At 66.9% G+C, this 115,343-nt stretch carries 93 protein-coding genes, 5 tRNA genes and 3 rRNA genes (1 of these 101 only partly in view); 37 read left to right on the top strand and 64 right to left on the bottom strand.

Going from position 1 to position 115,343, the window contains the following annotated elements; translation table 11 throughout:
- From ACUDCK_RS08800 to ACUDCK_RS08770, 7 genes are all read left to right on the top strand, one after another.
- On the top strand, positions 1-670 hold the 3' portion of the coding sequence (locus tag ACUDCK_RS08800) for a YebC/PmpR family DNA-binding transcriptional regulator (RefSeq protein ID WP_054503960.1). It extends 62 nt beyond the left edge of the window; the window shows 670 of its 732 coding nt (coding positions 63-732); its start codon lies off the left edge, out of view; its stop codon occupies positions 668-670.
- 156 nt (positions 671-826) lie between these two features.
- Positions 827-2,134, top strand: a complete 1,308-nt coding sequence (gene purD, locus ACUDCK_RS08795; protein WP_006387794.1) for a phosphoribosylamine--glycine ligase — start codon at positions 827-829, stop codon at positions 2,132-2,134.
- A 12-nt stretch (positions 2,135-2,146) separates the two neighbouring features.
- Positions 2,147-3,058: an oxygen-dependent coproporphyrinogen oxidase gene (gene hemF, locus ACUDCK_RS08790; RefSeq protein ID WP_175167636.1), complete on the top strand. Its 912-nt coding sequence runs from the start codon at positions 2,147-2,149 to the stop codon at positions 3,056-3,058.
- Positions 3,055-3,642, top strand: coding sequence for a nicotinate (nicotinamide) nucleotide adenylyltransferase (nadD, locus tag ACUDCK_RS08785; protein ID WP_175167635.1), 588 nt, complete (start codon positions 3,055-3,057; stop codon positions 3,640-3,642). Before hemF ends, nadD begins: the two co-directional genes overlap by 4 nt.
- Positions 3,643-3,715: 73 nt before the next feature.
- The gene (rsfS, locus tag ACUDCK_RS08780; RefSeq protein WP_049075289.1) at positions 3,716-4,120 is read left to right on the top strand and encodes a ribosome silencing factor; all 405 of its coding nucleotides are present in this window, start codon (positions 3,716-3,718) and stop codon (positions 4,118-4,120) included.
- A gap of 9 nt (positions 4,121-4,129) precedes the next feature.
- Positions 4,130-4,600: a 23S rRNA (pseudouridine(1915)-N(3))-methyltransferase RlmH gene (gene rlmH, locus ACUDCK_RS08775; protein WP_116793151.1), complete on the top strand. Its 471-nt coding sequence runs from the start codon at positions 4,130-4,132 to the stop codon at positions 4,598-4,600.
- A gap of 40 nt (positions 4,601-4,640) precedes the next feature.
- Positions 4,641-5,255 carry a Maf family protein gene (locus ACUDCK_RS08770; protein ID WP_054503964.1) on the top strand — a complete coding sequence of 205 codons (615 nt, stop codon included), beginning with the start codon at positions 4,641-4,643 and terminating at the stop codon, positions 5,253-5,255.
- Positions 5,256-5,328: 73 nt separating this feature from the next.
- Here the strand turns inward: ACUDCK_RS08770 and ACUDCK_RS08765 are convergent, their stop codons facing one another.
- Positions 5,329-6,663 carry a dicarboxylate/amino acid:cation symporter gene (locus ACUDCK_RS08765; protein WP_054503965.1) on the bottom strand — a complete coding sequence of 445 codons (1,335 nt, stop codon included), beginning with the start codon at positions 6,661-6,663 and terminating at the stop codon, positions 5,329-5,331.
- Positions 6,664-6,957: 294 nt separating this feature from the next.
- On the opposite strand from ACUDCK_RS08765, the gene ACUDCK_RS08760 reads away from it, so the two are divergent.
- Both ACUDCK_RS08760 and ACUDCK_RS08755 read left to right on the top strand, forming a co-directional pair.
- Positions 6,958-8,910, top strand: coding sequence for a sensor histidine kinase (locus ACUDCK_RS08760; RefSeq protein ID WP_231132994.1), 1,953 nt, complete (start codon positions 6,958-6,960; stop codon positions 8,908-8,910).
- 34 nt (positions 8,911-8,944) lie between these two features.
- On the top strand, positions 8,945-10,339 hold the full coding sequence (locus ACUDCK_RS08755; RefSeq protein WP_175167706.1) for a sigma-54-dependent transcriptional regulator: 1,395 nt from the start codon (positions 8,945-8,947) through the stop codon (positions 10,337-10,339).
- A 140-nt stretch (positions 10,340-10,479) separates the two neighbouring features.
- Here ACUDCK_RS08755 and rrf read toward each other — a convergent pair.
- The 5 genes from rrf to ACUDCK_RS08730 all read right to left on the bottom strand — a co-directional run bounded on the left by rrf (position 10,480) and on the right by ACUDCK_RS08730 (position 15,814).
- Positions 10,480-10,592, bottom strand: a 5S ribosomal RNA gene (gene rrf / locus ACUDCK_RS08750).
- A gap of 200 nt (positions 10,593-10,792) precedes the next feature.
- Positions 10,793-13,673, bottom strand: a 23S ribosomal RNA gene (locus tag ACUDCK_RS08745).
- 297 nt (positions 13,674-13,970) lie between these two features.
- A tRNA-Ala gene (locus ACUDCK_RS08740) sits at positions 13,971-14,046 on the bottom strand.
- A gap of 30 nt (positions 14,047-14,076) precedes the next feature.
- Positions 14,077-14,153 (bottom strand) — tRNA-Ile (locus ACUDCK_RS08735).
- A 130-nt stretch (positions 14,154-14,283) separates the two neighbouring features.
- Positions 14,284-15,814, bottom strand: a 16S ribosomal RNA gene (locus ACUDCK_RS08730).
- The 16S, 23S and 5S rRNA genes sit together here with 2 tRNA genes alongside, the layout of an rRNA operon.
- Before the next feature lie 1,249 nt (positions 15,815-17,063).
- Here ACUDCK_RS08730 and rng point away from each other — a divergent pair.
- Both rng and ACUDCK_RS08720 read left to right on the top strand, forming a co-directional pair.
- Positions 17,064-18,527, top strand: a complete 1,464-nt coding sequence (gene rng, locus ACUDCK_RS08725) for a ribonuclease G (protein WP_006393908.1) — start codon at positions 17,064-17,066, stop codon at positions 18,525-18,527.
- Positions 18,528-18,823: 296 nt separating this feature from the next.
- Positions 18,824-19,525: a DUF3053 domain-containing protein gene (locus ACUDCK_RS08720; protein WP_054501249.1), complete on the top strand. Its 702-nt coding sequence runs from the start codon at positions 18,824-18,826 to the stop codon at positions 19,523-19,525.
- 85 nt (positions 19,526-19,610) lie between these two features.
- Here the strand turns inward: ACUDCK_RS08720 and ACUDCK_RS08715 are convergent, their stop codons facing one another.
- The gene (locus tag ACUDCK_RS08715; protein ID WP_064526526.1) at positions 19,611-21,083 is read right to left on the bottom strand and encodes a sensor domain-containing diguanylate cyclase; all 1,473 of its coding nucleotides are present in this window, start codon (positions 21,081-21,083) and stop codon (positions 19,611-19,613) included.
- Positions 21,084-21,209: 126 nt separating this feature from the next.
- Between ACUDCK_RS08715 and ACUDCK_RS08710 the strand changes: the two genes are divergently transcribed.
- On the top strand, positions 21,210-22,355 hold the full coding sequence (locus ACUDCK_RS08710) for a GGDEF domain-containing protein (protein ID WP_054501251.1): 1,146 nt from the start codon (positions 21,210-21,212) through the stop codon (positions 22,353-22,355).
- A gap of 51 nt (positions 22,356-22,406) precedes the next feature.
- Here ACUDCK_RS08710 and ACUDCK_RS08705 read toward each other — a convergent pair whose 3' ends face one another.
- The 3 genes from ACUDCK_RS08705 to msbA all read right to left on the bottom strand — a co-directional run bounded on the left by ACUDCK_RS08705 (position 22,407) and on the right by msbA (position 26,412).
- Positions 22,407-22,634: a hypothetical protein gene (locus ACUDCK_RS08705; protein WP_175168202.1), complete on the bottom strand. Its 228-nt coding sequence runs from the start codon at positions 22,632-22,634 to the stop codon at positions 22,407-22,409.
- 145 nt (positions 22,635-22,779) lie between these two features.
- The gene (locus ACUDCK_RS08700; RefSeq protein ID WP_175168201.1) at positions 22,780-24,597 is read right to left on the bottom strand and encodes a monovalent cation:proton antiporter-2 (CPA2) family protein; all 1,818 of its coding nucleotides are present in this window, start codon (positions 24,595-24,597) and stop codon (positions 22,780-22,782) included.
- Between the two features lie 39 nt (positions 24,598-24,636).
- Positions 24,637-26,412, bottom strand: a complete 1,776-nt coding sequence (gene msbA / locus ACUDCK_RS08695) for a lipid A export permease/ATP-binding protein MsbA (protein ID WP_054501253.1) — start codon at positions 26,410-26,412, stop codon at positions 24,637-24,639.
- Between the two features lie 108 nt (positions 26,413-26,520).
- On the opposite strand from msbA, the gene ACUDCK_RS08690 reads away from it, so the two are divergent.
- The 3 genes from ACUDCK_RS08690 to ACUDCK_RS08680 are packed head-to-tail and all read left to right on the top strand — an operon-like array spanning position 26,521 to position 28,550.
- Positions 26,521-27,492 (top strand): glycosyltransferase family 9 protein, encoded by a 972-nt coding sequence (locus ACUDCK_RS08690; protein ID WP_175168200.1) that lies wholly within the window; start codon positions 26,521-26,523, stop codon positions 27,490-27,492.
- A gap of 15 nt (positions 27,493-27,507) precedes the next feature.
- On the top strand, positions 27,508-28,275 hold the full coding sequence (locus ACUDCK_RS08685; protein WP_054501254.1) for a YdcF family protein: 768 nt from the start codon (positions 27,508-27,510) through the stop codon (positions 28,273-28,275).
- A 2-nt stretch (positions 28,276-28,277) separates the two neighbouring features.
- Complete coding sequence (locus ACUDCK_RS08680) at positions 28,278-28,550, top strand: YkgJ family cysteine cluster protein (RefSeq protein WP_054501255.1); 273 nt, start codon at positions 28,278-28,280, stop codon at positions 28,548-28,550.
- A 57-nt stretch (positions 28,551-28,607) separates the two neighbouring features.
- Here ACUDCK_RS08680 and ACUDCK_RS08675 read toward each other — a convergent pair whose 3' ends face one another.
- The 7 genes from ACUDCK_RS08675 to dnaE are packed head-to-tail and all read right to left on the bottom strand — an operon-like array spanning position 28,608 to position 37,765.
- A complete protein-coding gene (locus ACUDCK_RS08675) occupies positions 28,608-29,756 on the bottom strand; it encodes a glycosyltransferase family 4 protein (RefSeq protein ID WP_175168199.1) in 1,149 nt (382 codons plus the stop codon).
- Positions 29,731-30,456, bottom strand: coding sequence for a polysaccharide deacetylase family protein (locus tag ACUDCK_RS08670; protein ID WP_175168198.1), 726 nt, complete (start codon positions 30,454-30,456; stop codon positions 29,731-29,733). Before ACUDCK_RS08670 ends, ACUDCK_RS08675 begins: the two co-directional genes overlap by 26 nt.
- Before the next feature lie 17 nt (positions 30,457-30,473).
- Positions 30,474-31,589: a glycosyltransferase family 4 protein gene (locus ACUDCK_RS08665; protein ID WP_116792803.1), complete on the bottom strand. Its 1,116-nt coding sequence runs from the start codon at positions 31,587-31,589 to the stop codon at positions 30,474-30,476.
- Positions 31,586-32,341 carry a glycosyltransferase family 2 protein gene (locus ACUDCK_RS08660; protein ID WP_175168197.1) on the bottom strand — a complete coding sequence of 252 codons (756 nt, stop codon included), beginning with the start codon at positions 32,339-32,341 and terminating at the stop codon, positions 31,586-31,588. Before ACUDCK_RS08660 ends, ACUDCK_RS08665 begins: the two co-directional genes overlap by 4 nt.
- Positions 32,338-33,186, bottom strand: coding sequence for a polysaccharide deacetylase family protein (locus tag ACUDCK_RS08655; protein WP_175168196.1), 849 nt, complete (start codon positions 33,184-33,186; stop codon positions 32,338-32,340). The genes ACUDCK_RS08660 and ACUDCK_RS08655 overlap by 4 nt, the downstream gene beginning before the upstream one ends.
- Complete coding sequence (locus tag ACUDCK_RS08650) at positions 33,183-34,274, bottom strand: glycosyltransferase family 4 protein (protein WP_054501261.1); 1,092 nt, start codon at positions 34,272-34,274, stop codon at positions 33,183-33,185. Before ACUDCK_RS08650 ends, ACUDCK_RS08655 begins: the two co-directional genes overlap by 4 nt.
- Positions 34,274-37,765, bottom strand: coding sequence for a DNA polymerase III subunit alpha (dnaE, locus tag ACUDCK_RS08645; RefSeq protein ID WP_054501262.1), 3,492 nt, complete (start codon positions 37,763-37,765; stop codon positions 34,274-34,276). Before dnaE ends, ACUDCK_RS08650 begins: the two co-directional genes overlap by 1 nt.
- A gap of 129 nt (positions 37,766-37,894) precedes the next feature.
- Between dnaE and lpxO the strand changes: the two genes are divergently transcribed.
- Positions 37,895-38,794 carry a lipid A hydroxylase LpxO gene (lpxO, locus tag ACUDCK_RS08640; RefSeq protein WP_054501263.1) on the top strand — a complete coding sequence of 300 codons (900 nt, stop codon included), beginning with the start codon at positions 37,895-37,897 and terminating at the stop codon, positions 38,792-38,794.
- 71 nt (positions 38,795-38,865) lie between these two features.
- Here lpxO and ACUDCK_RS08635 read toward each other — a convergent pair whose 3' ends face one another.
- The 3 genes from ACUDCK_RS08635 to hrpA all read right to left on the bottom strand — a co-directional run bounded on the left by ACUDCK_RS08635 (position 38,866) and on the right by hrpA (position 46,011).
- The gene (locus tag ACUDCK_RS08635; protein ID WP_144658045.1) at positions 38,866-40,161 is read right to left on the bottom strand and encodes an ABC transporter ATP-binding protein; all 1,296 of its coding nucleotides are present in this window, start codon (positions 40,159-40,161) and stop codon (positions 38,866-38,868) included.
- An 8-nt stretch (positions 40,162-40,169) separates the two neighbouring features.
- Positions 40,170-41,903, bottom strand: a complete 1,734-nt coding sequence (locus ACUDCK_RS08630) for an ABC transporter permease (protein ID WP_116792801.1) — start codon at positions 41,901-41,903, stop codon at positions 40,170-40,172.
- A gap of 169 nt (positions 41,904-42,072) precedes the next feature.
- Complete coding sequence (gene hrpA / locus ACUDCK_RS08625; RefSeq protein ID WP_175168195.1) at positions 42,073-46,011, bottom strand: ATP-dependent RNA helicase HrpA; 3,939 nt, start codon at positions 46,009-46,011, stop codon at positions 42,073-42,075.
- A gap of 136 nt (positions 46,012-46,147) precedes the next feature.
- Between hrpA and argA the strand changes: the two genes are divergently transcribed.
- The 3 genes from argA (at position 46,148) to ACUDCK_RS08610 (ending at position 49,978) form a co-directional block, all read left to right on the top strand.
- Complete coding sequence (gene argA / locus ACUDCK_RS08620) at positions 46,148-47,506, top strand: amino-acid N-acetyltransferase (protein WP_059269702.1); 1,359 nt, start codon at positions 46,148-46,150, stop codon at positions 47,504-47,506.
- Between the two features lie 118 nt (positions 47,507-47,624).
- Positions 47,625-47,897 (top strand): oxidative damage protection protein, encoded by a 273-nt coding sequence (locus ACUDCK_RS08615; protein WP_006384045.1) that lies wholly within the window; start codon positions 47,625-47,627, stop codon positions 47,895-47,897.
- A gap of 128 nt (positions 47,898-48,025) precedes the next feature.
- Positions 48,026-49,978: a phosphocholine-specific phospholipase C gene (locus ACUDCK_RS08610; RefSeq protein ID WP_175168194.1), complete on the top strand. Its 1,953-nt coding sequence runs from the start codon at positions 48,026-48,028 to the stop codon at positions 49,976-49,978.
- 84 nt (positions 49,979-50,062) lie between these two features.
- Here ACUDCK_RS08610 and phoU read toward each other — a convergent pair whose 3' ends face one another.
- The 5 genes from phoU to rmuC all read right to left on the bottom strand — a co-directional run bounded on the left by phoU (position 50,063) and on the right by rmuC (position 56,427).
- The gene (gene phoU, locus ACUDCK_RS08605; RefSeq protein WP_175168193.1) at positions 50,063-50,788 is read right to left on the bottom strand and encodes a phosphate signaling complex protein PhoU; all 726 of its coding nucleotides are present in this window, start codon (positions 50,786-50,788) and stop codon (positions 50,063-50,065) included.
- Between the two features lie 157 nt (positions 50,789-50,945).
- The gene (rpiA, locus tag ACUDCK_RS08600) at positions 50,946-51,626 is read right to left on the bottom strand and encodes a ribose-5-phosphate isomerase RpiA (protein WP_054501267.1); all 681 of its coding nucleotides are present in this window, start codon (positions 51,624-51,626) and stop codon (positions 50,946-50,948) included.
- A 36-nt stretch (positions 51,627-51,662) separates the two neighbouring features.
- Positions 51,663-53,327, bottom strand: coding sequence for an isovaleryl-CoA dehydrogenase (locus ACUDCK_RS08595; RefSeq protein WP_064526560.1), 1,665 nt, complete (start codon positions 53,325-53,327; stop codon positions 51,663-51,665).
- A 67-nt stretch (positions 53,328-53,394) separates the two neighbouring features.
- Complete coding sequence (locus ACUDCK_RS08590) at positions 53,395-54,924, bottom strand: amidase (protein WP_116792797.1); 1,530 nt, start codon at positions 54,922-54,924, stop codon at positions 53,395-53,397.
- A 99-nt stretch (positions 54,925-55,023) separates the two neighbouring features.
- On the bottom strand, positions 55,024-56,427 hold the full coding sequence (gene rmuC, locus ACUDCK_RS08585; protein WP_144658048.1) for a DNA recombination protein RmuC: 1,404 nt from the start codon (positions 56,425-56,427) through the stop codon (positions 55,024-55,026).
- Positions 56,428-56,687: 260 nt separating this feature from the next.
- On the opposite strand from rmuC, the gene ACUDCK_RS08580 reads away from it, so the two are divergent.
- A complete protein-coding gene (locus ACUDCK_RS08580) occupies positions 56,688-57,335 on the top strand; it encodes a YrbL family protein (RefSeq protein WP_231133004.1) in 648 nt (215 codons plus the stop codon).
- A gap of 9 nt (positions 57,336-57,344) precedes the next feature.
- Here the strand turns inward: ACUDCK_RS08580 and ACUDCK_RS08575 are convergent, their stop codons facing one another.
- From ACUDCK_RS08575 to ACUDCK_RS08535, 9 genes are all read right to left on the bottom strand, one after another.
- Complete coding sequence (locus tag ACUDCK_RS08575) at positions 57,345-58,025, bottom strand: DNA-3-methyladenine glycosylase (RefSeq protein WP_244976972.1); 681 nt, start codon at positions 58,023-58,025, stop codon at positions 57,345-57,347.
- A 49-nt stretch (positions 58,026-58,074) separates the two neighbouring features.
- Positions 58,075-58,431 carry a Spx/MgsR family RNA polymerase-binding regulatory protein gene (locus ACUDCK_RS08570; protein WP_049072630.1) on the bottom strand — a complete coding sequence of 119 codons (357 nt, stop codon included), beginning with the start codon at positions 58,429-58,431 and terminating at the stop codon, positions 58,075-58,077.
- On the bottom strand, positions 58,428-59,237 hold the full coding sequence (locus ACUDCK_RS08565; protein WP_006384055.1) for an ABC transporter permease subunit: 810 nt from the start codon (positions 59,235-59,237) through the stop codon (positions 58,428-58,430). Before ACUDCK_RS08565 ends, ACUDCK_RS08570 begins: the two co-directional genes overlap by 4 nt.
- Positions 59,234-60,154 carry an ABC transporter permease subunit gene (locus ACUDCK_RS08560; protein WP_049072628.1) on the bottom strand — a complete coding sequence of 307 codons (921 nt, stop codon included), beginning with the start codon at positions 60,152-60,154 and terminating at the stop codon, positions 59,234-59,236. Before ACUDCK_RS08560 ends, ACUDCK_RS08565 begins: the two co-directional genes overlap by 4 nt.
- On the bottom strand, positions 60,151-61,278 hold the full coding sequence (locus ACUDCK_RS08555; protein WP_068951450.1) for an ABC transporter ATP-binding protein: 1,128 nt from the start codon (positions 61,276-61,278) through the stop codon (positions 60,151-60,153). The genes ACUDCK_RS08560 and ACUDCK_RS08555 overlap by 4 nt, the downstream gene beginning before the upstream one ends.
- 5 nt (positions 61,279-61,283) lie before the next feature.
- Complete coding sequence (locus ACUDCK_RS08550; protein ID WP_049072626.1) at positions 61,284-62,387, bottom strand: polyamine ABC transporter substrate-binding protein; 1,104 nt, start codon at positions 62,385-62,387, stop codon at positions 61,284-61,286.
- A gap of 150 nt (positions 62,388-62,537) precedes the next feature.
- Positions 62,538-63,203, bottom strand: a complete 666-nt coding sequence (locus ACUDCK_RS08545; protein WP_372415894.1) for a 3-deoxy-D-manno-octulosonic acid kinase — start codon at positions 63,201-63,203, stop codon at positions 62,538-62,540.
- 55 nt (positions 63,204-63,258) lie between these two features.
- Positions 63,259-63,681: a group II truncated hemoglobin gene (locus tag ACUDCK_RS08540; RefSeq protein WP_081273551.1), complete on the bottom strand. Its 423-nt coding sequence runs from the start codon at positions 63,679-63,681 to the stop codon at positions 63,259-63,261.
- Positions 63,681-66,212 (bottom strand): ABC transporter permease, encoded by a 2,532-nt coding sequence (locus tag ACUDCK_RS08535; protein ID WP_175168191.1) that lies wholly within the window; start codon positions 66,210-66,212, stop codon positions 63,681-63,683. The genes ACUDCK_RS08540 and ACUDCK_RS08535 overlap by 1 nt, the downstream gene beginning before the upstream one ends.
- A 113-nt stretch (positions 66,213-66,325) precedes the next feature.
- Between ACUDCK_RS08535 and ACUDCK_RS08530 the strand changes: the two genes are divergently transcribed.
- The 3 genes from ACUDCK_RS08530 to ACUDCK_RS08520 all read left to right on the top strand — a co-directional run bounded on the left by ACUDCK_RS08530 (position 66,326) and on the right by ACUDCK_RS08520 (position 69,208).
- Positions 66,326-67,300 (top strand): TRAP transporter substrate-binding protein, encoded by a 975-nt coding sequence (locus ACUDCK_RS08530; RefSeq protein WP_054501274.1) that lies wholly within the window; start codon positions 66,326-66,328, stop codon positions 67,298-67,300.
- A 95-nt stretch (positions 67,301-67,395) separates the two neighbouring features.
- Positions 67,396-67,896, top strand: a complete 501-nt coding sequence (locus ACUDCK_RS08525) for a TRAP transporter small permease (protein WP_175168190.1) — start codon at positions 67,396-67,398, stop codon at positions 67,894-67,896.
- Positions 67,897-67,930: 34 nt separating this feature from the next.
- On the top strand, positions 67,931-69,208 hold the full coding sequence (locus tag ACUDCK_RS08520) for a TRAP transporter large permease (protein WP_054501276.1): 1,278 nt from the start codon (positions 67,931-67,933) through the stop codon (positions 69,206-69,208).
- Between the two features lie 905 nt (positions 69,209-70,113).
- On the opposite strand, the gene ACUDCK_RS08515 is transcribed toward ACUDCK_RS08520, so the two are convergent.
- From ACUDCK_RS08515 to ACUDCK_RS08480, 8 genes are all read right to left on the bottom strand, one after another.
- Positions 70,114-71,097, bottom strand: a complete 984-nt coding sequence (locus ACUDCK_RS08515) for an ABC transporter ATP-binding protein (RefSeq protein WP_175168189.1) — start codon at positions 71,095-71,097, stop codon at positions 70,114-70,116.
- Positions 71,087-72,094: an ABC transporter ATP-binding protein gene (locus ACUDCK_RS08510; RefSeq protein ID WP_175168188.1), complete on the bottom strand. Its 1,008-nt coding sequence runs from the start codon at positions 72,092-72,094 to the stop codon at positions 71,087-71,089. Before ACUDCK_RS08510 ends, ACUDCK_RS08515 begins: the two co-directional genes overlap by 11 nt.
- On the bottom strand, positions 72,091-73,578 hold the full coding sequence (locus ACUDCK_RS08505) for an amidohydrolase family protein (protein WP_175168187.1): 1,488 nt from the start codon (positions 73,576-73,578) through the stop codon (positions 72,091-72,093). The genes ACUDCK_RS08510 and ACUDCK_RS08505 overlap by 4 nt, the downstream gene beginning before the upstream one ends.
- A complete protein-coding gene (locus tag ACUDCK_RS08500) occupies positions 73,578-74,771 on the bottom strand; it encodes an amidohydrolase family protein (protein WP_054501279.1) in 1,194 nt (397 codons plus the stop codon). The genes ACUDCK_RS08505 and ACUDCK_RS08500 overlap by 1 nt, the downstream gene beginning before the upstream one ends.
- 30 nt (positions 74,772-74,801) lie before the next feature.
- Positions 74,802-75,743, bottom strand: a complete 942-nt coding sequence (locus ACUDCK_RS08495) for an ABC transporter permease (protein WP_049072608.1) — start codon at positions 75,741-75,743, stop codon at positions 74,802-74,804.
- The gene (locus ACUDCK_RS08490) at positions 75,733-76,725 is read right to left on the bottom strand and encodes an ABC transporter permease (protein WP_054434346.1); all 993 of its coding nucleotides are present in this window, start codon (positions 76,723-76,725) and stop codon (positions 75,733-75,735) included. The genes ACUDCK_RS08495 and ACUDCK_RS08490 overlap by 11 nt, the downstream gene beginning before the upstream one ends.
- A gap of 87 nt (positions 76,726-76,812) precedes the next feature.
- A complete protein-coding gene (locus ACUDCK_RS08485) occupies positions 76,813-78,390 on the bottom strand; it encodes an ABC transporter substrate-binding protein (RefSeq protein WP_064528746.1) in 1,578 nt (525 codons plus the stop codon).
- A gap of 71 nt (positions 78,391-78,461) precedes the next feature.
- Positions 78,462-79,205 carry an aspartate/glutamate racemase family protein gene (locus ACUDCK_RS08480; RefSeq protein WP_054419807.1) on the bottom strand — a complete coding sequence of 248 codons (744 nt, stop codon included), beginning with the start codon at positions 79,203-79,205 and terminating at the stop codon, positions 78,462-78,464.
- A 323-nt stretch (positions 79,206-79,528) separates the two neighbouring features.
- Between ACUDCK_RS08480 and ACUDCK_RS08475 the strand changes: the two genes are divergently transcribed.
- Positions 79,529-80,173, top strand: a complete 645-nt coding sequence (locus ACUDCK_RS08475) for a GntR family transcriptional regulator (protein WP_231133078.1) — start codon at positions 79,529-79,531, stop codon at positions 80,171-80,173.
- 142 nt (positions 80,174-80,315) lie between these two features.
- Here the strand turns inward: ACUDCK_RS08475 and ACUDCK_RS08470 are convergent, their stop codons facing one another.
- Complete coding sequence (locus ACUDCK_RS08470) at positions 80,316-80,606, bottom strand: DUF3579 domain-containing protein (RefSeq protein WP_006388526.1); 291 nt, start codon at positions 80,604-80,606, stop codon at positions 80,316-80,318.
- Between the two features lie 148 nt (positions 80,607-80,754).
- Between ACUDCK_RS08470 and ACUDCK_RS08465 the strand changes: the two genes are divergently transcribed.
- The gene (locus tag ACUDCK_RS08465) at positions 80,755-81,936 is read left to right on the top strand and encodes an aspartate aminotransferase family protein (protein ID WP_175168186.1); all 1,182 of its coding nucleotides are present in this window, start codon (positions 80,755-80,757) and stop codon (positions 81,934-81,936) included.
- 56 nt (positions 81,937-81,992) lie between these two features.
- Positions 81,993-82,934 carry an ornithine carbamoyltransferase gene (gene argF / locus ACUDCK_RS08460; RefSeq protein ID WP_026382721.1) on the top strand — a complete coding sequence of 314 codons (942 nt, stop codon included), beginning with the start codon at positions 81,993-81,995 and terminating at the stop codon, positions 82,932-82,934.
- Positions 82,935-83,000: 66 nt separating this feature from the next.
- On the opposite strand, the gene ACUDCK_RS08455 is transcribed toward argF, so the two are convergent.
- The 5 genes from ACUDCK_RS08455 to ACUDCK_RS08435 are packed head-to-tail and all read right to left on the bottom strand — an operon-like array spanning position 83,001 to position 86,902.
- Positions 83,001-83,888, bottom strand: coding sequence for an alpha/beta fold hydrolase (locus tag ACUDCK_RS08455; RefSeq protein WP_080977354.1), 888 nt, complete (start codon positions 83,886-83,888; stop codon positions 83,001-83,003).
- Between the two features lie 23 nt (positions 83,889-83,911).
- Positions 83,912-84,475, bottom strand: coding sequence for a DUF4286 family protein (locus ACUDCK_RS08450; protein ID WP_175168185.1), 564 nt, complete (start codon positions 84,473-84,475; stop codon positions 83,912-83,914).
- Positions 84,476-84,487: 12 nt separating this feature from the next.
- Positions 84,488-85,018, bottom strand: a complete 531-nt coding sequence (locus ACUDCK_RS08445) for a carboxymuconolactone decarboxylase family protein (RefSeq protein ID WP_020924425.1) — start codon at positions 85,016-85,018, stop codon at positions 84,488-84,490.
- 2 nt (positions 85,019-85,020) lie between these two features.
- Positions 85,021-85,977 (bottom strand): Bug family tripartite tricarboxylate transporter substrate binding protein, encoded by a 957-nt coding sequence (locus ACUDCK_RS08440; protein ID WP_054501285.1) that lies wholly within the window; start codon positions 85,975-85,977, stop codon positions 85,021-85,023.
- Between the two features lie 58 nt (positions 85,978-86,035).
- Positions 86,036-86,902 (bottom strand): amidohydrolase family protein, encoded by an 867-nt coding sequence (locus ACUDCK_RS08435; protein ID WP_175168252.1) that lies wholly within the window; start codon positions 86,900-86,902, stop codon positions 86,036-86,038.
- Between the two features lie 102 nt (positions 86,903-87,004).
- On the opposite strand from ACUDCK_RS08435, the gene ACUDCK_RS08430 reads away from it, so the two are divergent.
- The 3 genes from ACUDCK_RS08430 to ACUDCK_RS08420 all read left to right on the top strand — a co-directional run bounded on the left by ACUDCK_RS08430 (position 87,005) and on the right by ACUDCK_RS08420 (position 90,728).
- Positions 87,005-87,976, top strand: coding sequence for a LysR substrate-binding domain-containing protein (locus ACUDCK_RS08430; RefSeq protein ID WP_054501287.1), 972 nt, complete (start codon positions 87,005-87,007; stop codon positions 87,974-87,976).
- 69 nt (positions 87,977-88,045) lie between these two features.
- Entirely contained in the window at positions 88,046-89,386 is a 1,341-nt protein-coding gene (gene argG / locus ACUDCK_RS08425) for an argininosuccinate synthase (RefSeq protein WP_006388517.1), read from the top strand.
- A 113-nt stretch (positions 89,387-89,499) separates the two neighbouring features.
- Positions 89,500-90,728 (top strand): IS3 family transposase gene (locus ACUDCK_RS08420; RefSeq protein WP_445659301.1). Its coding sequence is split into 2 segments (ribosomal slippage): positions 89,500-89,847 and positions 89,850-90,728, totalling 1,227 coding nucleotides; the frame shifts between segments, so codons are not numbered across the junction.
- 178 nt (positions 90,729-90,906) lie between these two features.
- Here ACUDCK_RS08420 and ACUDCK_RS08415 read toward each other — a convergent pair.
- The 12 genes from ACUDCK_RS08415 to rnr all read right to left on the bottom strand — a co-directional run bounded on the left by ACUDCK_RS08415 (position 90,907) and on the right by rnr (position 103,540).
- Positions 90,907-92,835, bottom strand: a complete 1,929-nt coding sequence (locus tag ACUDCK_RS08415; protein ID WP_064524117.1) for a potassium transporter Kup — start codon at positions 92,833-92,835, stop codon at positions 90,907-90,909.
- Positions 92,832-93,947, bottom strand: a complete 1,116-nt coding sequence (locus ACUDCK_RS08410) for a sensor histidine kinase (protein ID WP_100504315.1) — start codon at positions 93,945-93,947, stop codon at positions 92,832-92,834. Before ACUDCK_RS08410 ends, ACUDCK_RS08415 begins: the two co-directional genes overlap by 4 nt.
- 87 nt (positions 93,948-94,034) lie before the next feature.
- Entirely contained in the window at positions 94,035-94,706 is a 672-nt protein-coding gene (locus tag ACUDCK_RS08405) for a response regulator transcription factor (protein WP_006218435.1), read from the bottom strand.
- Between the two features lie 65 nt (positions 94,707-94,771).
- Entirely contained in the window at positions 94,772-95,239 is a 468-nt protein-coding gene (locus ACUDCK_RS08400) for an ExbD/TolR family protein (RefSeq protein ID WP_175168322.1), read from the bottom strand.
- Positions 95,239-96,237 carry a MotA/TolQ/ExbB proton channel family protein gene (locus ACUDCK_RS08395; RefSeq protein ID WP_175168321.1) on the bottom strand — a complete coding sequence of 333 codons (999 nt, stop codon included), beginning with the start codon at positions 96,235-96,237 and terminating at the stop codon, positions 95,239-95,241. Before ACUDCK_RS08395 ends, ACUDCK_RS08400 begins: the two co-directional genes overlap by 1 nt.
- A 1-nt stretch (position 96,238) precedes the next feature.
- Positions 96,239-97,036: an energy transducer TonB gene (locus ACUDCK_RS08390; RefSeq protein WP_049072584.1), complete on the bottom strand. Its 798-nt coding sequence runs from the start codon at positions 97,034-97,036 to the stop codon at positions 96,239-96,241.
- Between the two features lie 338 nt (positions 97,037-97,374).
- A tRNA-Val gene (locus tag ACUDCK_RS08385) sits at positions 97,375-97,450 on the bottom strand.
- A 148-nt stretch (positions 97,451-97,598) separates the two neighbouring features.
- On the bottom strand, positions 97,599-97,871 hold the full coding sequence (locus ACUDCK_RS08380) for an HU family DNA-binding protein (RefSeq protein WP_003812968.1): 273 nt from the start codon (positions 97,869-97,871) through the stop codon (positions 97,599-97,601).
- A gap of 356 nt (positions 97,872-98,227) precedes the next feature.
- Positions 98,228-98,908 (bottom strand): Fe2+-dependent dioxygenase, encoded by a 681-nt coding sequence (locus tag ACUDCK_RS08375; RefSeq protein WP_054501291.1) that lies wholly within the window; start codon positions 98,906-98,908, stop codon positions 98,228-98,230.
- 53 nt (positions 98,909-98,961) lie between these two features.
- Positions 98,962-100,206, bottom strand: coding sequence for a cystathionine gamma-synthase family protein (locus ACUDCK_RS08370; RefSeq protein WP_054501292.1), 1,245 nt, complete (start codon positions 100,204-100,206; stop codon positions 98,962-98,964).
- A 42-nt stretch (positions 100,207-100,248) separates the two neighbouring features.
- Positions 100,249-100,986, bottom strand: coding sequence for a 23S rRNA (guanosine(2251)-2'-O)-methyltransferase RlmB (gene rlmB / locus ACUDCK_RS08365; protein WP_054433280.1), 738 nt, complete (start codon positions 100,984-100,986; stop codon positions 100,249-100,251).
- Between the two features lie 88 nt (positions 100,987-101,074).
- Positions 101,075-103,540 (bottom strand): ribonuclease R, encoded by a 2,466-nt coding sequence (rnr, locus tag ACUDCK_RS08360; protein WP_054501293.1) that lies wholly within the window; start codon positions 103,538-103,540, stop codon positions 101,075-101,077.
- Between the two features lie 196 nt (positions 103,541-103,736).
- Here rnr and ACUDCK_RS08355 point away from each other — a divergent pair.
- Positions 103,737-103,821, top strand: a tRNA-Leu gene (locus ACUDCK_RS08355).
- A gap of 281 nt (positions 103,822-104,102) precedes the next feature.
- On the opposite strand, the gene ACUDCK_RS08350 is transcribed toward ACUDCK_RS08355, so the two are convergent.
- Positions 104,103-104,714 (bottom strand): tRNA-uridine aminocarboxypropyltransferase, encoded by a 612-nt coding sequence (locus ACUDCK_RS08350; protein WP_175168320.1) that lies wholly within the window; start codon positions 104,712-104,714, stop codon positions 104,103-104,105.
- Between the two features lie 192 nt (positions 104,715-104,906).
- Here ACUDCK_RS08350 and ACUDCK_RS08345 point away from each other — a divergent pair.
- Positions 104,907-104,991, top strand: a tRNA-Leu gene (locus tag ACUDCK_RS08345).
- 135 nt (positions 104,992-105,126) lie between these two features.
- On the opposite strand, the gene ACUDCK_RS08340 is transcribed toward ACUDCK_RS08345, so the two are convergent.
- Positions 105,127-105,570, bottom strand: a complete 444-nt coding sequence (locus ACUDCK_RS08340) for a GNAT family N-acetyltransferase (RefSeq protein ID WP_175168319.1) — start codon at positions 105,568-105,570, stop codon at positions 105,127-105,129.
- 118 nt (positions 105,571-105,688) lie between these two features.
- On the opposite strand from ACUDCK_RS08340, the gene ACUDCK_RS08335 reads away from it, so the two are divergent.
- The 4 genes from ACUDCK_RS08335 (at position 105,689) to ACUDCK_RS08320 (ending at position 110,807) form a co-directional block, all read left to right on the top strand.
- Complete coding sequence (locus tag ACUDCK_RS08335; protein ID WP_175168318.1) at positions 105,689-106,597, top strand: DMT family transporter; 909 nt, start codon at positions 105,689-105,691, stop codon at positions 106,595-106,597.
- A 31-nt stretch (positions 106,598-106,628) separates the two neighbouring features.
- Positions 106,629-107,573 carry an AEC family transporter gene (locus ACUDCK_RS08330; protein WP_054433276.1) on the top strand — a complete coding sequence of 315 codons (945 nt, stop codon included), beginning with the start codon at positions 106,629-106,631 and terminating at the stop codon, positions 107,571-107,573.
- A 150-nt stretch (positions 107,574-107,723) separates the two neighbouring features.
- Positions 107,724-108,947 carry a YeeE/YedE family protein gene (locus ACUDCK_RS08325; protein ID WP_175168317.1) on the top strand — a complete coding sequence of 408 codons (1,224 nt, stop codon included), beginning with the start codon at positions 107,724-107,726 and terminating at the stop codon, positions 108,945-108,947.
- Positions 108,948-109,136: 189 nt separating this feature from the next.
- Positions 109,137-110,807, top strand: coding sequence for an FMN-binding glutamate synthase family protein (locus ACUDCK_RS08320; RefSeq protein ID WP_054501297.1), 1,671 nt, complete (start codon positions 109,137-109,139; stop codon positions 110,805-110,807).
- Positions 110,808-110,841: 34 nt separating this feature from the next.
- On the opposite strand, the gene ACUDCK_RS08315 is transcribed toward ACUDCK_RS08320, so the two are convergent.
- Both ACUDCK_RS08315 and ACUDCK_RS08310 read right to left on the bottom strand, forming a co-directional pair.
- Positions 110,842-112,236 (bottom strand): phospholipase D-like domain-containing protein, encoded by a 1,395-nt coding sequence (locus tag ACUDCK_RS08315; RefSeq protein WP_244976980.1) that lies wholly within the window; start codon positions 112,234-112,236, stop codon positions 110,842-110,844.
- A gap of 74 nt (positions 112,237-112,310) precedes the next feature.
- Positions 112,311-112,643: a DUF883 family protein gene (locus tag ACUDCK_RS08310; protein ID WP_054501299.1), complete on the bottom strand. Its 333-nt coding sequence runs from the start codon at positions 112,641-112,643 to the stop codon at positions 112,311-112,313.
- A 325-nt stretch (positions 112,644-112,968) separates the two neighbouring features.
- Between ACUDCK_RS08310 and egtD the strand changes: the two genes are divergently transcribed.
- Both egtD and egtB read left to right on the top strand, forming a co-directional pair.
- A complete protein-coding gene (egtD, locus tag ACUDCK_RS08305; protein WP_175168316.1) occupies positions 112,969-113,946 on the top strand; it encodes an L-histidine N(alpha)-methyltransferase in 978 nt (325 codons plus the stop codon).
- Between the two features lie 36 nt (positions 113,947-113,982).
- A complete protein-coding gene (egtB, locus tag ACUDCK_RS08300) occupies positions 113,983-115,296 on the top strand; it encodes an ergothioneine biosynthesis protein EgtB (protein ID WP_175168315.1) in 1,314 nt (437 codons plus the stop codon).
- The last annotated feature ends 47 nt before the right edge of the window (positions 115,297-115,343 follow it).

The following is a 115,343-nucleotide window of genomic DNA, read 5'->3' as shown; positions in this document are numbered from 1 at the left end:
CGGAAAGCTCTGGACCAAGATCATTCGTGAAATCACCGTGGCGGCGCGCGCCGGCGGCCCCGACCCGGACAGCAACCCGCGCTTGCGCATGGCCTGGGACAAGGCCACCGACGCCAACATGCCCAAGGACAACATCCAGCGCGCCATCCAGCGCGGCGCGGGCGGCGCGGACGGCGAAGCGTACGAAGAAGTGCGCTACGAGGGCTACGGCATCGGCGGCGCGGCGGTCATCGTCGACTGCATGACCGACAACCGCACCCGCACCGTGGCCGAAGTGCGCCACGCCTTCGCCAAGAACGGCGGCAACCTGGGCCAGGAAGGCTCGGTCGCCTTCATGTTCAAGCACTGCGGCCAATTCGTGTTCGCCCCCGGCACGCCGGAAGACAAGGTCATGGAAGCCGCGCTCGAGGCCGGCGCCGAAGACGTCGCCACCGACGAGGAAGGCGTGATCGAAGTCATCTGCGCCCCGACCGACTACGCCGCCGTGCGCAAGGCGTTCGACGAGGCCGGCCTGAAGGCCGAAGTCGACGGCATCGTCATGAAGGCCCTGAACGAAACCGAACTGGCCGGCGAAGACGCCATCAAGATGCAGAAGCTGCTCGACGCCCTGGAAGGCCTGGACGACGTGCAGGAAGTCTATACCACCGTCATTTTCGACGAAGCGCAGTAACTTTCCGCAGTCTTTTTCCATTACCCCGGCGCGCTGCGGGCTTATGCCTTCCAGGCGCCGCGCTGTCACCGGATCCGGGCCCGCCCGGATCCGTGGCCTATTTCTCGGGCAGGTGTCTGACGACACTCGACTGGCAACCTTAAGAATCACGCAACAATGAAACTCCTGGTAATTGGCTCGGGCGGCCGCGAACATGCCCTCGCCTGGCGACTGGCCCGCTCCCCCCGCGTACACAAGGTGTACGTGGCGCCGGGCAACGGCGGCACGCAACGGGCCGAGCAGATGGAAAACATCCCGCTCACCAATGCCGAGGAATTGGCCGATTTCGTCCAGCGCGAAGGCATCGCCCTGACGGTCGTGGGCCCCGAGGCGCCGCTGGCCGCCGGTGTGGTCGACGTCTTCCGCGCCCGCGGCCTGAAGATCTTCGGCCCGACCAAGGCCGCCGCGCAACTGGAAAGCTCCAAGGACTACGCCAAGGCCTTCATGGTCCGGCACAACATCCCGACCGCGCGCTACGAAACCTTCACCGATCCCGCCGCCGCCCACGCCTATATCGACCAGGAAGGCGCCCCCATCGTGATCAAGGCCGACGGCCTGGCCGCCGGCAAGGGCGTGGTGGTCGCCGCCACGCTCGAAGAGGCGCATGCCGCCGTCGACGCCATGCTGGGCGACGGCTCCATGGGCGAAGCCGGCGCGCGCGTCGTCATCGAGGAATGCCTGGTCGGCGAGGAAGCCAGCTTCATCGTCATGTGCGACGGCCGCAATGTGCTGGCGCTGGCCACCAGCCAGGACCACAAGCGCCTGCAGGACGGCGACCAGGGCCCGAACACCGGCGGCATGGGCGCCTACTCGCCCGCCCCGATCGTCACGCCCGAGCTGCACCACCGCATCATGCGCGAAATCATCCTGCCGACCGTGCAGGGCATGACGCGCGACGGCATCCCCTACACCGGCTTCCTGTACGCCGGCCTGATGATCGCCCCCGGCGATGATCCCGACCGCGACATCAAGACGCTGGAATTCAACTGCCGCATGGGCGACCCGGAAACCCAGCCGATCATGATGCGCGTCAAGAGCGACCTGCTGGACGCGCTCGAGCACGCCGTCGAGGGCACGCTGGACCAGGCCGACATCACCTGGGACCGCCGCACCGCCCTGGGCGTGGTGCTGGCCTCGCACAACTATCCCAACACCCCGCGCACCGGCGACGTCATCCGCGGCCTGCCCGCCGACGCCGACGACTGCATGGTGTTCCACGCGGCCACCCGCCTGGAAGGCGACGAAACCCAGACCACCGGCGGCCGCGTGCTGTGCGTCACGGCGCTGGGCGACTCGGTCAAGATGGCGCGCGACCGTGTGTACGAAGCCATCGACGGCATCCACTTCGACGGCCGCCAGTACCGCAGCGACATCGGCTGGCGCGCGCTCAAGCCGTCGCAGCAGAAGCCCAAGTCCAACGCGTAACCGGAAGCGCCGATGAACGCCTTGCCCGTCGCCGACGTCCGCGGCTACCTCACCGGCCTGCAAGCCCGCATCGTCGCCGCGCTGGAGGCCGCCGAAGGCGGCCCCTTCCGCAGCGACGAATGGGTCAGGCCCGAAGGCGGCGGCGGCCTGTCGCGCCTGCTCGAAGGCGGCCAGTTGTTCGAGCGCGCCGGCGTGCTGTTCAGCCACGTCCAGGGTTCGAAGCTGCCGCCGTCGGCCAGCGCGCACCGGCCCGAGCTGGCTGGCCGCTCCTGGGAAGCCATGGGCGTGTCGATGGTGCTGCACCCGCGCAACCCGTACGTGCCCACCACGCACATGAACGTGCGCATGTTCGTCGCCGCGGCCCGTCCCGGCCATGACGAGGCCGACGTGTTCTGGTTCGGCGGCGGCATCGACCTGACGCCCTACTACCCTTTCGAGGAAGACGCGCGCCACTTCCACACGGTGTGCCGCGACGCCCTGGCCGGGCATGGCGCCGACTACTACCCGCGCTACAAGCGCTGGTGCGACGAGTATTTCTTCCTCAAGCACCGCAACGAAACCCGGGGCATCGGCGGCATTTTCTTCGATGACCTGAACGCTCCCGGCTTCGACGCCTCGTTCGCCCTGACGCGCTCGGTCGGCGACGCCTTCCTCGACAGCTACCTGCCGATCGTCGAACGTCGCCGCCACACGCCCTACGGCGAACGCGAACGCGACTTCCAGGCCTACCGCCGCGGCCGCTACGTCGAATTCAACCTGGTGTTCGACCGCGGCACGCTGTTCGGCCTGCAGTCCGGCGGCCGCACCGAGTCGATCCTGCTGTCCATGCCGCCGCTGGCGCAATGGCGCTACGACTGGCAACCGGAGGCAGGCACGCCCGAGGCCGAGTTGGCTGCCTACCTGACGCCGCGGGACTGGGTGTGAAGCGCATCGGGCTCCTGGGCGGCAGTTTCGACCCCGTCCACGTCGCGCATGTCGCGCTGGCCGACAACGCGCTGCGGGCGCTCGGCCTGGCGCAAGTGCAACTGATCCCGGCGGCCAACCCCTGGCAGCGCGCCGCCTTGCACGCCACCGCGGACCAGCGCCGCGCCATGCTGGAACTGGCCATCGCCGGCCACGATGGCCTGGCGGTCAACCCGATCGAACTCGAACGCGGCGGCGCCACCTACACTATCGACACCCTGCGCGCCCTGCCCGCGGATGCCCGCTATGTCTGGCTGCTGGGCGCCGACCAGTTGGCCAATTTCTGCACCTGGCAGTCATGGCGCGAAATCGCCAGCCTGGTCGACCTGGCGGTGGCCACACGCCCCGGCACGCCGCTGGCGCCGCCGGCGGAGCTGGCTGACTGGCTGCGCGGCCAGGGACGCGAACTCGAAGAATTGCCTTTCGCCCCGATGCCGGTTTCAGCCTCGCAGATCCGCGAGCGCCTGGCCCGGGGCGAATCGACCGACGGCCTGCTGGCCGCGCCCGTCGCCGCCTATATTGCGGCGCACCATCTTTACCGATAAACCCATCCCGCCCTGGCGCGCAGCGCCACGGAAACCGGCACTCGCCGTCCGTCAGCGGGTTATATTTGCAGCTATGGATATACAGAAACTCCAACGCGCCGTCATCGACGCCCTCGAAGACGTCAAGGCGCAAGACATCAAGGTCTTCAACACCACGCATCTGACCAGCCTGTTCGATCGCGTCGTGATTGCAAGCGCCACCTCCAATCGCCAGACGCGGGCGCTGGCCTCCAGCGTGGCAGACCGCGGCCGCGCGCTCGACCTCTCCGGCATCACGATCGAAGGCGAGGACACCGGCGAATGGGTCGTCGTCGACCTGGGCGACGTCGTGGTCCACATCATGCAGCCCGCCATCCGCCAGTACTACAACCTGGAAGAGATCTGGGGCGGCAAGCCGGTGCGCGTCAAGCTGCTGCCGGAATCCACCCGGGTCGCGCCAATCGCCAGCGACAGCGCCTACGACAGCACCGACGATTAAGAGCGCGTCGTGAAGCTGATCGTCGCCGCCGTGGGCACGCGCATGCCAGACTGGGTGCAGACCGCCTGGGACGACTACGCCAAGCGCCTGCCGCCCGACTGCGCGCTCGAACTGCGCGAGATCAAGCCCGAACCCCGCACCACCGGCAAGACCCCGGCCCAGATGATGGCCGCCGAGGCCAAGCGCATCGAGGCCGCGCTGCCGGCCAGTGCGCTACGCCTGGCGCTGGACGAACGCGGCCGCGACCTCACCACCATGGCGTTGTCACAGAGGCTCGAACAATGGCGCGCGGGCGGTCAGGATGTCGCCTTCCTGGTCGGCGGCCCCGACGGCCTGGATGCCGAGCTCAAGGCTTCGTGCAGCGGCCAGTTGCGCCTGTCGTCGCTGACGCTGCCGCATCCCATGGTGCGCGTGGTGCTGGCTGAACAGCTCTACCGCGCCTGGGCCATCATGACCAACCATCCCTATCATCGCGCCTGAGGCATGACGCCGGACGCCAGCCTGGCGCGCGCCGCTTCCCATGACTGACGCTCCCCCTCCCGCACGCCTGTACCTCGCCTCCGCCAGCCCGCGCCGGCGCGAACTGCTGACGCAGATCGGCCTCGCGCACGACGTGCTGCGCGTGCCGGCGCCGCCCGGTGAAGACGAACCCCAGCACCCCGGCGAAAGCGCCGCCGACTACGTGCAGCGCACCGCGCGCGACAAGGCCGAACGCGGCCGCGACTGGCTGCGCGCGCAAGCCTTGCCGGCCTTGCCGCTGCTGGCCGCCGACACCACCGTCATCCTCGACGGCCAGGTGCTGGGCAAGCCCGCCGACCGCGACGACGCCATCCGCATCCTGCAGGCGTTGTCGGGCCAGACGCACCAAGTCCACACCGCCGTCGCGCTATGGACGGGCGATCGCCTGCTGGAAGCGGTTTCGATCACCCAGGTGCAGATGCGCCCCTTGCAACCTGACGAAATCGCGCGCTACTGCGACAGCGGCGAGCCTTACGGCAAAGCCGGCGCCTATGGCATCCAGGGCCTGGCGGGCACTTTCATCGCGCGCATCGACGGCAGCTACACCGGCGTCATGGGCCTGCCGCTATTCGAGACCGCCAACCTGTTGCGGGCCGCGGGCATCGCGATTCCCTGATTCCGCGCAATCCCATGAAAAAAGCCCCCGGGCCTTGCGGTCCCGGGGGCTTTTTGACGTGGTCAGGCGGCGATCAGCTCTGCGACGTCGACACCCGCGCCATCGCCTGCGGCTGCGCGGCCGGCGCCTCGCCTTCGAGCGCCGCATGCAGTTGGTCCTTGTCCAACTCGCCTTCCCAGCGCGCCACCACGACCGCGGCGGTGGCGTTGCCGACCAGGTTGGTCAGCGCGCGGCATTCCGACATGAAGCGGTCCACGCCCAGGATCAGCGCCATGCCGGCCACCGGCACCGTCGGCACCACCGACAGCGTCGCGGCCAGGGTGATGAAGCCGGCGCCCGTCACGCCCGCGGCGCCCTTGGAGCTCAGCATCGCCACCAGCAGCAACAGGATCTGGTCGCCCAGCGACAGCGGAATGTCGCAGGCCTGCGCGATGAACAGCGCCGCCATCGTCATGTAGATGTTGGTGCCATCCAGGTTGAACGAATAACCGGTGGGCACCACCAGGCCAACCACCGACTTCGAGCAGCCGGCGCGTTCCATCTTCTGCATCAGCGTCGGCAGCGCCGCTTCCGACGAGCTCGTGCCCAGCACCAGCAGCAGTTCTTCGCGGATGTAGCGCACCAGCTTCAGGATCGAGAAGCCGTTGTAGCGCGCCACCAGGCCCAGCACCACGACCACGAACAGCACCGAGGTGGCGTAGAAGGTGCCCACCAGCATCGCCAGGTTGATGATCGACTTGATGCCGTACTTGCCGATGGTGAACGCCATCGCGCCAAATGCGCCGATGGGCGCGGCCTTCATCAGGATGGCGACCAGCTTGAAGATCGGTTGGGCCAGCGCCGTCAGGAAGTCCAGCACCGGCTTGCCGCGCTCGCCGACCTGAGCCAGCGCGATGCCGAACAGCACCGCCACGAACAGCACCTGCAGGATGTCGCCGCCGACGAAGGGGCTGAAGATCGTGGTGGGGATGACGTTCAGCAGGAAACCCGTGATGGTCGAGTCATGCGCCTTAGCAACATAGCCCGACACCGCCTTCTGGTCCAGCGTGGCCGGATTGATGTGCATGCCGGCGCCCGGCTGCACGATGTGGCTCACCACCATGCCCACGATCAGGGCCAGGGTCGAGAACACCAGGAAGTACAGCATGGCCTTGCCCGCCACGCGCCCGACCTTCTTGAGGTCGCTCATGGCCGCGATGCCGGTCGCCACGGTCAGGAAGATCACCGGGGCGATGATCATCTTCACCAGCTTGATGAAGCCGTCACCCAGGGGCTGCATGGCCTGCCCGAGGTCGGGCTTGAAATAGCCCAGCAGGATGCCGATCACGATCGCGAAAAGCACCTGCACATACAGAATTTGATAGAACTTGAGCTTGCGCGCAGGCGCGCCTTGATCCACTTCGATCATCGGGATTTGTCCCCACCAGGGCCCCAGGCTCCATGCGACGATGCGCAGCGGGTATCGGGGCGTTATCTCTTTTAAAGCCTTGCGTATCTCCGCAGGCCGATTTCACCCGATGAGCAATATCGCCGGGCTTGCACTGTCATATGCAAATGGCGTGCCAAGCCACGGTTGATCGGATATAGAGCTCAAGTCTTTGATTCAATTGTTTTTTTTCTGGCTGACAGGGGTTGCCGCCGAAAAGATTGGCGAAATACCACACAGAACTCCGCTAAAATGTGCGAAAAACCGCACACCACCATGCCCACTCGTCCTCGCTCCCAGCAGGCGTCCGCCGCTGCGCCCGCTCAAGCGGATGCCGCCGCGTCCCGCCGCCGTCCGGCCTGGCCGTGGGCGCTTCTGATTCTGGCGGTCGTGGCGGTGGTGTTCGGTATCCTGCATGCCGCCAGCGAATGGGCGCGCGACGGCGCTCTCAAGGAAGCCTACCTGCAGGCCCGCAGCGCCGGCCAGATCAACGCCGCCCTGCTGCGCAACAACCTGGACAAATTCCGTGCGCTGCCATTCGTCCTCACTCGCGATGTCGACCTGCGCGCCACGCTGCAGAACCCCACAGCGGCGCAGATCGAGTCGCTCGACGAAAAACTCGACAGCCTGAGCCGCGGCGTGGGCGCCTCGGCGATCTACGTCCTGGACCAGACGGGCTACGCCATCGCCGCCAGCAACTGGCGCGAACCCGCCACCTTCGTCGGCGTCGATTACCAGTTCCGGCCGTACTTTCGCGGCGCCGTGGCGCACGGATCCGCCGAGCACTTCGCGCTTGGCACCATCAGCCACGAAGCCGGCCTTTACCTGTCGCGGCGGGTCGACGACACCAGCGGCACGATGCTGGGCGTCGTGGTGTTGAAAGTCGATTTCCGTGACCTCGAAGCCGACTGGCGCCAGTCGAACGCGCCCATCTTCGTCACCGACGAACATGGCGTCGTGCTGCTGGGCAGCGTGCCCGACTGGCGCTTCCGCGTGCTCAAGCCGCTGGCGCCCGACCTGGCCCAGACCCTGCGCACCAGCCTGCAGTTCGGCGACGCCATGTTCCAGCCGCTGCCCTTGCGGCCCGCCCCGACGACGATCAGTGGCGGCCAACTGCTGCGATCGGCCGAAGCCCTGCCACAGATTCCAGCCGGCGCGCCGCTGCTGCACACCACACTCCCCATCGTCGAATCGCCGGGCTGGACGCTGCACCTGCTGTCCCCCGTGCAGTCGGCGCTCAACCGCGCCACCGCCAACGCGCAACTGGGCGCGCTGCTGGCCCAAGGCGTGCTATCCGCCGTCATCGGCATCCTGCTTTACCGCCGCCATCGCAACCGTGAACGCGCCTCCCAGCAGATGGCGGTACGCCAGCAGTTGGCCGCCCAGGTCGAAGAGCGCACCGCGCAACTGCGCGAGGTCAACCAGCAACTGCTGGCGCAAATGGACGAACGCCAGCGCACCGAGGCGCGTCTGCACACCATGCAGGACGAACTGGTGCAAGCCAGCAAGCTCGCGCTGCTGGGCCAGGTTGCCGCCGGCGTCGCGCACGAAATCAACCAGCCGGTGGCCGCGATCCGCGCCTATGCCGACAACGCCGCTGAATTCCTACGCCGCCAGGATCCGGCCTCCGTCCAGGAAAACCTGGGCACCATCGCCTCGCTCACCGACCGCATCGGCCATATCACCGGCGAGCTGCGCGCGTTCTCGCGCAAGGCAGGCGCCTCGGTCGGCCCCACCAGCCTGAAAGAGGCGCTGGATGGCGCACTGCTGCTGGTCGGCCCCCGGGCCAGGCGCCAGCGCGTAGTGTTGCAACGCCCGCCTGTGGAACAAGACTACCTGGTGCAGGCCAACCGCATCCGCCTCGAGCAGGTGCTGGTGAACCTCCTGCAGAACGGCATGGATGCACTCGAAGGCCAGGCCGACGGCCGCATCATCATCGCACTGCAGGACATGGGCGCCTCGGTGCAACTGTTCGTCAACGACAACGGCCCGGGCCTGTCGCCCGAAGCCAGCGCGCGCCTGTTCACGCCGTTTCACACCACCAAGGCCGAGGGCCTGGGGCTGGGCCTGGTGATTTCACGCGACATCGTCGCCGAATTCGGCGGCGACCTGCGTGCCGCCCATCCCGGCGATGCCATTTTCCCCGCGCCCCACGGCCCCGGCCGCGGCGCGATGTTCACCCTGACGCTGCGCAAAGCGCCGCCTTCGATCCATGACCCGCGTACCTGACACCGACCACTCCCAGCCCCTGCCGCCAGGCGCCATGCCTGGAGCCGCCCTGCTGGAAGATCCCCGCGCCAAGCCCGCCGCACCACGTGTCGCCTTCATTGACGACGACGAGGACCTGCGCCGCGCCAACGTGCAGACGCTCAAGCTGCACGGCATCGCGGTCGAAGCCCATGCCAGCGCGCGCGGCGCGCTCGCCACGATCAATCGCGACTTCGACGGCGTGGTGGTCACCGATATCCGCATGCCCGACATCGATGGGCTGCAACTGTTCCAGCGCCTGCGGGCCATCGACCCGGAGATCCCCGTCATCCTCATCACCGGCCACGGCGACATCGCCATGGCGGTGCAATGCATGCGCGACGGCGCCTATGATTTCCTGGCCAAACCCTATCCCCCGGATCGCCTGGTCACCGCCATCTCACACGCAGCCGAAAAACGTCACCTGGTGCTGGAGAACCGCCGCCTGCGCGAGGCCGCGTTCGCGGTCGAAGCCGACGAAGTGCCCTTCATAGGCACCACCCCGGCCATGCAGCGCATCAAGCAGACGCTGCGCCACATCGCCGACGCCGACGTCGACGTGCTGGTTGAGGGCGAAACCGGCACCGGCAAGGAAGTGGTCGCCACCGCCCTGCACCGCCTGAGCCGCCGGCGGCATCGCGCGCTGGTCGCGATCAACTGTGGCGCGCTACCGGAAAGCGTGATCGAAAGCGAGCTGTTCGGCCACGAGGCCGGCGCCTTCACCGGCGCGCAGAAGCGGCGCATAGGCCGCATCGAGCACGCCAGCGGCGGCACCCTGTTCCTCGACGAAATCGAGAGCATGCCCCTGGCGGTGCAGGTCAAGCTGCTGCGCGTCCTCGAATCGCGACAGATCACCCCGCTGGGCAGCAACGAAGTCCGCAACCTGGACTTGCGCGTCGTCGCCGCCACCAAGGAAGACCTGGGCAGCCCGGCCGTTCGCGCCAAATTCCGCGAAGACCTGTTCTACCGCCTGAATGTGGTCACCATCCGCATTCCGCCCCTGCGCGAACGCCGCGAGGACATCCCTCTGCTGCTGGCCCACTACCTGGGTCATGCCTCGCGCCGCTTCCAACGCGACATTCCCGACATGCCCACGGACATCAAGCGCCATCTATTGACACATGACTGGCCCGGCAATGTGCGAGAACTCGCACACTTCGCCGAACGCTTCGTCCTGGGCGTGCTGAACACCCCCACCGCCACGGCCCCCGAACCCGCAATCAGCGCCGGCACCCTGCCGGAAAAGATGGAGCGTTTCGAAGCCCAGCTCATCCGTGAAGCGCTCGCCGCCCACCGGGGCGACGTCCGCGCAACGCTGGAAGCGTTGGGCATTCCTCGCAAGACGTTCTACGACAAGCTGCAGCGTCACGGCATTGACCGTCAGGACTACACCGGAACGGCACCGCTCTGACGCATTGTCCCGGCCAACAAAAACCCCCGTGCGGCGCAAGCCGCATGGGGGTTTCTTTTCGGGGTTTCTTTTCAGGGTGTGGCGCGCCCCAAAAGACAAAACCCCACAGGCGTTAGCCTGCGGGGTTTTGAGCAATAAAAGCCTGACGATGACCTACTTTCACAGACGTCCGTCCACTATCATCGGCGCAAAGGCGTTTCACTGTCCTGTTCGGGATGGGAAGGAGTGGTACCACCTTGCTATGGTCGTCAGGCGTAACGGGTTGAGAGATTGTCTTTGGGGACAACCGCTCCAATCTTGGAAGAAGCGCAACGTGTGGCGATCAGAGTGTGACTCGATGATCAACGCACAGTGGGTGTAATTGGTGTTGGCTGGCTGCTGACGGGGCAGCCAGATTTTGTATTGAACGACACTTGGAACGCTATATCACCAGGTCATAACCATCAGTGTTATAGGATCAAGCCTCACGAGCAATTAGTATCGGTTAGCTTAACGCATTACTGCGCTTCCACACCCGACCTATCAACGTCCTGGTCTCGAACGACTCTTTAGGGGGATCAAGTCCCCGGGATACCTAATCTTCAGACGAGTTTCCCGCTTAGATGCCTTCAGCGGTTATCTCTTCCGTACTTAGCTACCCGGCAATGCCATTGGCATGACAACCGGTACACCAGAGGTACGTCCACTCCGGTCCTCTCGTACTAGGAGCAGGCTCCGTCAAGTATCCAACGCCCACGGCAGATAGGGACCAAACTGTCTCACGACGTTTTAAACCCAGCTCACGTACCTCTTTAAATGGCGAACAGCCATACCCTTGGGACCGGCTACAGCCCCAGGATGAGATGAGCCGACATCGAGGTGCCAAACACCGCCGTCGATATGAACTCTTGGGCGGTATCAGCCTGTTATCCCCAGAGTACCTTTTATCCGTTGAGCGATGGCCCTTCCATTCAGAACCACCGGATCACTATGTCCTGCTTTCGCACCTGTTCGACTTGTCAGTCTCACAGTCAAGCACGCTTATGCCATTGCACTATCAGCACGATTTCCGACCGTACCTAGCGTACCTTCGAACTCCTCCGTTACACTTTGGGAGGAGACCGCCCCAGTCAAACTGCCCACCATGCACTGTCCCCGATCCGGATAACGGACCAAGGTTAGAACCGCAAACAAACCAGGGTGGTATTTCAAGGATGGCTCCACGTGATCTAGCGACCACGCTTCAAAGCCTCCCACCTATCCTACACAGGCCGGTTCACAGTCCAATGCAAAGCTACAGTAAAGGTTCATGGGGTCTTTCCGTCTAGCCGCGGGTAGATTGCATCATCACAAACACTTCAACTTCGCTGAGTCTCAGGAGGAGACAGTGTGGCCATCGTTACGCCATTCGTGCAGGTCGGAACTTACCCGACAAGGAATTTCGCTACCTTAGGACCGTTATAGTTACGGCCGCCGTTTACCGGGGCTTCGATCAAGAGCTTGCACCCCATCACTTAACCTTCCGGCACCGGGCAGGCGTCACACCCTATACGTCGACTTTCGTCTTTGCAGAGTGCTGTGTTTTTAATAAACAGTCGCAGCCACCGATTCTCTGCGACCCCATCATGCTAAGCGCGCAGGCGCTTCACACTACCGGGGTATACCTTCTCCCGAAGTTACGGTATCAATTTGCCGAGTTCCTTCTCCTGAGTTCTCTCAAGCGCCTTGGAATATTCATCCCGTCCACCTGTGTCGGTTTGCGGTACGGTCTCGTACAGCTGAAGCTTAGAGGCTTTTCTTGGAACCACTTCCAATCACTTCGCAAGCAATGCTCGCTCGTGCCATACCCTTGATTTACGCGCCCGGATTTGCCTAAGCGCCATCTTCGATACGTCAACAGGGACATCCAACACCCTGATGATCTTCCGCGATCCGTCCCCCCATCGCACTGTACGACGGTGCTGGAATATTAACCAGCTTCCCATCAGCTACGCATCTCTGCCTCGCCTTAGGGGCCGACTCACCCTGCGCCGATGAACGTTGCGCAGGAAACCTTGGACTTACGGCGAGGGGGCTTTTCACCCCCTTTATCGCTACTCATGTCAGCATTCGCACTTCTGATACCTCCAGCAGCCTTTACAAGCCACCTTCGCAGGCTTACAGAACGCTCTCCTACCGCGTGTACAAAGTACACACCCGCAGCTTCGGTTTATCGCTTAGCCCCGTTACATCTTCCGCGCAGGACGACTCGATCAGTGAGCTATTACGCTTTCTTTAAAGGATGGCTGCTTCTAAGCCAACCTCCTGACTGTCTATGCCTTCCCACTTCGTTTCCCACTTAGCGATAATTTGGGACCTTAGCTGGCGGTCTGGGTTGTTTCCCTCTTGAGTCCGGACGTTAGCACCCGGTGCTCTGTCTCCCAAGCTGTACTTGCGGGTATTCGGAGTTTGCCATAGTTTGGTAAGTCGCCATGACCCCCTAGCTATAACAGTGCTCTACCCCCCGCAGTAATACTTGAGGCACTACCTAAATAGTTTTCGGAGAGAACCAGCTATTTCCAGATTTGTTTAGCCTTTCACCCCTATCCACAGCTCATCCCCTAATTTTTCAACATTAGTGGGTTCGGTCCTCCAGCACGTGTTACCGTGCCTTCAACCTGGCCATGGATAGATCATCTGGTTTCGGGTCTACACCCAGCGACTGAATCGCCCTATTCGGACTCGCTTTCGCTACGGCTTCCCTATTCGGTTAACCTTGCCACTGAATGTAAGTCGCTGACCCATTATACAAAAGGTACGCAGTCACCCCACAAGGAGGCTCCTACTGTTTGTATGCATACGGTTTCAGGATCTATTTCACTCCCCTTCCGGGGTTCTTTTCGCCTTTCCCTCACGGTACTGGTTCACTATCGGTCGATCACGAGTATTTAGCCTTGGAGGATGGTCCCCCCATCTTCAAACAGGATTTCACGTGTCCCGCCCTACTTTTCTCACGCTTAGTTCCACACACAAAATTTCGTCTACAGGGCTATCACCTGCTACGGCCGGACTTTCCATTCCGTTCGACTATCTTGCATGCTAAAACGTGAAGGCTCTTCCGATTTCGCTCGCCACTACTTTCGGAATCTCGGTTGATTTCTTTTCCTCGAGCTACTGAGATGTTTCAGTTCACCCGGTTCGCTTCCACTGACCTATGTATTCAGTCAGGGATACTCCTTGCGGAGTGGGTTTCCCCATTCGGATATCTGCGGATCAAAGCTTGTTTGCCAGCTCCCCGCAGCTTTTCGCAGGCTACTACGTCCTTCATCGCCTGTGATCGCCAAGGCATCCACCATATGCACTTAGTCGCTTGATCCTATAACGCTGTAGGCTATAGGACCTGAGTATTAGCGTTTGTGCCGTTCATAAGTTTCAAAGCAGTCTGAGGTTATTCACCCCAGTCTTGAGAACTTGGAACAAAATTAATGCAATCACAACCCGTACCCATCTTCATCAGCAAGCTGATTACTTGATGAGCACATTTCGTTGTGCTTCTTCCAGATTGTTAAAGAACGAATATAGCTGTTGAGTAAAACCCAACTCATAAGACCGTGAAGATATTATTCCTCACGACGCTATGAGTTAGCCTCTACATCCCACCAGGCGCAGGTCTTGGTGGAGGTGAACGGGATCGAACCGATGACATCCTGCTTGCAAAGCAGGCGCTCTCCCAGCTGAGCTACACCCCCATATCCACGGCATCTCTACCTGCGAATACTTGGTGGGTCTGGTTGGATTCGAACCAACGACCCCCGCCTTATCAAGACGGTGCTCTAACCGACTGAGCTACAGACCCAAAACCTTCTCGGATCAGTAGTCAGAAGTCATGGACACAGGGAGGAGTCCCTCTACCCAAGCCCACAACCGATCCCAGCTATATCAAACAACCGATAAGAGTGGACGCTTAACACGAGCACTAAGCTCTGAAAGGAGGTGATCCAGCCGCACCTTCCGATACGGCTACCTTGTTACGACTTCACCCCAGTCATGAATCCTACCGTGGTAATCGCCCCCCTTGCGGTTAGGCTAACTACTTCTGGTAAAACCCACTCCCATGGTGTGACGGGCGGTGTGTACAAGACCCGGGAACGTATTCACCGCGACATGCTGATCCGCGATTACTAGCGATTCCGACTTCACGCAGTCGAGTTGCAGACTGCGATCCGGACTACGATCGGGTTTCTGGGATTGGCTCCCCCTCGCGGGTTGGCGACCCTCTGTCCCGACCATTGTATGACGTGTGAAGCCCTACCCATAAGGGCCATGAGGACTTGACGTCATCCCCACCTTCCTCCGGTTTGTCACCGGCAGTCTCATTAGAGTGCCCTTTCGTAGCAACTAATGACAAGGGTTGCGCTCGTTGCGGGACTTAACCCAACATCTCACGACACGAGCTGACGACAGCCATGCAGCACCTGTGTTCCGGTTCTCTTGCGAGCACTACCAAATCTCTTCGGCATTCCAGACATGTCAAGGGTAGGTAAGGTTTTTCGCGTTGCATCGAATTAATCCACATCATCCACCGCTTGTGCGGGTCCCCGTCAATTCCTTTGAGTTTTAATCTTGCGACCGTACTCCCCAGGCGGTCAACTTCACGCGTTAGCTGCGCTACCAAGGCCCGAAGGCCCCAACAGCTAGTTGACATCGTTTAGGGCGTGGACTACCAGGGTATCTAATCCTGTTTGCTCCCCACGCTTTCGTGCATGAGCGTCAGTGTTATCCCAGGAGGCTGCCTTCGCCATCGGTGTTCCTCCGCATATCTACGCATTTCACTGCTACACGCGGAATTCCACCTCCCTCTGACACACTCTAGCCCGGTAGTTAAAAATGCAGTTCCAAAGTTAAGCTCTGGGATTTCACATCTTTCTTTCCGAACCGCCTGCGCACGCTTTACGCCCAGTAATTCCGATTAACGCTTGCACCCTACGTATTACCGCGGCTGCTGGCACGTAGTTAGCCGGTGCTTATTCTGCAGGTACCGTCAGTTTCGCGGGGTATTAACCCGCGACGTTTCTTTCCTGCCAAAAGTGCTTTACAACCCGAAGGCCTTCATCGCACACGCGGGATGGCTGGATCAGGGTTTCCCCCATTGTCCAAAATTCCCCACTGCTGCCTCCCGTAGGAGTCTGGGCCGTGTCTCAGTCCCAGTGTGGCTGGTCGTCCTCTCAAACCAGCTACGGATCGTCGCCTTGGTGAGCCGTTACCCCACCAACTAGCTAATCCGATATCGGCCGCTCCAATAGTGCAAGGTCTTGCGATCCCCTGCTTTCCCCCGTAGGGCGTATGCGGTATTAGCTACGCTTTCGCGTAGTTATCCCCCGCTACTGGGCACGTTCCGATACATTACTCACCCGTTCGCCACTCGCCACCAGACCGAAGTCCGTGCTGCCGTTCGACTTGCATGTGTAAGGCATCCCGCTAGCGTTCAATCTGAGCCAGGATCAAACTCTTCAGTTTAATCTCTGTATTTGTTTCGTATTTCTTAGTTCCGAAGAACCGAGTCATACGTCGCTACTCAAAGGAAGTGAGGTATGTGCTTAGACTTGACATCTAAGGTACTTCACTTCTAGTGAGCACTTGATTTCATTGTGCTTGTGACGGGTTTTAAAAACCAGTCACTGCGCACTCGCATCAAGCGCCCACACTTATCGGTTGTTTAATTGTTAAAGAGCGGTACTGCCAAATTCTGTACTACCAAACTACTTACTGCATCTTCTGCTTTCTTCGGCGATTTCGCTTTCGCGTCGATCGCTGTGTCAGCAGCAGAGAAACGAGATTATGAAGAAGTTTTTATCGTTTGTCAAGTCAGCGTTGCTTGCTTCACTTCGCTGTCTTGCCTACGACCTCTTCAGGTCTCACCAGGTTCGCACCCGGCTTTCTCTTTAGCAGCTATCGAAATATCAGGGTTAACCCTAAGTTTTCGGTAACTGCCAAGCCTGAAACTATAACACAACTTTTGCAGATTATGCAACCGGCTTTTGCCTAATTTGCATCCTATCCTGCAACCCCGCCGCTTTGTGAATCGCTTCACTTCGCAGCAGCTCCGGATCGCTCCAGAGGTTGGTTACCGCCCAGTCGGCTTGCAACATTGTTCAGACCACCCTATCGGGTAAACCCTGATTCGCCGTCACCAGCCAAGCCCAAGACTATAGCACAATTTTTGCAGATCGTGCAACTGGCTTCTGCCTGATTTGCACCGACTTACGCAAAATTCGCTGACCGCCGGTTCGAGAGAATCATCGCTGACTCACCGCCTTGCTGCCCTGCGGCAGATTCGTCGCCATAGCGTCAAATCCGTTGCACTTGCCTGGCTTCGCGGCTCACAAAACTGCGTGAACTGCGAAGGAGCGAGACTATAGCACAGAAATTTGGGCTGTCACACGCCGGACGCAAAAAGCCTGATGAATTTGCAGACCGCCCGATACGAGAGAGCCCCCTGCCTGCCCCCTGCCTGCTCTCCGCCCGCCCCTCCCCCGCCCACGCACTTGCCCAATGCCGCGTCTCTCTATATAGATAACGTTGTGCTCGCCTGTCCCACGGCGCGATCGCCAATATCCACGCGGCGGCGCATGTCTATATATATAGATAGGTCGTCTTGCCTGTAGGCTATTGCGTTGCTTGCCAGGCGCACCCGTACGTTTACTATTCGCCTTGCGCCGCACAGTCCTTACCTGGAGAAGATGCCCCCATGCCCCCAACCATCGCGTTGAGCGAAGATATCCTGATCAACGTCACGCCCTTCGAGACCCGCGTTGCGCTGGTCGAGCAGGGATCGGTGCAGGAGCTGCACGTGGAACGCAGCATCCAGCGCGGCCACGTCGGCAATATCTATCTGGGACGGGTGGTCCGGGTGCTGCCGGGCATGCAGAGCGCCTTTATCGACATCGGCCTGGAGCGCGCCGCCTTCATCCATATCGCCGATCTGCGCGAAAACCGGGGCGAACGCAGCCAGGGCCTGACGCCCACGCCGATCGAAAAACTGCTGTTCGAGGGGCAGACCATCATGGTCCAGGTGGTCAAGGACCCCCTGGGCACCAAGGGCGCGCGGCTATCGACCCAGATCAGCATGGCGGGCCGCATGCTGGTCTACCTGCCGCATGATCCGCATATCGGAATTTCGCAGAAGATCGACTCGGAGTCCGAGCGCACGCAGTTGCGCGAACGGCTGCAGGCGCTGATGCCCAGCGAGGAGAAAGGCGGCTTCATCGTGCGCACCCAGGCCGAGGGCGCCAATGACGAGGAACTGGCCGCCGACCTGGAATACCTGCGCAAGCTGTGGACCAGCGTGCAGGCCGCTGCCCGCACCCAGCCGGCGCCGGCGCTGCTGCACCAGGACCTGACGCTGGCGCAGCGGGTGCTGCGCGACATGGTGGGGCCGTCAACCGGCAGCATCCTGGTCGATTCCCGCACCACGACGGCCGCGATGCTCGAGTGGGCGCGCATCTATACGCCGTCCGTGGTTGATCGCATCCAGCATTACAGCGGCGAGCGCCCCCTGTTCGATACCGCCAATGTCGACGAGGAGATCGCGAGAGCGCTATCGCGCCGCGTGGACCTGAAGTCGGGCGGCTACCTGATCATCGACCAGACCGAGGCGCTGACCACGGTCGACGTCAACACCGGCGGCTTCGTCGGCGGACGCAATTTTGACGACACCATCTTCAAGACCAACCTGGAAGCGGCCCAGGCCATCGCGCGCCAACTGCGGCTGCGCAACCTGGGCGGGATCGTGATCCTGGACTTCATCGACATGGAGGAACAGGAGCATCGCGAGACCGTATTGGCGGAACTGAAGAAGGCGTTGGCGCGCGACCGCACCCGGATGACGGTCAACGGCTTCACGCAACTGGGCCTGGTGGAGATGACGCGCAAGCGCACCCGCGACTCGCTCGCGCACCAGTTGTGCGAGCCCTGCCCCATGTGCGAGTCGCGCGGCAACGTGCGCACGCCGCGCACGGTGTGCTACGAAATCCTGCGCGAGATCCTGCGCGAAGCGCGCCAGTTCAACCCCAAGGAATTCCGCATCCTGGCGTCGCAGGACGTGGTGGATCTGTTCCTCGAAGAGGAAAGCCAGCACCTGGCAATGCTGGGTGACTTCGTGGGCAAGCGGGTGTCGCTGGAAGTCGAGAGCACCTATTCCCAGGAAAAATACGACATCATCCTAGTTTGAGGCTCGACGCCTTGCCGGCCCGCGGGCCCGTGACGCAATATCCGTGATGCCGGAAAGCCGCGATAGCGGCTTTTCTTCTTTGTGCGCGGCCCGCTCCGCCTGCCCACTCGCCACATACCAGCTACGGCGCAAACTTTCACGTCAATATGTGTGAAGTTTGTATCGCGGCGATTCGATTGCAATGAAGTTTGAAACCGGTGGCGACCGGAAGGGCGACCCGATAAGCTCGCCACCGGCTGGCAGGCCCCAGGGTTGAGGGGCCCTGCCATTTCCCATGTTTTCCGGAGAATCACGTAATGAAAACCCTATTCCGTCCGTTCCTGCTGCTGGCCCTGGCCTTGCCGCTGGTGCTGGCCGCCTGCGGCAGCAAAGAACCCGAACAGCGCGCCGCGTTCACGCAGTTCCTGCAGACGCGCATCGTCGACAAGCCGGGGGTGCGGGTGCCGAAGCTGACGGAGGAAGAGAAGAAGTCGTTCGGCGACTACGCCGCGCAGTACGCCGTGATCACCGACTTCAATGCCGCCATGGATGCATCCGTCAAGCCGATGGGCAACCTGATGCAGAAAGGCGCCGTGCGCTCGCTGAACGACGTCATCGCGCGCCGCGACGACATCAAGACCGTCCAGACCGCGCTCAAGGACATGAGCGAGGCGCTGGCCAAGGAACAGGCCAAGGCGGATGCCGCCCGCGCGCAGCTCAAGCAGCCCGATGACCTGAAGGCGGTCTACGACAAGGCCTACGCCAAGACCGTCACAGTGCCGGCCGAGACGTTCCGCGAAGTGCTGCCGCAGATCAGCGGCACGTTGGACAGCAGCCTGAAACTGGCCGAATACGTGGAAGCGCACAAGGCGCAGATCGACCTGTCGGGCCCGATGCCGAAGGTGCAGGATCCGACGGTGCTGGCCGAGCTGAACAAGCTGCTGCAGGACCTGACCGCCCAGGCGCAGAAGGTGCAACAGGCGCAGACACGCCTGCAGGCGGTGATGCTGGGCGGCTGATCACCAACGCCCCAGTCTTGCCGGGACGACCTCGAAAGGGGTCGTCTTTTTTTTGCCGCGGCCAATCGGTGGCGTCGCGAGACCGTCATGCATCCGCCATCATGACCCGGTTGCGGCCGGCCTCCTTGGCGCGGTAGACGGCAGCATCGGCTGCCTCCACCAGCGCGGCGGCATCGTCGCCCGGCTGCGGCCGCAACGTGGCCACGCCGATGCTGACGGTGACGATGCCGCCCTCGTTGTCTTCATGCGGCGCCCCCAGGCCGGCCACGGCCTGGCGGATGTTCTCGGCGATGACCCGGGCGCGCTCGCTGGTCGTGTCGGGCAGCAAGGCGACGAACTCCTCGCCGCCATAGCGCGCCGCCAGGTCGCGCGGTCGCCTAGCCTTGCCGCGCACCGTGAGCGCCAGCATCTTGAGCAGCTCGTCGCCTTCCTGATGACCGTAGCGGTCGTTGTAGCGCTTGAAATGGTCGGCATCCAGGAACAGCAGCGACAGCGGCTGGCCATCGCGCATGGCGCTGGACCATTCGCGCGCCAGCGCCTCGTCGAAGGTGCGGCGGTTGGCGATACCGGTCAGGCCATCGGTCTGGGCCTCCTTTTCGAGCCGGCTCTCGGCCTCCTGGCGCAGGCGGGTCTCGCGCCGGTACAGCACGATCTGCGCCATCACCGAGGCGAACAGCGCCAGCGTGACGGGGATGATCAGCATGGCGCGCCGCACCCAGGGTTCGAGGACTTCGTCGACCGCCATCGCCACGTCGATCACCAGCGGCGTGCCGGGCACGCTCTCGAAGGTATAGAGGCGGTCGACGCCGTCGGGCGCCAGCACGCCGACGAAGACGCCCTCGCGACGAATGAGGAACTGTTGGAAATCCAATTCCTGACCGATATCGGCGCCCAGGTCGGCCGACGAATACGGCGTGCGGGCGAGGACGGCGCCATCGTTGCGGAAGATGGTGATGGCGTCGCGCGGGCCGATCGACAGCCCCGCGAAGCGGTCGCGGAAATAGGCCAGCCGCAACGAACCGGTGACGACACCGGCGAAACTGCCGTCCGGATTGGACAGCCGCCGGCTGATGCCGATGCTTTCATCGCCGCCGCGCAGGCGGCTGAGGTAGGGGCGGCCGACATACATGCCCGCATCGGGGTGATCCCGATGGACCTGGAAGAAATCGCGGTCGGCGAAGTTCAGCGTGACGGGCTCGGTGCTTTGCGAGTCGTAGCGGACGTTGCCGTCGCGATCGAGAATGAGGATGGTGCCCAGGTATTCGGCGCTCGCGGCGCGGTCGAACAGGAAGCGGTGCAGCGTGCCGCGCGGCAGAGACTCGATATCGGGTTCATTCAGGCGCTCGATGACGCCCTGCAGCGACAGATCGTAGACGCGGATGGTGCGGCCGATGTCGGCGGCCAGCACTTCGGTGAGATTGCCAGCGGAGACATAGGCCTGGTTCCAGGTCGTGCGCCGGTCCATCCAGAGCAGCGCCACCGCCGCGGCACAGATGCCGACCGCGATCAGCCCCGCCAGGGCATACAGAGTTCGGTGTAATAACCCATGGGACTTCAATACGGCGCTCCTTCGCTATCGCGGTAGGGGTCGTGGCATTTTTAGCGGTCATAATGCCGCAAGGCCATGCGGGCAGGCAAGATGGCGCCGACAGCGCCGCGCCCGCCGTTCCCATTCGACGAACCTATGAACACCCAGGACAGGATTTACAGCGTACCCACCCTGCGGTTCACGCGGTGGCTGGTCGACCCCGGCCGCAACGTGCCGCCGGAGATCCGCGTAGCGCTGGTGGGAGGCCTGTTCGGATCCCTGCCGATCTTCTTTGGCGGCATCATCAATACCCTGCTGGTGGCAGCGCTGATTACGCTGCGGCGACCCGAGCCGCCATTCCTGCTGTGGCTGGCGATGGAGGCGCTGATCTGCGCCAGCCGCATCCTGGTGCTGGTATCGGCGCGGCGCGCCGCGCTGGCCCGCCGGCCTACCCCGACCGACCTGTATGTAGTGCTGGCGCTCTTGTGGGCCGCCAGCGTGGGCTACGGCACCTTCATCAGCCTGACCAGCGGCGACTGGATCGCGGCGACGCTGGCCTGTCTGTCGGCGGCCTCGATGGTCGGAGGCATCTGCGTGCGCAATTTCGGCGCGCCGCGGCTGTCGGCGGCGATGGTGGCGCTGAGCGTGGGCCCCTGCGCACTGGCGGCCCTGTTTACCCGGGAGCCGATTTTCTGGCTGGTGCTGGTGCAGGTGCCGCTCTACATGACCTCGATGTCGATGGCCTCGTACCGGCTCAACGGCATGCTGGTGTCGACCATGCTGGCAGAACGCGAAAACGAACGCCAGGCGCGGCAGGATTCGCTGACCGGGCTGCTGAACCGCTACGGCCTGCTGCGCGCGCTGGACCAGGCGGTGGGCCGGGCGAGCCAGGACAAGGCAGAGTTCGCGGTGTTGTACCTCGACCTGGACGGCTTCAAGTCGGTCAACGATACCTATGGCCATGGCGTCGGCGACATGCTGCTCCGGCAGGTGTCCGAGCGCCTGCAGGCGCTCAAGCCGCCGGACGCCGAGGCCGGCCGCATCGGCGGCGACGAATTCGTGCTGTTGATGGGGCTGGACGGCAACCAGGACATCCGGCGGTTTTCCGAACGGATCATCGACAGCGTCAGGCAGCCGTATGACCTGCAGCAGGCCATGCCGGTGTACATCGGCGGCAGCATCGGCATCGCGCTGATCCCGCGCCACGGCGCCGACACGGCCGCGGTGTTGCACGCCGCGGACCAGGCGTTGTACCTGGCCAAGTCGGCCGGTAAAAGCCGGGCGGCGATGGCGCAGCTCTGACGACCGGCGAGCCGGGCGCGCGCCCCCACGGCCACGCGCCCGCGCCAGCGTTCAGGATGCCGTGGCGGCGATCCGGAAAGGAAAGGCCTTGGCGCCACGCGCCTTGTCGGTTTCGCGGTGGGCGTTGATGGCCCACGCCGGGCCGGCCCCACGCGTCAACTGGACTAATTGGCGCATCGCGCCGGCGGAAAATCCGCAGCGCAGGGTCATGGCTTGCCGCCGCGCAAGCTCAAGCCCGACAGCGTGCGGGGTCGTGGAAATCCGATCGGATTGCAGCATGGCTGGCCCCTGGCAGAGGCGCTTCGGGAGTGAAGCGCCGATGGAGATCAATCTACCTCAGCCGCCGCGGCTTGCGCGTGAAATGAAGCGTAAAGTAATGAAAAGACGCTGTAATACATCATCCAAAAGACCTGTCATACGCGGGTCATGCCGGCGCGCCAGGTTCGGCGTGCCCGGCCGGCGCCACGGTTTCCCGGTCGGGCTGGTCGTTGCGGCCGTCCGCCGGACCGGTCATGTTGCCGTACAGCAGCGAGCGGCCGGCGAACAGCCCCCCCGCCACTTCCAGCGCGAACCGGTCGGTGTCGCGCTTGCGCACGTCCGCCAGGACCTCGGCGGCTTCGTCCGCAGGCACGCCGATGACGCGTAGCGCCGCTTCGCCGAACACCAGGGCGGATTCCAGCGTCTCGCGGACCTGGTAATCGACCCCCTCCCTGGCCAGCGCCAGGGAATGGATGCGGTCATAGGCCCGCACCACCAGTTGCACCAGCGGGAATTCGGCCTTGATCAGCTTGACCATGTGATTGACCGATTGCGGATTGTCGATGCAGATCAGGATGACCTTGGCGGTTTCGGCGCCGGCGGTGCGCAGCATGTCGATGCGAGTTCCGTCCCCGTAATAGACCTTGACGCCCCACTTGGCGGCGGCGCGGATAGCATCGGTGTCGGTATCCAGGATCGATACCTTGATGTCGCGCGCCAGCATCGCCTGCGTCACGATCTGGCCGAAGCGGCCGAAACCGACGATCAGCGCGCAGCCGTCCAGGTCCTGGGCGACATCCACTCCCTCCATCGACGGCGCCGGCTTGGGCAGCAGCCAGCGCAGCGCCAGCACGCACAGCGGCGTCAGCGCCATGGAAATGATGACCACCGCGATCAGCACGGCCGCCAGGTGCGCGTCGAAGATGCCTGCGGCCGCGGCGGCGCCATACAGCACGAAGGCGAATTCGCCGCCCTGTGCCAGAAGGGCCGTGCGGGTCAGCGCCTCGGCGTGGCTGGCGCGCAACAGGCGGGCGATCAGGTAGACGCCCACCGACTTGACCGCCATGAACACCACCACGCCGGCCAGGATCAACTGCCATTCGCGCGCCACGGCGGCCAGGTCCAGCGACATGCCCACGCCCAGGAAGAACAGGCCCAGCAGGATGCCGCGGAAGGGTTCGACCTCGGCTTCGAGCTGGTGGCGGAAGGTGGATTCGGACAGCAGCACGCCGGCCAGGAATGCGCCCATGGCCATCGACAGGCCGCCGAATTCCATCAACAGCGCCGCCCCCAGCACCACCAGCAGGGCCGCGGCCGTCATGACTTCGCGCGCATGCGCGGCGGCCAGCAGCCGGAACAGCGGATTGAGCAGCCAGCGCCCCGCCGCCAGCAGCGCCAGCACGCAACCGAGGGCGATGGCCGACTGCAGCCAGGGATCGCCATGCTCGCTGGCGCCGGCCGGCGCCAGCAGCGCCACCAGGGCCAGCAGCGGCACGATGGCCAGGTCTTCGAGCAACAGGATGGAAACGATGCGCTGGCCCTGGGCGCTGGCGGTCTCGTCCCGCTCGGCCAGGATCTGCATGACGATGGCGGTGGACGACAGCACGAAGCCCATTGCCGCCATGAAGGCCGCCGGGCCTGACAGGCCGGCGGCCAGGCCGACCGCGGTCAGCAATGCGCCGCAGGCCGCCACCTGGGCCACGCCCAGGCCAAAGATTTCGCCGCGCAGCTTCCACAGCCGCGACGGCTGCATCTCCAGGCCGATGATGAAGAGGAACATCACCACGCCCAGTTCGGCCACGTGCAGGATGGAACGGGGATCGGAGAACCAGCCGATGCCGAACGGACCGATGGCCAGGCCCGCGGCCAGGTAGCCGAGGACCGAGCCGAGCCCCAGGCGCTTGAACAGGGGCACCGCGATGACCGCCGCCCCCAGCAGAACGACGACGTTGACGAGCTGGTTGCCTTCTGCGGGCAGGGACATGGGCGGCTCCTGGGTGGCCTGGCGCGGCGCCGCGCGCGATCAGTCTTCGCGGAACTGCATGTTGTAGAGCGAGGCGTACAGGCCGTCGGCGGCCAGCAGCTCGGCATGCGGGCCCTGTTCGACGATCTTGCCGGCGTCCAGCACGATGATGCGGTCGGCGTTCTGCACGGTCGACAGGCGGTGCGCGATGACCAGCGTGGTGCGGCCCTTCATCAGGCGTTCGAGCGAGGCCTGCACCTGGCGTTCGGACTCGTTATCGAGCGCCGAGGTGGCTTCGTCGAGGATGAGGATGGGCGCGTTCTTGATCAGGGCGCGGGCGATCGCCAGGCGCTGGCGCTGGCCGCCGGACAGGCGCGCGGCGTTTTCGCCAACGGGGGTGTTGATGCCCTGCGGCAGGCCTTCGACGAAGTCCAGCAGGTTGGCGGCGGCGAGCGCGTCGCGCACCTGCTGTTCGCTGGCCTCGCCCAGGGCGCCGTAGCCGACGTTGGCGGCGATGGTGTCGTCGAACAGCACCACGTCCTGGCTGACCAGCGACAGGTGCGAACGCAGGCTGCGCAGCTTCAGGTCGTTGATCGGCACGTCGTCGACGTAGATGGCGCCGCTGTCGGCCAGCACGAAGCGCGGCAGCATGTTGACCAGCGTGGTCTTGCCGCTGCCGGAGCGTCCCACCAGCGCCACGGTCTGGCCGGGTTCGACCACGAACGACACGTCGTTGACGGTGTCGCGGTCGGCGTCGGAAAAGCGATGGGTGACGTTGCGGAATTCGACCTTGCCGCGCACGGGTTCGGGCAGCTCGCGCGTGCCGGTGTCGCTTTCGGGCACCTGGTCGATCAGGGTGAACACGCTTTCGGCCGACACCAGCATCTTCTGCATGCGGGCGGCCAGGTTGGTCAGGCGCTTGATGGGGTCGAAGATCTGCGCCAGCGCGGCCATGAAGGAGGCGAAGCTGCCGACCGTGAGCGAGCCGTTGTTGGCCTGGCCCAGGGCGACGGCGATGACCGCGCCCACCGAGATCGAGATGCACACCTGCGTCAGGGGCGTCAGGGCGGCGTCGGCGGTGGCGGTGCGCATGGCGAAGCGGCGCAGGCGGCCGCTGACGAAATCGAAGCGGCCGCGTTCGACCTCGTAGCCGTCGAACAGCTTGATGACGCGCTGGCCGTCGATGCCCTCGCTGACCACGCGGGTCAGTTCGGCGTTCATGTTGACGGTGTCGCGGTTGATGCGGCGCAGGCGCTTGATGAAGGTGCGCGCGATCAGCACCGAGACGGGCAGCATGATCAGGATGATCAGGGTCAGCACCCACGAGGTGTACAGCAGCACGCAGATCAGGGCGATGACCACCAGGGTTTCTCGCACCAGCACCGTGATGACGTCGGTGGCGTAGCCGGTGACGTTGCCCGCGTCGATGGTGAAGCGGTTCAGCAGGCGGCCGGTATCGCCGCGCTTGAAATCGGCGTCCGGCAGGCCCAGCAGGCGTTCGAACATGTCGCGCCGCATGCCCAGCAGGACGTTGTTGGCCACCCAGGCCAGCAGGTAATCGCTGAAGAAGTTACAGACCCCGCGCAGGAAGATCAGGCCCACCACCGCCAGCGGCAGTGCCCAGACGTAGTAGGGTTTGGCGCCCGAGAAGCCGTCGTCCAGCAGGGGCTTCATAATGACGGCCAGCGTGGGCTGCGTGGCGGCGGCGCCGGCCATCAGCAGGGTCGCCAGCACCAGCCCCTTCCAGTAGGAACCAACCCGGCTATAGATACGGCTCCAGAGTTCGGCTCTGACGGGCTGGGAGCCCGCGGGCGTGTTGCGTGCGGCAGAATTCAATGGAATCACTCGCTTTTATACAATTGTGCCCCGGATTGTACTGGCTACGCGTTGCCGCGCGGGGCCGGGCGTCCCCCTTTCAGTTCCTATCGCGCGGTGCGCCTGTCCATGTCCGAAATCAGTTGCCTCTACGTCCGCCTGCCCAATTGGGTGGGCGATGTCTGCATGAGCCTGCCCAGCCTGCGGGCCTTGCAGGCCGCCGGCCTGCCCCTGGTGATCTGTGCCCGCCCCTGGGCGCGGGACCTGTTGGACGGGATCGACAAACGGGAGTTCCTGCCAATGCTGGGAAAAGTGGGGCCGGATAGAGCCACGGTCAGCGCCCATCGCCGCGCCCTGGGCGCCGAGGGCCGGCGCGCCCGCGGCCTGTTGTTGCCGGATTCGCTGTCCAGCGCGCTGGTGTTCCGGCTGGCGGGAGTGCCATCGGCGGGCTATCGCGACGACGGCCGCAGCTTTCTGTTGCGCTGGCCGGTGGCCAAGCCGGACGGCGGGCTGCACGCGGTGCAGTCCTGGCACCATCTGACCCGCGAGGCGCTGGCCCGCTGGGGGCTGCCGACCGGCCCTGGCGAGCCCGGCCCGACGCTGGACCTGCCGCTGACGCCGGCCCATCACCAGACCGCCAGCCTGGCCCTGGAAGCGGCCGGCCTGGCCGGCCAGCGCTTCGTCCTGATCGCGCCCACCGCGACCGGGCTGCACAAAGGCAGGGTCAAGGTGTGGCCGGGATTCGATACACTTACCCGCGCGTTGCAAGCCCGGGGCCATACCGTGGTAATGTGCCCCCCTCCGGCGGAAGCCGAGGAAGCCCGGCGCAATGCGCCGACGGCGCAGTTGCTGCCTGCGCTGCCGCTGGGCGCGTTCGCCGCGCTGACGGTACGCGCTACGTTGGTGATTTGCAACGACTCCGGCGTCTCGCACGTGGCCGCCGCGGCGGGCGCACGCGAGTTGACGCTGTTTGGCGTCACCCGCCCCGGCCGCACCGGTCCGTGGTCGCCCCGCGCGGTATGCGTCGGTTCGGAAACGGCCTGGCCGTCCATCGAGGAGGTGGAACATCAGGCCGGCCAGTTACTGGACGGCGCGCAGTAAACGCTTAGTTTTGAAATGACCATCATGTCCAGCTACCTCACGAATCTGATCATTCCCTACAACCTGTGCCTGACCCTGGTGGTGGTCGGCCTGGTGCTGGGCCTGTTCCGGCTGCGCAAGACCGGCGGCGCCCTGATCGTCGCCGGCCTGCTGTGGGCGCTGGCCTGGTCGCTGCCGGCCACCTCGCTGTGGCTGGGCGGCGCGCTGGAAAGCCGCTATCCGCACCTGAAGCCGACCGAATCGCCCACGGCGGACGCGATCGTGGTGCTGGGCGGCAATACCGCCAATGGTCGCGCCAACTGGTTCCTGCCTTACGACAAGGACACCGCGGTGGTGCGCGTGGACACCGCGGCGCAGTTGTACCTGGCCGGCCGCGCCCCCAAGGTGGTGCTGTCCGGCGGCGCCCTGGAAGGCGATGTCAGCGAGGCCCGCGGCATGGCCCATGCCATCCGCCAGCAGGGCGTCCCGGAATCGGCCCTGATCCTGGAAAACGCCAGCCGCACCACCTACGAGAACGCGGCCCTGACCGAAGACCAGCTCAAGACCCGCGGCATCGGCAAGGTGCTGCTGGTGACCTCCGCGCTGCACATGCCGCGCGCCATGGCGGCCTTCTCCAAGCAGGGCGTGGTCGCCATCGCCGCCCCTGCGCCGCCGCAGATCGTGGCGCCGGCCGACGGGTCGCTCAACCCCTGGTTGCCCGACCAGCGCACTTTCGACGCCAGCCGTTCGATCATCAAGGAATACGCGGGCCTGTTCGTGTACTGGCTGCGCGGGTGGGTTTGAGCATGGCGACGGCCCTGGCGTGCCGGCCGGGATGCGGCGCCTGTTGCATCGCGCCGTCGATCACCCGACCGATTCCGGGAATGCCGGATGGCAAGCCGGCCGGCGTGCCCTGTATCCAGTTGCTGCCGGACATGCGCTGCGCGATATTCGGCCTGCCGTCACGGCCGGACTTCTGCGGCGGACTGCAGGCCCAGGCCGAGATGTGCGGGCCGGATCGGGAATATGCCGTGCGCTGGCTGGGCGAGCTGGAACGGGCCACGGCACCGGCGCACTGAATGCACAACGGGACCTCGCGGTCCCGTTGTCGTTTCTGGCGCGCCTGGCGACCGGCGTCAGGCGCGCTCGGACAGCACTGCCTGGTACAGGTCTTCGTAGCGGGCCGCCACGGTTTCCCAGCTCTGGTCGCGGGCGATCGCCAGGCCGCGCTCGGACAGCGCCGCGCGCAGTTCGGGCTCGTCGCCCAGGCGTTGCAGGGCCTGCGCCAGTTGTGCGCCATCGCGCGGATCCTGCAGGATCAGCGCGTCCTTGCCGGCCGACAGGTATTGCGCGAAGCCGCAATAGGCCGGCGAACTGACCACCACCGGCAGGCCGTGCGACATGGCTTCCAGCGGCGCCATGGCATAGCTGTCGTTAAGCGTGGGATGGGCGTAGATGTCGGCCGCGGCGAAATAGCGGGCGACCTCGGGCGTGGGATCCACCAACGTGACGCGGCTGGCCACCGCGCCGGCCGCCCGCACGCGCTCGCGGGTGGCCTCGTCGGCGCCCACTACCAGCAGGCGGTACGGCGCCGGCAGCAGCGCCAGGGCGTCAAGCAGCGCGGGCAGCCCTTTGCGCAGCGGATTGCGGGCCACCAACAGGCAGCCGATGGTGGCGTCGTCCCAGCCGAGCTGGGCGCGGGTGGCGGGGCGGGCCGCGGCGGCCTCGGGCGCCGGCAGCTTGACGCCGGGCGCGATGATCTCGACCGGCAGTTGCGGACCGTAGCTGCGGTGCAACTGGTCCATGATCAGGCCGGACACCGCCACCACCCGCCGCGCGGGCGCGCGGCGCACACGGAATTTCTCCAGCAGCAGGTAGGTGGCCAGCCGCGGGCTGAGCCAGGCCAGCGCGCGCTTGACCGGCTTGACCCGGGTCAGGCGGTTGTAGCGCACCGGGGTGACGTGCATCACCTGGATTTCACCGGCCCAGCCATTCATGTGCGAGTGCACGATGTCGTAGCGGCCCCGGGTCAGGCGATCGGCCTTCCAGGCGAAATACAGCACCCGCATCCAACTGGGCAGCCAACCGGGGAAGCGCACGGGCAGGAAGGGGAACGGCAGGTCGCTGTCGTAGTCGCGCGCCACCACGGAAATATCGTGGCGCTCGCCCAGCACGCGCATCAGCTCGACGCCGTAGGCCTCGGCGCCGCCGAAACGGTTGCCGAAGCGGTCGACCAGCAGTGCGATGCGCAGCCGCCGCTCAGCCGCGCCCGCGGATGTCTTCATAGCGCGTCAGGCATTTCTGCAGGAAACGGAAGATGCCGGTCGAACGCGACACCGTCACCCGCGGCAGGCCGAAGGGGTCATCGCTGGCGTTGGCCAGGCCGCGCTTGGTCAGCGTGGCGTTGTCGTAGCCCGCTTCGCGCGCCATGACCAGGTGTTCCGGGCCATGGTCGCCATAGGGATAGCAGAAGGCGGTGACGGGCGCGCCCAGCGCCTGCTCGAGCACGTCCTTGGACTCGACCATCTGGCGGCGCGCCTCGTCGGGCGTCATTTCGGGCAGATGGACGTGGTCCAGGGTGTGCGAGCCGACCTCGTGGCCGGACGCGGCCCATTGGCGCATTTCGTCGACCGTCATCAGCGGCGAGAAGGGGATGCCGATCTTGGCGTCCCAGACGTTGCCGCCGTCGAACTGGTTGGCCACCAGATAGTTGGTGGCGGTGAAGCCCAGCTTGTCGAGCACCGGCATCGCGTTCTGGACCACATTGCGGTAGCCGTCGTCGAAGGTCAGGCCGAACACCTTGCCGCGGCGCTCGCCGCGCACGTACGGCATGACGTCGCGCATCGACAGGCCGCGATAGCCCAGGAAACGCATCCAGCGCATCTGGCGGGCGAAATCGTCCGGATGCACCGTGAGGCCGCGGAACGGCGTGCCCTTGGGGTTGGGCTCGCCGATCTGGTGGTACATGAGAATTGGGATAGACATGGCGCGATTATAGAGGCTCAGTGTCCACCCAATGTTCGTTGGTAGACGTCGACCGTGGCTTGCGCGAAACGCGCCAGGTTGAAGTCGCGCTCGGCGGTCTGGCGGGCGTTCTGTCCCATCGCCCGCACCTGCGCGGGGTCATCCAGCATGAGGCGCAGGCGCGCGGTCATGGCGGCCACGTCGCGCACCGGCACGATCCAGCCGTCGACGCCGTCGGTCACGTTCTCGGGCAGGCCGCCGGCGTCGGTCACCAGCGCCGGCAGGCCCAGGCCCATGATCTCGCGGCAGGCGAAAGACAGCGCCTCGCGGTACGACAACACGAAGCCGGCATGGCAAGAGGCCAGCGCCGCCCGCACGTCGTCCAGCAGCCCAGGGAAGCGCACCTGGTCGATCATGCCGAGCTCGCGCACCCGGTCGAGCTTGGCCTCGGACGGCGGGTCGCCGGCCACCAGCAGCAGCACGCGCTCGCGGTCGCCCGGCGGCAGCGCCGCCACGGCGGCCACCAGATCCAGCCAGCCCTTGTCGTAGTCGGTGCCGCCGGCGCTGCCCAGCAGCAGTTTGCCGCGCCAGTCCGGTCCGAAGAATATCTCGCGCAGCTTGTCCAGGCTGTCCGGCGGCGGCGGCGCGAAAAAGCGCGTGTCGATGCCGTGGCGGATGGTGGTGATGGGCCGCTTGCAATAGGGAGAATCGGCCAGCAGCCGATGGATGTAGTCGCTGACCGCGATGCTGTGATCGGTGGCCAGCGCCACGCGCAGCTTGTGGCCGAAGCTGGCGACCGGATGGTCGTTGTGCTTGGTGAAGACGATGCGCGGGCGACGCGGCATGGCCAGCGTCGCCAGCATCACCTGCTTGTGGTCGGCCGAGCCGTTGGCGTGGATGATGTCGAAGCGGCCGTCCCGGATGAGGCGGCGCAGCCGCGCGCGGTCCCTGAACCAGGACGAGGGCCGCGTGGTGTAGCGCATTTCCACCACGGTCACGCCCGGGATCGCCTTGGCGTAGCGGTACAGGCGGCTGGTGGCGGGCGCGGCGACCGTGATCTGGTGCTCCGCGGCCAGGGCGCGCGCCAGGTTGATGATATAGGTGACGTGCCCGCCGCCGTTGTTGGCGTGGAAGTTGGTGTAGAGGATTCTCACTTGTTCTTCTCGGCCAGGAACATCAGCTTCGAATAGCGGAAGAAGCTGCCTGCGGCGGCGGTCACCGCCAGCACCAGGCCATGGCGGCCATCGAGAAAGCCGCGCCGGATCAGATAGATGCGCACAAAAGTCCAGAAGCTGTGGCCGAGCGCGCCGAACACGGAGGTGCGGCGGCCCTTGGCGTACATCATCGCGGCGGCGTCGGACGAGTAGCGGTTGATCTTGGTGATCAGCGCATCCAGGTTGTCGTACGGGTAATGCCGGAAGTGGCCGGCGAGCCGCAGCGGCGGCTGGCCGTTGGACGGCACCACCCGCTCGTGCACCGCCACGTCGTTGAATCGCGCCGTGCCGCGCTTGAACAGGCGCAGCACGTAATCGGGCCACCAGCCGCTGTGGCGAATGTCGCGGCCGCAGAAATTCGACAGGCGGGCGATCTCGTAGGCCTCGCCGCGCGGCGCGGCGATGGTGTCCAGGATCTCGCGAGCCAGCTCGGGCGTGACGCGCTCGTCGGCGTCGATCGACAGCACCCAGTCGCCGGTGGCCAGGTCGAGCGCGCGGTTCTTCTGCCGGCCGAACCCGGGCCAGTCGGCCGCCACTTCGACCCGCGCCCCCAGGGCGCGCGCCAGTTCGACCGTGCCGTCGGTGCTGCCGGAATCCACCACGATGAACTCGTCGGCGAAGGCAACCGACTTGAGGCAATCGGCAATGTTGGCCGCTTCGTTCTTGGTGATGACAATGACTGATAACTTCATCCGCGATTCCTAAGACGCTTTTTCCAGGCTTTCCAGGCGTGATAGCGCGGCCCCCAGAAGGGGTCGCGCGACAGCCAGATGCGCCGGTTCAGCCAGGTGCCGCCCTGGTTGCGCACCGCGAAGCGGTAGATGTGCCCGGGATCGGCGCCGGGCGTGTTCTGCCCGAACGGGTCGGTGGTGTACAGGTGGCGGAAGCCCGCCTGGCGGGCGGCCGCCACGTAGTCGGCGTCGAAATAGCCCTGCGGCCAGCAGAGGTGGTCGCTGACCTGCCCCAAGCGGCGCATCAGCGTCTCGCGCGAATCGGCCAGCTCCTGGACGATGTGGGCACGCTTGGCCTCGGTATCGGCGCCGCAGACCTTGTCCCAGCGCGTGTGGGTGTGGGTATGCGAATGGAATTCGAAGGTGCCGGCGGCCCGCATCGCCTCGATTTCGCTCCAGCGCAGCATGACGTCGTCGGCGCGGCCGTCGGCGATCAGCTTCTTGCCGGCGTCGTGGTCGGGCGTGGCGGGCAGCGGCAGCCCCTGGCCGGCATGCGGACGCACCGGGCCGTCGCCGATCCAGCCGGTGATGGTGAACAGCACGGCGCGCATGCCATGGCGCGCCAGCACCGGATGGGCGTGGACCCAGTTGTTGAGATAGCCGTCGTCGAAGGTGATCAGCACCGAGCGCTCGGGCGCCGGCGCGCCGGCCAGGTAGGCAGCGAACTGGTCGGCCGACAGCGACTGGTAGCCGGCGCGCGCCAGGCGCGCGATCTGGGCCTCGAACACGTCGGGCATGGCGTTGATCATGCCGCCGGCCGGCGTGACGTGGTGGTACATCAGCACCGGGACGTTGGGCGCGTTCATCGGCGCCGCTCCGCCAGCCAGCGGGTGTAGACGGCCTCGGTGGTCTCGGCCAGGCGGGCGGGCGAGAACACGCCCTCTTCCCAGACCATCTTGCGGCCGGCCTCGCCCATGCGCTGGCGCAAGGCGGCGTCGTCGATCAGTCTTTCGAGCGCGGCGGTGAGCGCGGCCGGGTCCTTGGGCGGCACCAGGATGCCGGTTTCGCCGTCGCGGAACATCTCGGACACGCCGCCGACGTCGGTGCCGATGACCGGCAGGCCGCTGGCCTGGGCTTCGACGTAGACGGTGCCGGAGGCCTCCTGCTGGGTCGCCAGCGCGAACAGGTCGCAGCCGGCCAGCAGATTGGGCACGTCGCGGCGCGTGCCCATCAGGTGGATGCGATCGGCCAGGCCGCGTTCGGCCACGTAGGCCTGGGTCTGCTCGAACACTGGCGAGCCGCCGCCCACGAACACCAGGTGCAGCTTGGGCCGGGTGGCCATCAGCGGCGCGATGGCGTCGATCAGGTCCTTGTGGCCCTTGGTGGCGCGCATCACGGCGACACAGCCGACCACCAGATCGTCCGGCGCCAGCCCGAGTTCCTCGCGCAGGGTCGAATGCTCGACCGGCGGCGGCAGCACGATCGGCGAATAGACCGTGGCGACGCGATCGGCCGGCACGCCGCGTTCGATCAGGTGCTCGCGCACGTGGTCGCTGACGGTGGTGACGCGATGCGGCAGGCGCGTGTACGACCAGAGCGAGCCGACCTTGTTGGACAGGTGGCGGGTGCGCACGATCAGCGGCGTGCCCGCCAGGCGGCCGGCCGCCGCGGCGATCACGGTGTCGCGCCGGCTGTGGGTGTTGAGCACGTCGAAGCGCCCTTCGCGCAGGATGCGGCGGATGGCGGCGACGCCCTTCAGGTAGTTGACCGGCCCGTCCATCTCCAGCGTGTGGACGGTGAAGCCGGCGTCCGACAGGCGCTCGGCCAGTAGCGCGGTCGGCTGGCAGATGGCTTCCAGGTGATGGCCACGCGCGCGCATGGCGTTCATCTCCTTGAAGATACGGCCTTCCTGGCCGCCGAAACTGGTGGCGGCTTCCGAGTGGACGATGCGCATCAGTACGTGACCTCCACGCCGTTCGGCTTGGTCCAGGCGTTCAGGTTCTCGAGCAGCGTGTCGGCCATGCGCACGCGCCATTCCTCGCCCAGCCGCACCGTGCAGAGGAAATTGTTCTTGGTGTAGACGATGTCCACCGGCACGCCGGGGATGCCGTTCTCGGGCTCGGCGCGGAACGGGTTGAGCATCTGGCGCAGGCGCGCGGCGTCGGCGCCGCCGTTGAGCTTGACGCGCAGCGACTTGGCGCGCGCCTCGCGCGCCAGTTGCAGGTCGTACAGTTGCTCGGCGACGATGCGCATGCCGCCCGAATAGTCATCGTTGCTGACCTTGCCCTGGACGATGACCAGTTGGTCTTCGCGCAGGCGGTTGCGGTGCTTTTCGTAGAGTTCGTTGAAAACCGAGATCTCGACCTGCGCGGTGCCGTCGTCCAGCACCGCGAACACCATCTTGCCCCGGCGCGTCATCATGACGCGCACGCTGGCCAGCACCCCGCACATCCATTGCAGGTCGCGCTGCGGCTCGACCCGCGCGAGCTGCATCGGCACGATCTGGCGCACTTCGTCGCGCCAGGCGTCGAACAGATGGCCGCTGTAGTAATAGCCCAGCGCCGATTTTTCCTCGGTGAGCTTCTTGTGCAGGTCCCACGGCGCCACCTTGGCCAGCTCGCCGGCCACCACGTCGCTGCTGTCGTCGCCGAACAGCGAGGACTGGTTGGCGCTGCGCGCGGCCTGCTCGGCCGCTTCCATGGCGGTCGGGACCGAGGCCAGCATGGCGGCGCGGTTCGGCTCGATGGTGTCGAACGCGCCGGCCTTGATCAGGGCCTCGATGGTGCGGCGGTTCACCGCGTGCTTGCTGACGCGGCGGCAGAAGTCGAACAGGTTCTGGAACGGGCCGCCTTCCTTGCGGGCGCGCAGGATGTCCTCGACCGCGCCCTGGCCGGTGCCCTTGACCGCCCCCAGGCCGTAGCGCATGGTGCGCGGCGGCTTGCCCTTTTCGGTGTACTTGTCGGCCACCGGCTCGAAGCGGTAGCCCGAGAAGTTGACGTCCGGCGGCAGCACCTCGACGCCGTTGTCCTGGGCGTCGCGGCAGAAGATCTGGACCTTGTCGGTGTCGTCCATGTCGGAGGACATGGTGGCGGCCAGGAACTCGGTCGGATGGTAGGCCTTGAGCCACGCGGTCTGGTACGAGATCAGCGCGTACGCGGCCGAGTGCGACTTGTTGAAGCCGTAGCCCGCGAACTTCTCCATCAGGTCGAACAGCTTGACCGCGAGATCCGGATCGTGGCCCTTTTCCTTGGCGCCCTTCTCGAACAGCTCGCGGTGCTTGGCCATTTCCTCGGGCTTTTTCTTGCCCATGGCGCGGCGCAGCAGGTCGGCGCCGCCCAGCGAGTAGCCGCCGATGATCTGCGAGATCAGCATCACCTGTTCCTGGTAGACGATGACCCCGTAGGTGCTCTTGAGGGTCGCTTCCAGATCCGGGTGGAAATAGTCGACGGCCGCGCGGCCGTGCTTGCGGTTGACGAAGTCGTCCACCATGCCCGATTCCAGCGGCCCCGGACGGTACAGGGCCAGCATGGCGATGATGTCTTCGAAGGTGTTGGGCCGCAGCTTCTTGAGCAGTTCCTTCATGCCGCGCGATTCAAGCTGGAACACCGCGGTGGTGTTGGCGTCGCACAGGATCTTGTAGGCGGCCGGATCGTCGAGGCTGAGCGCCATGACGTCGAAGTCGCGCTTGTCCTCGTTGAACTGGCGCACGTAGCGCACGGCCCAGTCCAGGATGGTCAGGTTGCGCAGGCCCAGGAAGTCGAACTTGACCAGGCCGGCGGCTTCGACGTCGTCCTTGTCGAACTGCGAGACGGCGCTGTTTTCCTGCCCCGGCTGGCAATACAGCGGGCAGAAGTCGGTGAGCTTGCCGGGCGCGATCAGCACGCCGCCGGCGTGCATGCCGATGTTGCGGGTCAGGCCTTCGAGCGGCTTGGCCAGGTCGACCAGCGCGCGCACTTCCTCTTCCTGCTCGTAGCGGTCCTTGAAGGCCGGCTCGTCCTTCAGGGTGCGTTCGAGCGTCCACGGATCCATCGGGTTGAACGGGATCAGCTTGGACAGGCCGTCGCAGAACATGTAGGGCATGTCCAGCACCCGGCCGGCATCGCGCACCACGGCCTTGGCGCCCAGCGTGCCGAAGGTGGCGATCTGGCTCACGGCGGCGCGGCCGTACTTTTCCTTGACGTAGTCGATGACGCGTTCGCGGTTGTCCTGGCAGAAGTCGATATCGAAGTCGGGCATCGAGACCCGCTCGGGGTTCAGGAAGCGCTCGAACAGCAAGTCGTAGCGGATCGGATCCAGGTCGGTGATGCCGAGCGCGTACGCCACCAGCGAACCGGCGCCCGAACCCCGGCCCGGGCCGACCGGCACGCCGTTGTTCTTGCCCCAGTTGATGAAGTCCTGCACGATCAGGAAGTAGCCCGGGAAGCCCATCTGGATGATGGTCTTGCATTCCCAGCGCAGGCGCTCGTAGTACTGCTCGCGCTTGGACGCGCGCTCGGCCTCGTCCGGGAACAGGAAGGCCATGCGCTTTTCCAGGCCCTCTTCGGACAACTGCACCAGGTAGTCGTCCAGCGACACGCCGTCGGGCGTGGGGAAATTCGGCAGGCGCGGCTTGCCCAGCACCAGGCTGAGGTTGCAGCGCTTGGCGATCTCGACCGTATTGGCCAGCGCCGAGGGCACGTCGGCGAAGCGGCGCGCCATTTCCTCGGAACTGAGCAGATACTGCTCTTTGGTAAAGCGGCGCACGCGGCGCGGATTGGCCAGGATCTCGCCTTCGGCGATGCAGACGCGGGCCTCGTGCGCCTGGAATTCGTATTCGTCCAGGAACTGCACCGGGTGCGTGGCCACCACCGGCAGGCCGGCCTCGGCCGCCAGGCGCATGGCGGCCTGGGTGTAGGCTTCGTCGCCGTCCATGCCGACGCGCTGCAGCTCGATGTAGTAGCTGCCCGGGAACATGTGCGCCCACTGGCGCGCCAGCGCCAGCGCCGACACCGCGTTGCCGGCGTCCAGCGCCTGGCCGACGTCGCCGCCGCGGCCGCCCGACAGCACGATCAGGCCGTCCTGGCCCTGCAGCCATTCGCGGCGGATTTCGGCGCGGCCCTTGCCCTGGTTGGTCAGGAACGCGCGCGACAGCAGTTCGCACAGGTTCAGGTAGCCCTGGTGGTTGCGCACCAGCAGCAGCACGCGGAACGGCTTGGCGGGATCTTCGTCGTTGCTCAGCCAGACGTCGCAGCCGGCGATGGGCTTGATGCCCGCGCCGCGCGCGCCCTTGTAGAACTTGATCAGGCCGAACAGGTTCGACAGATCGGTCAGGGCGACCGCGGGCTGGCCCAGCTTGGCCACGCGCTTGATGAGGTCGGGGATGCGCACGATGCCGTCCACCACCGAGAACTCGGAGTGGACACGCAGGTGGACAAATGGGGACGGGGTTGTTACGGCTTCGGACATAGCGGGAATTGTACCCAGTCGCAAGAGCGAAAACCGCCGCTGCGACGATTCGCCCCGGGCCTGCCGGGCGCCCCTGTGTAACAATAGGCGATTGGACCTGACTCACCCGCCGCAGGACGAGATTTACGTATGAAATGGCTGATACCCGGGATCTGGCTCGCCGCCATCCTGTTCGCGCACTTCCGTGGCCGCGTCAAGCTGCCGCTGGGCCGGCAATTGCTGGATCACTCGGTGCTGCTGGCGCCGATCAACGCCTTCATGGTGCTGAGTTCGCGCGTGCCGTCGACGCCCTACCTGACCACCAGCGAAATCGCCGAGCTCAAGGTGCTGGACGACAACTGGGAGACGATCCGCGACGAAGCCCTGCAGATGGCCGAGATGCGCCGCATCAAGGCGGCCGACAGCCACAACGACATCGGCTTCAATTCGTTCTTCAAGTACGGCTGGAAGCGCTTCTACCTGAAGTGGTATGACGCCCGCCACCCCTCGGCCGAGGAACTGTGCCCCAAGACGGTGGCCATCCTGAAGACGCTGCCCAAGGTCAAGGCGGCCATGTTCGCCGAACTGCCGCCCGGCGGCCAGCTCAACCCGCACCGCGACCCGTTCGCCGGGTCGCTGCGCTACCACCTGGGCCTGGCCACGCCCAACGACGACCGCTGCCACATCATCGTCGACGGCGAATCCTATAGCTGGCGCGACGGCGAAAGCGTGGTGTTCGACGAGACCTACGTGCACGAGGCCTACAACCACACCGACCAGAACCGCATCATCCTGTTCTGCGACGTCGAGCGGCCGCTCAAGTGGGGCTGGGCCGAAGCCTTCAACCGCTGGTTCGGCCGGGTCGTGATGTCGGCGGCCAGCTCGCCCAACGACGGCGGCGACCAGACCGGCGCCATCAACAAGCTGACCCATGCGCACTGGGTCATCGACCAGAAGCGCAAGGCCTTCAAGGCCTGGAACCGCAACGTCTACAAGGCCACCAAGTACGGCCTTATCATCCTGGTGATCGCGGGCTTCATCGCCCTGTGATCGGGCCGACCGCGCGGCTCGCGCGGTCATCACGCCAGCACGGCGGGCCGTCCGGCCCGCCGCTCCCCACCCTACCCCGCGTCGCGCTCCGGCAAGGTCAGCAGGCCGGTGTGGTAGTCGTAGCCGTAGATTTCGCCATAGCGCCCCCATTCCACCGCGATCTTCAGCACGCGCTCGGCTTCGTCGGGCTTGAGGAATTCCTCCAGCGAATCCAGGAAGTTCTTTTCCGGCAACTCGCCGGCAGGCTCCTGTTCCAGGCTGTGGCGGATGTGCGCGGCCAGCGGCACGTGCGCCAGCAACTGACGGCCGAAGATGGCCTGCTTCTGGCTCTGGTCGGCCTGCACGTAGCGCTGGCCCAGCGGCGTCAGGAAGATGTCGCCCTTGTCGATCTGGGCCAGGCCGAACAGGCCCAGCGCTTCGCAGGCCGGCAGCAGGTCGTCGTCGGAGATCTCGGCTTCCTCGGCCAGCTTGGGCAGGTCGGCGCGGCCATTGAACGGCGCCTCGGCCAGCACGTCCAGCACGCCTTCCATGCGCTCGACCTCGGTCTGCGGAAAGCGGTAGCCCAGGCCCTGCTGGCGCGGCGTCGGCATGTCGTGGGCCGGGCGCTGCGTCATCAGCGCGTAGACCTCGTCGATCAGCGCCCGCACCTGCGGCGAATCGGCATTGCGCGGCCGCGGCAGGCCGATCTGCACCTGGCTGCGGATGCGGCCGGGGTCGCTGGAGAACACGATGATGCGGTCGGCCATCATGACCGCTTCCTCGATGTTGTGGGACACGATCAGGATGCCCTTGGTCGAGATGCGGCTCTCGTCCCATAGTTCAAGCATGTCGTCGCGCAGCGTTTCGCCGGTCAGCACGTCCAGGGCCGAGAAGGCTTCGTCCATCAGCAGCACGTCGGGGTTCATGACCAGCGCGCGGGCGATGCCGACGCGCTGGCGCATGCCGCCGGACAGTTCGCGCGGCAAGGCGCCGCCGAACCCGCCCAGGCCCATCAGGTCGAGCACCGCATCGGCGCGCCTGGCGCGCTCGGCCGGCGCCACGCCCTGGGCCTCCAGGCCCAGCTCGACGTTCTGCTGCGCGGTCAGCCAGGGAAACAGCGCGAACGACTGGAACACCATGGCGATGCCCGCCGCCGGGCCGTACACCGGCTGGCCGCGGTAGGTGACGGTGCCCTGGTCGGCGTTGACCAGCCCCGCCATGATGCGCAGCAGCGTCGACTTGCCCGAGCCGGACTTGCCCAGCAGGGCCACGATCTCGCCTTCGCGCAACGTGAAGTCCACGTGTTCCAGCACGTGCCGGGCGGTGCCGTCCGCGGCGCGGAACGACTTGCCGACGTCGTGCAGTTCGATCAGGAAATTGGAATTCATGAGGACTCCTACCGGCCGCGGTCTTCGGCCAGCAAATACAGTTTGCGCCAGAAAAACCGGTTCAGCAGCATGACGAAAATGCTCATGACGCCGATGCCGAGCGCGATGCGGTGGAAATCGCCCTGCTCGGTCATCTGCTTGATGTAGCTGCCCAGGCCATCGGCCACCAGGGAAGTATTGCCCCAGGACACGTACTCGGCCACGATGCTGGCGTTCCAGGAGCCGCCGCTGGCCGTGATGGCGCCGGTGATGAAGCTGGGGAACACCGCCGGCAGGTACACCCGGCGCCATAGCAGCCAGCCCTTCAGGCCGAGGTTGCTGGCGGCCAGGCGCAGTTCGTTCGGAATGGTCGAGGCGCCGGCCACCACGTTGAACAGGATGTACCACTGGGTGCCGAAGATGATCAGCGGGCTGAGCCAGATGTTGGGGTTGAGCTTCAACGCCACCATCACGAACACCACCGCCGGGAACAGCAGGTTGACCGGAAACGCCGCCAGGAATTGCGCCACCGCCTGCACCCGCTGCGAATATTTGGGTCGCAGGCCGATCCAGACCGCGATCGGCACCCAGATCATCGACGCCAGCCCGATCAGCACCATCACCCGCACCAGGGTGATGCCCCCCAGGCCGACCACATGCAGCACCTCGCTCCAGCCCACTTCGGCGTGCACGAACACCACCAGCTTGTAGGTGGCCAGCAAGGCGCCGGCGGCCAGCAGCGCATCCCAGACGCGCGTCCAGCGCGGGTCTGGCGCCTTGGCGCGGGCGCGGATCGAGGTGCCGTCGTACGACACGCTGAACCAGCCCAGCGCGCGCCGCATCTGCGCCCAGAACATATTGGACAGCGCCTGCATCCAGCGGCTGCGGCGGGTCCAGTCCAGCAGCCAGGACTGCTGCGCCACGTCGGCCTGCGATTCCTCGAAGCGGAACTTGTCGGCCCAGGCCAGCAGCGGCCGGAAGAACAACTGGTCGTAGAGCAGGATGCCGGCCATCATGGCGCCGATGGCCCAGGCGATGGCGCGGCCGTTCTCGGCGTCGATGGCCACCGCGATGTAGGAGCCGATGCCGGGCAGCTTGATGTCCTGCCCGGCCACCGAGATGGCCTCGGCCGCCACCAGGAAGAACCAGCCGCCCGACATGGACATCATCATGTTCCACAGCAGGCCCGGGGTGGCGTACGGCAGTTCCAGCCGCCAGAAGCGCTGCCAGCCGGACAGCCGGAACACCCGCGCGGCCTCGTTCAGTTCGGCCGGCACGGTGCGCATCGACTGGTACAGGCTGAACGCCATGTTCCAGGCCTGCGAGGTGAAGATGGCGAAGATCGCCGCGCACTCGACCCCCAGCAGGTTGCCGGGAAACAGCGCGATGAAGGGCGCGATGGCGATGGCCTGGAAACCCAGGATGGGCACCGATTGCAGGATGTCCAGCATCGGGATCATGGCTTTTTCGGCGGTGCGGAACTTGGCCGCGATGGCCGCGAAGATGAAGCTGAACAGCAGCGAAAAGGCCAGCGCCGTGAACATGCGCAGGATGGTGCGCAGCAGGTAATACGGCAGGTAGATCGGATCCAGCGAGATCGGCAGCGCTTCGCCGACGGCGAAGGGACGGCTCATCTGCGAGGCGCCGTAGGCCATGGCGGCCAGCACCACCAGCACCAAAGGCAGGAGCGCCCAATCCCAGCGGTTGGGCGCGGAGCGGGACGACGAGGACGGGCGCGTCCGGGTGCTGAAGAGCTCGAACATGTCGGCAATGCTCCAGGGAGCGGGGGTGAAGGCCCGCGAATTGAAGCATAACCAGATGACGCGTCACTGAACAGAAAACGACTGAAATCTGGCGGTAATACGGGACGGCTCGCGCCGCCCCGCATTGCCCCGCGAGGAGGCCGCGGCCGCCCCGGCGCGAACCCGCAATTCAGCGTTGCAGGGACTCCCAGCTTTTCATCAGGCGCTTGACCGAGACCGGCATCGGGGTGCGCAGCTCCTGCGCAAACAGGGCCACCCGCAACTCTTCCAGCAGCCAACGGAACTCGTCAAGGCGGGGATCGGGCGCGCCCTTCAGGGCCGAGCGCGCACGCTGGTACTGCGTCACGAGCGGCGCCATCTCGGCCACCAGCTTGGCGTCGCGGCCGGGATCGGCGCGCAGCTTGTCGATGCGCGCCACCGCCGCCTTCAGATAGCGCGGGAAGTGCGACAGTTGCGCATAGGGGGTGTCGCGGATGAACCACTTGGGCATCAGCGCCCCCAACTGCTGCTGCAGGTCGGCGTAGGCCGCGGCGTGCGGTTTGGCCTGCGGCAGCTTGCGCTGCAGGGCCGCGTATTCCGTCAGCACCGCGCCCGCCAGGCGCGCCACTTCCTGGGCCAGCAGGCCCAGCCGGCCCTTGCCCTCGGCCCGGCGCGCCTCGAACTGCTGTTCATTGACCGGCCAGGGCTCGGCCAGGCAAGCCTGGCCGAGCGCGCAGTCGATGATCTGGTCGCGCAGTTCCTCCTGCGTGCCCAGCGTCATGTAGAGCATGCTGATCTTGGTGAGGTCGGCCAGGTTCTTTTCCAGGAACTTGACCTGCTCGCGCAGGCCCAGCCGGAACAGCTTGAGCAGGCCGGCGCGGTGCGCCTTGCGCGCCTCGTCCGGGTCGTCGAACACGTCCAGGTCGCAATGCGCGCCGCGATCGACCAGCGCCGGGTAACCGATGACCGATTGGCCGCGGCGCTTGATCTCCATGATTTCCGGCAGCGGGCCAAAGGTCCAGGACGTCAGGTTCTCGTGCGCCAGCGCCTGCGCCACCTGGGTGTCGCTGGCGGCCAGTTGCTGGAAGGTGGCCTGGGCCTGCTTGCCGAACTCGGCGCGCAACTGTGCCAGGTTGCGGCCGGCGGCCAGCATGCGGCCGTGCTCGTCGACCACGCGGAAGTTCATGAACAGGTGCGCCGGCAGCGTCTCGAGCTTGAAGTCGGCGGCGGCCGGGCGCACCTGCACCTGGTCCCACATGTCGGCGATCAGCGCGTCCACCAGGCCGGTCTGCGGGTCGCCCAGGCGCTCGAACCAGCGGTCGTAGAAGCCGGCGGCATAGTCGGGCAGCGGCACGCAGTGGCGGCGCAGCTTCTGCGGCAGCGACTTGAGCAGCAGGTGCACCTTCTCCTTGAGCATGCCGGGCACCAGCCATTCGCAGCGCGCCGGATCGATCTGGTTCAGGGCGAACAGCGGCACCGCCAGCGTCACGCCGTCGCGCGGCGAGCCGGGCTCGAAGTGGTAATCGAGCGCCATCGACACGCCCTGCCACTCCACCTTCTTGGGGAAGACGTCGGTGGTGACGCCGGCGGCCTCGTGCCGCATCAGTTCGTCGCGCGTCAGCAGCAGCTTGGCGGCCTCTGCCTTGTCGAGGCCGTTGACCCATTTTTCCAGCGTCGCGGTCTGCGAGATGTCGGCTGGTAACTGGCGGTCGTAGAAGGCGTAGATCAGCTCGTCGTCGACCAGGATGTCGGGGCGGCGGGTCTGGTGTTCCAGCTTTTCGATGCCGGCGATCAGCTTGCGGTTATGGGCCACGAAGGCCAGGCGCGTGTCGATCTCGCCCGGCACCAGCGCCTGGCGGATGAACAGCTCGCGCGCCTCGCGCGGATGGACCCGGCCGTACTGGATGCGACGGCCGCTGTAGATGGTCAGGCCGTAGAGCGTGGCGCGTTCGTTGGCCACCACCTGGCCGGCCTTCTTTTCCCAGCGCGGGTCGGACCAGTTCTTGCGGATCAGGTGGGCGCCGACCTTTTCCAGCCAGACCGGGTCGATGCGCGCCACGCAGCGCGCGTACAGGCGGGTGGTCTCGACCAGCTCGGCGGCGACGATCCAGCGGCCGGCCTTCTTCACCAGGCGCGAGCCCGGATGGATGTGGAAGCGGATCTCGCGGGCGCCCTGGTAATGGCCACCCTCGTCGCTCTTGAAGCCGATGTTGCCCAACAGGCCCGACAGCAGCGCCATGTGCAGTTGTTCGTAAGTGGCTTCGACCTGGTTGACGCGCCAGCCCTGCTCGCCCACCAGGGCGGCCAACTGGGTGTGGACGTCGTGCCATTCGCGCAGCCGGATGGGCGACAGGAAGTTCTGCCGCAGCAGGCCCACCAGCTTGCGCTGCGAGGCCTTGTGCTGCACCTGCTCGCCGTACCAGCGCCACAGCTTGAGGAAGGAAATGAACTCGGACTTGTCGTCGGCGAACTTGGCGTGCGCGGCCTCGGCCGCCTCGCGCTCCTGCATGGGCCGGTCGCGCGCGTCCTGCACCGACAGCGCCGAAGCGATGATCAGCATTTCCGCCAGGCACTGGTGCTCGCGCGCGGCCAGGATCATGCGGCCGATGCGCGGGTCCACCGGCAGCTTGGCCAGCTCGTGGCCGGTGCGGGTCAGGACGAACGAGGCGCCGGTGCGGCTGGCGTCGTCGCCGTCGTCGGCCGCGGCCAGCTCGATCGCGCCCAGCTCCTGCAGCAGGTGGTAGCCGTCGGCCACCGCGCGCCCGGGCGGGGCCTCGACGAACGGGAACTGCTCGATGTCGTCCAGCTTGAGCGACTTCATCCGCAGGATCACGGAGGCCAGCGAGGAACGCAGCACCTCGGGGTCGGTGAAGGCGGCGCGGGCGTTGAAGTCGGCCTCGTCGTAGAGGCGGATGCAGAGGCCCGGGCCCACGCGGCCGCAACGGCCGGCGCGCTGGTTGGCCGAGGCGCGGCTGACCGGCTCGATGCGCAGTTGCTCGACCTTGTTGCGCCAGGAATAGCGCTTGACCCGCGCCAGGCCGCTGTCGACCACGAAGCGGATGCCGGGCACCGTCAGCGAGGTTTCGGCCACATTGGTGGCCAGCACGATGCGGCGCGCGTTGCCGCGCGGATGGAAGATCTGTTCCTGCTCGGCCTGCGACAGGCGCGCGTACAGCGGCAATACCTCGGTGCCGGCCGGGTGGCGCTTGCGCAGCGCTTCGGCCGATTCGCGGATCTCGCGCTCGCCCGGCAGGAATACCAGCACATCGCCGGGGCCATGGCGGGCGCATTCGTCGACCGCATCGACGATGGCGTCGATCAGGTCGCGTTCCTCGTCGCCCGACATGCGCTCGCGGTCGCGGCCCGGCTTGGCCGGCGCGGCGTCTTCCTCGGCTTCCTCGCGCACCGGGCGGTAACGCACCTCGACCGGGTACAGCCGGCCCGAGACCTCGATCACCGGCGCCGGCTTGTCCTCGGACGCGGCAAAATGACGGGCGAAGCGCTCGGCGTCGATGGTGGCCGAGGTGATGATGACTTTCAGGTCGGGGCGGCGCGGCAGTAGCTGCTTCAGATAACCCAGCAGGAAGTCGATGTTCAGGCTGCGTTCGTGCGCCTCGTCGATGATGATGGTGTCGTAGCGGCGCAGGAGCGGGTCACGCTGCGACTCCGCCAGCAGGATGCCGTCGGTCATCAGCTTGATCGACGCATTGGGGCCGGTGCGATCGTTGAAGCGCACCTGGTAGCCCACCACCTCGCCCATCGGCGTATTCAGCTCCTCGGCGATGCGCTTGGCCACCGAGGTTGCGGCCAGCCGCCGCGGCTGGGTGTGGCCGATCATCTTCTGGCGGCCGCGGCCCAGTTCCAGGCAGATCTTGGGCAATTGGGTGGTCTTGCCCGAGCCGGTCTCGCCGCTGACGATGACCACCTGATGGCCGGCGATGGCGCGCGCGATTTCCTGGCGCCGCGCGCTGACGGGCAGGTCCTCGGGGTAGGTCACGGCGGGAATGGGCCGCTCGGGGCGGGGCGCCTGGCGCGCCGCCGGGGCCGCGGCGTCGGCGCGCGGCTTGCCCGGGGCCCGGGTCGGCCCGTCGGCCTGTACGGGCGGCCGCGGGCGGGAAGATTCTGGCATGTACGATTTGTCCGGTTAGCTGCCTATTATATAAACGCCGCGCGGCCATATAATTTCGCCACGCCGTCCCGTGACGGCGCGTTGACGCGGCCCCCGGGCCGCGTTGTTGCCACTCTCAGGAATTGCCCCACCCATCATGCCCGACCTGGAACCAGACACCGTCTCTGCCCTTGAAGCCCCCGAATTCGCCCCTGCCCAGTTCGTCCGATGGTTCCGAGACGTCGCGCCCTACGTGCATGCGTTCCGAGGCAAGACCTTCGTGGTGGCGTTTGGCGGCGAGTTGGTGCAGGCCGGGGCGCTGAACGCGCTGGTGCAGGACCTGTCGCTGCTGTCGTCGCTGGGCATCCGCCTGGTGCTGGTGCACGGCTCGCGCCCCCAGGTCAATGAACAATTGCGCCTGAAGGGCTTCACCCAGCAGTTCGACCGCGGCCTGGCGCCCACCGACGCCGCGGCGCTGGAATGCGCCAAGGAAGCCGCCGGCGAGATCCGCCTGGACATCGAGGCCGCCTTCAGCCAGGGCCTGCCCAACACGCCGATGTCCCACGCGCACATCCGTGTCATTTCTGGCAATTTCGTCACGGCGCGTCCCACCGGCGTGCTGGACGGGGTCGATTACAAGCACACCGGCCAGGTGCGCAAGATCGACGTCGACGCGCTCAAGTTCGCCATCGAGAAGGGTTCGTCGGTGGTGCTGCTGTCGCCGCTGGGTTTCTCGCCCACCGGCGACGCCTTCAACCTGGCCATGGAAGACCTGGCCACCAGCGTGGCGGTGGCGCTGCGCGCCGAAAAGCTGATCTTCCTGTCCAGCGAACAGGGCGTGCTCAATGACGACGGCTCGGTCGACACCGAGCTGGCCCGGGTCGACGCCGACGCGCTGCTGGCGGCAGGCTCGCTGGACGAGGAAACCGGCGCCTACCTGCAATACGCGTCGCTGGCGGTCAAGCGCGGGGTGGCCCGCGCCCACCTGGTGCCGTTCTCGCTGGACGGCAGCGTGCTGCTGGAGATCTTCACCCACGATGGCGTCGGCACCATGGTGGTCGAAGACACGCTGGACGACCTGCGCCCGGCCACGCTTGATGACGTCGGCGCCATCCTCAGCCTGATCGAGCCGCTGGAAGCCGACGGCACGCTGGTGCCGCGCCCGCGCAGCGTGATCGAACGCGACGTCGAGAACTTCACCGTGCTCGAGCACGACGGCGTGATCTACGGTTGCGCGACGCTGCACAACTTCCCCGAGGATCACATGGCCGAGATGGCCTGCCTGATCGTGCACCCCGAATGGCAGGGGTCCGGCGAGGGCGAGATCCTGCTGCGCCACATGGAATCGCGCGCCCGCGCTTCCGGCGCCAAGCGGCTGTTCGTGCTGACCACGCGCACCTCGCACTGGTTCATGAAGCGCGGCTTCGTGCAGGGCGGCATCACCGACCTGCCGCGCGAAAAGCAGAACAACTACAACCGCTCGCGCAACAGCCTGGTGTTCATCAAGAAGCTGTGACGCGGCCCCGCCCCGGGCTGGCCCCGGGGCCTAACCGCAGTACCCGCAGGGGCTTGGCGGCCTTCCGGCGCCAAGCCCGCTAAAATGACGCATTACCCATTCTTTCCGGCAGCGAACCATGGCCCGTACCGTCAACTGTGTGAAATTGAAGCGTGAAGCCGAAGGGCTCGATTTTCCGCCCTACCCCGGCGAACTCGGCACCCGCATCTGGCAGAGCATTTCCAAGGAGGCTTGGGAAGAGTGGAAGCAGGTGCAGACCCGCCTGGTCAACGAAAACCGCCTGAACCTGGCCGACGCCCGCGCCCGCAAGTACCTGCAGCAGCAGATGGAACGCTTCCTGTTCGAGGACGGCAGCGTCGAAGCCCAGGGCTACGTTCCGCCCTCGGCCTGATGCCGCCGCGCCGCCATGCGCGGCACGCCTGCGAAGCCCCTCGTCCGCGAGGGGCTTCTTGCTTCTGGCCGGTGCGCCCGGCCGCCCTGCCTTAAGATTGCGCCATTGCTGGCCGTACTAATGCCGTCATGAAAGAAGAACCGAGTCCCGCCGACGCCTCCGACCTGCCCCCGGCCATCCGGCGCGCGCTTGCAGTCGCCGCCGACCGCAAGACCGGCACGATCAACGATGTGCGGCACGTCGTCATCCTGATGCAGGAGAACCGTTCCTTCGACCACTATTTCGGCGCCCTGCCAGGCGTGCGCGGCTTTGCCGACCCGTATCCCGCGCCGACACTGGCCGGCGACGTGCTGACCCAGGCCGACGGCGCCCAGCGGCTGCGTCCCTATGCGCTGCAGGGCGAGTACGCCAGCGACACGCCGGTGGGCTACATCACCCCGCATACCTGGGACGACGCCCAGCGCGCCTGGAACGACGGCCGCATGGATCAATGGCTGGCGGCCAAGAGCCGCCTCGGCCTGGGCGCCTACCGTCCCGCCGAGGTGCCTTTCCAGACGGCGCTGGCCAATGCCTTCACGCTGTGCGACGCCTACCATTGCTCGATCCAGGCCGGCACCAATCCGAACCGGCTGTTCCTGTGGACCGGCACCAACGATCCGCTGGGACGCGCGGGCGGTCCGGCATTGGTCAACACCTTCGACCGCCTCGGGCCGGCCGACCTGGGCTACGGCTGGACCACCTACCCGGAACGCCTGCAGGCCGCCGGCATCGACTGGCGCATCTACCAGGACATGGCGGACAACTTCCACGACAATCCGCTGGCCGGCTTTCGCCAGTTCCGCCGCCAGCACGATGCCGGCGGCGCCGACGCGCCGCTGCGCGACCGGGGCCTGTCCACCCACACCCTGGACGACCTGGCGCGCGACGTGGAACAGGGCGCGCTGCCGCAGGTCTCCTGGATCATCGCCCCCGCCGCCGACTCGGAACATCCCGAAGTCTCGTCGCCGCGCCAGGGCGGCGCCTACACCGAACGCGTGCTCGAGATCCTGACCCGCAACCCCGAGGTCTGGAGCGGCTGTGTGTTCCTGGTCACCTACGACGAGAACGACTGTTTCTTCGATCACATGCCGCCTCCGGCCCCGCCGGCGCGCGCCCCCGACGGGCGCTCGGGCGGCCTGTCAACCATCGAGCTGGACGGCGAATACCACGACGTGCGCCACGGCCCCAGCGCCGCCACCCCGGACGATCCGCCCGCCCTGCACGGCCGCGCTTTCGGCATGGGCCCGCGCGTGCCGATGCTGGTGGTGTCGCCCTGGAGCCGCGGCGGCTGGGTCAATTCGCAGGTGTTCGACCACACCTCGGTGATCCGCTTCCTCGAAGCCCGCTTCGGCGTGGCCGAGCCCAATATCAGCGCCTGGCGCCGCGCCGTGGCCGGCGATCTGACCTCGGCCTTCGATTTCGCCGGGGACCGCGCCCTGCAACACGCCGACAGCGTGCGTCACGCCTGTGCCCTGCCCTACGCGCTGGAGACGGTGGGCCGCATGACCGCCGACGGCGAGCACTACCGCCTGACCTTCCGCAATGCCGGCACGGTCGGCGCCGTGCTGCACGTCTACGACCGGCGGGCGCTGGCGCACGCGCCGCGCCGCTACACGGTCGGCGCGGGCGCGCGGCTGGACGACGGCTGGCGCCTGGATGCCGACGGCATCTACGACCTGTGGCTGCTGGGCCCGGATGGCTTCCATCGCCACTTCCGCGGCGACCGCCGCGACGCCGGCCTGCTGGAAACGCAACTGGTGCCGGTGACCTCGGGACTGCGCCTGCGCCTCATCAACCATGGCGACGCGCACCAGCCGGTGCATATCGAATCGCGCATGGGCGACGGCTGGCGCGCCATGGCGCACGTGCAGGCCGGCGGCGCGCTCGAGTTGAAATACGCCGGCTGCGAAGGCTGGTACGACCTGGAGGTCAGCGCGCAGGGCCTGCCGCGGTTTGGCCGCCGGCTGGCCGGCCGCATCAACGCGGGCAAGTCCGGCGTGCCGGACCCGCGCCTGTGCCAGGGCGCCGACCTGCCGCTGTAGGCGCGCGCGCAAAGAAAAACCCCAAGCGCCAAGGCGGCTTGGGGTTTTTTTGCCTGACGGCGGGCGACCGGTCGGCCGCGGCGATCAGTCGTCCTGTTCGGGGGTATCTTCTTCGCCGCGCGCCAGGCGCTCGGTGTTCTTGACGCCGGTGTGGCGCACGTCGGCGCCCTTGACCATGTAGATCACGCGTTCGGACATGTTCTTGGCATGGTCGCCGATGCGTTCGAGCGCGCGGGCGATGAAGATCATGTCGATGGCGCGCGAGATGGTGCGCGGGTCTTCGATCATGTAGGTGATCAGGTGGCGCAGCGCGCCCTTCCATTCCTTGTCCACTTCCTTGTCGCTGCGCACGACGGCGGCGGCCAGGATGGAATCGAGGCGGGCGAACGCGTCCAGCGCCTGGTGCAGCATGGTGCGCACGTTCGAGGCCATGTGGCGCAGCTCGATCACCGGGATGTGGCGGACTTCCGATTCGTGGATGCGGCGCGCCACGGTGGCCACCTTCTCGGCCTCGTCGCCGGAGCGCTCCATGTCGGTCAGCATCTTCGATACGGCCATCAGCATGCGCAGGTCGATGGCGGTGGGCTGGTGGCGGGCGAGGATGCGGCTGATGCTTTCGTCGATCTCCACTTCGTGGCGATTGACTTCCTTTTCGCGCTCGCGCACCTTTTCAACCAGCGTCAGGTCGCCGCTGGCCAGCGCGTCGATGGCCTCCTGGATCATGGCCTCGACCACGCCGCCCATTTGCAAGAATTGCGAACGGACGCTTTCCAGATCAGCGTCGAACTGCTTGTTTGTATGCTCCGTCATCCGGGCTCCCTGCGTGGTTGGTCTCATTGCATTGCCCCGATATGAAAGCGTTTCAAGTATGGGCCTGCACAATCCGCAAGGTTATGACCCAAGTGTGACAGGATTATGAATCGCGGCCTGACCGCCCGCAAGGGCGGCCGGGACGCGCGATTTGCGCTCAGGCGCGGCGATCCAGGCGGCGGATGCCGTTCTGGGTGGCCAGCAGCGCCACGTCGGCGCCGGCAATGGCGAACAGGCCGCAGGTGACCACGCCCGGCAGGTTGTTGACGCGGGCCTCCAGGCCCGGCGCGTCGGTGATCGACAGCCCGGAGACGTCCAGGATGATGTTGCCATTGTCGGTCACGAAACCTTCGCGCAGGCGCGGCTGCCCGCCCATGGCCGTCATGGCGCGCGCCACCGATTCACGGGCCATCGGGATGACCTCGATCGGCAGCGGGAACTTGCCCATGACCTCGACCAGCTTGGATTCGTCCGCAATGCAGACGAATCGGTCGGCAACCGAGGCCACGATCTTTTCGCGCGTCAGCGCGCCGCCACCGCCCTTGATCATGTGCAGGTTGGCATCGATCTCGTCGGCGCCGTCCACGTAGATCGGCATCGACGCCACGTCGTTCAGGTCCAGCACTTTCAGGCCATGGCCGGCCAGGCGCGCGGCGCTGCGCTCGGAGCTGGCGACGGTGCCGCCGATACGGCCCTTGAAGCGCGCCAGGCCGTCGATGAAGAGATCGGCGGTCGAGCCGGTGCCCACGCCGATGATGACATCGGGGCCTGCGACCTGTTCAACGAGTTCCAGGGCGGCGTCTGCGGCTTGCTGCTTGAGTTCTTGCTGGGAGAGCATGGCGAAAATGCGGAAAGGTGAGTGAAGCAGGGAAATTTAGCATGCGACCGCCGCCGGCCAGGCCCGCGCCAGGATCGCGGCCACCTCGGTGCCGGCCGCCAGCTCGCCGAACACGCCGCCCGCCGCGCCCAACCGGCTGCCGACGAAACCCCGCGCCACCGGCTCGGGCGCGTGCCGGATCAACAGCGCCGCCTGCCACAGGCGCGCCAGGTCGCAGGCAATGCGGCGGGCCTGGAACTCGGCCTGGCCCGAATCGGCCAGCAGCGCGCGCCACCGCGCCAGGGCCGCATCGAATTCCGGGTAGCGGCCGGCGGCGGGCGCGAATTCGCCCTCCAGCGCCGGCAGCGCCTCGGGTTCGCGTTGCAGCGCGCGCAGCACGTCCAGCGCCATGACGTTGCCCGAACCCTCCCAGATCGAATTGACCGGCGTTTCGCGGTACAGGCGCGGCATCGGGCCTTCCTCGACGTAACCGTTGCCGCCCCAGGCCTCCATGCATTCGGCCACCGCCGCGATCGCGCGCTTGCAGATCCACAGCTTGGCGGCCGGCGTGCCGACCCGCGCCAGGGCCCGCGCCCCAGGGTCGCCACGCTCGTCCACCGCGCGCGCCAGGCGCAGCGCCAGCGCCTGGGCGGCTTCCGACTCCAGCGCGAGGTCGCCCAGCACATTGCGCATCAGCGGCTGCGCCAGCAACGGCTTGCCGAAAGCCTGGCGGTGCCCGGCGTGGTGCAGCGACTGCACCAGCGCCTGGCGCAGCAGCGCGGCGCTGCCCAGCACGCAGTCGAGTCGGGTGGTGGCGGCCATCTCCAGCAGCACCGCCAGGCCGCGGCCGGGCTCGCCGACCATGACGCCCCAGGCATCCTCGAACTCGACCTCGGCGCTGGCATTGCTGTGGTTGCCCAGCTTGTCTTTCAGGCGACGGATGCGGACCGCGTTGCGCGGGCCTTCCGGAATCCAGCGCGGCACCAGAAAGCAGCTAAGGCCCTCGTCGGTCTGCGCCAGCACCAGATGGGCGTCGGCCTGCGGCACCGAGAAGAACCATTTGTGGCCCACCAGCGAATAGGGACAACCACGCCCGATGGCGCCCAGCGGCGCGGCGCGTGTCGTGACCGCGCGCAGGTCGGAGCCGCCCTGTTTCTCGGTCAGGCCCATGCCGATCAGCGCGCCGCGCTTGCCCGCCAGCGGCGCGTCGGCGCCATCGAATTCACGCGAATAGAGCGCGGGCAGCCAGTCGCCGGTGTAGTCGATCACGCCCGCCGGCTCGCGTTGCAGCAGCGGCACGGCGGCAAAGGTCATGGTGGTGGGGCACAGCGTGCCGGCCTCGACCTGGCCCTGCATCAGGTAGGCCGCGGCCCGCGCCACCTGCGCCCCCGGCACCGGCTGCGCCCAGGCACGGCTGTGCAGGCCGCGCGCCACGATGCCGCTCATCAACAACTGCCAGGCGGGATGGAAATCAACGTGGTCGACGCGATGGCCGGCCCGGTCATAGGCCTGCAGCCGCGGCGGATAGCGGTTGGCGTCGACGCCAGCAGCCAGGGTCTGGGCGCGGCCCAGCCAGGCGCCATGCGCGGCCAGGTCGCCGCTCCAGGCGCCGGCGCCCTCGCGCGCGGCGGCCTCGCGCAGCGCCGGGTCGGTGTCGAACAACGAATAGTCTTCCAGGGGCGGGACCTGGTTGAGGACGGTATGGGTCACGAACGACGGCATGCTGGTGCTCCTATTCGCTATTCATTCGTCGGCGCGCCCCCGGCTGACGACGCGCCCCGCCCCGCGCCTATCGGGCGATGGGCGCGACCCGCTGCCAGGGCCGCAGCGCCTCGACCTGGGCGGCCAGTTCCAGCAGCCAGGCCTCGCTGCCCAGCGGGCCCATGACCTGGATACCGATCGGCAGCCCGTCGGCCGACAGGCCGAACGGAATCGAAATGGCGGGCATGCCGGTCAGGTTGGCCAGCGGCGCGAACGGCGAATAGCCGATCACGCCCTTCTTGCCCAGACGGTAGGCCAGGTAGTCGGCGTTGTCCATCGCATAGCGGCCGAGCGGCGCCGGCAACTGCGCCAGCACCGGCGACAGGAACAGGTCATGGCCCTGCGTGCCTTCGCGATGCAGGAAGCGGCCGATGCGGCGCGTGATCTCGTGGCAGGTGTCGACGCAGGCCACGTACTGGGCGCCGGAAATGGCGCGGGCGTATTCGCGCGCGCCGAGCGTGGTGGGCTGCAATTCGTCGGCGGCGAGCCGGCGGTTGCGGGCGCCGACGTGGCTGTCGATGGCGTTGGCCGCGGCGCTGGCGATCAGCGGCAGCATCGGCGACAGCACTTCCTCCGACCCCACCGGCGGCGCGGCCGGAACCAGTTCGTGGCCGAGGCCGGCGAACAGGCGCGCGGCCTCGTCGACCGCCGCCGCGACCTCGGGATGGATCGCCCCGCCTTCGTAGGTGGTGTTGATGTAGGCAATGCGGCGGCGCGGCGACGAGCGCGGATCGGCCGACACCCGCGCCACGATGTCGCGATACGATTCGCCCGGCCTGGCCGGCGCCGCATAGGGCGCGCCGACGTCGGCGCCAGCGCTGATATCCAGCGCCGCCGCGCAGTCGCGCACCGACAGGGTCATCATGTGTTCGGTGGCCAGCCCGCCCCAGCCCTCGCCCTTGAGCGGTCCCAGCGGCATCATGCCGCGCGAGGGCTTCAGGCCCAGCACGCCGCAGCACGAGGCCGGGATGCGGATCGAGCCGCCGCCGTCGCTGCCGTGGGCGATGCGCACCATGCCGCTGGCCAGCGCCGCGCCCGCGCCGCCGCTGGAGCCGCCGGCGCTGTGGCCGGCCTTCCATGGATTCTGGGTGGGCGCGCCGTAGACCGGGGATTCGCTGGTGGGGCTCAGGCCCAGTTCGGCGCTGGTGCTGCGGCCGAACGGGATCAGGCCGGCGCGCCGATAGCGCTTGACGATCTCGGCGTCGACGCTCCAGTCGACCTTGCCGTACAGCACCGAGCCCATGGCGCTGGGCAGGCCCAGCGCGGCGGTGCCGAGGTCCTTGAGCAGGGTTGGCACGCCCAGGAACGGACGCTCGTCCAGCAGGGCCAGCCGCTGCTGGGCGGTCAGCGCCGCCAGCTCGCCGTCCAGCGCGCGCGCCAGATCCAGGCCCAGTTCGGCCTGCACGCCGCAGGCCGCGTTGATCGCCGGATTGCGCGCCGCCACCCGCTCGAGCGCCTGCTGCATCGCGGCATGCGCCGTCGTGGCTCCCTGGGCGATATCGGCGCCCAGCGCCATCGCGTCGAAGGAAGAGGAATCAACTCGGTCAGCCGTGCCCATGCTTACGATGCTCCAGATATCGACGGCGGAATGCCGCAACGATGAGGATATCGACAGAGCGGCCGGGTCACAAGCCGGGCCGGGCGACCGGCGCGCGAATCAGGCGCCGGAACCGTGGGCAGCCTTCGTGGCCGGCGCGTCGTCCGTGGCGGCGGCCTCGTCCGCGCCGTCGTCGGCCGTGGCGCCCTCGCCGCCCAGCAGGCGCAGCGCCTCGGCCTCGGGCAAGGCCTCGACGCTCTTCAGGTTACGCAGCATGGCGCGCGTGCGCACCTCGGTCTGGCCGATCTTGCTGCTGGCGGTGTCCAGCGTTTTCTTGACGCCGGCCAGCGCGTCGCCGAACTTGCCGAACTCGGTCTTGACCGCGCGCAGCACCTGCCAGACCTCGGATGAGCGCTGCTCGATGGCCAGCGTGCGAAAGCCCATCTGCAGGCTGTTGAGCAGCGCCGCCAGATTGCTCGGACCGGCCACGTTGATGCGCAGGTCGTGCAGGCGGTCAAGCAACCCCGGGCGCCGCAGCACTTCGGCATACAGGCTTTCGGTCGGCAGGAACATGATGGCGAAGTCGGTGGTGTGCGGCGGCGCCACGTACTTGCCGGCGATCAGCCGCGCCTGCACCTCCACCGCCTTGCCTAACGCGGCGCCGGCCGCCTTCACCCCCTCGGCGTCGGCGGCTTCCTGCGCATCCATCAGGCGCTCGTACTCTTCCTTCGGAAACTTGGCATCGATCGGCAGCCAGACCGGCGCGCCGCCATCGCCTCGCCCCGGCAGGCGGATGGCGAATTCGACTACCGCGTCGCTGCCCGGCACCGGCTTGATGTTGGCGGCGTACTGCTCGGGAGTCATGTTGTCTTCAATCAGCCGCGCCAGTTGCACCTCGCCCCAGGTGCCGCGCGACTTGACGTTGGTCAGCACCCGCTTGAGGTCGCCCACGCCGGCGGCCAGCGCCTGCATCTCGCCCAGCCCCTTGTGCACGGCCTCGAGGCGGTCGGATACCTGCTTGAAGGATTCCCCCAGGCGCTGCTCGAGCGTGGCGTGGAGCTTTTCGTCGACGGTGCGGCGCATATCGTCCAGCTTCGCACTGTTGTCATTTTGCAACGCCTGCAGGCGCTGATCGACGGTGGTTCGCACCTCCATCAGGCGTCGCTCGTTGATCTGGATCAGCCCTTGCAACTGCTCGCCGAAACCGGCGGCGAAGCGCGCCAGCGACTCGGCCGATTCGGCCCGCGCCGCCTGCGCGTCCCGCGTCAGGGCGGCGCGCAGGTCGCCGTGGGATTGGGCAAGTTCCTGGCGCAGGCCGCGGGTGGATTCGGCAAACTCGGCGCGCAGGCCGCGCTGGCTTTCCGCCATATCGGCGCGCAGGGCCCGCTCTGTGCGCTCCAGCCCCTCGAGCAGCGTGTCGAGCCGGTCATCGCGCGCCGGCCGCGACAACCATGCCGACAAGGCGATCAGGCAAGCCAGCACCGCGCCGCCGGCGGCAACCCACAGCAGAACTTCATTCGACAAAGTGGCCCCTTTTCAACGCCGCGCACCCACGCCGGGCGCGTGAAATTATAGGACTCTAATCCGCCCCCCGTAGCCATCGGAAACGACTTCCCAGACCCATTAAAAGGCGAAAAGCAAGCAACGGCATTAAACTGTTAACAACTTACATATAACCTTAAAAACAGTTGAATACAGCTGATCTTTCCACACTCTGTCCTCCCCCGGTCGCCTTCGGCTCGGTCTTCGGTCCATTGAATCTCAATGACGAAACGCCGGTCGCGATGGGGGGGGACCGACATATCTTCCAGCATCCCCACGCGCCGTCCCTGCTGGTCAAGGTCATGGACATGCAGGCGCGTGCCGTCTATCTCGAAACCCGCCCGTTCAAGCGCTGGTACAAGCAGTACCAGCGCGAAAGCGCGTACCGCGTCTACCTGAACGAAATCACCGAATACGTCACCACCACCACGCGCCCGTCGGGCGTATGGCAAGTGCCGATGGCGCGCATCCTGGGCGTGGCCCAGACCTCGCTGGGCCTGGGCCTGCTGGTCGAAAAGATCACGGACGAAGCCGGCAACATCGCGCCCACCGTGGCCGACCTGGCGCGCCAGGGCAAGATGAACGAAACCTTGTCGGCGCAGTTGGACGAATTCATCGAGGACCTGGCCGACGCCCACGTGGTGCTGCACGACCTGTCGCCCAGCAACATCGCCTGCGGCTTGAATGCCGACGGCAAGTCGGGCCTGTTCCTGATCGACGGCTTCGGCGTACTGCCGCTGGTGCCGGTATACGCCTGGAGCAAGCGCCTGAACCGCAGGCGCATCCAGCGCAAGTATGCCGATATGCGGGCCGCCATGGCGCGGCGCGCGCGGGAAGCGGCGCTCAGGGCCGCAGGCCGCGCCGACGGCGGCGGCGCCCCCACGACCTGAATCGCGCGCTCAGGGCGCCCGCTCCAGCGGCCTGCCCTGCAGGTCTACCCAGTGATAGTCCCGCCCCGCCTGCTGCCCGCGCCGCAGGGGATTGCGGGTGCACCACGCCGCGTAGGCCGGATCGACGTAACGGTATTCCAGGTGTTCGTCGCGTCCGGCCGGAATGCCCAGACGGGTGGTGCTGATCAGGACCTGCGGCGACTCTCCCACGTCCGCGACGTACAGCGCCTCGGGATCGAAGCGCCGCGCGTCCCAGTCCGGCACCTTCAGACCCAGCGCGCGGCACAGCAACGTCTGGCCGGCGCACAGCCTGCCCGGCGGGCGTGGCCGCCCCTGCGCATCGGGATTCAGGGCCTGCATGCGCGCCAGCGCGTCGGGACCGGACAGGGCGTCGACCCAGGGATAGGCGGACTTGATCAGCACGGCATTGCCGGGACCGCCGGCGCTGAAGTTGAGCGAGTCGCCGCCGCGGGCGTAATACATGTAGACCACGCCGCCATCCATGAACAGGGCGCGGCGCTTGTGGGTGTAGCCGAGCGAGGCGTGGCTGCCCTTTTCTTCCAGATAGTAGGCCTCGGTCTCGATGATGCGCGCCGACAGCCACAGGCCGTCGACGCGATGGCGCACCACCTTGCCCAGCAGTTCGCGCGCTAGCTGGCGCGCATCGCGATTGAAAAAGGCATCGGGCAACGCCTTGCCGGCGCCGCGCGATGCCTTGTCGGCTCTGGCCGCCACGGGATCAGGCGAAGCGTTCGCCGTAGCGCTTTTCGCTGAAACCGACGCCGACCTCGCCATCGGGCGTCACCGCCACCGGGCGGCGCACCAGCGCCGGGAACTCGGCGATCAGCTTGGTCCACTGCGCGTCGGTGCTGGCGGTCTTACGCTCGTCGGGCAGGTTGCGCCAGGTCATCGAGGCGCGGTTGACCAGCTTTTCCCAGCCGCCGAGCTGGCCGGCCCATTCCTTCAGGGTGGCCGCCGGCACCGGATGATCGCGATAGTCGATGAACTGGTGGTCGACGCCGTGCGCGGTCAGCCACTCGCGCGCCTTGACGCAGGTGCTGCACTTGGTCAGGCCATACAGGGTGGTTTGCTTCATTTGGGTTCGGACTCCTTGCGCCATTGCATGCGGTTGGCCAGGATGACGCAGGTGCCCACCGCCAGGATGAACAGCGTCGCCAACGCATTGATCTCGGGTTTCAGGCCCAGCCGCACGCGCGAGAAGACTTCCATCGGCAGCGTGCTGGAGCTGGGGCCGGACAGGAACGACGCCAGCACCACGTCGTCCAGCGACAGCGTGAAGGATAGCAGCCAGGCCGAGGCCAGCGCCGGCGCGATCAGCGGCAGCGTGATCTTGAAGAACACCGTGATCGGCGTGGCGCCCAGGTCCAGCGCGGCCTCTTCGAGCGAACGATCGAGGTCGCGGATGCGGGTCTGGATCACCACCGCCACGAAGGCCATGCACAGCGTCACGTGGCCGACCCAGATGGTGAAGATGCCGTTCTCGGCCGGCCAGCCCAGGTGGCCGCGCAACTCCACGAACATCAGCAGCAGCGAGATGCCCAGCACCACTTCGGGGATCACCAGCGGCGCGCTCAGCATGCCCACGTACAGCGCGAAGCCGCGGAAACGGCCCATGCGTCCCAGCACGTAGCCGGCCCAGGTGCCGATGATGACGGCCGCGGTGGCGGTCATGGCCGCGATGCGGAACGACAGCCAGGCCGCGCGCAACAGCGCGTCGTCGTTGAACAGCGAGTGGTACCAGCGGAACGAGAAACCGGTCCAGGAAGTGACGGCGGGCGACTCATTGAACGAGAACACCATCAGGCTGATGATGGGCACGTACAGGAAGAAGTAGCCCAGCCCCAGCACCACGGCGCGCAGGGTCTTGTTGGGACCGTTCATTTGCGCCCCCCGCTGGCCAGTTCCTGCTGCTTGACCTGGTTGTACTGGAACAGCGCCAGCGGCACCAGCAACAACAGCACCATCACGCAGGTCACCGCCGAGGCCATCGGCCAGTCGGTATTGTTGAAGAACTCGTTCCACATGACGCGGCCCATCATCAGCGTGTTGGCGCCGCCCAGCATTTCGGGGATGACGTATTCGCCGACCGCCGGGATGAACACCAGCATGGCGCCGGCGATGACCCCCTGGCGCGACAGCGGCACGGTGATCTGCCAGAACGCCTGCCACGGCTTGGCGCCCAGGTCGTAGGCGGCTTCCAGCAGGCGCAGGTCCATCTTCACCAGCGTGGCGTACAGCGGCAGGATGAAGAACGGCAGGTACGCATAGACCATGCCGATGTACACGGCCAGGTCGGTGCGGTAGATCTCCAGCGGGCTGGAGATGATGCCGAGCCATTGCAGGAAGTTGTTCAAGAGGCCGTCGTTGCGCAGGATGCCGACCCAGGCGTACACGCGCAACAGCAGCGAGGTCCAGAACGGCAGGATCACGCCCAGCAGCAGCAGGTTGCGCACGCGCGGCGACGAGCGCGCGATGTAGTACGCCATGGGATAACCGATCAGCACACAGGCCAGCGTGGTGATGGCGGCGATCTTGACCGAGCTGAGGTAGGTGGCGAAATACAGGCTGTCGGTGAACAGCAGGATGTAGCCGCGCAGGTGCAGGCTGAACTGCACCGCCTCGTCCTTGAATTCGGCCAGCGAGGTGTACGGCGGAATGCCGAACTTGAGCTCGGCGAAGCTGATCTTGAACACCAGCAGGAACGGCACCAGCAGGAACAGCACCAGCCAGGCGAACGGCGGCACCACCGCCAGCGCCCGGCCCGAGGGCAGCCAGTCGCGGGGCGAGAAGCGGCTCATGACGCCAGCACCGTCGCGCTGTCGGCGTCCCAACTGACGAAGATGTCTTCGTCGATGCCCGGGGCGTCCAGTTGGGCCAGTTGCAGGCTGGGTACGCTGGCCTCGACCATGGCGCCGGAGTCCAGGCGGATCTGGTAGAGCGCGTAGCTGCCCATCCAGGCCATGTGGCTGACCATGCCGTGGGCCCAGTTGTAGTCGCCCGTCGGCTGTTCGCGCGACACCACCATGCGCTCGGGGCGGATGGAGACGTGCACGTCCATGCCCAGCGGCTCGCTGACCCCGTGGCTGACGTACAGCGGGCGGCTCAGCTCGGGACTTTCGATGGCGACGTGGTCGGGTTCATCGACCACGATGGTGCCGGTGAACATGTTGGTCGAGCCAATGAAGCTGGCGACGAAGCGCGAGTTGGGAAAGGCGTAGACATCCTGCGGCGTGCCGCACTGGACGATCTGGCCTTCGGTCATGACCGCCAGGCGATGCGCCATGGTCATGGCCTCTTCCTGGTCGTGGGTCACCATGATGCAGGTCACGCCGACCTGCTCCAGGATCTTGACCAGCTCGATCTGGGTCTTCTGGCGGATCTGCTTGTCCAGCGCCGACATCGGCTCGTCCAGCAGCAGCAGCTTGGGCCGCTTGACCAGGCTGCGCGCCAGCGCCACGCGCTGCTGCTGGCCGCCGGACAACTGATTGGGCTTGCGGCGCGAATAGCCGGCCATCTGCACCAGGTCGAGCGCCTCGAACACGCGGTCGTGGATCTCGGCGCGGTCCACGCCTTCCTGCTTCAGGCCGAAGGCCACGTTGGCCTCGACCGTCATGTGCGGGAACAGCGCGTACGACTGGAACATCATGTTGACCGGCCGCCGGTACGGCGGCACGTTGGTGATGTCCTCGCCATCGAGCAGGATCTGGCCCGAGGTGGCTTCCTCGAAACCGGCCAGCATGCGCAGCAGCGTCGACTTGCCGCTGCCGGAACTGCCCAGCAGCGCGAAGATCTCGTTGCGCTTGACCGAGAGATTGACGGAACGGACGGCGACCACGTCGCCGAAGATCTTGACCACGTCGGCGACGCGGACGAACTCGTCCGGATCGGCCGCATGCTGCGCCGAGTAACGGCTATCGCTCATGATGCTCAGCGCCCCGACTTCAGCTCGGCCCACATGCGCGTCTGCAGGCGCTGGATGTTCAAGGGCTGGGCCTTGATGACATACAGCGACTTGGAGACCTCGGGCGACGGGTAGATCATGGGGTTGTCGGCCACGTCCTTGACCACGTACTTGCGCGCCTCTTTGTTGGCGTTGGGGTAGAACATGGTGTTGGTGATGGCGGCGTGCACCTGCGGCGTCTCGATGTAGTTGATGAACGCCAGGGCCTCTTCCGGATGCGGCGCGTCCTTCGGAATGACCATCAGGTCGAACCAGGCCGGGGCGCCACCCTTGGGAATGAAGTAGTTCACTTCATACGGCTTCTTGGCCTCCTGGGCGCGCTTGCGGGCGATCATGACGTCGCCCGAGAAGCCGTAGACCATGCACAGGTCGCCCACGGCCAGTTCGTCGATGTAGCCCGACGAGCTGAACTGGCGGATGTACGGACGGATCTGCTTGAGCACGTCCAGCGCGGCCTTGTAGTCGTCCGGGTTGGCGCTGTTGGGGTCCTTGCCCAGGTACTTGAGCACGGCCGGGAACACCTGCGCGGCCTCGTCCAGCATCGAGATGCCGCATTCCTTGAGCTTGGCGGCGTTCTCGGGCTTGAAGATCATGTCCCAGTTGGCCAGGTCGACGTTGTCGCCCATGATCTGCTTGACCTTGGTGACGTTGTAGCCCAGGCCATTGGTGCCGTAGCCCCACGGAATGGCGTATTCGTTGCCGGGATCGACCGAGGCGACCAGCGCCATGACGTCGGGATCCAGGTACTTCCAGTTGGGGATCTTGGACTTGTCCAGCTTCTGGAACAGGCCGGCCTCGATCTGGCGCGAGGCGTAATGCGTGGACGGGACAACGACGTCGTAACCCGATTTGCCGGCCAGCAGCTTGGCCTGCAGCGTGTCGTTGCTGTCGTAGACGTCGTAACGGACCTTGATGCCGGTTTCCTTCTCGAAACCCGAGATCGTGTCCGGGGCCGTGTACTCGGCCCAGTTGTAGACGTTGACGACCTTGTTCTGCGCCATCGCCGCCGACGTGGCTGCCGCGACCAGCATCGTCCCCAGCGCCCAGCGCATTCCCGCCCGTAGTTTCATTACCAGCCCCCCAGCGATATGCCGTAAGTTACAGGAGTACCAAAAGGCGGAATCATAAAGCCTTTTAGCGCTGGCCTGCCCAACTTTACCGGGAGATTTAGCGTAATTTGGCGCAATTGGGCCCGGATCAGGCCCGCGGCGCTGCCTGCCTCAAGGCTGTACGCCAACCCCCCAGGCGGTCCAGTAGCTATCGCGCAGTTTGAGCCAGAAACGCTCGCCGTCCTCCCCGGCCACCTTGACCAGGGAGCGGCGCAGCCGTTCCAGGTTGCCCTGGCGCTGGCGGTCGGACAGCCCGCCCTGGGTGCCGCGGTCGAAATCGATCAGCCAGACCCGGCCGTCCGAGCCGATCAGGATGTTGAAGGCGTTCAGGTCGGCGTGCCAGACGCCGGCCCGGTGCATGCGCACGATGGCCTCGGCCACCGGCTGCCACAGGGGTTCGGCCAGCGCCTGGGCCAGCGGCCGCACGCCCGGGATGCGCTCGACCACGATGGCGGCGCGGTAGGTCGGCCCCTGGCGCCAGTAGGCCGCGGCCAGCGGCGCCGGCACCGGCAGCCCCTGGGCACGCATGGCGGCCAGCAGGCGGAATTCACGGAAGCTGCGGGTGCGCGCCTCGCCCGCCCACAGGTAGGTGTCGCGGCTGAGCCGGGCGATCAGGCCGCCGCGCCGGTAGCGCCGCAGCACGCCCTGCCAGCCCTGCCCCTGCACGAACCAGGCCGCCTGGCGGCCGCCGGCGTCCACCGGCCGGGCGCGCTCGCCATAGTGGGCTGGGTTGAACAGTTCCGGGCCGGATTCGCCCAGGCGCGGATCGGCCAGCATGGCGCCGGCCAGCGGCGCCGGCCAGCGGTGGCGCCGGGCGCCGGAAGGATCCCGCTCAGCCTTCACGGTTGCGCATCCAGTCGGCCACGCCGAAGAACGATTGCAGCAGGCGCTCGACCAGGGCGGGGTCGATGCCCTCGTCCTCCATGGCGCGGCCCATGCAGGCCACCCATTGGTCGCGCTCGATCTCGCCGATCGAGAACGGCAGGTGCCGCGCCCGCAGGCGCGGATGGCCGAAGCGCTCTATATAGTGGTCGGGGCCGCCGAAATAGCCGCACAGGAACCAGAACAGCTTGTCGCGGGCCTCGTCCAGGCTGGGGCCGTGGGCGGCGCGCAGTTCCTTCAGGTCCGGCTCCATGTCCATCAGGTCGTAGAAGCGGTCGACCAGGGCGCGCACGCCGGGTTCGCCGCCCAGGAGATCGAAAATGCTGCGGGAGGTTTCCACGGGTTCGGTAGGGGTTTGGACGGAAGACGTCATCAGGTTTCTCTCAGGGTGACCAGCGGCGGGGTGCGCAGCACGCCGCGCAGCGCCAGCGCGCCACCGGCCCAGGCGCCGAGCATACCCGCGCCGATCCCCACCAGCCAGGGCCAGAGGCTGAGGGTAATCGTGAAATCGAACACCTGGGTTGATAAAACCCAAGCGATCGCGCTGGCGCCGGCCGCCGCCAGCAGGCCGGCCAGGCCACCCACGGCCCACAGCTCGATGCGCTGCGAACGCGCCAACTGGCGCCGGGTGGCGCCCAGGGCGCGCAGCACCGCGGCTTCGCGCATGCGTTCGTCGCGGGTGGCGGTCAGGGCGGCCGACAGCACCAGCACGCCGGCTGCCAGCGTGAACAGGAACAGTAGCTGCACCGCGCGGCCGACCTCATTGAGCACCGATTGCAACTGTTGCAGGATGGCGCCCACGTCGAACACCGTCAGGTTCGGGAACTGCCGCACCAGCGCGGGCAGCACCTGGGCCTTTTCCGGCGGCAGGTAGAAGGACGTGATCCAGCTTTGCGGCATGTCGGCCAGGGTTTCAGGCGTCAGGATGGCGAAAAAATTGACGCGCATCGTATCCCAATCCACCCGCCGGGTGCTGGAGACGGCCACCTCGAACTGCTGGCCGGCCACGTCGAAGGTCATCTTGTCGCCCAGCTTGATGCCCAGGGTCTTGGCCAGGCCCGACTCCAGCGACACCTCGGCCGAGCCCGGCTTGAGCCAGCGGCCCTGCTCGATGCGGTTGGACGACGGCATCTGCTCGCCGTAGGACAGGTTGAATTCGCGGTCCACCAGACGCTTGGCGCGCGGTTCCTCGTAGTCGTCCGGCCCCACCGGCTTGTCGTTGACGGCGATCAGGCGGCCCCGCACCATCGGCGACAGCACGATCCGGCCCAGCCCCTCGCGGGTCAGCGCGTCGGTCACGGCCTGGCGCTGGTCGGGCTGCACATTGATGAGGAAGCGGTTGGGCGCGTCCGGCGGCAGCGTGCGCTGCCAGCCCTGGATCAGGTCGGTGCGGGTCATGGCCAGCAGCAGCAGGGCCATCAGGCCCACCGCCAGCGCGCACACCTGGGTGATGGTGGCGGCGCGCCGGCGCACCACGCCGGCCAGCGCGAACCGCAGCGCCGGCAGGCCGGCGGCCAGGCCGCGCAGGCGCGCCAGGCCCAGGATGCAGAGCCAGGCCACCAGCGCGAACAGCGCGAACGCCCCCAGGAACCCGCCCGCCACCACCCCGCCCAGCTTGGCGTCGCCGGCGAACCACCAGATCAGCAGCGCGAAGCCGACCGCGCCGACGCCGTAGCCGAGCGCGCTGCGCGCGCTGATGACGTCGGCGTCGCGCCGCAGCACCCGCGCCGGCGGCACGTGGCGCAACTGCGCCAGGGCCGGCAGGGCGAAGCCCAGCAACAGCAGGAGGCCGGTCAGCAGACCCTGCAGGGCCGGAACGGCCGAGGGCGCCGGCAAGGTCGTGTCGATGAGCGAACCCAGCACCATCACCAGCACCTGGTGCACCGCATAGCCCAGCAGGCAGCCCGCCGCCGACGCGAACAGGCCGACCAGCGCGAATTCCAGGGTCAGCATGCGCGAGACCTGCGACTGCACCGCCCCCAGGCAGCGCATCACGGCGATGCCGTCGCGGTGGCGCGTCATGTAACGGCCCGCCGCCAACGCCACCGCCACGGCCGAGATCAGCACCGCCAGCAGCGCCACCAGCGACAGGAAGCGCTGCGCCCGGTCGAGGGTGCGGCGCACCTCGGGCCGGCCCGATTCCAGCGTGGCGACCTTCTGGCCGCGCTTGAGGTTCTGGCCCAGCCAGGCGGAGTAGCCGGCCACCGCGTCCGGCTGGCCCGCCACCAGCAGGGCGTAGCCGATGCGGCTGCCGGGCGCGATCAGCCCGGTGGCCGGCAGGTCGCTGGCGCGCAGCATCACCCGCGGCGCGACGTTGACGAACTGCATGCCGCGATCCGGCTCATAGGTGATGACCCGGTCGATGCGCAGGTGGGCGTCGCCCACGTTGAGGGTGTCGCCGACCTTCAGGCCCAGCAGCGACAGCAGTTGGCCGTCCACCCAGACCGCGCCCTCGGGGGGGATGTCGCGGGTGGGGCCGTCGGGATTGAACGGCGCGTCGGTCACCCGCAGGGCGCCGCGCAGCGGATAGCCCGGCTCGACCGCCTTCAGGGCCGCCAACTGGGCGCCGTCGCCGGCGCTGACCATGGACGGGAACTGCCAGGTATTGGAGACGGACAGGCCCCGCTCGCGGGCCTGATCGAGGAACGCCGCCGGCACCGGTTCGTCCGCGTCCAGCACCAGGTCGGCGCCCAGCATCTGCCCGGCGTCGCGCTCCAGCGCCCGGCTGACGCGGTCGGCCAGGAAGCCGACGCTGGTGACGGCGGCCACCGCCACCACCAGGGCCAGCACCAGCAGCCGCAGCTCGCCGGCGCGGGCGTCGCGCATCATCATGCGGGCGCCCAGCGCCAGGGTGGTCCAAAAGCCGGGGCGCCTGGCCCGTGAGACATCAGGGAAATCCATCATCTGCCAATGTTAACCAACGGCCGGAATGGGGGCCGAATCCCGCTATCATGCGCGAAGCGCCTTGCGGCGCCGCATACCCACTGCAAAAAAATACCGAATCCCTGGAGAAGACAATGCGTAAATCCTGGCTCGCGGCCACGATCCTGGCCGCCTGCGCGGTCGCCGCGCCCCTGGCCGCCTCGGCCCAGACTCCCCTGAAGATGGCCTATGCCCTGTCCACGTCGTCGCACTATGGCGCCGGCGCCGACGCCCTGGCCAAGTCGATCGAGGCGTCCAGCAACGGCAAGTACAAGGTACAGCAATTCGCCAACAGCGCGCTGGGCGGCGAACGCGAAGTGATCGAGGGCCTGCAGATCGGCACCATCGACCTGGCCATCGTCTCGACCGGCGCCACCCTGAACTTCGTGCCCGAGACCGGCGTCTTCGACATCCCCTTCCTGCTGCGCGACCTGCCACATGCGCGCAACGTGCTCGACAGCAAGATCGGACAGGATATGCTGGCAAAGTTCCCCAGCCGCGGCATCATCGCGCTGGCCTGGGGCGAACAGGGCTTTCGCCATCTGACCAACAACGTGCGTCCGGTCAAGACGCCGGCCGACGCCAAGGGCCTGAAGATCCGCACCACGGAAAACCCGATCCACATCACCGCCTTCCGCCAGATCGGCATCCTGCCGACCCCGATGGCCTGGCCGGAAGTGGCCACCGCCCTGCAGCAGGGCACGATCGACGGCCAGGAAAACCCGCTGTCGGTCATCACCTCGGCCAAGCTGTCGCAGATGCAGAAGTACCTGGCGCTGACCGGCCACGTCTACGGCCCGGCGCTGGTGCTGATGTCGGCCAACGTCTATGACGGCCTGTCGGCCGACGACAAGGCCAAGTTCGACAAGGCCGGCAAGGAGTCGGCCCAGGCCATGCGCGCCTACGTCGACAACATCGAGAAGACCGGCGTCGAGCAGCTCAAGAAGGAAGGCATGCAGGTCACGGAAGTCGACCGCGCCGCCTTCGCCGCCGCCGTCGAGCCGGCCTACCCCGAGTACTACAAGAAGTTCGACAAGAAGCTGATCGAGTCGATCCGCGACACCAAGTAAGCGCAGGGGCCGGCGCGGCCGCGGGCGGCGGACGGAAACGGTTTCCGCCCGCCCCCTGCCGCCGCGCGCCCTGCCATCCGCCCCTGGAAATCCTCATGCGTCTGCTCTGCGCCTTCGACCGCCTGCTGTTCAAGCTGGTGTCGGTCATCGCCCAACTCCTGCTGGTGGCCGCCGCGGCCGCCGCCTTCTACCAGGTCATCGCCCGCTTCGTGCTGCATTCGCCCGCCGACTGGAGCGAGGTGCTGACCCGCGCCCTGCTGATCTGGACGGTGCTGCTGGGCGTGGCCCTGGCCTTCCGCCACGGCGCCATGATCAGCGTCGAACTGCTGCGCAACCTGCTGGGCGGCATGCGCCGCCGCGTGCTGGAGGCCGTCATCGGCCTGATCTGCGCCGGTTTTCTCGGCTTCATCGCCTGGATCGGCGGCCAGATGACCTACCGCGTGCGTTTCCAGAACGTGCCCAGCCTGGACATCTCGATCTCCTGGATCTACCTGGCGATCCCGGTGGGCGCGACGCTCGCCGCCGTCGCCGTGCTGGCGCGCTGGTGCGCCGGCGAGGAAGACAACACGCCCGTGCGCAACGACGCGCAGGGTTGAGCCCCCGTCCCGAATCCAAGCAGCCGATATCGCCATGTCCCAATTAATGATTGTCTCGATGCTGATTTTCTTCGGGCTGTCCGTGCCGGTCGCCGTGTCGATCGGGCTGGCCAGCCTGGCGGGGGTCGGCGCCGCCAACCTGCCCTGGCTGGTGGTGGCCCAGCAGCTTTATGCCGCGCTGGACAAGTACCCGCTGGTCGCGATCCCGTTCTTCATCCTGGCCGGCAACCTGATGGAAGCCGGCGGCATCTCCGAACGCATGGTGGAGTTCGCCAAGAGCGTGGTCGGCGGCATCCAGGGCGGCCTGGCCTGCACCTGCGTGCTGACCTGCATGATCTTCGCCGCCGTGGCCGGCTCCAGCGTCGCCACCACCTTCGCGGTGGGCGCCATCCTGATCCCGGCCATGATCCGCCACGGCTACCCCGCCCCCTTCGCCGCGTCATTGCAGGCCAGCGCGGCCGAGCTGGGCGTGATCATCCCGCCGTCGATCCCGATGATCCTGTTCGCGGTGTCCACCGACACCTCCACCGGCGAGCTGTTCATCGCCGGCGTCATGCCCGGCATCCTGATCGGCGTGGCGCTGATGTTCTACGTCTGGCTCTACGCCAAGCGCAACAACCTGGGCAAGCGCGACGGCGAAGGCCGCCTGCCGCTGTGGCCGGCCTTCAAGCGCGCCTGGCTGGCGCTGATGATGCCGGTCATCATCCTGGGCGGCATCTACGGCGGCGTCTTCACCCCGACCGAGGCCTCGGTGGTGGCGGTGATGTACGCGGTGGTGGTGGGCAAGTTCATCTACCGCCGCCTGAGCTTCAGGCAGTTGTCGGACACGCTGCACAAGTCGGTCGTGTCCACCGCCGTGATCATGTTCGTGATCGCCAACGCCGGCGTCTTCAGCTTCCTGCTGAACCGCGCCGGCATCCCCGATGCGCTGGGCGTGTGGCTGGCGCAATTGTTCGACACCCAGTTCTCGTTCCTGATGGGCGTGAACCTGGCGCTGTTCGTGATCGGCATGTTCATCGAGACCTCGGCCTCGATCGTGGTGCTGGCCCCGCTGCTGCTGCCGGTGGCGCTGAAGTTCGGCGTGGACCCGGTGCACTTCGGCATCATCATGGTGGTCAACCTGGCCCTGGGCATGATCACGCCGCCGTTCGGGGTGAATCTGTTCGCGGCCTGCGCGGTGGCGAAGCTGCCGTTGGAGCGGTTGATCAAGCCGTTGATTCCGTTCGTGGGGGTGGTGATTGTTTGTCTGATGGTGATTACTTATTGGCCGGGGTTGTCGTTGGGACTACGGGATTTGGTTTATTCGAAGTAGGTTTATTGATTGCGGTGGTGGCTTCGTAGGCCGCCTGTTGCGGCGGGGTGGGCCGGGTGGGGCGCCAACGATTGCGGTCCGGAGCGTTCGCTCCGGACTGCCCCATCCTCATCCTCGTAGTCGCCTGCGGCGACTGCCTTCGGATTCCGTCGGGCGCATCGACGGCGCCCCACCCGGCCCACCCCGCCGCAACAGGCTACCGGCATCCAGACATGGGGCGCTGCTACATCGAGGTGTGGGGAGAGAGATTTGCGGGGCCCGCCCCAAATGGCCGCGCGGGCGGCCTTTTGGGGCTTACGCGGGGTCTTGCGTCGGGATGATGCCGCTCCCGCGTATGGGAAAGGGGCTATGTGGAGCAGCCGCGGCATGGATATGCGCACGTGCTGATAGCCCAGCCACGGGGACTCTTCGCAATCGTGCGCCAATGAAACGCCGCCCGCATCACGCCTGTTTGTGGTCGGCGCGAGGGGATCGTCACGCGCAACATGGCGCATGCCGCGCCGACCACCACCGCCCCTCCCCCTGACGTGCGGGGCCATTAGAAAACCGCTCGCCGCCAGCGCGCAGCGCACCCGGGTCACTTTCAAATGCACAGACGCCCAGCGTGGCCGCCCGCGCGGCCGCGATGGGCAGCCACGCAGGTTCCATTCCCTGCATACAGGTCTAGCAGCGCGACAAGCCTAGATACGCGTAGCCCCTCGGTCGGGCGGACCCGATGGCGGGCAACCTCGATGCGCCCGACGGAATCCGAAGGCAGCCGCCGGCAGGCGGCAACGAGGATGAGGCAGGGGAAGTCCGGAGCGAACGCTCCGGACCGCAATCGTGGGCGCCCGCCATCGGGTCCGCCCGACCGAGGGGCGACCTACGAAGCCCGCTCCCGCACCCAAACCCCACCAGGAAAGCCATCAAGCCGCCCGCAACATCGCCCACTCCACGGCATGACACCGCACCTCACGCCCGCCAACAACCGCTACCTCAGGCGCCCTCTCCCGACACACCGCCCTCGCGTTCGGGCACCTCGGATGAAACGTGCACCCGCTCGGCGGTTGAATCGGATTCGGCACCTCGCCGCCCATCGGCTCGCGGTCGCGCCTGGGGGAGTCCAGATCTGGAATCGTATCCAGCAGCATTCTTGTGTACGGATGTTCCGGCGCATCGAACAACTCGTCCGCCGGCGCCTGCTCCACGATCCGGCCCAGGTACATCACCGCCACCCGGTCCGACACGTGGCGCACCACCGACAGATTGTGGCTGATGAACACATACGTCAGGCCGAACTCCTTCTGCAGATCGCCCATCAGGTTCAGGATCTGCGCCTGCACCGACACATCCAGCGCCGAGGTCGGCTCGTCGCACACCAGGAATTCGGCCTGCGTCGCCAGCGCCCGCGCGATCGAAATGCGTTGGCGCTGGCCGCCCGAGAACTCGTGCGGATAGCGCGACGCGTCGTTCGGCGACAGGCCCACCAGGGTCAGCAGTTCCTCCACCCGGCGCCGCGTCTCGGCCGGCGTGGCGCGCAGGCCCAGCGTGATGATAGGCTCGGCCACGATCGCGCCCACCCGCCAGCGCGGATTCAGGCTGGCGTACGGGTCCTGGAAAATCATCTGCGGATGCAGCGCGCCGCCCGTGCGGCTGCGGCCATAGCGCAGCGTGCCGCGGGTCGGCGCCACCAGACCCACCAGCAGCTTGGCCAGCGTCGACTTGCCGCAGCCGGACTCGCCGACAATGCTCAGCGTGGTGCCGCGCGGCACCGCCAGCGACACGCCGTCGACCGCCTTTAGCGTCTGCGGCGGCTGGCGCGATAAGGTGCGTTCGAGCCAGGGCGGCGAAACGTCGAACCAGCAGGCCAGGTCATCGGCCCGCAACAGGATGTCATCGTCATGCGGCATGGGCAACGCCTCCTTGGTGCAGCCAACAGGCGCTGAGGGTCGCGCCCGACGGAGTGGACGCCAGCGCCGGGCGGTCCATGCCGCAGCGCGGACCGGCCATGGCGCAGCGCGGATGGAACGCGCAGCCGTCCGGCATCGCGTGCAGGCGCGGCATGGCGCCGTCGATCTGGTTCAGGCGCGCGGCGCGCTGGCGCAGGCCGGGAATCGCGTTCATCAGGCCCTGCGTATACGGATGGCCGGGGCGCCGCAGCACCTCCAGCACCGGGCCGATCTCGACGATGCGGCCGGCGTACATCACCGCCACCCGGTCGGCGGTCTCGGCGATCACGCCCATGTCGTGCGTCACCAGCAGCACCGAGGTGCCCTGCTCGCGGCACAGCCGGCGCAGCAGCGCGGTGATCTGCGCCTGCACCGACACGTCCAGCGCGGTGGTCGGCTCGTCGGCGATGATCAGCCGCGGCCGCGCCGCCAGCGCCAGCGCGATCACCACCCGCTGGCGCATGCCGCCGGAGAACTGGTGCGGATAGTGGTCGATGCGACGGTCCGCCGCCGGAATGCCGACCGCCAGCAGCAGTTCGAGCGCGCGCTGGCGGGCCGCGGCGGCCGACAACCTGTCGTGGTGGCGGATGGTCTCGATCAGTTGGTCCCCTACGGTGAACAGCGGGTGCAGGCTGGTCAGCGGATCCTGGAAGATCGCGCCGATCTCCTTGCCACGCAGTTGCTGACGCGCGCGGGCCGGCAGGTTGTCGATGCGGCGGCCAGCCAGGTGGATCTCGCCGCCGCCCAGGCGGCCCGGCGGTTCCAGCAGGCCGATCACGGCCATGCCGGTCAGCGACTTGCCGGCGCCGGACTCGCCCACCATGCCCAGGATCTCGCCCGGCTGGATGTCGAAACTGATATCGCGCGTGGCCACCAGGAGGCCGTGGCGGGAAGGAAACTCCACCGACAGGCTGCGCACCGACAGGGTGGGCGCGGCGGGATTCGGAACGGTCGTCATGACGGGCTCCTCGGAAATCTCGGGTAGCTGGAGGAAAAGATCTCGTCGACCGGCGGATGGCCCCAGGTGCGGTCAGGGTAGCGCGCCACCAGCCGGTCGAACTGCGCTTGCGCCTGGTCCTGCGCCAGCCGGGCATCGAAGCCTGGAATGCGGCCATTGACCATGACGAAGCGGCCGTCGATCACCACCTGCGACACGTCGCGGCCGCTGCCGCCGACCATCAGCGTCTGGATCGGATCGATCAACTGGCCGTTGCGGTCGTGGGAAAAATCGAACACCACGATGTCAGCCTTGGCGCCCGCCGCCAGCCGCCCCAGGTCGGCGCGGCCCAGCGCGTCGGCCCCGCCCACCGTGGCGGCGTCGTAATAGTCTTCCGAGCGCACCTCCTCGGTGGACTGGTCCATCACCCGGCACAGCATCATGCCGACCTGCATGTTCAGCACCATGTCCGGCGGCCAGGTGTCGGTGCCCATGCCGATCTTCACGCCCAGCTTGCGGTAGCGGGCGAACGATTCCAGCGTGGCGCCATGGCGCGCCGATACCAGCGGACAGTGCACCACCGTGGCGCCGCCGTCGCGGATGATCTCCAGGTCCTGCCCCGGCCGTTCGATCTGGCGCGAGCCGGACACATAGGTGCCGTGCGGCAGCAGCGCGCGCTCGGACAGGAAGCCCAGGCTGCGCAGCCATTCAGGCGGGCTCATGCCGTGCTGCGCCAGCACCAGGTCGTATTCCAGGCGCGACTGGCAGCAATGCAGGCGGATCGGGATGGCGCGTTCGCGTGCCGCGGCGGCCGAGGCGCGCAGCAGCTCGGGCGTGCAGGTCTCGATGCGGTCCGGCGACAGCATGGCGCGCACGCGGCCGTCGTACAGGCCCTCGACCTCGTCGGCGAACGCCACCGCCTGTTCCAGTCCGGCCATGCCGCGCGCCGCATCGTAATGGCAGCGGATGCGCCCTTCCCCGTCCACATAGGTGTGGCCGCTGCGATAGGCCGGCCCCAGGTAGACGCGCAGCCCCAGTTCGCCGGCGGTGCGCGCCGCCGACAGGAATTCCTCGCGGGTCTCGCCCCACACGCGGTAGAACAGCGAGGCGATCGGCAGCGCGGTGGTGATGCCGTTGCGGATCAACTGGGCGAAGGCATAGCGCTTCTGGAACGCCAGCTCGTCCGGCGTATACATCTCGTACGGGCCGCGCTGCATATACGTGTCGGGCCAGATGCGGCCCTTGCGCCAGGCCGGCGAGTTGTCGAAACCCAGGATGGTCGTGTCCAGGTCCGACAGCGCATCCAGGTCGACGAAGCCCGGGCCGATCAGGGCGCGGCCATAGTCGTGGCGCCGCGCCACCGGGCCCGGATAGCGCGGACCGACATAGACGATGCGGTCGCCCTGGAACACCACCTCGCCATTCTCGTAGAGGCAGTGGCGGCCGTTTTCGTGGCCGACCACCCAGCGCGCGGTCAGCAGCGTGGCGTCGTCGCGAGCGGCCATCACGGCGCCTCCACCAGCGCGCGGCCATCGCGCGCCACCACCCGGCCGCGCTTGACCACCAGCTTGCGTACCGGGCGCGAGACGATCGCCTCGGCCACCGTCTCGGCGTCCACCAGCACGAAGTCGGCGTGGCAGCCCGGCGCCAGGCCGTAGTCCGCCAGGTCCATGACGCGCGCATTGCCATAGGTCGCCACGTGTAGCGCCAGCGCCAGTTCGTCGTCGCGGCGGAAGTTGTTGCGCAGGCCCACCAGCATGGTGCGTTCCAGCATGTCCGGCTTGCCGTACGGGCCCCAGGTGTCGCGCATGCCGTCGTTGCCGGTACAGACGGTGACCCCGGCCGCGTGCAGCCGCGCCACGTTGGGCACCGGGCGCGAGGCCGAGCCGGTCGTCATGATATGCACGCCCGCTTCCACCAGCCCGTCCACCAGCCCCTGCACCGCCTGCGCGTCGGGCATGCCCAGGCAGAACGAATGCGACAGCGTCACCTTGCCCTGCATGCCCAGCGCCAGCACCCGGTCGATGGTCATCTGCATCGAGAACGCGCCCAGCTCGCCCGCCTCATGCAGATGGATGTCGATCGGCTTGCCATGCTTGTCGGCCAGGGCGAAGACCGCGTCCAGGTGGCCCTTGGGGTCGCGGTCCATGCCGGCGGGGTCGAGCCCGCCGACCACGTCCGCCCCCATCCGCAGGGCCTGCTCCATCAGTTCCAGCGTGCCCGGGCGGATCAGCAGCCCGCTCTGCGGAAACGCCACGATCTGCACGTCGATCTCGTCGCGGTACTGGTCGCGGGCGCGCATCACGCCCTCGATCGCCGCCACGCCGATGTCGGTGTCCACGTCGACGTGGCTGCGGATGTGGCTGGTGCCGTCGGCCACCGACATCACCAGTTGCCGCGCCGCTTGGCGATAGGGATCGATCCCCAGGCGGCGCTTCTCGGCGCGCTCGTTCTCGATCTTGTCGATCAGGCGCGGGCCCACCTCGTTGCGGTACCAGGGCATGCCGTACAGGGTCTTGTCCAGGTGCGCGTGGGCGTCGATCAGGCCGGGCAGCAGCAGTGCGCCGCCGCCATCGACGCGCGGCACGCTGTCCGGCACCGCGCCGTCCATGGCCGCGAAGCGGCCGTCGCGCACCAGCACCGAGGTGGCTTCGCCACCCGCCGGGCGGACATGGGTATACAGGGTTGCGTTGTCCATGGTTCTCTTGTCTCCGTGTTCTTGCCGCGCTCAGCGCAGGCGGGGATTGAGGGCATCGCGCAGCCAGTCGCCCAGCAGGTTCACCACCAGCACCACCAGGCTCAGGTACAGCGCGGGAAACACCACCACCCACCACTGCCCCGAGAACAGGAACTGGTTGCCCAGCCGGATCAGGGTGCCCAGCGACGGCTCGGTCGGCGGCATGCCCACGCCCAGGAAGCTCAGGGTGGCCTCGATCAGGATCGCCAGGCCCAGGTTCAGGGTCGCGGTCACCATCACCGGCGTCAGCGTGTTCGGCAGGATGTGGGTCAGCATGATGCGCAGCGGGCTGACCCGGATCAGCCGCGCCGCCTGCACGTATTCCTTGCCGCGCTCGACCAGCGCCGAGGCGCGCACGGTGCGGGCGTACTGCACCCAGTTGGTCATCGAGATCGCCAGGATCAGGATCACCGCCGATAGCGTCTCGCGCAGGCCCGGCGGCAGCAGTTGCCGGAACACCGCCGTCACCAGGATCGCCACCAGGATGGTGGGAATGCTCAGCAGCGTGTCGCCCAGGCGCATCAGCGCATTGTCGATCCAGCCGCCGAAATAGCCGGCCGCCAGCCCCACCAGCAGACCGATCGCCAGCGACAGCACCACCGTGGCCAGCCCGATCACCAGCGACATGCGCGAGCCATACAGGATCGCCGACCAGACATCGCGCCCCTGGGTGTCGGTGCCCAGCAGGAACTGAGCCTCGCCGCCCGCGATCCAGCGCGGCGGCAGCTCGGCGTTGAGCAGGTCGAGTTGGGCCAGGTCGTAGGGATTCTGCGGCGCGATCCAGGGCGCGAACAGCGCCAGCAGCACCACGGCGATCAGCACCACGCCCGCCCCCATCGCCACCGGATCCTGCCGCAGGCTCCACCACAGGTCGCCCTGGAAGAAGCGCGCCAGCCGGCCGCGGCCCGCGTTCGACATCGGTTTAGTGAGCATTGGCGCCTCCCTTGACGTGCTGGCTGCGCAGGCGCGGATCGACCACGCCGTACATCATGTCCACCAGCGTGTTCAGCGCCACGAAGATGAAGGACACGATCACCAGATAGGCGGCCATGACGGGAATGTCCACGAACATGACCGATTGGATGAACAGCAGGCCCATGCCGGGCCACTGGAACACGGTTTCCGTGATGAGCGCGAAGGCGATCAGGTTGCCGATCTGCATGCCGGTCACGGTGATGACCGGCATCAGGCAATTGCGCAGCGCCAGCCGGAAATGCACCACCCGGTCCGGCAGGCCGCGGGCGCGGGCGAATTTGATGAACTCGGTGCGCAGCGTCTCCAGCATCTCGGCCCGCACCAGCCGCATGATCAGCGTGATCTGAAACAGCGCCAGCGTGATCGACGGCAGCACCAGCGCGGCGCGGCCCGAGGGCGTCAGCAGGCCGGTGGTCCAGCCGCCGATGCGCACCGTGTCGCCGCGCCCGAAACCGGGCAGCCAGCCCAACTGCACCGAGAACACCAGGATCAGCATGATGCCGACCACGAAGCTGGGCAGCGAAATCCCCAGGATCGAGACGAACTGCAGCGCCTGCGCCAGGCGCGACTTGCGGTAGATGGCGGTCAGCACGCCCAGCGGCACCCCGATCACCAATGACAGCAGCGTCGCCATCATCACCAGCTCGAACGTCGCCGGGAAGCGCTCGGCCACCAGCGCGAACACATCCTGCTGGTTGCGGTAGGAAATGCCGAACTCGCCGCGCGCCGCGTTGGCGACGAAGTGCACGAACTGCATACCGACCGAGGCGTTCAGGCCCAGCCGCTCGCGCAGCTCGTCGCGCTGCGTCTGCGAGGCCTGCTCGTTGAGCATCATGTCGACCGGGTCGCCGACGAAACGGAAAATCACGAAGGCCAGCAACGCCACGGCCAGCATCACGCCGACCGCATTGCAGACCCGCCTAACTATGAACGCCAGCATGTGCGCCTCCTGTCAGCCCCTTGGGGGGCATCTCGACATTCCAAGCCAGGAGCGCCGCGGCCGATGCAGGACGCGGCGCCTTGCCCATCACTTCATGCGCACCGTCCACAGCCGCGCCTTGTTGTCGGGCATCTGCAGCACGTCGCCGACGTTGGCGCCCACCGCCCAGGCCATGGGCTGCTGGTGCAGCGGCAGGAAGCGCACGTCGTCGTGCAGGGTCTGCAGGATGTCGCTCATCATCTGCACGCGCTTGGGGCGGTCCATCTCGGCGGCGGCGGCGTCGATGCGCGCGTCCAGCGCCGGATCGCCCCACTGCCCCCAGTTGAAGACCCCGGCCGGGCCGGTGCGGCTGTGCATCACCTGCAGCAGGATCGACAGCGCATCGATCTGCGGCTCGTTGGCCCATCCGTGGATGGTGATGTCGAACTCGCCCCGCGAGCGCTTGGGGTTCTGCAGCGAACGCGGACCGCTGGCCAGCGAAGCCTTCACGCCGATGCGCGCCCACATCGAGGCGGCGGCCTGGCACAGTTCCTCTTCGTTGACGAACATGTCGTTCGAGCACAGCAGCGACAACGTGAAGCCGTCGGGGTAGCCGGCCTCGGCCAGCAGCTTCTTGGCGCGGGCGGCATCGAATGGCAGGCGTTCCTCCTGCCGGGCGTCATAGCCCGGGATCGACGGCGCCACCAGCGCGCCGGTGGTGCGCGACAGCCCGCGCATCACACGCTTTTGCAGCAGCTCGGGCGACAGCGCCATGTACAGCGCCTGGCGCACGCGCAGGTCCTTGAGCGGGTTCTTGTCGGTGATGTTGGAGCCGACCAGCTTGTCGCCCAGGTTGAAGCCGAAATACAGCGTGCGCAGCTCGGTCGCGGCCAGCACCTTGACGTTGGGCGCGGCGCGCAGGCGGTCCAGGTCCTGCAGCGGCGCGTTCTCGGTGAAGTTGATGTCGCCCGACAGCAGCGCCGCCACCCGTGTCGGCGCCGAGGCGATCGGCGTGAACTCGATGCGGTCCAGGTTGTGGCGCGGCTTGTCCCACCAGTCCGGATTCACCACCAGAACGGTGCGGGTGTCGGGCCGGTACGACTCCACCTTGAAGGGGCCGGTGCCATTGGCGTGGTGGGTGGCGTAGCCCTCGATCTTCTTGGCCGCGTCGGTGGGCTTCAGGCTGTTGTTGTCCACCAGCCACTGGCGGTTGAAGATGAAGATGTTGGTCAGGTCGTTGAGCATCAGCGGGTACGGATGCGTCATCTCGATGTCGACGGTGTAGTCATCCACCTTGCGCGCCGCCTTGAAGGCCGGCAGGTTGCCCTTGAGCGGCGAGGCGTCGTCGGACACGCGGGTCATGGACGCCACCACGTCGTCGGCCGAGAACGGCGCGCCGTTGTGGAACTTGACGCCGCGGCGCAGGTGGAAGCGCAGCACCGTCGGCGACGGCGACTCCCACGACTCGGCCAGCGCCGGCGTGATGTTGAACTTGTCGTCGTAGCGGATCAGCGCTTCGTACACGTGGTTCAGGAACGCCAGGTTGAAGGTGCTGCCGTAGGAATACGGATCGAGCGAATCCAGATCGCGGGCGGCGCCCCACTTCAGGGTGTTGGCGGCGGATGCCCCGGTGATGGCCGATAGCGCGATCACGGCCCCGGCGGTCCACTTCAGCAGCGTCTTCATGATGGCAATGCTCCCTTGGAGGTGGGTATGGAATACGTCTGGAGGCCGGCGCGGACGGCCGGCGGCGGTAATCAGTGGCCGGCGGTCTGGCGCTGGGCGCGCTCGAGCGTGGCCAGCGCCAGCACCTGCGACAGGGCGGCGCGATAGGAATCGATCACGGGCACGGCGGGCAGGCGCGGCAGGCTGGGCAGGAAACCCGCCAGCGCGGCGCCGGCCACGATGACCACGTCGGCGCCCTGGGCGACCGCGTCGTCCAGCGCCTGGCCCACGGCGGCGATGGTCGCGGGCGAGCGCGTGACGTAGTCGAGCGCATTGCCCGGCAGCGCCAGCAGGCCGGCGCAGCGCGACTCCAGCCCGAGCTGGCGGATCTGCTCGCGCAGCATGCCCGGCCACAGCCGGCCGACGGTCACGATGGCGTAGCGGTCGCCACGCTGCAGGGCGGTCAGGATGGCGGCCTCGGCCATGCCGGCCACCGGCATGCGCAGGCGCTCGCGCACCGCGCCGATGCCGGGTTCGCCGAAACAGGCCAGCAGGCAGGCGTCGAATGGCTCGCCAGCGGCCTCGGCCTGGGTGGCCTCGCGCTCGGCGGTTTCGCAGACGGCGTGGGCCGACACCGCGGCCTGCGCCCGGCTGGCGATATAAGCGGGCCCGAACGGCACCGTCACGGCATGCACCCGGGCCGCGTCGCCAAAAAAGGCGCGCGCCTGCTCGGCGAGGCTGGCGGTCAGGTCGGCGGTGGTGTTGCCATTGATCACCAGCAGGCGGCTGGGCGTGACGGCCAGGCGGTCGGGAAGGACGGCGGGTGCTGCGGACATGAATCGGACCCCTGATGGTTTGTATACAAATCCACCTTTACAAAACCCACGGATTCCTGAATTTTGTATAAATGTTTGTATACGATTTATGCCGACAATGTACGCCATTGGCCTGCCGCTTCAAGCTATCGCTAACCCTTAGCGGCTGATGGTGTATGCTGTTTCACACCTAGAAAAGTGCGCACCGGCGCGGTTCCGCCGGCAGATTCCCCCCACCGGAACGCGCACGCATCGGAGATCCACACCAGATGACGGCCCCCATTGCCGACGCGGCGGAGCCCGCACGGAAAGACGTAAACCGCACGGAAATCGTATACAAAAACTTGCGGCAGGCGATCATCGAGCAGGCCTTGCTGCCGGGCGACAAATTGCCCGAGGACGTCATCGGCGAGCGTTTCGGCGTCAGCCGCACCATCGTGCGCGGCGTGCTGACGCGCCTGTTCAGCGAGGGGCTGGTCGACCTGCGTCCCAATCGCGGCGCGGCGGTGGCGCGCCCCAGCCTGGAAGAAGCCCACGACATCTTCGAGGCGCGCCGCTGCCTCGAACGCGACGTGGCGCGCCGGCTGGTGCAGCACGTCACCGAGGCCGGCTTGGCGCGGCTGGAACAGCACGTGGCGCAGGAAGAAGCCGCGCGCGCGCGCAACAGCGTCAACGAGTCGATCCGCCTGTCCGGCGAATTCCACATCCTGATGGCCGAGTTGTCGGGCAATGCGGTCTACGCCCGCTACGTCAACGAGATCGTGTCGCGCTGCTCGTTGATCCTGGCGCTTTACGGCCGGCCGCATTCGAGCGAATGCGCGGTCAGCGAGCACCGCGAAATCGTCGCCGGCCTGCGCGCGCGCGACGAAAAGCACGTGCTGCACCTGCTGGGACATCACCTGGAGTCGGTCACGGCGCGCGCGCTGCTCAGTCCGGACGGCGCGGGCGTGCGCGACATCCGCAAGATCCTCGACCGCTACGGCACCTAGGGGGACCGCGGCGCGGCGGCCCGCGGGCGGGCGCGGCGCGCGGGTAGGAGACGACCCGCCCCCGGCGAATGGGGCGTGGCCTGACGTGGCAAGCCTGAAATGGAAAAGCGCCCGGTTCGGGCGCTTTGTGGTTTCGGCAAGCCTAGATTTCGCGTTCTTCCGTCTTGAGGTGGTTGTCGCGGGCGAAATCCACCACGAACTTGTACGCCAGCGGTTCGAGATCGCGCAAGCGCTGGTCGACCACGATGCCGCGCACGCCGTCGATCACGACGGGAAGCACGTAGGGCGAATAGGTGAGGTGGTTACCCGCACAGCCGGCGGGCCGGAACTGTGCCATTACGCCGGCGAGCCGTTCCGCCCAATCGCTGGGGCGAAAGCGGCTACCGCTTTCGGTAACGCCATGAATTACGAATTGTCTGACGCGAGTTGCCATGGATTCTTCACTACGGGACGCCCTTCACTGGGCCGGATCTTCGGCGTGATCAAACATGCGCCCCGCGCCGCGAATTGTATATGATTGATCCTTTGCCCTGTCCCGAAAGGCGCTCCGCCCAGGGAAAAAATGCCCAGGAGGACCCGTCATGACCTCGCCTCTGGCCAATATCTACGCCCGGCTGCCGGTCTCGTTCACGCACGGCCAGGGGGTCTGGCTGTGGGACGCGCAGGGCCGCAAGTACCTGGACGCGCTGGCGGGCATCGGCGTCTCCTGTCTGGGCCACGCCCATCCCCGGCTGGTCGCGGCCATCAGCGAGCAGGCCGCGCGCGTCATCCACACCTCCAATATCTACGAAGTCCCGCAGCAGACCGAGCTGGCCGCGCGCCTGGCGGCGCTGTCCGGCATGCGCGACGTGGTCTTCAACAACAGCGGCTCCGAGGCCAACGAGGCCGCCATCAAGCTGGCGCGCTACTACGCCTACCAGCGCGGCAACAGCCACGCCCACATCATCACCATGGATTCGTCCTGGCACGGGCGTACCCTGGCCACGCTGGCGGCCACCGGTAGCGACAAGGCGCGCAAGGGCTTCGAGCCCCTGCCCTCCGGCTTCATCCAGGTGCCATACAACGACGCCGCCGCGATCCGCGCCGCCGGCGACGCCGAGCCGCGCGTGGCCGCCGTGCTGCTCGAAGCCCTGCAGGGCGAAGGCGGCATCCGTCCCTCCGATGCCGCCTTCCTGCGAGAGGTACGACAACTGTGCACCGAGCGCGGCTGGCTGCTGATGATCGACGAGGTCCAGTCGGGCATCGGCCGCACCGGCAAATGGTTCGCCCACCAGTGGGCCGACATCGTGCCGGACGTCATGACCCTGGCCAAGGGCCTGGCCGGCGGCGTGCCGATCGGCGCGATGCTGGCCGCCGGCCCCGCGGCGGGCGTGTTCACCCCCGGCAGCCACGGCACCACCTTCGGCGGCGGCCCGCTGGTCTGCGCGGCCGGCCTGGCGGTGCTGGACGCGCTGGAATCGGAAAACCTGCTGGACAACGCGCACAGCGTCGGCGGCCACCTGAAGGCGCGGCTGGCGCAGGAACTGGCCGGCCTGCCCGGCGTGGCGGATGTGCGCGGGCGCGGCCTGATGCTGGGCATCGAGCTGGCCCGTCCCTGTGGCGTGCTGGCGCTGCGCGCCCTGGAAGCGGGCCTGTTGATCAACGTCACCCGCGACCGCGTCATCCGCCTGCTGCCGCCCATGGTCCTGTCGCGCGCCGAAGCCGACCGGATCGTAGACATCCTGGCGCCGCTGATTCGACAGTTCCTGGCCGAACATCCATAATCAACCTCCCGCCCGGGCCACGAGCCCGTCCGGGCCCAATGACCTGCGACATCACCATGACTCCTCCCACGACTCAAAACGGCCCCTTGCGGCACTTTCTGCAGTTCAAGGACTTCTCGTCCGCCGAGATCGCCTACGTGCTGGACCGCGCGCGGCTGATCAAGGAAAAATTCAAGCGTTACGAACCCCACATGCCGCTGCACGACCGCACGCTGGCGATGGTGTTCGAAAAAGCCAGCACTCGTACCCGCGTCTCGTTCGAGGCCGGCATGTACCAGATGGGCGGCTCGGTCATCAACCTGACCTCCAACGATTCCCAACTGGGCCGCTCCGAGCCCATCGAGGACACCGCGCGCGTCATCTCGCGCATGGTCGACATCGTCATGATCCGCACGTTCGAGCAGACCCGCATCGAGCGCTTCGCCTCGCACTCGCGCGTGCCCGTGATCAACGGCCTGACCAACGAATTCCACCCCTGCCAGATCCTGGCGGACATCTTCACCTACATCGAGCACCGCGGCCCCATCGCCGGCAAGACGGTCGCCTGGGTCGGCGACGCCAACAACATGGCCTACACCTGGCTGCAGGCCGCCGAGATGCTGGGCTTCACGCTGCACGTGTCGACCCCGGCCGGCTATGAGCTCGAAGCCGCCCGCATCGGTTCGCCGTCCGACAAGGTGCTGCGCCAGTTCAAGGACCCGATGCAGGCCTGCCAGGGCGCGCACCTGGTCACTACCGACGTCTGGACCAGCATGGGCTACGAGGCCGAGAACGAAGAGCGCCGCGCCGCCTTCGCCGACTGGTGCGTGGACGCCGAGATGATGGCCGCCGCCGATCCCCAGGCCGTGTTCATGCACTGCCTGCCCGCCCATCGCGGCGAGGAAGTTACCGGCGAAGTCATCGACGGCCCGCAGAGCGTGGTCTGGGATGAGGCCGAGAACCGCCTGCACGTGCAGAAGGCGCTGATGGAGTTCCTGCTGCTGGGCCAGCTCAAGTAAGCAGCGCGCCCGTGAAAAAAGCAGCCCCGTGGGGCTGCTTTTTTTTATCCGCGCCAGGCGCGGCATTCAGGGCTTGAGCGACTTTTCCCAGCGCACGATGGCGTCGACCACCGCCTGCGGCGCTTCCGGCACCAGCGCGTGGCCGGCGCCCGGGATCACCACCACCGACACGCGCTCGCCGAATTCGTCGCGGATCTCGTTGCGGGTCGATTCCGGCTTGAACAGGTCGGCGCCCGCCTGCAGATCGAGCAGCGGCTTGCTGCCGCCCGACCACCAGTCCGACTGGCGCGTGGCCTTGCCGGCCAGGCGTTGGCTCTCGCTGACCTCGGGGTACCAGCCGTTGAGCCAGACGCTGGCGTCATGGCCCGGCGCGAAGAACGCGTATTGGATGGACTTGAGGCGCTCGGCGTCGGGCAGCGACAGGTCGGCGCTGCGGTCGACGTGCTCGCTCAGGCCGGCGGGATACTTCTTGGCCGCCGCCGCCACGATCACCACGCCGCGCACCAGGTCGGGATGGTCCACGCCCGTGGTGCGCGCCACCCAGTTGCCGAACGCGTGCCCGATCATCACCACCGGCTGCTTGGCGACATCGCGGATCACCGCCGCCATGTCGTTGCCGAAGTCATGCAGCGTGATGTCCTTCATCGGTCCGCTGCTGCCGCCGATGCCGCGCGGCTCGGGCCGCAGCACGCGGTAACCGGCCTGCGCCAGCCGCGCCGCCAGGTCGTCGAAATCCTCCTGGCCACGGCCGCGCGACGGCAACAGCACCAGGGCCGGGCCCTGGCCCTGCACCAGCACTTCGATGCGGGCGCCGTTGCCCGGCAGCACCGTGACCCGCTCGACCTTGTCGGCCGCCGCTGCCGCGGCAGGCGTCGGCGCGGCCTGCGCGGCCAGCGACAGCCCGGCCGCGCTCAACGCGCCCCACAGCACAACCCTCGCCCATCGCTTGCTCATCGTTGTCTCCTCGTTCTTCTGTGTCAAAGAATCTTCTGGAACATGGTGCGGCGCGTGTTGCGGAACGACGGCCGCACCCGGCTGCTCCAGTCAGTGGCGCGCACCGCCAGCCACGGCGGGCTGCCGAAGGTCTCGCGCGTCTCCAGGTCATAGCAGGCCAGGTAGCGCGGCCCCTGGTCGCGGCATTCATAGCGCTGCGCGCGCACGGTGCCGGGCACCGAGGCCAGCCCCGGCAGGTGTTCCTGGTCGTACCAGGCATTCAGGTCCGCCTCGGCCTCGGGCAGCACGTCGGTCTCGACGATGTAGTGCCAGGGCGCATCCGAGCCGGCCGAAACGCCGGCCAGGTCCAGGGTCAGGTGCAGCACGCGCGCCTGCGCCCCGGGGAACAGTTCGGCCAGGCGCGCCTGCACTTCCGGCTGGCGACCGGCGTCGCCGTCGACATATACATAGGTCTCGTCCTCCTCGACCGCGGCGAAAGCGCGCAGCCGCACGCCGTCCAGGCCCTCGGTCAGGCGTTGCGCCATGTCGGCCGCGCGCGCCGCGTCGAAACGCTCGCCCAGCGACACCAGCAATACCGTCTTGTCCATGCAAAGCTCCTATCAGTGCCCGACGCGCAGCGCCACCAGGAAGCGCGACACCATGTTGTAGGCGGCTACCGTCGCGGCCAGTTCGACCAGCTCCTGGTCGTTGTAGCGCGAACGCAGCGGCGCGAACAGCGCGTCCGGCACCTCGATGTCGCGGGTCATGGCGTCGGTCAGGGCCAGCACGTCGGCCTCGCCCGCCTCCAGCCCCTGCACCGCGTCGGCTTGCGGGCCGCCGCGCAACTGGTCGACCACCGCCTGCGGCATGCCCGCCGCCAGCGCGTGCGGCACGTGCGCGTCGAACTCGTACGGCGCGTTGTTCAGGGTCGCCACGCGCAGGATGATCAGTTCGCGCACCCGTGGCGACAGTGAGGTGTTCAGGCGGATCGCGGTCAACATCGCCTCCCAGCCCTGCACCACGGCGGGGCTGTTCAGCAGTACCTGGTACAGCGGCGAGATGCGGCCGCGCGCGGCCGCGATGCGCGCTTCCATTTCGGCCAGGGCCGGGCGCGTGCCCGGCACGACCGGCGAGACTCGGCAATCGCTCATGCTCACTCCGGACGGATGTTCTTGCGCTGGATCAGCGAACCCCACTTCTCGCGGTCGGCCGCGATCAGCGCCGCCAGTTCCTGCGGCGAGCTGGGCGCGGCCTGGGCGCCGAACTTCTCCAGCTTGGCGCGCACCGCCTCGTTGCCCAGCGCGGCGCGCAGGGCCTGGTTCAGTTTCTCGACCGTGGCCGGCGGCGTGGCCGCGGGCGCGACGATGCCATACCAGTTGTTCGATTCGACGCCGGCGATGCCCTGCTCAGCCAGCGTCTTGACGTCGGGCAGCAGCGGATGACGGGTCGGCGCGGCGATGCCCAGCGCCTTGAGCTTGCCGCTCTGGATGTGGCCGATCAGGCCCGGCACGTCGCCGAAGAAGCCGTTCACCTGGTTGCCCAGCACGTCGTTGATCACGGGCGCGGCGCCCTTGTAGGGCACGTGCAGCACCTTGGCCTTGCTGGCGTCGGCGAACATTTCCAGCGTCAGGTGCGGGATGCTGCCGATGCCCGACGAGCCGATCGCCACGGACTGCGAGGCCGCCTGCGAGCGCTTGACGAAATCGGCCGCGTCGGTGGCCGGGTTGGCCGGGTTCACCACGAACACGGTGGCGTTGTTGACCACGCGCGAGACCGGCGCGAAATCGCGCACCGGGTCATACGGCAGGTCCTTGTACAAGGCCGGGCTGATGGACACCGCGCCGACGCTGGTCAGGAATAGCACCGAGCCATCGGCCGGCGCCTTGGCGACGTAGGCCGCGGCGATGTTGCCGTTGGCGCCCGCCTTGTTCTCGACGATGACCGACTGCTTGAGCTCCTTGCCCAGTTGTTCGGCCAGCACCCGGCCGACCAGGTCCACCGGGCCGCCCGGCGGGAAGGCAATGATCAGGCGCACCGGGCCATCGGCATGCGCCGCGGGCGCCAGGCTGGCCAAGCCGAGCAGGCCGGCGAATAGGAATTTCTTGAACATGGATTGTCTCCTCGGGATATCGTGTTTTCTTGTTGCCCGGTATCGGGCGATGGCGCGGCTACAGGAAGCCGTAGAGACGCGCCGGGTTGTCCACCAGGACCTGCCGGCGCGTTTCCGCATCCGGGCAGGCCAGGAAAAAAGCGTCGGCCAGCTCGCCGTCGTCGGGCATGTCGCCCGCCACGTTCGGATGCGGCCAGTCGGTGCCCCACAGCGTACGCTCGGGCAGCGCGTCCACCAGAGCGCGCACGAACGGAATGCCTTCGGCAAAGGGGCGCTTGCCCGAGGCGATGCGGTCGATGCCCGACACCTTGACCCAGGCGAGCGGCTCGCGCGCCAGGTCCAGCAGCGCGCGGAACGCCGGCGCGTCCAAGCCGTCGGCGGCCTTGACGCGGCCCATGTGATCGATCACGAACGGCACCGGCAGCGCCCGCAGGCGCGGCAGCAGCTCGGGCAGCATGGCGCCGTCCAGGTGCAGGCAGACGTGCCAGCCCAACGGCGCGATCAGCCCGATGACGTGGTCGAACACGGCCGGATCGGGCGCGCCGCCCAGGTGCGGCACAAAATTGAAGCGCGCGCCGCGCACGCCGCCATCATGCAACCGGCGCACGCTGGCCGGCGTGGCGTCCGCCCCCAGCAGCGCCACGCCGCGATAGCGGCCCTGGCTTTGCGCCAGCGCGTCGAGCAAGGCGGCGTGGTCGCCGCCATGGCAATTGGCCTGCACCACCACCGCGCGCTGCACGCCCAGGTGCGCGTGCAGCGCCGCCATCCTGGCGTAAGGCGCGTCGGGCGGCGTGTAGGAACGTCCTTCGGCATAGGGAAACCGGTCAGCCGGACCGAACACGTGGCAATGCGTGTCGCAGGCCCCGGCCGGCAGCGCGTGGCGGGGACGGGAAGGCGTGGCAAGCGGAGGACGGCAGTCAGGCACGGCGGGATCCAGCGGGGAAAACGTCATCCTCGCGGATTGCGGCCCGCCGAACAATGCTATATCTTTGATTTCAGATATAGAAAATATAAATATCAAATCGCCATGGACCTCAAGCAGATCGAATACTTCGTGCGCGTCGCCGAGCGCCGCAGCTTCTCGCGCGCCGCCGAAATGCTCGACGTGGCCCAACCGACGCTGAGCCGCCAGGTGCGCCTGCTGGAACTGGAGCTGGGCCAGCACCTGCTCTACCGCAACGGCCGCGGCGCCGAACCGACCGAGGCCGGCCTGCGCTTTCTGGAACATGCCCGCGCCCTGCTGGCCCTGGCCGACCGCGCCAAGCAGGACCTGCAGACCCTGCGCGAAACGCCGACGGGCAAAGTGGTGGTGGGCTTGCCGCCACGCATCGCGCGGGTCCTCACGCCGCCCCTGGTGCAGGCTTTCCGCCGCCGTTTTCCCGACGCTTCGATCGCCGTGGCCGAAGGCCTGAGCGCGCAGATGCGCGAATGGCTGCTGGCCGGCCGCGTCGATCTGGCGCTGCTGTACGACCCGGCGCCGTCGCCGCAACTGGGCTATGAATCGCTGTTCCGGGAAAACCTGGTGCTGGTGGCCGCGGCCAACCATCAGCCGCCGCTGCCCGCGCGCGTCGCGGTGGCCGGGCTGGGCGCCTATCCGCTGGTGCTGCCCAGCCTGCCCAATGCCATCCGCACCCTGGTCGAGAGCATCTGCCGCGCCCAGGGCGTGCGCCTGCAGGTGGCGGCCGAGGTCGATGCGGTGCAGACCATCGTCGAACTGGCGGCGCAGGGCGACGCCTACGCCATCCTGCCGCGTTCGGCCGCGCGCGGGCCGGCGGCCGAACACGCGCTGTCGCTCAGCGAAATCGTCGCGCCCGGCATCACCAACAATCTGGTGCTGGCCAGCGCCCGCCACCGCCCCGCCACCCGGCTGGCCACGGCCACCGGCGAGCTGATCCGCCAGTTGAACCTGGCGGCCCTGTTCGAGCCCGCCGCCCCCTCCGCCCGGAGCGCCGGCCGCCCCCCTGCCCGGCCCCCCGCCCGGACCGCCCAAACGCGTTAAAATGGCGGACAGATTTCTTGTTTGGCGGCTCGTTGCTGTCAAAGTCCCGTTGGCGTCTCACCTCAAACAATGACCACTATCCTCCCGAACCTTCCCACCGGCCAGAAGGTCGGCATCGCCTTTTCCGGCGGCCTCGACACCAGCGCCGCGCTGCTCTGGATGCGCAACAACGGCGCCATCCCCTACGCCTACACCGCGAACCTGGGCCAGCCCGACGAATCCGACTACGACGAGATCCCGCGCAAGGCCATGGCCTACGGCGCCGAGAACGCCCGCCTGATCGACTGCCGCGCGCAACTGGTGGCCGAAGGCATCGCCGCCCTGCAGGCCGGCGCCTTCCACATCTCGACCGCCGGCATCACCTACTTCAACACCACGCCCATCGGCCGCGCCGTCACCGGCACCATGCTGGTGGCCGCCATGAAGGAAGACAACGTCAACATCTGGGGCGACGGCAGCACCTTCAAGGGCAACGACATCGAGCGCTTCTACCGCTACGGTCTGCTGACCAACCCGGACCTGAAGATCTACAAGCCCTGGCTCGACCAGCAATTCATCGACCAGCTCGGCGGCCGCTCGGAAATGTCCGAGTACATGCGCCAGGCCGGCTTCGACTACAAGATGTCGGCGGAAAAGGCCTACTCCACCGACTCCAACCTGCTCGGCGCCACCCACGAAGCCAAGGACCTGGAACACCTGAACTCCGGCATCCGCATCGTCAAGCCCATCATGGGCGTGGCGTTCTGGCGCGATGACGTCGCCGTCAAGGCCGAGGAAGTCACCGTCCGCTTCGAGGAAGGCCAGCCGGTCGCCCTGAATGGCGTGGAATACAGCGACCCGGTCGAGCTGATGCTCGAAGCCAACCGCATCGGCGGCCGCCACGGCCTGGGCATGAGCGACCAGATCGAAAACCGCATCATCGAAGCCAAGAGCCGCGGCATCTACGAAGCCCCGGGCCTGGCCCTGCTGTTCATCGCCTACGAGCGCCTGGTCACCGGCATCCACAACGAAGACACCATCGAGCAGTACCGCGAAAGCGGCCGCAAGCTCGGCCGCCTGCTGTACCAGGGCCGCTGGTTCGACCCGCAAGCCATCATGCTGCGCGAAACCGCCCAGCGCTGGGTCGCCCGCGCCATCACCGGCGAAGTCACCATCGAACTGCGCCGCGGCAACGACTACTCGCTGCTCAACACCGAATCGCCCAACCTGACCTACGCTCCCGAGCGCCTGTCGATGGAAAAGGTCGAGAACGCCCCCTTCACCCCCGCCGACCGCATCGGCCAGCTGACCATGCGCAACCTCGACATCGTCGACACCCGCGCCAAGCTGTTCACCTACACGAAGACCGGCCTGCTCTCCGCCTCCGGCACCTCGCTGCCGCAACTGAAGGACGAGGCCAAGAAGAAGTAATACTTCTTCCCGCCCAACAAAAAGCCCCTCGGCAACACCGAGGGGCTTTTTTATTACGCATGACCCGTCCTGAATTTGGTTGACACCTTTTTGAGAGAAAAAAGGAGAGTCAATTGGAATCAAGGATCAAGCGAACCCAGCGGGATTACAGCCTGGCTTTTAAACTGTCGGTGGTCGAGCAGGTGGAAAAAGGCGAGCTGACGTACAAAGAGGCGCAGCGTCGCTACGGGATCCAAGGCCGGTCGACGGTGCTGGTGTGGCTGCGCAAGCATGGTCGCCCGGGCTGGAGTGGCTGGAGCTTGCCGACGGTCAGAGGAGTGGATATGGATCGTCAGGGCAAGGGACTCACGCCCGAGCAGCGGATCAAGGAGCTGGAGGTTCAGCTCAAGGAGGCGCGCGAGAAGGCGCAGTTGTTCGAGGCCGTGGTCAACGTGCTGGAGAAAGACTACGGGGTGCGCGTCGTAAAAAAGCCTTCGGGCAAGTCCTCACGCAAAAGCTCGTCCAAGGGTTGAGCGTGGCAAGGGCTTGCCGCTACATGGGGCACAGCCGCCAGGCCTATTACAAGGGCAGGCGCAGGGAGCGAGAGCGCCAGCAGCAGGCTTGCCAGGTGGTGTCGATGGTGACGGCGTTGCGGGTCCGGCAACCGAAGTTGGGTACGCGTAAGCTACATCACGTGCTGCGCCAGCCGCTGCGCGAGGCGGGGATCAAGGCCGGGCGCGATGCGCTGTTCGACATCCTGCGCAGCGCCCGGATGCTGGTCAGACCGCGCCGGGCGTATCACAAGACCACGGACAGCCATCACCGCTTCCGGCGCCACCCGAACCTGCTCAAGGCGGGTCAAGGCCAGGTGGTGGCGACCGGCCCCGAGCAGGTCTGGGTGGCGGACATCACCTACCTGCCGACCGACCAGCGGTGCACCTACTTGAGCCTGGTGACCGATGCCTACTCGCGCAAGATCGTGGGCTACCACGTGGCCGAGAATCTGCAGACCGAAGGGGTGCGCCGCGCGCTGGAGATGGCGTTGCGCTCGCGGCGCTCGAGTCAGCCGTTGGTGCACCACTCGGATCGAGGCATCCAGTACTGCTCGACGTACTACCAGCGCCTGCACGCCCGCCATGGCATCCGTTGCTCGACGACCGACGGCTACGACTGCTACCAGAATGCCTTGGCCGAGCGGGTCAACGGCATCCTGAAGGGAGAGCTGTTGCTCCAAAGACCCGCTGATCTGGCCCAAGCCAGGCTCATGGTCAGGCAGTCTGTCCAGATCTACAACACCGAGCGCCCACATCTGTCCCTACAATGCAAAACACCCGATGAAGTTCATCGGGTGCTCAGTCCGTAATCGCTACGGATACCGTCCCGTAGGTGTCAACCTAGGGCAGGACGGGTCAGCAACAACCACAAGATACTCGCCCCTGCCAACAAACTGTAGGCAAGCACGCCACGAAAACCACCCGCCCCAGCAGCCGCCAACGGGCGTCTCAAGAACTCGAACAACAACCGCCCCAGCCCAACAACGCCTACAACTCCACCTGCATCCCCATCTCCACGACCCGATTCGCCGGAATCTTGAAAAACTTCGTGCTCCGCGTCGAATTGCGCGCCATGAACGAGAACACCGCCCGCCGCCAGCGCCACAGCGCCGGCTTCCTGGCCGCCACCACCGTCTGCCGCGAAAGGAAATAGGACGTGCGCATCGGCTCCAGATCCAGCTCCGGATACGCCTCGGCCACCAACCGCAGCGCCTCCGGCACATCCGGATCTTCCTTGAAACCGTAGTTGATCGTCGCCGCCCAGCTCGACGCGCTCATCTTCTGCACCGTGAAGCGCTCGTCCTCGGACACATAGGGCACGTCGGCTACCCGGATCGTCAGGAACAGCACATGGTCATGCAGCACCTTGTTGTGCTTGAGGTTGTGCAGCAGCGCCGGCGGCACGTTGCCCGAATTCATCGTCATGAAGATCGCCGTGCCCGGCACCCGCGACGGCGGATAGGCCTCCAACTGCTCCATGAACTCCTTGAGCGGCTGGCGATCGCGCTGCTGCATGTCCGAGAGCAGCCGGCGGCCCCGGCGCCACGTCATCATCAGCGTGAACACCACGATCGCCACCACCAGCGGTAGCCAGCCGCCTTCATGGATCTTGAACACGTTGGCCGAGAACAGCAGCACATCGAACAGCAGCAACAGGCCCAGCACCACGAACCACAGCATGCGCTTGGCGCCCGTGGTGCCGCGCGGCAGCACCGCGAACGCCAGCACCGAGGTCGTCAGCATCGTCCCCGTCACCGCGAAACCGTAGGCCGCCGCCAGGTTGTCCGAATTGCGGAACACCAGCACCAGCACCAGCACCGCGCACAACAGCAGCGCATTGACCTGCGGCAGATAGATCTGGCCCTTCTCCACCGCCGACGTATGCAGGATCTGCATGCGCGGCCAGAAGCCCAGTTGCACCGCCTGGCGCGTCACCGAGTACGCGCCGGAGATCACCGCCTGCGACGCCACGATGGTGGCCACCGTGGCCAGCGCCACCAGCGGCGCCAGGCCCCATTCCGGCGCCATCATGAAGAACGGATTGCGGATCGCGCCGGGATCGCGCAACAGCAGCGCGCCCTGGCCGAAATAGCACAGCGTCAACGCCGGCAGCACCATGCTGAACCAGGCGCTGCGGATGGCCGGGCGGCCGAAGTGGCCCATATCGGCATACAGGGCCTCGGCGCCCGTCAGCGCCAGCACCACCGCGCCCAGCAGCACGAAACTGATCCACGGGAACTCGACGATGAAACGCAGGCCCCACATCGGATTGAGCGCCGCCAGCACCTCGGGCGTCTGCCAGATCTGCCAGCCGCCCAGCGCGGCCAGCGTGCCGAACCACAGCAGCATCACCGGCCCGAACAGCTTGCCCATGGCGCCCGTGCCATGCGACTGGATCGCGAACAGCGCCACCAGCACCACCAGCGCCAGCGGCACCACCCACGCATCCAGCGTGTGCGAAACGATGCCAATCCCTTCCAGCGCCGACAGCACTGAAATCGCCGGCGTGATCATGCTGTCGCCATAGAACAGCGCCGCGCCGAAGATGCCCAGCACGATCAGGATCCAGCGCAGCTTGCCGTCCCGGTTGCGCACCGCCAGCTCCAGCAGCGCTAGCGTGCCGCCTTCGCCGCGGTTGTCGGCGCGCAGGATCAGCGTCACATATTTCAGCGACACCACCACCATCAGCATCCAGAACAGGATGGACAGCACGCCCAGCAAGTGGGCCGGCTCCAGGTCGGTGTGCACGCTCAGCCCGGTCAGGCAGGCCCGCAGGGTGTACAGCGGACTGGTGCCGATATCGCCGTACACCACGCCCAGCGCCCCCAGGACGAGGGCGGCGCGGGAGGACGGGGCGTGGCCGGCGGGCGCCCCACCGGTGGAAGAAGAAGGAACGCTGACCGAGCCCTGGCTCATGATGTGGGTTCTTGCCGAGTGAGTTGAGCCCCCTTGCGAGGGCCGGGAAACACGACCGACAGCCGCGTTCCGGAAAAATCGGGCCGGCTGGTGAGCTTCCACCAGGCGCCGTGGGCGTGCGCGATCTCGCGCACGATCGCCAGGCCCAGCCCCGAACCGCCGGCCGTGACTGACGGCGAACGATAGAACGCCTCGAACACGCGATCGCGTTCTTCGGGGGGGATGCCGGGGCCGTCGTCCTCCACCGTCAGCGACGGCGGATTGGCGCCGACGATCAGGGTGATCTTGCCGGTGGCGTTGCCGTAGCGCAGCGCGTTGTCGATCAGGTTGCCCAGCAGTTCAGCCAGCAACAAGGGATCGGCGTCGATCCAGATCGGCGCGTCCGGCGCCACCAGGTCCAGTTCATAGCGCGCTTCGCGCACTCGCGGGAACCATTCGGCGCCATGCGCCCGCACCCATTCGCACAGGTCGATACGCACGAAACTATCCTGCGGCCGCGCATTGGGATCGGCGCGCGCCAGCACCAGCAGTTGCTGGCCCAGCCGGATCATGCGGTCACTGACCGCCTTGATGCGTTCGGCGCGCGCGCGCACGTCGTCGGGCAAGGGCCGCGCCAGCATCAGTTCGGATTCCAGCCGCAGGCCGGACAGCGGCGTGCGCAATTGGTGCGCGGCGTGGCCGATGAAGCGGCGCTGCGCCGCCAGCGAGGCATCCAGCCGCAGCAGCAGATCGTTGGTGTGAGTGACCAGCGGTTCGATCTCGACCGGCACGCCGGCCACTTCCAGCGGCTGCATGTCGTCGATGGAACGCTGGCGGATTTCCTCGGACAGATGATTGACCGAGCGCAGGCCGGAACGCACGCCCTGCACCACCACCCAGGTGAACAGGCCGATCAGCATCACCTGCCCCACCACCATCAGCCAGAAGAAATCCTCCAGCATCCACAGCGACATGTCGATCTTGTGGGTGATGACCCAGGTGGCGGCCAGGTCCAGCAGCACCAGCAACAGGATCGGCGGCATCAGCCGGATGACCAGATGCCGCGCGAGCGAGCGGGACGGGAGCAAGGGGCGTGGGGCGGGCGGAGCGGAAGGAATGCGTTCTGACGTCATGACGCGGTGCCCTCGCTGTGGGCGGATGGGGAGTCAGGCCGCCGCGGGCTGGCGGGGCCAACCGGCTTCGGGCGGCCAGCCGGGCCGTCAGGCCGTTTCCACATCCAGCATGTAGCCGAAGCCACGCACCGTCTGGATGCTGGCGCCCGTGCCTTCCAGGCGCTTGCGCAGGCGGTACACATAGACTTCCACTGCGTTCTCGCTGAAGTCGGCGTCCCAGGCGGACAGCGAATTGACGATCTGGCGCTTGGTGACCACGCGGCCGACGCGCGCCATCAGCATTTCCAGCACGGACAGCTCGCGCACCGACAGCGACAGGCGCTGGCCGTTGGCCCGCACCTCGCGGCCGACGGTGTCGAATACCAGCGGACCGACCTCGATCAACGGCTGCGCCTGTCCGGCCCGCCGGCGGCCGAATGCGCGCACCCGGGCGGCCAGTTCGGGCAGCTCGAAGGGTTTGGTGACGTAGTCGTCGGCGCCGGCATCCAGGCCGGCGACGCGGTCCTCGATGCCGTCGCGGGCGGTCAGGATCAGCACCGGAACCTGGTTGCCATCCTGGCGCAACTGGCGCAGCACGTCCAGGCCGCTCATGCCGGGCAGATTGAGGTCGAGCAGCATTAGGTCATACGGCTGGCCGGCCAGTGCGCCCAGAACCCGGTCGCCCTCGGTCAGCCAGTCGACCGCATAACCTTGGTCGGCCAGGAATTCCTGGAGCGCGTGGCCCAGGGTGGTGTCGTCTTCGATTACCAGAACTCGCATGCCGCGATTCTAGCGCGATCCCGGAAAAAACGGGGCGCGAAATGCGCCCCGTTGTTGGGAATCGTTCAACGGGCGGATGGCGCCGGGGTGCCCGGGGTCTCTGCCGCCGCCCCGCTCGAGGGCGGCGTGGTGACGAAGCCGATGCGTGTCATCCCCGAGCGGCGAGCCGAGGCCATGACCTTGGCCAGCGTCTCGTAGCGCGTGTTCTGGTCGGCGCGGATGCGGATCTCGGGTTGCGGCTTGGTGCCGGCGATCGACTTGAAGCGATTGGGCAGGTCGTCGATATTGACCGGCTTTTCGTCCCAGAACAGCGCGCCCCCGGCATCGATGGCCAGGTCCACGGTCTTGGGTTCTTCCTCGATCTGCTCGGCGGCCACCTGAGGCATGTTGATCTTGATCGAATGCGCCAGCAGCGGCGCCGTGATGATGAAGATCACCAGCAGCACCAGCATGACGTCGATCAGCGGCACCATGTTGATCTCGGAAACCGTATGGGTGCCGGACCCTTTGCCCTCGAAGCTGCCAAAAGCCATTATTCGCTCCCGCGTTGGACCGCGGCGCCGTTACCGTGCTGGCGGCGCAGGGCGCGCACCTTGCTGTCCGACAGCGCCACTTGCTGGCCGGTCGTCAGGAAGGCGAACAGGTCGTGCGCGAAGGCGTCAAGGCGCGACAGGTAGACGCGGTTGTTGCGCACGAAGGTGTTGTAGGCCAGCACCGCCGGAATGGCGACCGCCAGGCCCAGGCCGGTCATGATCAGGGCCTCGCCCACCGGACCGGCGATGCGGTTGATGGTGACGCCATCGGACAGGCCGATGCCGACCAGGGCATGGTACACGCCCCACACCGTGCCGAACAGGCCGACGAACGGCGCCGTCGACCCCACCGAGGCCAGCACCGTCAGGCCGTTTTCGAGCTTCGCGGTTTCCTCGTCGATCACCTTGCGCATGGTGCGGGTGACGAAATCGCTGCTCGAACCCGCCTCTTCCAGCTTGGTGGCGCCGAACTTGTTGTGGTGCGCCTGGGCGTGCATGGCGTGGCTGGCCAGATGCGAGAACGGATCGCGCGCGCCGTGCGTGGTGATCTCGTGCTCGACCTGCTCCAGCGAGCTGGCGTTCCAGAACTTGTTGAGGAAATCGACCGAGCGGCGACGCATGCTGATGTTGCTGCCGACCTTGACCAGGATCAGGTACCAGGTCACCAGCGACATCAGGATCAGGATGATGAACAGGCTCTTGCCGACGAAGTCGCTCTGGGCGACGAAGTGCAGGAAGCCCATGTCGGGGACGGGCGCGGGCGCCGGGGCGACCGCAGGCAGCGCCGCGGCGGCGCTGTGCAGCGCATCCGCGGATTGCTGGACGGCGCCGGTGGCCTGCTGGACGATGCCGCCGGCCGCGGTCGCGGCTTGCTGGGCGGCGGGTGCCGCGGCGGCGGCGGGCGCCGCGGCGGCGGCGGGTGCCGCGGCCGCCGGAGCCGCTGCCGGGCTGGTGGCCGCCTGCGCCACCAGGGTGGCGCTGTGCATTGCGTTGGACATCTCAGTTCCTCATTACGAAATCGAACGGAATCTTTGCTTTGGCGGGATATGCCACGCCATTGCGGCTATAGGGTTTCATGCGGGCCTTGCGCGCGGCGGCCAGTGCCGACTCGTCCAGCCTGGGGAAGCCCGAGGACGCGTCGATCGTGGCCCGCTCGACCAGCCCCTGGGTATTGATTTCCACCAGCACCACCACCCGCCCCTCTTCCCGCATGCGGCGCGATGCCATCGGGTAGTTGGGCATCGGTCGCGCGCCCAGGTATTCGATCTGGGTTTCCTGCAGGATCTGGTCGGGCGGCGGACCCTGGCGCGGGGCCTGGGTGGTCTGCGCGCCTTCCGTGGCGCCGGCCGGCGGCGTTTCCACCGGCGGCGTCTCTGGCTTGGGCTCGGGTTTGACTTCCTGCTTGGGCTGGGGCTTGGGTTTGGGTTTGGGCTTCGGCTTGGGGGCCGGCATCGGCGGCTTCTCGACCACCGGCTCGGGTTCGGGCTCGGGTTCCGGCTCCACCTTGGGATCCGGTTCGGTTTCGGGCTCGATCTCGGGCTGCGGCTCGGGCGGCGGTTCCGTCACCGGCTGCGGCACTTCCGGCGTGGGCTCGGCTTTGGCGATCTGCGGCGTGGGCGCATCCACCACACTGACCATGATGGCCTCGGGTTCCTCCAGTTCAGGGCGGTTCTCGGGCGCCAGGTAAATGGCATAGACCACCGCGGCATGTAGCGCAACGACCGCCAGGCCTGCGCCTATGCGTATACCAAGGGAAGACGGCGGTGAAGAGTTCAAACCACGTTGAAAGCTAGGCATGAATCAGCCAGGGTGCATTAACTTATCTGGCCAGCCAGGAAAAAACGCGCGCAACGAGCGCACGCCGGCTGACCGGTACAAGCCAAAGATCATAGCTTAAATGCGAATGATTCGCACGTCATATTTCGTCTGCAATAGCGTAACACCCTGATGCGGCGCCAACCCCGCGCCGGAATACACGCCACCAACGCACACCACCAACGCGCGCTCCCAATGCACGCAACCCATACCGCAACCCAGGCATGCGAACGAAACACGAAGCCGAAATACGAACCCGAAGCGCACAAACAAAAAACCCGCCACGTTACCGTGTGCGGGTTTCTGTTTTGGCTTGCTGATGGTGGGTGCTACAGGGGTCGAACCTGTGACCTACGCCTTGTAAGGGCGCCGCTCTACCAACTGAGCTAAGCACCCGTCCTGATGATGGTTTCGCCGCGAACGAACTGCGGAGAAAACGCTAGCCGGGGTACTCAAAAGCAATACGCGGGCCGGAGTATACCGGACCGCGTACCTGTCGGCAAATCAACGCAGGCCGTGCCCGCTCGATTCGCCGATCCGTCAATTAGTTGACGGCGTCCTTCAGGGCCTTGCCCGGACGGAACTTCGGCACCTTGGCCTTCTTGATCTTGATGGTTTCGCCCGTGCGCGGGTTGCGGCCGGTGCGAGCGGCGCGAGCCGACACGGCAAACGTGCCGAAGCCCACCAGGGTGACCGTACCGCCCTTCTTCAGGGTGGTCTTGACGGCGCCAATCAGGGCGTCAAGCGAACGACCGGCGGCAGCCTTGGAGATATCGGCCTTGCTGGCAATGTGATCGATGAGTTCGGTTTTGTTCATTCAGGTGTACCCCTCACAAGGTATGGAGTCTGCCGGGAGTGCAGTTCATCATGGCTGCCATCTTGGACATCACGACTTGCGCGTAGACCCGACAAACGACGAACAGACTAGTGGATAAACTTTTTCTTGCGCTGCAAAGCACAACTTTTAAACTGCTGCGCCGCCTAGGTTTCAAGGGCTTTCGAGCCCGTGAACCGTCAGCGACGCAGACATGTATTAGGCCTTGGCGTAGAGCGGCTGTCAAGCGAAAACCTCACGTCAAGCCGCACCAATACTAGCTTTTAGGCCTTTTCGCAATAAACAAAAACGCGCATTTCGGGGTTTGCGCGACACCGGCGCAACGCCCCGAAATTCGCTCACACATCGGCCCAGCGGCGCAGCAGGTTGTGATAGATGCCGGTGAGCTGCACGATCGAGGGATGGCCGGCCGCGTCCTGGTTCAGACGCTGTATGGCGACGTCCATATCGAGCAGCAAGGCACGCTGGCTGTCCTCGCGCACGAGGCTCTGCATCCAGAAGAACGCGCTCACGCGCGCGCCACGCGTCACCGGGTTGACCTTGTGCAGGCTGGTGCCGGGATACAGCACCATGTGGCCGGCGGGCAGTTTCACCGTGCGCGGACCGTAGGTGTCGTCGATGACGAGCTCGCCGCCGTCGTAGGAATCGGGATCGGAAAAAAACAGCGTGGCCGACAGGTCGGTGCGCACCCGCTCGGCGGTGCCGGCGATGCCGCGCACGGCGTTGTCGACGTGATAACCGAAGGCCTCGCCACCCTCGTAGCGGTTGAACAGCGGCGGGAAGATCTTGCGCGGCAGCGCCGCCGACATGAACAGGTTGTTGCCGGACAGGCGCTGCAGGATCAGGTTGCCGAGTTCCTGCGCCAGCGGATGCTGCTCGGACAACTGGCGGTTGTGCTTGACCGAGGCGGACTGGAAGCCCGCGGTAACCTTGCCATCCACCCAGTCGGCGGCATCGAGACGCTGGCGGATGGCGGCCGCCTCGTCGGGAGTGAATACTTCGGCGATCTGTATGAGCATGGATTCCTGCGCAGGTCACGGCCGGCGCGTCACCGCGCCGAAGCCCCGCCCGATTATCCCTGCAGGCAGCCGTTGAGCGCCTGATCGAAGTCAAATAGCAGATCAGTCTCATCCTCGATGCCCACCGACACCCGGATCAGGCTATCGGCGATGCCCATCTGCTTGCGACGCTCGGCGCCCATCTCGTAGTAGATGGTGTGCGCGGCAGGCAGCGCCAGGCTGCGCGTGTCGCCCAGGTGCGTGGCCATCAGCACGATGCGCAGGCGGTTCAGGAAATCGAAGCAGTCCACGCCGTCGGCCAGCTCCACGCCCAGCAGCCCGCCGAAGCGCGCGCCGAACAGCGCCGCGGCGCGCGCATGCTGCGGATGGCTGGCCAGGCCCGGATAATGCACCTTGGCCACGCCGCGATGCTCTTCCAGGAAGCGCGCCAGCGCGAGTGCGTTGGAACAATGCTTGGCCATGCGCAGCGCCAGCGTCTCGGCGCCCACCGCGATGCGATGCGCGGGCTCGGCCGCGAGCGTGCCGCCCATGTCGCGCAGGCCCTTCTTCTTGATCTGGGTCAGCCCCCAACCGGTGGAGGGGCCTTTGCGATAGGCGTCGTAGATGTTCGAATAGCCTGCCCAGTCGAACAGGCCGGTGTCGGTGACCGCGCCGCCCAGCGCGTTGCCATGGCCGCCGATGTACTTCGACAGCGAGTTCATGACCAGCGACGCGCCGACCGTCGACGGCCGGAACATCCACGGCGAGGTCAGCGTGTTGTCCACGACGTAGACCAGCCCCTTCTCGCGGCAGATTTCGCCAATGACCGCCAGGTCCGCGACCTGGGTCCCGGGGTTGGCGATGGTCTCGGTGAACACCATGCGGGTGTTGGGCTGGATCGCCGCGCGCACCTGCGCCGAATCGGTGGCATCCACGAAAGTGATCTCCACGCCCAGTTCCAGCAGCGTGCCCAGCAGGCTGTTGGTGTTGCCGAACACGTACTGGCTCGACACCAGATGGTCGCCCCGGCGCAGCAGCGTGGTGAAAATGGCGGCCAGCGCGGCCATGCCGGTGGCAAAGCTCACCGTGCCCTTGCCGGCTTCCATGTGGTTGATCTTCGCTTCCAGCGCCGTGGTGGTCGGCGTCCCCTGGCGAGCGTAGGTGAAACCAGGCTTGCCCTGGAACACCGCGGCCAGCTCGCGCGCATCGGCGTAGGCGAACTCCGACGAGGGATGCATGGGCTTGTGCACCGCTCCGTGCTCGACGGATTGCTGGCGGTCGGAATGGAGGATCGTGGTGGTAAAGCCGTTCTGGTGCATGATGGGCTGCGCGGGAAGGAAGATAGCGATGGAAAAGACAGTTCAGGCGCGACGCTGGCGCACGGTTTCGTAAAGGCAGACGGCGCTGGCCACGCTGACGTTCAGGCTCTCGACCGATCCGAGCATCGGGATGTTCACGAGCTGATCGCAGGTCTCCCGCGTCAGGCGGCGCATGCCCTCGCCTTCGGCCCCCATGACCCAGGCCATCGGCTGGCGCGCGTCGATCTGGTGCATGCTGTCGGTCGCCTGGTCGTCGGTGCCCACCAGCCACACGCCACGGTCCTTCAGGCCGCGCATGGTGCGTGCCAGGTTGGTGACCATCAGGTAGGGCACGGTATCGGCCGCGCCGCACGCCACGCGCTGCACCGTGCTGTTCAATCCCACCGCGCGGTCGCGCGGCGCGATCACGGCATGCACGCCGGCGGCGTCCGCCGTGCGCAGGCAGGCGCCCAGATTGTGCGGATCGGTCACGCCGTCCAGGATCAGCAGCAGCGGCGGCCCCTCGATCACGTCGAGCACTTCATCCACGTCCACCGCCAACTGGCGCTCTTCGGCCAGCGCCACCACGCCCTGGTGGCGGGTGCCGCGCGCCAGGCCATCGAGGCGCTCCATGGCGACCGGATGCAGACGGCAGCCCGCCTTTTCAACCTGCTCGATGAACGTCTGCATGCGCTTGTCGCGACGCGACGCTTCTACGTAGATTTCCTTGATCGAGTCGGGCGCGTGGCGTAGCCGCGCGACAACCGCGTGAAACCCGGCAAGGACTTGGGTCGACGCCATAAATGCAAATACCTTTAGAAAAACGGATGCCCGCCCCAGAGGGGGGCGGGCCGCCGGACGTATCCGGCCATAGCCGCAATGTTACCCCTTAGTGGCGCTTGCGCACCGCCTTCTTGGCCGGCGCGGCGCGTTGCGGGGTCTTGGGCGGCTTGCCGGCCTTCTTGGCTTCGGCTCGCCGCTCCTTCGCGGTCTGGCCCTTGAGCGCGGCCGGCTTGGGCGCCGCCGCCTTCTTGACGCGGCGCGGACCCTCGTCCGGACCACGCGCGGACGCCTTGCGCAGGGCGTCGAAACTGGTGCCTTGCACCAGGCGGAACTCGATGCGGCGCGCCTCCAGGTCGACGCGCGACACCTGCACCTGGACCTTGTCGGTCAGGCGGTAGCGCATGCCGGTGCGTTCGCCGCGCAACTCGTGCAGCGCATCGTTGAACTGGAAGTATTCGCCGCCCAGCTCGGACACGTGCACCAACCCTTCGACGTGCAGCGTATCCAGCGTGACGAAGATGCCGAAGCTGGCCACGCCGGTGACGGTGCCGCTGAAGTCCTCGCCCACGCGCTCCTTGACGAACCAGCACTTGAGCCAGGCCTCGACGTCGCGCGAGGCTTCATCGGCGCGGCGTTCGCTGGCCGACAGGACAAGGCCCATCTTTTCCCAGATGGCGTGTTCGTGCTCGCGCTGGGTGCGGCCAATGACGACCGGCTGGTCGTCCAGGCTCGGCACGTAGCGCTGGCCGGCCAGCAAGGCCTTGATGACCCGGTGCGTCAGCAGGTCGGGATAGCGCCGGATCGGCGAGGTGAAATGGCTGTAGCCGGGATAGGCCAGGCCGAAGTGGCCCACGTTGTCCGGGCTATAGATGGCCTGCTGCATGGAGCGCAGGCACATGGTCTGCAGCAACTGGTAGTCGGGACGGCCGCGCACGGAGTCGAGGAAGTCGCCGTAGTCCTTGGCCGTGGGCGTATCGCCCCCGCCCAGCGACAGGCCCATCGTGCGCAGGAACTCGCGCAGCGATTGCAGGCGCTCGGGCGTCGGCCCCTCGTGGATCCGGTACAGGCCCGGATGCTTGCTGCGCGTCATGAAATCGGCCGCGCAGGTGTTGGCCGCCAGCATGCACTCTTCGATCAGCTTGTGGGCATCGTTGCGCACCGACGGCACGATCTGTTCGATGCGGCCCAGCTCGTTGCAGACGATCTTGGTCTCGACCGTATCGAAATCGATCGCGCCGCGCTTCTTGCGGCTCTGCGACAACAGGTGGAACAGTTCATACAGGCTCTGCACCTGCGGCATGACGGCGCGCATGGCATGGGCCGCCGGGCCGCCGGGCTGCTGCAGCGCCGCCCAGATATTGGTATAGGTGGTGCGGGCATGCGAGTGCATCACCGCGTTGTAGAACTGGTATGCCGTAACGGTGCCGGCCTTGGCGCCCGACGCCGGGATCACCATGTCGCAGACCAGCACCAGGCGATCGACATCGGGATTCAGGGAGCACAGGCCGTTGGACAGCGACTCGGGCAGCATCGGAATGACGCGGCGCGGGAAATACACGCTGGTGCCGCGCTCGAGCGCGTCATCGTCCAGCGCGTCGCCGGGACGCACGTAGTGGCTGACGTCGGCAATGGCCACCAACAGGCGCCAGCCCGGCCGCTTGCGCTGGCCCGTGCCCAGTTCGACCGCCTCGCAATAGACGGCGTCGTCGAAGTCGCGCGCGTCTTCGCCGTCGATGGTGATCAGGGGCACGTCGCGCAGGTCGACGCGGTCTTTCAGGTCGCCCTTGCGGACCACGTCCGGCAGGCGGGCGGCCTGCTTGCGCGCGGCCTCGGAGAATTCGACGGGCACATCGAACTTGCGCACCGCGATCTCGATTTCCATGCCGGGATCGTCGATCTCGCCCAGCACCTCGGACACGCGGCCCAGCGGCTGCGTATGGCGGGTGGGCTGCTCCATGATCTCGACCGACACCACCTGCCCGTGTTGGGCGCCGTTGGTGTCGCTGGGCGGAATCAGGATGTCATGCTTGATGCGCTGGTCTTCCGGCACCACGATGGACAAGCCATGCTCGTGCAGGAAGCGCCCCACCAGTTTGTTGGTGCGGCGCTCGATGACCTCGACGATGGTGCCTTCCGGCTTGCCCCGGTATTCGCCCGACGGCTTGACCAGCACGCGGTCGCCGTGCAGCACCTTGAGCATTTCGCGCGGCGACAGGAACAGGTCCGGCCCGCCGTCATCGCGCAGCAGGAAGCCGAAACCGTCGCGGTGGCCCAGCACCTTGCCCGCCACGAAGTCCAGCTTGGTGGCCAGCAGCAGCACGCCCTTGCGGTTGGGCATCAATTGGCCATCGCGCTCCATCGCGCCCAGGCGGCGCTCGAATCCCACCATCGTCGCAGGACGCTCCACGCCCATGCGCTCGGCGAGTTCCACCGGAGATAACGGCGCCCCCGCGGATCGCAGCGCTTTCAGGATGGCTTCACGGGACGGGACATCGGGATCGAAGTCTGGCGGCGCTTCCGGCAACGGAGTGGATCTGTTGTTGTTCGATTCGTTATTCGATCGTTTTGCCAAAGCTAATTTTTCCGTATATAATGCGCAGCTTCTGTGGTTCGCCCAAGGCTGAACACTGAAGCAGAAATGGTCAGACGGATTGTAGAGTGATTTTGCAATTACGCTTTGAATACATGTGCTTTGAATACATGGGAATAAAAACCTCATGCAATCGAAGTGGCAGCGTATCACAAAGTTCTGACTGGAATGTCTCAGTGCCCAGGTGGCGGAATTGGTAGACGCGCATGGTTCAGGTCCATGTGCCGCAAGGTGTGGAGGTTCGAGTCCTCTCCTGGGCACCACGGAATTTCAGCTGAGGCTGTTTGGGTTTGCGATGAAAAAAACATCGCCGTGAAATCAAACAGACAGCATTGGCAAAAAAGTTGAAAACCCCGGAAATCGCAAGATTTTCGGGGTTTTTGCTTTGAGCTGCGTGAATGGTCTGGCGTGAACTGCTTTGCACGGCATCAATTGCCCTGTGCCGACCCATCCGCGACCAGATTCAAAGGCCATCACAAGGATGGTGATGCCCCCACCCCAACGTTAGCCCCCCCCGGGACAGTATTGCTCGATCGGACAACCTTCAGCGCCAAGGCACCTTGCGGTTCAGATGATGGCGCGCATACAGGTCCGCCCCCATCCCCGCGATCTGGCCATCGATCAAGGCCTCGAACGGCCGCAGCAGCTCATCGAAATTACCTGGCGCCTCCAGCGCATTGAGTGCGTGCGTCACCGCCTCGATGGTGGACAGCGCACCCGGAATGTCCGCGTGCCGCACCCGGTAGCGCGACGTCAGGCCGGCCGGCAGCATCACGCGCGGCAGCGCGGCCAGTTGCGGATTGATGTGCAGCAGCTTGCGCGCATGAGTCCAGGTGCCATCGGGCACGATCAATTGCACCGGCCCGCCCGTCGCGGCGGCGCACCCCGGAATCAATACCTCCGCGCCCTCGCCAGGAAACAGCACGCAGGGTGCATACCCAGGCTCGGCCCACTGCTCATATTGAAAGCGCTCGCCCACCAGGCGCCGCGCGCCTTGCAGCCCTAGCACCGCCAGCCGCGCGGTATTCAGCGCATGGCGCGCCTCGCTCGGATGCTGCAACACCACCACGCGGGTGCGCGGAGTCAGCGTCGGGATCAGGGCGCAAAGACAATGGGATTCGGGGCGCTTACAGCGCAGGCAAAGAGGGCGTGACATGGGGCGACACTATAGCGAAGCCGGCCGCATCGAAAAAAAAGTGAAAAAAATGCTGCATGACTTGCACACTTCCAAAAAAGTATGCATAATCTCGTTCCTCTGCTGTTGAACACGAAACGAAACGCAGCCGGTAGCAAGAAGTCGAAAGATGAAATGCAAACTGGAAAGCGACGCGGAAGGTAAGACATCAGCGCCCAGGTGGCGGAATTGGTAGACGCGCATGGTTCAGGTCCATGTGCCGCAAGGTGTGGAGGTTCGAGTCCTCTCCTGGGCACCAATTATTACATCACGAGGTACCTGTCGTGATGCGCCAAGAAAGACCCCGTTCGCGAAAGCGTCCGGGGTTTTTTCTTTTGCGGCCCGAATGATCAGGCCAGCCTGGACAGCCGGCCGATCGTTCGCTCGCAAGCGCCTAGGCCAGCATCCGCGTCATGACGACGTGCGCGATGCCGGCCTCCATGAACTCCTCGCCTTCCACCTTGAAACCGTGGGCCTCGTAAAAGCCCTTGGCGTGGGTTTGCGCGTGCAGCACCAGCATGCGGTGGCCATCGCCATGACCCTGGCCGATCAGGGCGTCGAGCAACTGGCCGCCCACGCCCAGGCCGCGCGCCCGCTTGTGCACGGCCATGCGGCCGATGTGGCCGTCGGGCAGCAGCCGGCCGGTGCCCAGCGGCGTGCCGTCGGCGGCGTAGGCCACCGCATGCACCGAAACCGCGTCGTCGTCGTCCATCTCGACCTCGGGCGGCACCTTCTGCTCGACCACGAAAACGTCATAGCGGACCGACGAGGCGTCGTCGCGCAGGCGATCCCAGGTTCCCAGGGTGATACGTACCGTCGGCTTTTGTTGGTTGGCCATTTTTTTCCCTCGCGCCACTGCTGAATATGAATCCACTGTCGACATTTTCGCAGGGATGGCGTGTCGGCGAAACAGGCGTACCATCGCGGCTGGCCCATTCCCGCAGCTGATCGCCATCATGCCGCAAGCCGCAACGCCCGCCTGGTTGAAATTCGCGCCCGCGCTTTTCCTGCTGCTGTGGTCCAGCGGCTTCGTCGTGCTGAAAGTGGGGCTGGCCTATGCCGACCCGATGACGTTCCTGGCGCTGCGCTACGCCTGCGTCGTGGCGCTGCTGATGCCGTTCCTCCTGGCGCTGCGGCCGCCGCTGCCGCAAGGCACCCGCGCCTGGGGCCACCTGGCCATGGTCGGCCTGCTGCTGCAGGCGGGCTACTTCTGCTTCACCTATCTGTCGCTCAAGCAAGGCATGTCCGCCGGGGGGCTGGCGTTGATCACGTCGCTACAGCCCATCCTGATCGGGCTGCTGGCGCCGGTGATCGCGCACGAACGCGTCGACGCGCGGCGCTGGGCCGGGCTGGGACTGGGCGTGTCGGGCGCCGCGCTGGTCATCGTCGCCAAGGCCTCGGTCGACCTGGCTTCGACGCTCGGCCTGGTGTTCGCGGTGGCCGCGCTGCTCTGCATCACCAGCGGCACGCTGTATGAGAAGCGCTTTGGCGTGCAAACCCACCCCGTCACCTCCAACACGGTGCAATACGCCGTGGGCCTGGCGGTCACGGCGCCGCTGGCCTTCTGGCTGGAGCCGATGCGCCTCGACTGGACCGGGCCGTTGCTGGGTTCGCTGGCGTACCTGGTGGTGGGCAATTCGCTGGTCGCGATCTCCTTGTTGCTGGCCATGCTGCGCCATGGCGAAGCGTCACGCGTGTCGGCGCTGTTCTTCCTGGTGCCGCCATCGACCGCGGTCATCGCACTGCTGGTGCTGGACGAGCCGATCCCGCCGCTGGCCTGGCCCGGCATGGCCCTGGCCGCGCTCGGCATCCTGCTGGTGACCCGTTCGGCGCGCACGCCCGCGCCGGCGCGGCAAGTAGAATGAGCGCCCTTTCGCGCCCATTTCCGCCGCCGCCATGAATGCCGTCATCACCGCCGCCCTGCCGGTCTTCGCGCTGATCCTGACCGGATGGCTGGCGGCGCGCTGGCGCATCCTGGGGCCGGCCGCCACCGACGCCCTGAACCGCTACGTGGTCTACCTGTCGCTGCCGGCGCTGCTGTTCCGCGCCATGACGCAGGTGGACCTGGCGCACATGGCGCACTGGGGCTTTGTCGGCGCGTTCGCCGGCGGCATCGCCGTCACGTTCGCGCTGTCGTTCCTGCCGCGCAAACGCGGCCCGCGCGGCCTGACCGACCGCAGCATCGAAGGACTGGCGGCGGCCTACGCCAATGCCGGTTATATGGGCATCCCGCTATGCCTGGCGCTGTTTGGCGCCGAAAGCCTGGCGCCGGCGGCCTTCACCACATTGATGACGGCCAGCGTGCTGTTCGGTTTCGCCATCGCCCTGATCGAATTCGACCGCCAGCAGGCGCCCGGCCTGGGCGCCACGCTGGTGAAGGTCGGCCGCGCGCTCATGCGCAATCCGCTGCTGGCCGCGCCGGTGCTGGGCCTGGCGTGGGCCGGCACCGGGCTGGCGCTGCCCGAGGGGCTGGATCGCTACGTGTCGCTGCTGGGCGCATCCGCCAGCCCCTGCGCGCTGGTCACCATCGGCCTGTTCCTGGCGCAGACCGAGACCGCAAGCCCGGGACCAGGCGTGCTGCGGCTGGTGGCCGGCAAGCTGCTGCTGCAACCGGCCGTGACGGCGCTGCTGGCGTTCCAGGTGTTCTCCATGCCGCCGCTGTGGGCCTGGACGGCGGTGTTGATGAGCGCCCTGCCGATCGGCACAGGCCCCTTCATGCTGGCGCAGATGTACGGGCGCGACGCGCGCGTCACCTCGCGCGCCATCCTGGTGTCCACGGTGCTGTCCGTCCTGACCGTGAGCCTGCTGGTAGCCTGGATCAGCGCGCATCCGATCTCCTGAGCCGCGCATCTTTATATAATCAAAAGTTATTAAAAAAGCACCAATAAATGCTTTGAGAAATTATTGACCGCCTTTAGACTTTTATCCACGACAACGGGTGCGGCTACGCGCCCGTTTGCTTTTCCCTTATCGAATTCCCGGGACTCTCCCATGAGCGCCAACACTTCCGCCCTGCCCCTGCCCTCGGCGCTGCCGCCAATCCAGATCAACCGCAAGCCGCTCTGGATCGCGCTGCTGCTGGTGCTGGCCGGCGCCCTGTACCTGAACCAGACCGTCAGTTGGCGCCAGGGCGCGTTGTGGATCGTCGGCGCGCTGCTGGGCGTGGCGCTGTACCACGCGTCGTTCGGCTTCACCCAGGCCTGGCGCGTGTTCGTGTCGGACCGCCGCGGCGCCGGCCTGCGCGCGCAGATGCTCATGCTGGCCATCGGCGTGCTGCTGTTCTTCCCGTTCCTGGCGCAAGGCTCGCTGTTCGGCCAGCCGGTCAACGGCCTGGTCTCGCCCCCGGGCGTGTCGGTGCTGCTGGGCGCGTTCCTGTTCGGCATCGGGATGCAGTTGGGCGGCGGCTGCGCCTCGGGCACGCTGTTCGCGGTGGGCGGCGGCAATACCCGCATGCTGGTCACGCTGCTGTTCTTCATCATCGGCTCGGTCATCGCCACCGCCCACTTCGGCTGGTGGTCGACCCTGCCCGCGCTGGCGCCGACCTCGCTCATCAAGACCTGGGGCCTGGCGCCCGCCATCATCGCCAACCTGGCGGTGTTCGCGCTGATCGCCTGGATCGCCACCGTGCTGGAAAAACGCCGCCATGGCCACGTGATCTCGTTCGCCTCGCGCACCGCGCGCCCGGCCTCGCTGCTGCAGGGCCCGTGGCCGCTGATCTGGGGCGGCGTGGCGCTGGTGGCGCTGAACTTCGCCACGCTGGCGCTGGCCGGCCGGCCCTGGGGCATCACCTCGGCGTTCGCGCTGTGGGGCGCCAAGGCGCTGGACGCGATGGGCGGCGACGTGGCCACCTGGGCCTACTGGAGCAAGCAGGCCGCGCTGGGCGCACCGCTGCGCCAGGACGTGACCACGGTGATGGACATCGGCCTGATGCTGGGCGCGCTGGCCGCGGCCAGCGCCGCCGGCAAGTTCGCGCCGGTCTGGAAGGTGCCCGCCCGCTCGCTGGCCGGCGCGGTCATTGGCGGCCTGCTGCTGGGCTACGGCGCGCGCCTGGCCTTCGGCTGCAACATCGGCGCCTACTTCAGCGGCATCCTGTCGGGCAGCCTGCACGCCTGGCTGTGGCTGCCGGCGGCATTTGTCGGCAGCGCCCTGGGCGTGCGCCTGCGTCCGCTTTTTGGCCTGGCGGTGGAAAAAACGCCGTCGGCATCCAGCTGCTGAGAAACACTGTTCCAGCAACGGCCCCCTTCCGAGGGGGCTTTTTTTCGTCCATGCCTCGCAACGCCAGCATTGGCGCGGTTTCCGCAATGGCGGGCGGGGTTGTCGCGGCCGCCGGGCCGCGCCTTGCGTTTACCGGATTTACAGCCGCCCTGGTGTATGGTTGCTGCATTCCGCAATACGGAGACGGACATGCAATGGATTGCCGGCCGCTACACGGCCTTTATCTTGACCCTGGTGGCCGCCGCCGCGACCACCATCCTGGTGTTCACGGATTCGTACTGGTGGTTGTGGGCCGCCGTGCCGCTGGTGCTGCTGGGCCTGCTGGGCGTGTACGACCTGATCCAGACGCGCCACGCCATCCGCCGCAACTATCCGGTGCTGGGCAATCTGCGCTTCCTGTTCGAATTCATCCGCCCCGAGATCCGCCAGTACTTCCTGGAAGACGACACCCAGGCCTCGCCGTTCTCGCGCGCGCAACGCTCGATCGTGTACCAGCGCGCCAAGCGCGAGATCGACAAGCGCCCCTTCGGCACCCAGGAAGACGTGTACGGCGATCGCTACGAGTGGATCAACCATTCCATGTCGCCCACCCACATCGGCGACACCGACTTTCGCGTGACCGTGGGCGGCCCGGACTGCACCCAACCGTACGCAATGTCCGCCTTCAACGTGTCGGCCATGAGCTTTGGCGCCCTGTCGGCCAACGCGGTGCTGGCGCTGAACGAAGGCGCGCGGCAAGGCAACTTTGCGCATGACACGGGCGAAGGCGGCATCAGCCGCTATCATCGCCAGCCAGGCGGCAGCCTGGTGTGGAACATCGGCTCGGGCTACTTCGGCTGCCGCGACGAGCACGGCGCCTTCTCCGAGGAAGCCTTCGTCAGGAACGCCTGTACGCCGCAGGTGAAGATGATCGAGATCAAGTTGTCGCAGGGCGCCAAGCCGGGCCACGGCGGCATCCTGCCAGCCGGCAAGGTCACGCCCGAGATCGCCGAGGCGCGCGGCGTGGCGCCCTGGCAGGACTGCAACTCACCCGCCAGCCACTCGGCCTTCGACTCGCCGATTGGCCTGATGAAGTTCGTCGCCCGGCTGCGCGAGTTGTCCGGCGGCAAGCCGGTGGGCTTCAAGTTCTGCGTCGGCCATCCGTGGGAATGGTTCGCCATCGTCAAGGCCATGCTGGAAACCGGCATCACGCCCGACTTCATCGTGGTCGACGGCGCCGAGGGCGGCACCGGCGCCGCGCCGGTCGAGTTCGTCGACCACGTCGGCACGCCGCTGCGCGAGGCGCTGCGCCTGGTGCACAACACGTTGATCGGCGTGAACCTGCGCGACCGCATCAAACTGGGCGCTTCGGGCAAGATCATCACCGCGTTCGACATGGCCCGCGTCATGGCCATGGGCGCGGACTGGTGCAACGCCGCGCGCGGCTTCATGTTCGCCATCGGCTGCATCCAGGCCCAGGCCTGCCACACCGGCAAGTGCCCCACCGGCGTGACTACCCAGGATCCGCTGCGCCAGCGCGCCCTGGTGGTGCCGGACAAGGCCCAGCGCGTAGCCAATTTCCACAAGAACACGCTGCACGCGCTGGCCGAGCTGCTGGCAGCCGCCGGCCTGACGCATCCGAACCAGTTGCGCCCGCACCATATCGCGCGCCGCATTTCATCGAGCGAGATCCGGCTGCTGTCGGCGCTGTTCCCGGAGCTGGCGCCGGGCGAACTGCTGCGCGGCGAGTTCCGTCACCAGGTGTTCCGCGCCGGCTGGTCGATGGCGCGCGCCGATTCGTTCCAGCCCACCCACGACATCAGCACCGCGCTGGCGCAGGAATACGTCATGGCGCATCCGCCCCAGGCGACGCCGGCCTGAGCGCGGGCCGGGCCGCGATGGCGCTCGCCGCGGCCTACAGCCAGCGCTCGAACATGCGCGAGAAGAACTCCATGAAGCGGTCATCCACGCCCCGGGCGCGCCAGGCCTCGGGCGTGATGCGCACCGACTCGGTCACGTCGCGCTGGAACAGCGCTTCCATGTCGGCCGCGAACTCCGGTCCCAGCACCACCGCGTTGACCTCGTAGTTCAAAGCGAAGCTGCGCCAATCCATGTTGCTGGATCCCACGGTGGACCAGACGCCGTCGACCACCGCGGTCTTGGCGTGCAGCAGCGCGTCGCGCCGCTCGTAGATCTTCACGCCCGCCTTGAGCAGCTTGCCGTAATGAGAGCGGCCGGCATTGAACACCAGCGACGAATCGCTGAAGCCCGGCAGCACCAGCGCCACGTCCACGCCGCGCTGCGCGGCCGCGGCCAGCACGTCGACAAAGGCCGGGTCGGGCACGAAGTACGCCATGGTGATGTGAATGGAGCGCTGCGCGCTCTCGAACGCGGACATGAGCGTCAGATAGACGGTGTAGCCGTCACTGCGATCGGGCTGGTTGGCCAGGATACGCACACGCGTGGGCCCGACGGGCGGCGCGATCGCCGTGCCGCCGCCACGCAGGGGCTCCTTGGCCTGCGACTGCCAGCCGTCCCGGATCACCGCCTCCAACTGGGCCACGGCCGGCCCCTCGATCTGCAGATGCGTATCACGCCAGGGCGCGGCCTGGGCGTCGATTCGCTTTGCGTCGGCTCCGCTGCCCACGCCGCCCGATGCGCCGCTGCCGCTGGCGGGCGACGAGGCGTACACGGCGCTGACATTGATGCCCCCCAGGTAGCCCACCTTGCCATCCACCACCAGGACCTTGCGATGGTTGCGCTGGTTCGGCGACCAGCCGGCGCGGCTGCCATTCACGGGACTGATCGGATTAAAGACCGCGACCTGCACGCCGGCGTCGCGCAGGCGCTGGAACAGCGCGTCGGGCGTCTTGATCGTGCCCACCGCGTCCACCATCAGCGCGACATCGGCGCCGCGATTGCGCGCCGCGATCAAGGCCTCGGCAAAGCGCGCCCCTTCCGCATCATCCTCGAAGATGTAGGTTTCCATGTGCACGTAACGCCGCGCCTGCGCGATCGAGCGCAGCATGGCCTGGTAGGTCCCCGGCCCGTCGGCCAGCAGGCGCACGCGGTTGCCGGCCAACAGCGGCGCGCCGCTGACCGCTTCCTCGACCGCCAGGTGGCGCGCCAGGAAGTCATTCCTTGCATTGCGGGGATCCGCCGCGATGTCGTGGCCGCGGCGGTAACTGGCCTGCGACGCGTCGGCGGACAGGCCGGCCTGGGCCTTGCGGGCGGCGCGTTCCTGCGCATCGGGCACGCTGGCGCAGGCGGCCAGCAGGGCCGCGCAGCAGGCCAGCGCCGCCGCGCGCATGGCGCCTCGCCATGCGCGCCCCCCCCGCGCCAACGGCGCGGGCAGGCCCGGTGGTGGCCTCATGGCGCGAGGACTCAGCGCCGGTTGGCCAGCAGGCAGCAGCCCAGCAAGACGCCCACCAGCGTCGCCACACCCACCGATTTCCAGGCGTGCTCGTGGACGTATTCATCGGCATAGGCCTTGGCGCGGCGGGCGCGCTCGCGCGCCACGCCTTCCCACTCGCCCGCGGATTCGCGCGCCTCGGCCAACTGGCGCGTCAGGCGCGCGCGCGCCGCTTCGATCTCAGAGCCAGTGTATGAGGCGGTCGAACGCAACAGGTCCTCCGTACCGGCAAGCAACTCATGAAGGCTGTCGCTCACGCGATCGCGGTGCAGGGCCATTTCGGCGCGTTGGTGCTTTCTATTCATAGTCGCTCCTTGTCGCGGGTTGCTCAGACAGTCTTGCGGCTCGCCGCCAGACCGTGCCCACATTGTGGCCATTCCCGCCGCCGCGCGCCCGAGCTTTCGCAACCAGCCGTTAACCGATATTTCAGTGGCGCGCCGCTTGCTGAGGCCTCGCGGCACGGTGACGGCCAGACGTACCGTCCCCGTGTGCGGCCGGCCTTTCCGCCCCCGCCAATTTCGTAAAAGTCCATTGCATTTCAGTGGCTTAACTTGACACCGGAACCCCTCTGGCGGCCACAATGTGTTTTTTGCAATGCGCTTCATCGGCCTCAAAAAAGGAACTGAACGCATGGTCTCTCCCTCCGCACTGCTCGCCGGCGCCGCCCCGCGGTTCCTGGCGCCGCAACCCCAGCCCATGACCGCCGAGCAGCAGGAATTGCGCGACGGACTGCTGGATCATCCCGCTCATATCGACCCCAAGTTTCTCTACGACGCGCTCGGCTCGTCGCTGTTCACCGCCATTACGCAATTGCCGGAGTACTACCCGACCCGCTGCGAAGCAGAGATCTTCACGCGGCACGGGCAGGACATCGCGCGCCACATCGGTCCGGTGCAGGCCATGATCGACCTGGGCGCGGGCGACTGCGTCAAGGCCGAGCGGCTGTTTTCCAGCCTGCGGCCGCGCCATTACGTCCCAATCGACATTTCCGCCGACTACCTCCAATCCGCGGTGCGGCGGCTGCGCCTGTCGTACCCGGACCTGCGGATCACGCCCATCGGCCTGGACTTCTCCCAGGCGCTGGCATTGCCGGCGGATATCGGCGCCGAGCAGCGCCTGTTCTTCTATCCCGGCTCCAGCATCGGCAATCTCGACCCGCAAGCCGCGCTGGCCATGCTGCGGCGGATCCAGCGGCAATGCGCCGGCGGCGGGCTGCTGGTCGGGGTCGATCGCGTCAAGCCCAGGCAGGTGCTGGAACCGGCCTACGACGACGCCCTGCACCTGACCGCGGCCTTCAACCTGAACCTGCTGCGCCACGTCAATGACCTGCTGGGCAGCGACTTTGATGTCGATGACTGGCGCCATGTGGCGCTGCTCAACAGCGACCAATCGCGCATCGAGATGCACCTGGAAGCGCGCCGTTCCGTCATGGTGGCCTGGCCCGGCGGCCAGCGGCGCTTCGCGGCGCAGGAGCGCATCCATACCGAGAACTCCTACAAGTTCACGCCCGAAGCCTTCACCGAATTGCTGCAGCGCGCGGGATACCACGACATCCACCATTGGTCGGACGCGCGCGGCTGGTTTTCAGTATTCAGCGCCCGTGCCTGACACCGCGCCCCCTCAACCCGCCCCTGGAGGATCGCCATGGAACCTGCCTGCCTGCTGACCCACCCGGCCAACGGCCCCTATGCCGCCGGCCAGGCCGGCCAGCATGACCGGTACGATGCCGTGCGTGCCACCACCGTGGCGCTGGCCGCCCCCCTGAGTCCGGAGGATTGTCAGGTGCAGTCCATGCCGGACTGCAGCCCGGTCAAATGGCACCTGGCGCATACCACCTGGTTCTTCGAGACCTTCCTGCTGACGCACTTCGATCCGGCCTGCCCCGTGTTCCACCCGCAGTATCGGATGCTGTTCAACTCCTACTACAACGCCATTGGCGCCAAGCATCCACGGCCGCAGCGCGGCCTGCTGACGCGGCCGCCGCTGGCCGACGTGATGCGCTATCGCCAGCACGTGGACCAGGCCATGCACGAGCTGATCGCGCGGCTGGGCGGCAACGATCCGGCCTTCGACGCCCTGCTGGAACTGGGGCTGAACCACGAGCAGCAGCATCAGGAACTGATCCTGACGGATATCAAGCACCTGCTGTTCGCCAACCCGCTCAGGCCCGCCTACGTCGCGTCGGGTTCGCCCGCGCTGCCACCCGGCACGCCCGCCGGCTGGACCCGCTACAACGGCGGCGTCGTCCGTATCGGCCACGACGGGCAGGGCTTCGCGTTCGACAACGAAGGCCCGGCGCATGACGTGCTGCTGGCTCCCTTCCACCTGGCCGACCGCCTGGTGACGCAGCACGAATACCTCGCCTTCATCCGCGACGGCGGCTACAAGCGGCCCGAACTGTGGCTGTCGCTGGGGTGGGAGCGGGTCTGCGCGGAAGGCTGGCGCGCGCCGCTTTATTGGGAAGGCCAGCGCGATGACTGGCGGGTTTTCACGCTGCGCGGCATGCAGGAGCTGGAATTGCAGGCCCCGGTCACGCATATCAGCTACTACGAGGCCGACGCCTATGCGCGCTGGGCACGAGTGCGCCTGCCGCGCGAGGCCGAGTGGGAGCACGCGGCGCGGCAACTGCCCGACGGCGCTTGGTCGAACCGCGCCAACCTGCTGGAAAACGGCCACCTGGATCCCCGCCCCGCCCCCGCCCGGCAGGGCAGCGGCCCGGCGCAGTTGTTCGGCGACGCCTGGGAATGGACCGCCAGTGCCTACGATGCCTACCCCGGCTTCAAGCCCGATGCCGGCGCGGTGGGCGAATACAACGGCAAGTTCATGTGCAACCAGTACGTGCTGCGGGGCGGCTCCTGCGCCACCCCGCGCGGCCACATCCGGCCCAGCTACCGCAATTTTTTCCCGCCGGAAGCGCGTTGGCAGTTTTCCGGCATTCGTCTGGCGCGGGATGCCTGATGGAGTGACTGCGCGGTCGTAGCGGGCCGCCCGCGGCCTGAACAAAA

The organism is Achromobacter sp. CF-sbj1-Ac2-l (assembly GCF_052698165.1).
The sequence above is the reverse complement of the archived record's forward strand: the minus strand, read 5'-3'. Positions and strand labels throughout refer to the sequence as shown.

Coding starts and splice junctions, on each gene's coding strand:
- ACUDCK_RS08675 (WP_175168199.1), bottom strand. CDS start 29,756: ATGAAGACATCCGCGGGCGCGGCTGAGCGGCGGCTGCGCATCGCACTG.
- ACUDCK_RS08510 (WP_175168188.1), bottom strand. CDS start 72,094: ATGACGACCGTTCCGAATCCCGCCGCGCCCACCCTGTCGGTGCGCAGC.
- ACUDCK_RS08635 (WP_144658045.1), bottom strand. CDS start 40,161: ATGAATTCCAATTTCCTGATCGAACTGCACGACGTCGGCAAGTCGTTC.
- ACUDCK_RS08755 (WP_175167706.1), top strand. CDS start 8,945: ATGCCTGGAGCCGCCCTGCTGGAAGATCCCCGCGCCAAGCCCGCCGCA.
- ACUDCK_RS08630 (WP_116792801.1), bottom strand. CDS start 41,903: ATGTTCGAGCTCTTCAGCACCCGGACGCGCCCGTCCTCGTCGTCCCGC.
- ACUDCK_RS08410 (WP_100504315.1), bottom strand. CDS start 93,947: ATGACGTCAGAACGCATTCCTTCCGCTCCGCCCGCCCCACGCCCCTTG.
- ACUDCK_RS08340 (WP_175168319.1), bottom strand. CDS start 105,570: ATGGCCAACCAACAAAAGCCGACGGTACGTATCACCCTGGGAACCTGG.
- ACUDCK_RS08390 (WP_049072584.1), bottom strand. CDS start 97,036: ATGCCTAGCTTTCAACGTGGTTTGAACTCTTCACCGCCGTCTTCCCTT.
- ACUDCK_RS08700 (WP_175168201.1), bottom strand. CDS start 24,597: ATGTCCCTGCCCGCAGAAGGCAACCAGCTCGTCAACGTCGTCGTTCTG.
- ACUDCK_RS08395 (WP_175168321.1), bottom strand. CDS start 96,237: ATGTCCAACGCAATGCACAGCGCCACCCTGGTGGCGCAGGCGGCCACC.
- ACUDCK_RS08545 (WP_372415894.1), bottom strand. CDS start 63,203: ATGCTGGCCGATCCGCGCCTGGGCGAATCCGGCCCGGAACTGTTCAAC.
- ACUDCK_RS08650 (WP_054501261.1), bottom strand. CDS start 34,274: ATGCGCATCGTCCACTCGGAAGCCGCCACCAGTTTCGGCGGCCAGGAA.
- ACUDCK_RS08485 (WP_064528746.1), bottom strand. CDS start 78,390: ATGAAGACGCTGCTGAAGTGGACCGCCGGGGCCGTGATCGCGCTATCG.
- ACUDCK_RS08765 (WP_054503965.1), bottom strand. CDS start 6,663: ATGATCGAAGTGGATCAAGGCGCGCCTGCGCGCAAGCTCAAGTTCTAT.
- ACUDCK_RS08690 (WP_175168200.1), top strand. CDS start 26,521: ATGTCCGAAATCAGTTGCCTCTACGTCCGCCTGCCCAATTGGGTGGGC.
- ACUDCK_RS08325 (WP_175168317.1), top strand. CDS start 107,724: ATGAGCGCCAACACTTCCGCCCTGCCCCTGCCCTCGGCGCTGCCGCCA.
- argG (WP_006388517.1), top strand. CDS start 88,046: ATGACCACTATCCTCCCGAACCTTCCCACCGGCCAGAAGGTCGGCATC.
- rpiA (WP_054501267.1), bottom strand. CDS start 51,626: ATGCTCTCCCAGCAAGAACTCAAGCAGCAAGCCGCAGACGCCGCCCTG.
- ACUDCK_RS08495 (WP_049072608.1), bottom strand. CDS start 75,743: ATGCTCACTAAACCGATGTCGAACGCGGGCCGCGGCCGGCTGGCGCGC.
- ACUDCK_RS08455 (WP_080977354.1), bottom strand. CDS start 83,888: ATGAGCAAGCGATGGGCGAGGGTTGTGCTGTGGGGCGCGTTGAGCGCG.
- ACUDCK_RS08370 (WP_054501292.1), bottom strand. CDS start 100,206: ATGCACCAGAACGGCTTTACCACCACGATCCTCCATTCCGACCGCCAG.
- ACUDCK_RS08350 (WP_175168320.1), bottom strand. CDS start 104,714: ATGTCACGCCCTCTTTGCCTGCGCTGTAAGCGCCCCGAATCCCATTGT.
- argF (WP_026382721.1), top strand. CDS start 81,993: ATGACTCCTCCCACGACTCAAAACGGCCCCTTGCGGCACTTTCTGCAG.
- ACUDCK_RS08660 (WP_175168197.1), bottom strand. CDS start 32,341: ATGAAGTTATCAGTCATTGTCATCACCAAGAACGAAGCGGCCAACATT.
- ACUDCK_RS08405 (WP_006218435.1), bottom strand. CDS start 94,706: ATGCGAGTTCTGGTAATCGAAGACGACACCACCCTGGGCCACGCGCTC.
- rlmB (WP_054433280.1), bottom strand. CDS start 100,986: ATGGCGTCGACCCAAGTCCTTGCCGGGTTTCACGCGGTTGTCGCGCGG.
- ACUDCK_RS08330 (WP_054433276.1), top strand. CDS start 106,629: ATGAATGCCGTCATCACCGCCGCCCTGCCGGTCTTCGCGCTGATCCTG.
- ACUDCK_RS08480 (WP_054419807.1), bottom strand. CDS start 79,205: ATGTCCGCAGCACCCGCCGTCCTTCCCGACCGCCTGGCCGTCACGCCC.
- ACUDCK_RS08445 (WP_020924425.1), bottom strand. CDS start 85,018: ATGAGCGATTGCCGAGTCTCGCCGGTCGTGCCGGGCACGCGCCCGGCC.
- egtD (WP_175168316.1), top strand. CDS start 112,969: ATGGTCTCTCCCTCCGCACTGCTCGCCGGCGCCGCCCCGCGGTTCCTG.
- ACUDCK_RS08710 (WP_054501251.1), top strand. CDS start 21,210: ATGAACACCCAGGACAGGATTTACAGCGTACCCACCCTGCGGTTCACG.
- ACUDCK_RS08505 (WP_175168187.1), bottom strand. CDS start 73,578: ATGGCCGCTCGCGACGACGCCACGCTGCTGACCGCGCGCTGGGTGGTC.
- hemF (WP_175167636.1), top strand. CDS start 2,147: ATGAACGCCTTGCCCGTCGCCGACGTCCGCGGCTACCTCACCGGCCTG.
- ACUDCK_RS08615 (WP_006384045.1), top strand. CDS start 47,625: ATGGCCCGTACCGTCAACTGTGTGAAATTGAAGCGTGAAGCCGAAGGG.
- ACUDCK_RS08595 (WP_064526560.1), bottom strand. CDS start 53,327: ATGCCGTCGTTCGTGACCCATACCGTCCTCAACCAGGTCCCGCCCCTG.
- ACUDCK_RS08310 (WP_054501299.1), bottom strand. CDS start 112,643: ATGAATAGAAAGCACCAACGCGCCGAAATGGCCCTGCACCGCGATCGC.
- ACUDCK_RS08530 (WP_054501274.1), top strand. CDS start 66,326: ATGCGTAAATCCTGGCTCGCGGCCACGATCCTGGCCGCCTGCGCGGTC.
- ACUDCK_RS08555 (WP_068951450.1), bottom strand. CDS start 61,278: ATGAGCGATAGCCGTTACTCGGCGCAGCATGCGGCCGATCCGGACGAG.
- ACUDCK_RS08400 (WP_175168322.1), bottom strand. CDS start 95,239: ATGGCTTTTGGCAGCTTCGAGGGCAAAGGGTCCGGCACCCATACGGTT.
- ACUDCK_RS08500 (WP_054501279.1), bottom strand. CDS start 74,771: ATGGACAACGCAACCCTGTATACCCATGTCCGCCCGGCGGGTGGCGAA.
- ACUDCK_RS08415 (WP_064524117.1), bottom strand. CDS start 92,835: ATGAGCCAGGGCTCGGTCAGCGTTCCTTCTTCTTCCACCGGTGGGGCG.
- purD (WP_006387794.1), top strand. CDS start 827: ATGAAACTCCTGGTAATTGGCTCGGGCGGCCGCGAACATGCCCTCGCC.
- ACUDCK_RS08315 (WP_244976980.1), bottom strand. CDS start 112,236: ATGCGCGCGGCGGCGCTGGCCTGCTGCGCGGCCCTGCTGGCCGCCTGC.
- ACUDCK_RS08560 (WP_049072628.1), bottom strand. CDS start 60,154: ATGAGCCGCTTCTCGCCCCGCGACTGGCTGCCCTCGGGCCGGGCGCTG.
- ACUDCK_RS08705 (WP_175168202.1), bottom strand. CDS start 22,634: ATGCTGCAATCCGATCGGATTTCCACGACCCCGCACGCTGTCGGGCTT.
- ACUDCK_RS08770 (WP_054503964.1), top strand. CDS start 4,641: ATGACTGACGCTCCCCCTCCCGCACGCCTGTACCTCGCCTCCGCCAGC.
- lpxO (WP_054501263.1), top strand. CDS start 37,895: ATGAAATGGCTGATACCCGGGATCTGGCTCGCCGCCATCCTGTTCGCG.
- ACUDCK_RS08670 (WP_175168198.1), bottom strand. CDS start 30,456: ATGTCTATCCCAATTCTCATGTACCACCAGATCGGCGAGCCCAACCCC.
- ACUDCK_RS08320 (WP_054501297.1), top strand. CDS start 109,137: ATGCAATGGATTGCCGGCCGCTACACGGCCTTTATCTTGACCCTGGTG.
- ACUDCK_RS08335 (WP_175168318.1), top strand. CDS start 105,689: ATGCCGCAAGCCGCAACGCCCGCCTGGTTGAAATTCGCGCCCGCGCTT.
- ACUDCK_RS08465 (WP_175168186.1), top strand. CDS start 80,755: ATGACCTCGCCTCTGGCCAATATCTACGCCCGGCTGCCGGTCTCGTTC.
- argA (WP_059269702.1), top strand. CDS start 46,148: ATGCCCGACCTGGAACCAGACACCGTCTCTGCCCTTGAAGCCCCCGAA.
- dnaE (WP_054501262.1), bottom strand. CDS start 37,765: ATGTCCGAAGCCGTAACAACCCCGTCCCCATTTGTCCACCTGCGTGTC.
- ACUDCK_RS08590 (WP_116792797.1), bottom strand. CDS start 54,924: ATGGGCACGGCTGACCGAGTTGATTCCTCTTCCTTCGACGCGATGGCG.
- ACUDCK_RS08515 (WP_175168189.1), bottom strand. CDS start 71,097: ATGCCGCATGACGATGACATCCTGTTGCGGGCCGATGACCTGGCCTGC.
- ACUDCK_RS08680 (WP_054501255.1), top strand. CDS start 28,278: ATGGCGACGGCCCTGGCGTGCCGGCCGGGATGCGGCGCCTGTTGCATC.
- ACUDCK_RS08655 (WP_175168196.1), bottom strand. CDS start 33,186: ATGAACGCGCCCAACGTCCCGGTGCTGATGTACCACCACGTCACGCCG.
- ACUDCK_RS08720 (WP_054501249.1), top strand. CDS start 18,824: ATGAAAACCCTATTCCGTCCGTTCCTGCTGCTGGCCCTGGCCTTGCCG.
- ACUDCK_RS08610 (WP_175168194.1), top strand. CDS start 48,026: ATGAAAGAAGAACCGAGTCCCGCCGACGCCTCCGACCTGCCCCCGGCC.
- rsfS (WP_049075289.1), top strand. CDS start 3,716: ATGGATATACAGAAACTCCAACGCGCCGTCATCGACGCCCTCGAAGAC.
- ACUDCK_RS08580 (WP_231133004.1), top strand. CDS start 56,688: ATGGGGGGGGACCGACATATCTTCCAGCATCCCCACGCGCCGTCCCTG.
- ACUDCK_RS08535 (WP_175168191.1), bottom strand. CDS start 66,212: ATGATGGATTTCCCTGATGTCTCACGGGCCAGGCGCCCCGGCTTTTGG.
- ACUDCK_RS08440 (WP_054501285.1), bottom strand. CDS start 85,977: ATGTTCAAGAAATTCCTATTCGCCGGCCTGCTCGGCTTGGCCAGCCTG.
- ACUDCK_RS08540 (WP_081273551.1), bottom strand. CDS start 63,681: ATGACGTCTTCCGTCCAAACCCCTACCGAACCCGTGGAAACCTCCCGC.
- ACUDCK_RS08565 (WP_006384055.1), bottom strand. CDS start 59,237: ATGAACGGTCCCAACAAGACCCTGCGCGCCGTGGTGCTGGGGCTGGGC.
- ACUDCK_RS08525 (WP_175168190.1), top strand. CDS start 67,396: ATGCGTCTGCTCTGCGCCTTCGACCGCCTGCTGTTCAAGCTGGTGTCG.
- ACUDCK_RS08685 (WP_054501254.1), top strand. CDS start 27,508: ATGACCATCATGTCCAGCTACCTCACGAATCTGATCATTCCCTACAAC.
- ACUDCK_RS08375 (WP_054501291.1), bottom strand. CDS start 98,908: ATGCTCATACAGATCGCCGAAGTATTCACTCCCGACGAGGCGGCCGCC.
- egtB (WP_175168315.1), top strand. CDS start 113,983: ATGGAACCTGCCTGCCTGCTGACCCACCCGGCCAACGGCCCCTATGCC.
- ACUDCK_RS08470 (WP_006388526.1), bottom strand. CDS start 80,606: ATGGCAACTCGCGTCAGACAATTCGTAATTCATGGCGTTACCGAAAGC.
- ACUDCK_RS08450 (WP_175168185.1), bottom strand. CDS start 84,475: ATGGACAAGACGGTATTGCTGGTGTCGCTGGGCGAGCGTTTCGACGCG.
- hrpA (WP_175168195.1), bottom strand. CDS start 46,011: ATGCCAGAATCTTCCCGCCCGCGGCCGCCCGTACAGGCCGACGGGCCG.
- ACUDCK_RS08430 (WP_054501287.1), top strand. CDS start 87,005: ATGGACCTCAAGCAGATCGAATACTTCGTGCGCGTCGCCGAGCGCCGC.
- ACUDCK_RS08380 (WP_003812968.1), bottom strand. CDS start 97,871: ATGAACAAAACCGAACTCATCGATCACATTGCCAGCAAGGCCGATATC.
- ACUDCK_RS08760 (WP_231132994.1), top strand. CDS start 6,958: ATGCCCACTCGTCCTCGCTCCCAGCAGGCGTCCGCCGCTGCGCCCGCT.
- ACUDCK_RS08490 (WP_054434346.1), bottom strand. CDS start 76,725: ATGCTGGCGTTCATAGTTAGGCGGGTCTGCAATGCGGTCGGCGTGATG.
- ACUDCK_RS08520 (WP_054501276.1), top strand. CDS start 67,931: ATGTCCCAATTAATGATTGTCTCGATGCTGATTTTCTTCGGGCTGTCC.
- ACUDCK_RS08550 (WP_049072626.1), bottom strand. CDS start 62,387: ATGAAACTACGGGCGGGAATGCGCTGGGCGCTGGGGACGATGCTGGTC.
- phoU (WP_175168193.1), bottom strand. CDS start 50,788: ATGACGGAGCATACAAACAAGCAGTTCGACGCTGATCTGGAAAGCGTC.
- ACUDCK_RS08570 (WP_049072630.1), bottom strand. CDS start 58,431: ATGAAGCAAACCACCCTGTATGGCCTGACCAAGTGCAGCACCTGCGTC.